Here is a 115,343-nt window from a genome sequence, read left to right as displayed (position 1 = left end):
CCGGACCCGTACTGCATGCGCTGCTTCTACGGTCAGGACCCGCGCAGTTGCGGGCTGATGTGCGTGGACCGCATCAACGACTTCCTGGAGTACGCCAGCAGCGGCAGCGTGGCGGCGGTGCTCGTCGAGCCGATCTCGGGCAACGGCGGCAACATCGTGCCCCCCGACGGGTACTTCGCCGCGCTGCGCGAGTTGTGCGACGCCCACGACATCAAGCTGATCTTCGACGAGGTGCAGACGGGAATCGGCCGCACGGGACGCATGTTCGCCGCCGAGCACTTCAGCGTCGATCCCGACGCCATCACCGTGGCCAAGGGGCTGGGCGGTTCCGGCAGCCAGGTCGCGGCCATTCTGACCAGTGAGGAGCTGGCGGGTCTGCCGACCAACGACCACTCCTTCACCTACGGCGCCAACCTGCTGGCCGCCGCCGCGGCGCTGGCCACCCTGGACATCATCGACGACCCCGACTTCCTCGCCAACGTCCGTACCACGGGCGCACACATCCTGGACCGTCTTCAGACGCTGCGCCGCACCCACCCGCACATCGCGGACGTGCGCGGAGTGGGTCTGATGATCGGCGTCGAGATCGTCGACGAGATGGGACGCCCGAGCGCGGCGCTCACGAACCGGCTGGCCGAACGCGCCCTGGACCACGGCCTGGTCATACGGACCTCCCGCTACGGACACGGCAACGTCCTGAAGATCCGCCCGCCGCTCATCCTCACCCTTGAGGAGGCCGACATCATCTGCGACCGGTTCACCGAGCTGCTCCTGGCGGAGGGCGTCTGATGGCCCACCAGGACCACCGCGCCTCCTCGACCGCCTCCCTCGCGCGACCGTGCGGCACGGACAGCGACATCGCCTTCGTCGGTGGAGGCTTCCGCACCACCACCTTCCTCTCCTCCGCGCCCGGTCTGCTGCGCCGCCGGATCCGCGTCCACGAGCGCGGCAGCACGTTGGGCCCCGGCGGCTTCGCCCGTTACGGGATCACCACCACCTCGATCGGCTCCCGCTTCTTCAAGCACGTCGACCTCAGCGGCCCGTTCGCCGCCCCGGGCCGCTCCCGCACGCTGACGGACGTCGCCCGGGCCGAGCAGCCGGTCGCCATGCCCCGGCTGGCCACCGCCCTGACCGAGCTCGGGCGTACGCTCCAGGACGCCCTCGGCCCGGACGGGGTACGTCTGGGCAGCACGGTCGTGGCGGTGCACGCCGAGAGCGCACGACAACGGGTGACGCTCGAACTCGCCGACGGGACCAGGGAGTCGTCCCGGCATGCGGTGCTCGCCACGGGCCGCATCGAGCGCCCCCACCCGGAGCTGGCGCCGTGGCGGGCGAAAGTGCTGCCGTCCGGCACCGTGATCTCCACCGGCCACCGGGCCGAGATCAAGGACCGTCTGCTCGGGGCGGCCGGCCGGCCGGTGGTCATCGTCGGCTGTTCGCACAGCGCCATGTCCGCCCTGCAGACCCTGCTCCTCCTGCGGGCGGAGGCGCGCGCCGAACACCCCGGCGCGCTCCTGCCCGCGCTGCAGGTGGTCCGCCGCGGCCCGGCCCGGCTCGTGTACGACAGTGCGGACCTGGCCCGGAGCGGCCAGAAGCCCGGGAGGGAGCGGCTCTTCGACCCCGTGGCCGACGTCTGCCCGGCCACCGGCATCGTCTACCGCGACTCGGGGCTGCGCCATGAGTCACGGGCCCTCTACTGCGCCCTGTGGGCGGGCGAGGTGCCCGGCGCGACACTCCTGGACGCGCCGGTCCTGGCCGACGCGGCCGATCGTTTCGACCGGGCGGGACTGATCGTTCAGGCGCTCGGTTACCACGGGCAGGCCCCCGACATCCACCTGGACGGCGCGCTGCTGCGTTCCGGCGAGTCACCCGACCGGCTTCTGGCCGACGACGACGGAGCACTCCTGCTGAACGGAACCCCGCAGTCCCTGCTGTCCGTCCTGCGCGTGGAGCCCACCCCCCTCGACCGCCGTGACCACAGCGTCTACGGCAGTGACCTGTACCACCGGCTGGCCCGCCGGCTGGACCGCCTGGTCGCACCGACGGCGGAGGTGCACGCGTGAACGGCGACGAGCCCGTCCTCTGCGCACTGACCGCGCTGATCGCGAACCGCCGCGCCGGCGCCCCCCGGAGCCCGTACGTCGTCGGTGTCACCGGAGTCGACACCGCGGGAAAGTCCCGGATGGCGGAACGCCTGCACACCCTGCTGCGGACCGCGGGCACACCCGCCACCGTGGTGCACGTGGACGACTTCCACCGCCCGCGGGCCGAGCGTTACGACCCGGCCCTGCCGGCGCCCCGCCAGTACTACGAGCGCAGCATCGACTTCGCCCGGCTGGAGGCCGAGATCCTGGTCCCGCTGCGGGCGGAGGGCCGGCTGCACCGTACCGTCGCCGTCCTCGACCCGGCCTCGGACGAGTGGACCACGGTCCGTCACGACATCGGTCCCGGCTCCGTCGTGATCCTGGAAGGCGTCTTCCTCTACCGCGCGGAGACCCGGCCGTACGTCGACCTCTTCGTCCATCTGCACGTCGACGAGGACACGGTGCTGGAGCGGGCCCGGCAGCGGGACGTGCCCGGTCAGGGCGAGGAGGTGATGGCGAAGTACGCCGGCAAGTACCTGCCGGCGCAACGCGCGTACCTGGCGCGGCACAGGCCACAGACGCTCGCCGACGTCATCATCGACAACGCCCACTGGCAGCGGCCCGTCGTGCGCACCTGGCCGGGAGGGCCCCGGGCGGTGCTGTTCGACCTGTGGAAGACGCTGGTGCCGCTGCCGGAGGAGCTGAAGCGGCGCACCTTCGAGGCCACCGCCGAAGCGCTGGGGCAACGTCCCGAGGACCTGGCGGACGTGTGGAAGCGCACCAGGGACGTACGCGAGACCCGGCCCTTCGCGGCGTACCTGGACCGGCTGCGCGACCAGGTGGCGGGCACCTGGTCCCCGGCTCAGGCGGAGCGGGCGGCAGCCACCCGCCGTCTGCTGCACGGCCAGGCCTTCGCCGCCCCGCTGCCGGGCGCGGTCGAGGCGGTGACCACCGCGAGGCGGCTGGGACTGCGGACGGCGCTCGTCTCCAACTGCACCTCGGACGTCCGGGAGATGGTGCGCGACTCGCCCTTCGCCGGCCTCTTCGACGAACTGGTGCTGTCCGCGGAGGCCGGTGTCATGAAACCGGACCCCGAGCTGTTCCTCGCCGCCGCCGACCGCCTCGGCGTTCCGCCCTCGGCGTGCGTCTTCGTCGGTGACGGCACGGACGGCGAGCTCAGCGGTGCCGCCGCGGCCGGCATGACCGCCGTCCTGGTGGAGTGCGGTGAACCCCGCTCGTGGACCGGCCCCCGGATCGCCGCCCTGCCCGATCTGACCGACCTCGTCGTGACCGTCCTCGCCAAGGGGTGACCCCACGCCATGCACATACACCACAAGGTCCTGCTCGTGCCCATGCAGCCGACTCCCAACGGGCGACTGCACATCGGACACGGCGGCGGCACCTATCTGCGGGCCGATGTCATCGCCCGCGCACTGCGCGCCCAGGGCCACGAGGTCGCGGTCATCACCGGCAGCGACGCCTACGAGGACTGGGTGGTGGCCGCCGCCCACCGCGAGGGCCGCCCGCCGGAGGAAACCTACCGGGACCACCACGAGGGGATCGCGCGCGACCTCGCCCGTCTCTCCGTGGACCTGGACACCTGGATCGACCCCGCGGGCGAGCAGCACCGGGACGCCTATCGGCGGCTGCACGAGGACGTGCTCACCCGGCTGCGGGCCACCGGCGCCGCCCGGCTCGAACGCGAGCGGATCCCCTACGCGGGGGACACCGGCCGGCCTCTCGTCGGCCCGTGGATCGCGGGGGACTGCCCGCACTGCGGGCACCCGTGCGGAGGCAGCACCTGCACCTACTGCGGGGAGTACTTCGTGCCCGAGCAGCTGCTGCGGGCCCGGTCCCGGCTGAGTGACAGCCCGGTCGAGTGGCGCACGGAGGAGAACTGGTTCGCGACGGCCGACGACCCCCGGGCCATCGCCGACCGGCACCGCGCGTCCGGCCTGCGGCCCGTGTTCCTCGCTCCGCTGCTGCGCGCCCTGGACCAGCACGGCGGCCGCATCCGGCTGACCGGACAGGGCGAGTGGGGCATCCGCAGCGGGATGCTGCCGGCCGGGAAGGTCATCAGCAACGGCTACTTCCTCTACAGCGTCTACTGCGGTGAGCTGCACCGGCAACTCACCGGTGCCGCGGTCAACCCCTTCACGCCGGGCAGCGGTGTCACCACGGTCGGCCTGTTCGGCAGTGACAACTCCACCCCCGGGCTGCTGGTCCCGGACGTGATCGCGCAGGGCTCACAGGGGACGCTGGCACCGTTCGACGCCACCGTCGTCAACGGCATGCTGCACTTCGAGGGGCAGAAGTGCTCCACCAGCAAGCGGCACGGCATCTGGCTCTCCGAACTGCTGGAGAACTCCTCGGTGACCTCGGACGAACTGCGCTACACCCTGCTCCACGCGCCGCTCGACCACGGCCCCGCCGAGACCTCCACCGGCACGCTCACCCAGCACGTCAACGCCCTGCGCGACTGGGACGCCGCGGTCCTGCGCCCGGCCCTCGACCGGCTGCGTGAGCGGTCCGGACCAGGAGGGCCGGCCGCTCCGGCGCTCAAGGCGGCGGCCGCCCAGTACGCGCTGCTCAGCCCCTGCTCTCCCGACCTGACGGCCGCCGTGCGGATGCTGGACGACTGGGCCCACACGCCGCTCGGCACGGACGCCGAGTGGCTTCTCGGCCTCGCCCTGCTCGCCCACCCGCTGCTGCCCCGGCTCGCCGGCCTGATCTGGACGCAGCTGGGCTATCCCGGCGACCCCGGTCTGCGGCCGGCGGAACAGCTCGAACCCACGCCGCTGCGGTCCCTCGTCGCCGTCCCCCCACCGTCCCCGGAACGCCTGAACGCGGCGGCTCTGCAGCCGTACGTACACCTGCAGGAGGCGGAGGAGCGGACGAGCCGACCGGCCCCCTGAGGGCGAGGGCGTCTGCCGGACCCTCGGCCGGGAACCGCCTCGGTGCGGCAAGCGGCCGCGGGTTCCACGACTCCACCGCCGGACCGGCGCCGGTGTGTCTCAGCGGTCCTTGGTCCGGTCCGCCCACAGCCCCCGCACGTGCCCCAGGTGCCGGGCCATGACCTCGCGCACGGCCTTCTCGTCGCGGGCCAGCAACGCGTCGAGGAGCTCCAGGTGTTCCTCGGCGGAGGCCGGCAGCCGGCCCGCCTCGACCAGTGCGGTCAGTCCGTACAGCCGGGAGCGTCCGCGCAGGTCGGCGACCACCTCGACGAGGTGGGCGTTGCCGGCGAGGGCGAGCAGACCGAGGTGGAAGCGGGTGTCGGCCTCGACGTACGCGATGAGGTCGCCCGCCGCGGCCGCGGTGACGATCTCCCGGGCGGCCGGGCGCAGCGCCTCCAGCGAGGCACGGTCCGCCGTGCCGGTCAGGGCCACCACGGTGGGGACCTCTATGAGTGCGCGGACATGGGTGTACTCGTCGAGCTGCCGGTCGGAGACGGCGGTGACCCGGAAGCCCTTGTTGGGGACGGCGTCGACCAGGCCCTCCTTGGCCAGGTCGAGCATCGCCTCCCGGACCGGGGTCGCGGAAACGCCGAACCGGGCGGCCAGGGAGGGCGCCGAGTACACCTCGCCGGGCCGCAGTTCACCCGCGATCAGCGCGGCCCGCAGCGCGTCGGCGACCCGCTCCCGGTAGCTGCTGCGGCGCCCGCCCAGCCGGGGGAGTGCGGGGGCCGCGCCGTCCCGGGCGGGCTGCTGTGCCATGTCACGCATCACCGGGGGGAGTCTAGAGGACGAAACCGGCGGGGAACGGATCCGTGGGATCGAGCAGGTACTGGGCCGTGCCGGTGATCCAGGCGCGGCCCGTGAAGCTCGGCAGCACCGCCGGAATCCCGGCCACCTCGGTCGTGCCGAGCAACCGGCCGGTGAACCGGGTGCCGATGAAGGACTCGTTGACGAACTCGGTGTGCAACGGCAGTTCGCCGCGCGCGTGCAGCTGCGCCATGCGCGCGCTGGTTCCGGTGCCGCAGGGCGAGCGGTCGAACCAGCCGGGGTGGATGACCATCGCGTGCCGGGAGTGCCGGGCGGTGGCGCCGGGCGCGTACAGGTGGACGTGATGGCAGCCGCGGACCGACGGGTCCTCGGGGTGGACCGGTTCCTCCTCGCTGTTGATGGCCTCCATCAGGGACAGGCCGGCGGCGAGGATGTCGTCCCCCCGGGCGCGGTCGAAGGGCAGACCGAACTCCTCCAGCGGCGCGATGGCGTAGAAGTTGCCGCCGTAGGCGAGGTCGTACGTCACCGTCCGCCCGTCGGCGAGCACGGCCTTGCGGTCCAGGCCCACGCTGTAGGACGGCACGTTGCGCAGCGTGACGTTCCTGGCGGCGCCGTCCTCGACCGCGACCTCGGCGACCACCAGCCCGGCCGGGGTGTCCAGGCGGATGGTGGTGACCGGCTCGACGACCTCCACCATGCCGGTCTCCACCAGCACGGTCGCCACGCCGATCGTGCCGTGCCCGCACATCGGCAGATAACCGGAGACCTCGATGTAGACCACGCCCCAGTCGCAGTCGGGCCGGGTCGGCGGCTGCAGGATCGCTCCGCTCATCGCGGAGTGCCCGCGCGGCTCGTTCATCAGCAACTGCTTGACGTCGTCCCGGTGTTCACGGAAGTACAGCCGCCGCTCGTTCATGGTCGCGCCGGGGACGGTGCCGATGCCGCCGGTGATCACCCGGGTGGGCATGCCCTCGGTGTGCGAGTCGACGGCGTGCAGGACGAGCTTGCTGCGCATGATGCCCCTCTTCCTAGGCGAGTCCGGCCGCGACGGCCTTCTCGGTGGCGGCCCGGACGGTGGCCTCCTGCTCGGGCAGCAGCGGCACGCGCGGCGGCCGCACGGGACCCCCGTACCGGCCGACGACGTCCATGGACAGTTTGATCGCCTGCACGAACTCGGTGCGCGAGTCCCAGCGCAGCAGCGGGTGCAGTTGCCGGTAGAGCGGCTCGGCCGTGGCGAGGTCGCCGCCGGTGGCCGCGTGGTAGAGCTCGACGCAGGCGGTGGGCAGCGCGTTCGGGTAGCCGGCCACCCAGCCCTTGGCACCCGCGAGCGCGAGCTCCAGCAGCACGTCGTCGGCGCCGATCAGCAGATCCAGCTCCGGGGCGAGTTCGGCGATGCGGTAGGCGCGGCGGACGTCGCCGGAGAACTCCTTCACGCCGTGGATCAGGCCCTCGCCGTGCAGCCGGGCGAGGAGTTCGGGCACGAGGTCGACCTTGGTGTCGATCGGGTTGTTGTAGGCGACGACCGGCAGGCCCGCCTTCGCGACCTCCGTGTAGTGGGCGAGCACCGACCGCTCGTCGGCACGGTAGGCGTTCGGCGGCAGCAGCATCACCGCACCGCACCCCGCGTCGCGTGCCTGCTCGGCCCAGCGGCGGGCCTCCGCGGAGCCGTAGGCGGCGACGCCCGGCATGACGCGCCGCCCGCCGATCGCGGCCACGGCCGTCTCGACGACCTTGGCGCGCTCCGCGGGGGTGAGCACCTGGTACTCACCGAGCGAGCCGTTCGGCACGACACCGTCACAGCCGCTCTCGACGAGCCAGGCGCAGTGCTCGGCGTACCTGTCGTAGTCCACCCCGAGGTCGTCGTCCAGCGGGAGCGCGGTGGCGACGAGAACGCCGTGCCAGGGGCGGTGGTCGGTCATGAGGGTTCCTCCTCGACGGGGTCTTCGGGAGCTCGGGCCAGCACACCCAGCGGCACCGGCCGGGCGAACGGCCGCCGGGAGGGGGTCGGTTCGCATCCGGCGAGCCCGGCGACCGCGGGCCCGCACACACGGCCCTGGCACCAGCCCATCCCGGCCCGGGTCAGCAGCTTCACGGTGCGCAGGTCGCCCGCGCCCAGTCCGGTGACGGCCGCGCGGACCTCCCCGGCGGTGACCTCCTCGCAGCGGCAGGCGACGGTGTCGTCCGGGACACGCTCCGGCCAGCGGGCGGGCGGCGGGTACACCGCGTCGACGGCCGCGAAGAACGTCCGCAGTCGCGCACGGGCCCGGGCCGCCGCCGACCAGGCCGCGGGGTCGGGTTCCCGGCCGTGCAGACGGGCGGCGACCGAGCGGCCCGCGATGTGTCCCTCGGCGAGCGCGAGCGCCGCGCCGCCGATGCCGGTGGTCTCACCGGCCGCCCAGACGCCCGGAACGTCGGTGCGCTGCTCGTCGTCGACGTGCACGTCCGTCCCGTTCAGGGTGCAGCCCAGCGTCTCGGCGAGGTCGGTGTGCGGCAGCATGCCGTGGCCTACCGCGAGGGTGTCACAGGGGATGCGGTGCTCAACTCCGGGCCGGATCCGCCCGCCGGCGTCCAGGGCGGCGACGGTCACCGCCTCCAGCCGGTCCCTGCCGTGCGCCTCGACGACGGTACGGCGGGTCAGCAGACGTGTGCGGTGCCGCAGGAGCCGTACCGCGTACCCGGCGCCCTCGGCGAGCTTGCCGGGCTGGGCGGCCAGTGCCGAGGGCCTGCGCAGCAGGGCTCTCGGGTCGGCGGACTCCACCAGGGCGGCCACGCGCGCGCCCGCCGCCGCGAGGCCGGTCGCCACGGGCAGCAGCAGCGGCCCGGTCCCGGCGACGACGGCCGTCCGCCCCGGCAGCACCAGGCCGCCCTTGAGCATGGCCTGCGCACCGCCCGCGGTGACCACCCCGGGCAGCGTCCAGCCCGGGAAGGGGAGTACGACCTCGTAGCCGCCGGTGGCCAGCAGTACCGCGTCGGCACGCACCGTCGCGGGCTCCTCCTGCGCGGGACCGCGCAGCGCGTGGACGACGAAGCCGGCGGACTCGCGCTCCACACACCACACATGATGGTCCGTCAGGTGACCGACCCGTCCGGCGGCGCGATGCTCCGCGAGTCCGTCCCGCAGCCGTTCCCAGGTGCGCCACTGGTGGTGGAGCGCCCTGGCGCGGCGCGCCCCGAGGGCGGCGGCAGGCTGCCGGTAGAACTGGCCGCCGGCCTCGGGGCCGGCGTCCACGAGGGTGACGTCCACCCCCCGCGCGGCGGCGGCGAGGGCCGCGGCGAGCCCCGCCGGGCCCGCGCCGATCACGGCGAGGCGCGCCCGCTCAGCCGTCGCGGCCATCGTGTCCCGTCCTCTCCTGCGTGACGATGACATCGCCCGGCCGCGCGGGCAGCAGACAAGCCCGTTGGTTCGGGCGGCCGTTGACCGTGACCAGGCAGTCGAAGCAGACCCCGATGCCGCAGAACACCCCCCGGGGGCGGCCCTCGCGCCGGGTCGTGCGCCACGCGGTCACACCCGCCGTCCACAGCGCGGCGGCGACCGTCTGGCCGGGCAGCGCCTCGATCGCGCGGCCGTCGAAGCTGACGATGAAGGCGGTGCCGGGCCGGGCCCGGGCCAACTCCAGTGGATTCACGCCGTATTCACCCCGTTCGTCGCGAAGCGCTCGGGCCGGAAGGGCGCGAGGGGCAGTTCCGGTGGCGTCCCGGTCAGCACCTGGGCGATCAAGTGACCCGTCCCGGTGGCCAGTCCGATGCCCGCGCCCTCGTGCCCGCAGGCGTGGACCAGTCCGGGAACCCGCGGGTCGGGGCCGATCGCGGGCAGGTGATCGGGCAGATACGGCCGGAAGCCGAGGTAGGTCCGCATCGCCCGCACCCGCTCCAGGAACGGGAACAGCCGGGTGGCCCCGGCGGCGAGTGCCCGCACCACGGGCAGCGAGAACGAGCGGTCGAAGCCGACCCGCTCCCGGCTCGCGCCGATGAGGACGGGTCCGGCGGCCGTGCCCTCGACGACCGGCGAGGTCTGCAGCGCGGCCGAGTCGCCGGCCACGTCGGCCACGTAGTCCGCGGCGTACACCTTGTGCCGCACCAGCCGGGGCAGCGGCTCGGTGACCAGCACGAAGCCGCGCCTCGGCAGGACGGGAAGGTGGACGCCGGCGAGGCGGGCCAGGTCGCCGCCCCAGGTCCCGGCGGCGTTCACCACGGCCGGCGCGTGGACGTCCCCCCGGTCGGTGCGCACCCCGAGCATCGCGCCCCGGGCCGTGCGCAGCACGCCGGTCACCGTCCATCCGGTGTACAGCCGGGCACCCGAGGCGCGGACCAGACGGGCGGCGGCGAGGGCCGGCATGACCTGGGCGTCCTGGGGGTAGTGCACGGCGCCGGCGAGTCCGGGCGCCAGCTCGGGTTCGAGGTCGGGGAGCCCGTCCGCGTCGACGGGCACCGCGGTGACACCGGCGGCCCGCTGGGCGGCGGCGAAGCCGGCAAGCGCGGCGAGATCGGCGGGGGTCGTGGCCACGACGACGCCGCCCTTCGCTTCGTACTCGAAGCCCGGTCCGTCCTCACGGGCCAGCTCCGTCCACAACCGGGCGGACAGCAGGGCGAGTTCCAGCTCCGGTCCCGGTTCCTTGTCGGAGACGAGCAGATTGCCCTCGCCCGCGCCGGTCGTGCCGCCGGCCACCGGACCCCGGTCGACGAGGACGACGTCCAGGCCCGCCCGCGCCGCGTACCACGCACAGGCAGCGCCCGTCATCCCGGCGCCGACCACCACGACATCGCAGGTCAGTCGCTTCGCCACAGCAGTACTATGTCACATACCGCTGACCGCGGACAGGGTCCTGCGGTGGCCCGGTCCGCGCCCACCTGTGAGCCCGCCGAAGGCGGGGCGCGGATCCCCCCGTTCACCCGTCCGGTGTCCCAGGGGTGGACGCCCCCTTGACGTCGCCCCGAGCCGGATCGACACTCCAGATGGGAATCCTAGTGAACAGGTAGGGAAACATGAGGCGCTCGGAGACGGTCACCAGCCGCGTGAGCCGTACGCCGACCTCGCCCCTGCTCACCTCCCGCCGGCACATCGACCTGCTGCGGGTCTGCAGCGCCCGATCAGCCTCCTGAGCCGGTCCCGGGCGACCCGCTGACCTCGCCCGCCCGTCCGGGCGCCCCGGACCCCTCCGGCACATCCTGGCGCCCACTGTCCGACGACGCTTCCGCCGCGCCCACGTCCGCGCGCCCGCCCCCGGGGAGACGCATGTCCATCGCACCGCTCGCCGCCGTCCCGTCCGCCCACCGCTCCGTCCCCGTCTTCCGGGGCCGTCTCGGCCGGGACGCGCGCAGCGGCCACCACGCCGTGCCGCACCGCTACCGGCTCCATCTCTCCACCGCCTGTCCCGACGGGCTGCGCCTGGCCATAGGGCACAGCCTGCTCGGACTCGACCACGAGTGCCCGGTCACGTTCCTGCCGGCCGTACCGGACCGTCCCGGCGGCGGCCACTCGGCCCTGCGTCCGCTGTACGAGGCGAGCGCACACCACTACACCGGGCCGGCCCTCGCCCCGGTGCTCAGCGACGACTGGTCGGGGCGGATCGTCAGCACCCACACCCCGGACATCCTGCGCGACCTCGACCGCTTCTGTCCGGACGGCCCCACCTCGCTGTATCCGTGCGGCACCGAGAGTCAGATCGAAGCCGTCGAACGGCTCTGCGCCGAAGGCATCCAGGAGGCCGCACAGCGCGCCGGACGGGCCGACGCCGATCCCGCGGAGCGTGCCACCGCGCTGGAACTGCTGCTGGACACCCTGGGCAGGCTGGAGCGGTACCTGGACGGCGAGGAGTACCTCGTCGCCGGCCGGCTCACCGCGGCCGACGTCGAACTGTGGGTGGCCCTGGTGCAGTTGGACACCGTGCACCGCTGCCACCTCGACGCCCGTGCCGTGCACCGCATCGCCGGGCACCCGGTGCTGTGGGCCTACGCCCGGCGCCTGGCCGCCCACCGCGCCTTCGGGACCCACCTGGACCTGGACGGCATCGCACGCCGCCACCACGGCCGCTGCCAGGGCCTGGAGGCCGCCGGAGCGGCCGTCCAGATCCTGGACTGGACGGGGCACACGATGGACACCGGCGGCTCTTCCAGCAGGTGAGGTCCGGTCAGGCAGGTCCATTGCATGGACAGCCGTTGACATCCGAACGGTCAACTGCCTTACTTGCTGATCAGAACGGTCATGAGCGTCAGCGACAAGCCCTGGCTCGCTGACCGGCAACCCTCGCATCGCGGTGGGGTGCCCCAGGTGACGACCGGACCGGACGAAGTCTTCGGTAAGCGCGAGAGCCCCGCGGGGCCGGAACAGTGACAGGTGACGCCATGTACGCAGCTCCCAGGACGGCCACGGGCCGTACCCAGAGCTGCGTACCGCCGTACGCCGGACTGCTCGTCGCCGATCGTGCCGTCGACCTGCTCCGGGTCAACAGCGCACTGTGTACCGCACCGGGCCGTGCCCGCTGTCGGGGCTGACCCCACTTCCCAGCCGCCCCCCCCCGCGCCCTGACGCACACCGTCCGTACGGTGTGCCGTTGTCCGACCAGCCCCCGGTTCCCGTGCGATCCCGTGTGCCGCCCCGTGCCGTAGCGCCGTAGCGGCCCGCGTCCGGCCCGCCGCGTTCCCGGGGTGTCCGAATCCGCCGGAGCCCGCCATGAGTGAACCCCCAGGCGCCGCCGTGTCCCTCGCCGAGGCACCACCCGCCGAAACACCGCCACAGACCGTCAGAGCCCAGCGCGTACAGCCGCTGCGGCGGCCCGGACGGTGGATCGTCACCGCCGTCGTCCTCGTGCTCGTCGCACAGATCCTGCACGGACTGGCCACGAACCCCTTCTACCAGTGGGACCGCTTCCGCTACTGGTTCCTGCGCCCCACGATCCTCGACGGGCTCGTCGTCACCCTCGAAGCGGCCGCGCTCAGCGCCGTGCTGGGCCTGCTCGGCGGCATCGTGCTGGCGCTCGGCCGGCTGTCCGGCAGCCCGGTGCTGCGGGCGGTGAGCTGGACCTACACCTGGCTGTTCCGCTCGGTACCGCTGATCGTCGTCCTGATCTTCCTCTACAACTTCTCAGCCCTGTACAAGACGTTGAGCCTCGGGATCCCCTTCGGGCCGGCCTTCGTCACCTTCGACGAGTCGAAGCTCGCCACCGACATGACGGTCGCCGTCATCGGCCTCAGCCTCAACGAGGCGGCGTACGCGGCCGAGGTCGTGCGCGGCGGCATCCTCTCCGTCGACCAGGGCCAGCACGAGGCGGCGGCCGCACTCGGTCTGCCCAAGGGCTACCAGTTCACCCGGATCGTCTTCCCGCAGGCCCTGAGGTCCATCACCCCGAACTACGTCAACCAGCTCATCGGCCTGATCAAGAGCACGTCCCTCGTCTTCTACGTCTCCCTGCTCGACCTGTTCGGCTCGGTGCAGACCATGGGCAGCACCTACCCCGGCGACATCGTGCCGCTGCTGCTCGTCGCCACCGTCTGGTACCTGATCCTGACCAGCGTCGTGTCCGTCGTCCAGTTCTACGTCGAGCGGTACTTCGCCCGCGGTGCCACCCGCAGCCTGCCGCCGACCCCGCTGCAGAAGGCGCGGGCGGGCCTCGCCGACCTGCGGGCCCGGCTGCGCAGGGAGGCCGCCGTATGACCGCCACCGACACCCTGGAGACGACCCCGGCCGCCCTGGAGGTCCACGACGTCCACAAGTGGTACGGCACCCACCGCGTCCTGGACGGCATCGACCTGACCGTGCGCCCCGGCGAGGTCACCGCCATCCTCGGGCCCTCGGGCTCCGGCAAGTCGACCCTGCTGCGGGTCATCAACCACCTGGAGAAGCCCGAGGTGGGCCACGTCAGCGTCGGCGGCGAGCTGATCGGTGTGAAGCGGAACGGGGCGCGGCTGAAGGAACTCAGCGAGCGCGCCATCCTGGCCCAGCGCAGCAGGATCGGTTTCGTCTTCCAGAACTTCAACCTCTTCCCGCACCTCACCGTCCTCGACAACGTCGCCGCCGCCCCCGTCGCCACCGGCAAGCTGACCAGGCCCCAGGCACAGGAGCTGGCACGCGAACTGCTCACCCGGGTCGGGCTCGGCGACCGTACCGGCGCCTACCCGCGGCAGCTGTCCGGCGGCCAGCAGCAGCGCGTCGCCATCGCCCGCGCCCTCGCGCTGCGCCCCGGGATCATCCTCTTCGACGAGCCGACCTCGGCGCTCGACCCCGAACTCGTCGGCGAGGTCCTCTCCGTCATCAAGGACCTGGCGACCAGCGGCACCACGCTCGTCATCGTCACCCACGAGATCGGCTTCGCCCGCGAGGTCGCCGACCGGGTCGTCTTCATCGACGGCGGAAGGATCGTCGAACAGGGCCCGCCCTCCCAGGTGTTGGACAAGCCCCAGCACGAACGGACCCGGGACTTCCTCAGCAGGGTCCTCTGAACCCCCTCACCCTCACCCGTCCCGAACGACAAGGACAGCCATGCCCAGCCACTTCTCCCGACGCAGCCTGATACGCGGCATCACCGCGGCGACCACGGTCGCCACCCTGGCCACCGGGCTCGCCGCCTGCGGTGGTGACAGCGAAGCCGCCACCACGACCGACGCCGCCGGCACCGTGACCGTGGGTCGGGTGTCCAACGGCGCGGCCAAGCAGACCGAGCTGAAGGTCTCCGAGGTGAAGGCCCTCAACGCCGAGTTGCCCGCCGCGATCCGCAAGAGCGGCACCCTGAGGATCGGCGTCGGCGCCCTGCCCGACGGTTTCCCGCCGCTGGCCTACATCGGCGGCGACCAGAAGACCCTCACCGGAGCCGAACCGGACCTCGGGCGCCTGGTCGCCGCGGTTCTCGGACTCAAGCCGCAGTTCTCCAACGCCACTTGGGAGAACATGTTCGTCGGAGTCGACAGCGGCAAGTACGACGCCGCCTTCGCCAACATCACCGACACCGAGGAACGAAAGAAGAAGTACGACTTCGCGTCCTACCGCAAGGACAACGTCGGCTTCGAGGTGCTGAAGAAGAGCACCTGGAACTTCGACGGGAACTACCAGAACCTCGCCGGGAAGACGGTCGCCGTCGACAACGGCACCAACCAGGAGAAGATCCTCCTGGAGTGGCAGACGAAGCTGAAGAAGGAGGGCAAGACCCTCACCGTCAAGCGCTTCCAGAGCAAGAACGCCACCTATCTGGCGCTGAGCGGTGGCAGGATCGACGCCTACTTCGCCGCCAACCCCGGTGTCGCCTACCACATCAGGCAGACCGCCAAGTCGCCGAACCCCACCCGCAGCGCCGGTACCTTCTCCGGCGCCGGCGCCCGCCTGCAGGGCCTGATCGCGGCGACCACGAAGAAGGACAGCGGACTCGCCAAGCCGTTCGCGGACGCCATCAACCACCTGATCGAGAACGGTCAGTACGCCAAGTGGCTGGCCGCCTACAACCTCTCCGACGAGGCCGTCGCCAAGGCCGAGGTCAACCCGCCCGGGCTGCCGCTGGACAACTCCTGACCGACCGTCAATCGGCAGCGCCGTCATGCAGGTTCAGTTAGAAAGGACTCCGCCTCCGTGGCCCACCTGACCGACGTCCGCGGAGGCGGTGCCCCGTCGTCCCCGCCCGATGCTCCCGTTCTCGACAACGCCGTCTGGGCCGCCCTCGCCGGCCCCCACGCGCACCTCGCCGAACGGTTCGGGCGGGCCGCCCGTTACCAGGCCGGCATCTACGCGTTCGCCGCGCTCGCCGATCCGGCGGACCCGGACGCCTGGGCCGACCTGCACACGCTCGTCGGGCCGTCGACGGCCGTACGGATCAAGCCCGTCGACCGCGCTCCCGACGGGTGGCAGGTCGTCGGCGGCGGCGAGGGCGTCCAGCTCGTCGACACCGCGCTGTGGGCCGAGCCCGCCCCCGAGGCGGTACGGCTCGGACCCGCCGACGTCCCCGAGATCCTCGACCTCGTCGCCCGCACCCGGCCCGGCCCGTTCCTCGAGCGGACCGTCGAGACGGGCACCTACCTCGGCATCCGGCACCAGGGGCGGCTGATCGCCCTGGCCGGTGAGCGCCTGAGGTTGCCCGGCTGGACGGAGGTCAGCGCGGTGTGCACGGATCCGGCGTACCGCGGCCGGGGCCTGGCCACCCGGCTGGTGCGCGCGGTGGCAGCGGGCATCCGGGAGCGCGGGGACACCCCGTTCCTGCACGCCGCCGCGGACAACACACGGGCGATCCGGCTGTACGAGTCGATCGGCTTCACACTGCGCCGCCGCTCGACGATCGTCCAGGTCCGCAGCCCGGGAACATCCCGCGGGACCGGGCTGTTGTGACTCAGGACGAGATACGTACGGAGGTGGCGGACATGACACGTGTCGTACGCCCCCGCGCTCTGCAGCCGAGCCGCTCCGTCGTACTGCACTCCCGGCCGCACATCGATCTGCAGCGCGTGGCCGGCGCCCTCTGTTGCTCCTGATCCGTTCTTTCCCTCGCCGTGCGCCCGTCCGTCCGCGGGCCGGCGCTCTCGTACGGACCTCCAGGAAGGCACCCTCGTGTCATCGACTCCCTCCTCCCCCCTCCACCTCGCCGTCGCCCTGGACGGCACCGGCTGGCATCCGGCGTCCTGGCGCGAACCGGCCGCCCGCCCCCGGGACCTGTTCACCGCCGGCTACTGGGCCGACCTGGTCGCCGAGGCGGAGGCCGGTCTCCTCGACTTCGTGACCATCGAGGACGGCCTCGGCCCGCAGTCCTCGCACTTCCTGGAACCGGACGAACGCATCGACCAGGTACGCGGCCGTCTGGACGCCGTCCTCATCGCCTCCCGGATCGCCCCGCTCACCCGGCACATCGGCCTGGTGCCGACCGTGGTGGCCACGCACACGGAGCCGTTCCACATCTCCAAGGCGATCGCCACCCTCGACTACGTCAGCACCGGACGCGCGGGACTGCGCGTGCAGATCACCGCCCGGCCGAACGAGGCCGCGCACTTCGGCCGTCGCACGATCCCCCCGATCGACGCGTACGACAGCCCGGCCGCACAGAACCTGGTCACCGACCTGTTCGACGAGGCCGCCGACTACGTGGAGGTCGTCCGCAGGCTCTGGGACAGCTGGGAGGACGACGCGGAGATCCGGGACGCGGCGACGGGACGCTTCATCGACCGGGACAAGCTGCACTACATCGACTTCGAGGGCCGCCACTTCAGCGTCAAGGGCCCCTCCATCACTCCCCGGCCGCCCCAGGGGCAGCCGCTGGTCACCGCGCTCGCCCACCAGACGGTGCCGTACCGGCTCGTGGCCCGGCAGGCCGACGTCGGCTACGTCACCCCGCACGACGCCGCCGAAGCCCGCGCGATCGTCGCGGAGATCCGCGCCGAGCAGGAGGCGGCCGGACGCGCCGACGACAGGCTGCACGTCTTCGGCGACCTGGTGGTCTTCCTGGACGAGGACCCGGCCAGGGCGGCGGCCCGGCGCGAGCGGCTCGACGCCCTCGCGGGCAGCCCGTACACCAGTGACGCCCGGATATTCACCGGAACCCCCGGTCAACTCGCCAATCTTCTGGAGGAGTTGCACGGCGCCGGGCTCTCCGGTTTCCGGCTGCGGCCCGCCGTGCTCGGCCACGACCTGCCGGGCATCACCCGGGCGCTCGTGCCCGAACTCCAGCGCCGCGGACTGTTCCGCACCGCCTACGAGGCCGGCACCCTGCGCGGCCTCCTCGGACTCGCCCGCCCCGCCAACCGCTTCGCCGCAGCCACCGCCTGAGCCGGAGGAACCGCACACCATGAGCAAGCCGCTGAAGCAGATCCACCTGGCCGCCCACTTCCCCGGCGTCAACAACACCACCGTGTGGAGCGACCCGGCCGCCGGCAGCCACATCGAGTTCAGCTCCTTCGCCCACTTCGCCCGGACCGCCGAACGCGCCAAGTTCGACTTCCTGTTCCTCGCCGAGGGCCTGCGGCTGCGCGAACAGGGCGGAAAAATATACGACCTGGACGTCGTCGGCCGCCCCGACACCTTCACCGTGCTCGCCGCGCTGGCCGCCGTCACCGAGCACCTCGGCCTGACCGGCACCATCAACTCCACGTTCAACGAGCCCTATGAGGTGGCCCGCCAGTTCGCCAGCCTCGACCACCTCTCCGGCGGCCGCGCCGCCTGGAACGTGGTCACCTCCTGGGACGCCTTCACCGGCGAGAACTTCCGCCGCGGCGGCTTCCTGCCGCAGGAACAGCGCTACTCCCGCGCCAAGGAGTTCCTGGCCACCGCCAGCGAGCTCTTCGACTCCTGGCGCGGCGACGAGATCCTCGCCGACCAGACCACCGGCACCTTCCTCAGCGACGCGAAAGCCGGCGCCTTCGTCCACCAGGGCGAGCAGTTCGACATCCACGGCCGGTTCAACGTGCCGCGCTCCCCGCAGGGCCGCCCGGTGATCTTCCAGGCGGGCGACTCCGAGGAGGGCCGGGAGTTCGCCGCCTCCACCGCCGACGCCATCTTCAGCCGGCACGCCACCCTGGAGGCGGGGCAGGCCTTCTACGGCGACGTCAAGGGCCGCCTCGCCAGGTACGGCCGGCGCCACGACCAGTTGCTCATCCTGCCCGCCGCGACCTTCGTGCTCGGCGACACCGACGCCGAAGCCGAGGACCTGGCCCGGGAGGTGCGCCGGCAGCAGGTCAGCGGGGCCACCGCCATCAAGCACCTGGAGTTTGTCTGGAACCGGGATCTTTCGGCGTACGACCCGGAGGGCCCGCTGCCGGACGTCGATCCGGTGGTCGGCGAGGAACACATCTCGCGGGGCCGCGCCCAGGTGCGGATGTACCGCGACCCGATCGCCATAGCCCGCGAGTGGCGCGAGCTCGCCCAGGCCAACGACTGGTCCATCCGCGACCTGGTCATCAACACCGGCAACCGGCAGACCTTCGTCGGCTCGCCGGAGACCGTCGCCCGCACCATCAACGAATTCGTCCAGGCCGACGCCTCCGACGGTTTCATCCTCGTCCCGCACCTCACCCCCGGCGGCCTCGACCCGTTCGCCGACAAGGTCGTGCCGCTGCTGCAGGAGCAGGGCGTGTTCCGCACCGAGTACGAGGGCACCACCCTGCGCGACCACCTCGGGCTCGCGCACCCCGACGAGGTAACCGGCGACCGGGTGGCGTCGTGAAATTCATCGCGCTCACGCTGATCGTGCACCGCCCGGACCCGGTCACCGGCGTCCGCAAGCCGACGCACGAGCGGTTCCGCGAGGTGCTCGACAACGCACTGCTCGCCGAGGAGCTGGGCTTCGACGGCTTCGGTGTGGGGGAGCGGCACGAGCGGCCGTTCATCTCGTCCTCGCCACCCGTCGTGCTCAGCCACATCGCCGCGCTCACCAAGCGGATACGGCTGTTCACCGGCGTGACGACCCTCAGTCTGCTGGATCCGGTGCGCGCCTACGAGGACTACGCCACCCTCGACCACCTCTCCGGCGGACGCCTCGACCTGATCATCGGCAAGGGCAACGGAGCCGCCCAGCGCGAGCTGTTCCACGTCACCCCCGAGGACCAGTGGGACCGCAACGCCGAGAGCTACGAGGTGTTCCGGCGGATCTGGCGGCAGGACAAGGTCACCGCGGCGACCCGTTTCCGGCCGGAACTGAAGGACGCGGAGGTGTGGCCGCGACCGTACCAGCAGCCGATCCGGGTCTGGCACGGCAGCGCCACCAGCAAGGAGTCGGTGGACCTGGCCGCCCGCTACGGCGACCCGCTGTTCTCGGCGAACGTCACCAACCCCATCGAGCCCTATGCCGAGTTGATCCGCCACTACCGCGAACGCTGGGAGTACTACGGCCACGACCCGGCCGACATCGCCATCGGCGCCGGCACGGCCGGCATCCACGTCGCGCCCACATCCCAGGAGGCGCTGTCGGTGTACCGGCCCGTCTTCGAGGCCAACCTGGCCTTCTTCAGACAGGCCGGCCTCCCCGTGGTCTTCGAGACCCTGGAGGACTACGTCGAGCGCAGCTCGGCCCTGATCGGCAGCCCCCAGCAGGTCATCGACAAGGTGCACCGCTACCACGAGCAGTTCGGGCACACGCTGATCCATGTGCACGCGGACGCGAGCGGCGTCACCGACACCCAGCACCGCGACTCGCTCGAACTCTTCCAGTCGGCGGTGGCCCCGGTCCTGCGCAGGGACATCCCCGACCCGCCGTTCGACTGGGCCCCGGTGCTCCCGGCACCTTCGGCCACCGAGGAGCCGGCCCGTGTCTGACATCCCTCTCGGCGTCCTCGACCTGGTCCCGGTCCCGTCCGGATCCACCGCGGGCGACGCCCTGCGCAACTCCATCGACCTGGCCCGGCAGGCCGAACGCCTCGGTTACACCCGCTACTGGTTCGCCGAGCACCACCTCAACCCGGGCGTGGCCGGCACGTCCCCGGCGGTACTGCTCGCGCTGACGGCCGGTGCCACCTCCACCATCAGGCTCGGCTCGGGCGCCGTCCAGCTCGGGCACCGCACCGCGCTGAACACCGTCGAGGAGTTCGGCCTGTTGGACGCCCTGTACCCCGGCCGCTTCGACCTGGGGCTCGGCCGCTCCGGCGGCCGGCCGCCCGGCGAGAACGCGGCCACCCCGGCCACGGTCACCCCGGTCGTCGACGGCCGCGCCCCGAACGGTCTGCTCATCCCGCCCCGCTTCTCGTTCGCGCACCTCCTCGGCTCACCCCGCGTCGCCCTCCAGCGCAGGCTGCTCCTGCTGCCGGGCGCCGAGTCGCAGGACTACGCCGAGCAGATCGACGACGTCCTCGCCCTGCTGGCCGGTACCTACCGCTCCCCGGAGGGCGTCGAGGCACACGTCGTGCCCGGCGAGGGCGCGGACGTCGAGGTGTGGATCCTGGGCAGCAGCGGCGGGCAGAGCGCCGAGACCGCGGGCGCCCGCGGCCTGCGGTTCGCGGCGAACTACCACGTCAGCCCGGCCACGGTCCTGGAGGCGGTGGACGGCTACCGTTCCTTCTTCCAGCCGTCCGACGTCCTCGACAAGCCCCACGTCAGCGTGTCCGCGGACGTCGTGGTCGCCGAGGACGACGCGACGGCCCGGGAACTCGCCACCGGCTACGGCCTGTGGGTGCGCAGCATCCGCACCGCCGAGGGCGCCATCGAGTTCCCGACACCCGACGAGGCACGGGCCCACGCGTGGACCGACGAGGACCGGGCCCTCGTCCGGGACCGAGTCGACACCCAGTTCACCGGCTCACCCGGCCGGGTCGCCGACCAACTGGAACAGCTCCAGGAGGCCACGGGCGCCGACGAACTGCTCATCACGACGATCACCCACGGCCACGCCGACCGGGTCCGTTCCTACGAACTGCTCGCAGCGGAGTGGCGGCGCCGGGGTCACACCCTCCGGTCGAGCTGACGCTCGCCGAACGCCGGCCGTCCGGCCGTCCGGCCGTCCGTCCTTACGCGATCGCTTCGGCGCGGCCCGCCTCGTCGCCGCGCCGGTAGCAGTCGGCGTACCAGCCGCCCTCCGGGGGCAACGCCCCGGTCGGCGCCTGAGCGAGCCGGCCGGCCCGGTGAGCCGCTCGGCGGGGCCCACGTAGTGCGCACCGCTCAGGTGCGAGGACGTCTCGCCTGCGTCGGGTCGGCCGCAGCAGTGGTCCGAGGGCCCGGCGCGTCCGCTCGAGCCGGGAGGCTGAATCCCGAGCGCCGCAGGGGAGTCGTCGCCCGGTGCCCGCGGCGGGCGGGAGGTACCGGCCGGGTGACCCCGGCGGACGAGGCTCGGCCCCAGGGCCACCGGCAGACCGCGGCGGCGACGCGTTGGACCATCCGCAGGATGCCGCCCGCCACTCCGGCCGCCTCGGCGGGCCCGTGCTGCAGCACGCGGGCCTGGTGGGGAGAGACGGTCGGACCGGACGCGGCACCCTCGGCAGGCGGACGGCGGACGGCGGACGGCGGACCGGCGTGGCCGGGGGGACGTCTCCCTCCCCCGAAGGTGACGTCCCCCCGACCGTTCCCCCGGTGCCGGACTGAAGCCCGCACGTCCGCGTGGTGCAGCGGCGGTCATGTGCACAGCCTGCCCTCGGCCCCCTCCGGACGCCTGAGTCGGGGCCTACTCAAGTCCCCCTGTATCAGACGTGAGTACCCCGTCTCCCATTGACGTGACGACCTACGAACCGGACCCCTGGACACCGCAGCCGCCCTGGCCGTTCACCGGCCGCGAGGACGAACTGGACCTGGTCCGCCGGTGCCTGACCGGCGGACGGCACGGCATCGTGGTGACCGGACCGCCCGGCCACGGCAAGACCCGGCTGGGCACCGAGGCGGTCCGGGGCGCCGGCTGCGCCCGGGCGACCGGGACGCCGGGGACGCGCCGGCTCGACTTCGCCGCCTTCGCGCATCTGCTGCCCGGGGAGGTCTCGCTGCACCACGCGGTGCGGCTGCTGTCCGGCGTACGCCTGCTCGTGGTCGACGACGCCCACCTCCTGGACGACGCCTCCGCCGCCCTGGTCCACCAGCTCGCCGTGCACGGCCGTACCCGTCTCGTGGTGATCGCGGCGGACGGCGGCGCCCCGGTGCCCGCCGCCGTGTCCCGGCTGTGGACCGGCGAGCTGCTGCCCCGGCTGGCCCTGGAACCGCTGCCGCGCGAGGAGACCGCGAGGATGCTCACCGCGGGCATGGGCCGCACCCCGGAGCCGCTCACGGCGGGGCGGCTGCACCGGCTGTGCGGGGGCGACCTCCGGCTGCTGCGCGAACTGGTGGGCGAGCTGAGCGAGCGCGGCCTGCTGACCCAAGGGTGCGAGGCGGACGAATGGACCTGGCGGGGTCCGGTGCCGGTGACCGCCGCCGTACGCGAACGCGTCGGCCCCGCCCTGGAGGGCCGAACCCCCGGCGAGCGTGACTGCCTGGAACGCCTCGCCTTCGCCGAACCGCTGCCCCTGCGCCTCGACGACCTCGACCTCGACGCCGTGGAAGGCCTGGAGGGCGGGCGCCTCGTCCAGGTCGACGACGAGGGTGCCGTCCGCCTCGCGCACCCCCTGCACGGTCCGGTGCTGCGTACCGCCGCCGGACGGCTGCGTGCCCGGCGGGCGGCGCCGACGCCGGAGGACTGCGGCCCGGCCCTGGCGGCCGAACGGGCCGCGCTGGCCCGCCGGATCGAGGAGGCGGACGTACGGGACCTGCCGACGCCGGTGGGCGAGTGGCTGGCGGGGGAGGGCGTCCCGGTACCGGCCGGATACGCCGCCGTCCGCGCCCGGTTCGCACGGCTGCGGGGGCAGGTGCGGGAGGCTGCGGCCTGGGCGCGGGAAGGGGTGCGGGAAACCCCGGACGATCCGGCCTGCCGGGCCGAACTCGCGCCTCCCGTACCCCGGTCACCGCGGACGAGCGCCCACGACGACCCGTACGCCCGCTATGACGCCGTACGCCTCGGCCGTCCGCAGCGGGTCCTGGGACGGCTGCCGCACGGCGTGTTCGCCCGGCACGCCGACGCGCTCGCCCGCGGGGACGGACCCGCGCTGGACCGGGCGGCCGAGGCACTGCGGCAGCGCGGCTTCCTGCTCTTCGCGGCCGAGGCATACGCCCAGGCGGCCCACGCGCACCGTGCCCCGGGCGCCGCCCGCACCTCCCGCAACCGCGCACTCGCTCTGGCCCGCCGCTGCCAGGGCGCCCGGACGCCGGCCCTGTCCGGGCTGGTGCCGGGCGGACTCACCGCCCGGCAGCGGCAGATTGTCGCTCTGGCCGCGGCCGGGCTGACCAACCGGCAGATCGCGGAGCGGCTCACGCTCTCGGTGCGTACCGTCGGCAACCACCTGTACAGCGCCTATGCGCGGCTCGGGTCGAGCGACCGGGAGCAACTGCCGTGGCTCGTGGAACCGCCTGCCGTGAAGTCGGCGTGACCCGGCGTCACGCCGCCCCGAACGCCGCGAACGCCCACCCCGTCGCCTGGTGCACCGCGTCCCCGGGCAGCGCGGCACGGGCGTCACGGAGGGCCTCGGCCAGGCACAGACCTGAGTCGAGCCCTTTGTGCAGCGCGAGCATCAACGGCACCACCGCCGCGTCGTTGACGGGCGCACTGCTCGCCACCACCCCGGCGGTGCCCAGCGGCAGCAGCGCGGTGACCAGGCCCAGCAGTTCGTCGGCGCCGACCGAGGCCAGCCGGGCGGTGTCGCAGCTGGACAGGACGATCCGGTACGGGCTGCGGCCGAGACGTTCGAAGTCGTGCACGATGAGCGGTCCGTCGGCCATCCGCAGGGACGAGAACAGGGGGCTGTCCGCGCGGAACGTGCCGTGCGCGGCCAGATGGGCGAGCGCGGCCCCGTCGAGCTCGGCCAGTACACGGGGCACCTGCGCGTCGTCGCCCTCGAGGACCGTGGCGCCGCCGTGCCGGCCGGCGAGTTCGGGCACTTCGGCGCCGCCCGTCGCCAGCCCCGGCCCGCGCACCAGCACATGCCGGCCGCCCGGCGGTGGCTCGGTGTCGCGGGCGCGCAGCCAGCTGCCCGCCGACGGGGACACACTGAGCACCCGCTCCCTGAGCGAGGGCAGCAGCGCCCACGGCACCCGGTGCAGCGCGCCGGGCGGCACCACCACGACCGGCCCCGGACCCAGATGCCGTACCGCCCCGGCGAGCAGCAGTTCCTCCAGCCTGCGGCCCGCGGCCTCCACCACCGGCAGCCGGGCCTGAGCCCCCGGGTGGGCGAGCCGCCGCAGCCCCGCCTGTACGTGCTCGGCCTCGGCCACCGCCTCCGCGAGCGCCCCGCCCTCGAACCGCCGGACCCGGCCCTGCCCGCACAGCAGGACGTGCACCCGCCCGTCCAGCACGGCGAGTTCGACCAGCCGGGTGTCCCCGAGCCGGTCCAGCAGCCGGCCCGGGTCGAAGCGGTCCCCGTACCCGGGGGCGGCGCCGCGCAGGTGCAGGGTACGGGAGCGGATGTCCCGCTCCAGGCGCCGCTGTTCGCGCTCCAGGACGGGAACCGGGCGGCCCTCGGTACGGGCGGCCTCCGCCCGGGCGGCGATCTCCCGGAACGCGGTCAGGCGCCCGAGCAGCGCGGGGTCGGCGGGCGGCCGGGTGGGCGGCGCGGCCAGTACGGTGGCCCGCCACCGCTCGCTCCACTCCAGCAGCCGCCGCGGACCGCCCCGGGCGAGGGCCGCCTGCTGGGCCAGCGCCGCCAGTTCGGCGCCCTGAGCGGTGGCCCGGGCCCTCAGCTCCGAGGCGCCCAGCGTCATCCGGTGGTCGTCGAGCACGTCCAGGCCGCGCCGGCACGCCTGGAGCAGGCCGGGCCCGGAACCGGCCGCCCGCGCTCTGAGCGCCTGCGCCGCCCACCCCGTCATCCGGGCCAGCGGCGGCCCGGCCCGTCTGCTGCGCGCGGCCACGGCCAGGTGCCGTTCCGCGGCCTCCGGCCGGCCCAGGGCGAGCGCGATCCGGCCCGCGAGGAGGGAGGCCTCCGGTGCGGCGGGCGAACCGAAGGCGGCCAACCGCTCGGCGACCCGGGCCGCGTCCGTGACCATCCGCCCCGACCGCCGCCCGCTCGCCACCCGCGCCTCGATCAGCACCAGCCGGGCGTGCGTCTCCCACCAGGTGCGATGCTGCCCGGCGAACAGTCTCACGGCGGCCGCGGCCCGGTCGATCGCGGTGTGTGGGTCCCCGGCCGAGCGGGCGGCCCGGGCGGCGGCCAGCAGCAGTTCGGCCTTGCGGGTGGACTGCCCGCCGATCCCGTCGAGTTCGGCGATCGCCGCGTCCGCCTCCGCCAGCGCCTCCGGGGCGAGCCCGGCGGCCATCAGCACCTCGCAGCGCCGGACGCACAGCATGAACGTGGGCGTGCCCAGCTTGCCGTACCGCTCCTCCGCCTCGTCGAGCAGTCGCAGCGCCGCCGGGATGTCACCGGAGCGGAACGCGGCAAGGCCCCGGCTCTCCACCGCGTCGGCCTTGTCGTGCTCCTGGCCGGTGGTCTGCCACAGCCGCTCGGCCGCCGTGAAGTCGGCGTCCGCCCGGTCCACCGCGCCCAGCGCCAGGTGCACGGTCGCCCGCAGGGTCAGCGCCCGCGCGGTCCAGATCACGTCGCCGGCCTGCCGCAGCACCGGTATCGCCCGGCGGACGTCCTCCAGCGCCTCCCGGTGACGGCCCAGCACCCACCAGACATAGGCCCGGCGGAACAGCACCCGGGCCCGGGTGTGCCCGGTGCCGCGCGCGACCCCGCGCTCGAACGCCGTGAGCCCCTGTCGCGTGCGCCCCGCATGCACCAGTGCGACCCCGAGCGTGGCGAGGACGTCCGCCTCCCGGTCCGCCGACTCGGCCCGTGCCGCGAGGTCCCGGGCACGCCGAAGATGGCGGAGGGCGACCCGCAGATCGCCGAAGTCCCGGTGCCAGATGCCCATCACCTGGTGGGCGACCGAGGCGTGCAACGGCGGCGGATCGGCGTCCAGCACCCGCCGCGCCCCGGCCAGGGCCTCGTTGGGGGCGGCGAACACCATCGGCAGCAGCTCGAGGACCGGCGCGTTTCCCGCTGTCACTCCTCGGATGGTAGTGGCCCCCTCACGGCCCGTCACACGTGCGGGGTTGTATCGAGCTGTATCAATCGGCGGCCCGCGGGATCAGACTGACGAAACCGGCCTCAGGGGGAGGACACGCCATGGCACCGCAGCGGTTCCACGAACAGTTCCGACAGGTCCAGCGCTCGATGCCGGACGTTCCGCTGGCGATGGGGCCGGACGACGCACCCGAGTTCCTCTACGAGAAGGGCGTCGTCCTCGCCCGCGACGGCGAGGAGGCCCGGCTCGTCGAGGACACGGTCCGCGGCCACTTCGCCGAGGCCACCGGGCTGGTCGCCGGCGATGTGCGCCGGGCGGGCCCCGAGACCAACCGCAGTGGTGTCACCCGCATCCGGGTCGGCGACCCGGGCCAGGGCGACCACGGCGCGGACCGCGCCGTCGCGCACGCGCTGCGGGCGATGCGCGAGCACGAGGGGCGCCGGGGCCGTCGGCTGGTCGGCCGCAACCACGTGGTGTCGATCGCGGGGCACGTCAACGCCTGCCCCGGCGACGAGCCCGTGCCCGTCGCCCCGACCGAGCCGTGCAACCCCGCGGTGGACGGGACACCGTACGCCCCGGACACCGCCGTCGCCGTCCTCGTCATCGACACCGGGCTCATGCACGACCACCGCTCCTGCCCGCAGCTCGCGCACACCGAGGGCGACGCCCAGCTCCAGGAGACCGACCAGGACGGCGTCCTCAGGCAGTACGTCGGACACGGCACGTTCATCGCGGGAGTGCTCACCGCCGTCGCGCCGGTCACCGACGTCACCGTCCGGAACACGCTCGACGACGCCGGCGCGGTACTGGAGTCCGAATTCGGCGCCAGGCTCTTCGAGGCCGTCGACCGGGGCGGCTGGCCCGACATCATCAGCCTCTCCGCGGGCACCTCCAACGGCCGCACCGACGGCCTCCTCGGTGTGGAAGCCTTCATGCGCGAACTGCGCGACCGGGACACCCTGCTGGTCGCCGCGGCCGGCAACAACGCCGGTGCCACACCCTTCTGGCCCGCGGCCTACGCCACGCTGCCCGGCTACGAGGACGCGGTGCTGTCGGTCGGGGCGCTGCGCGCGGACGGCGAGTTCGGCGCCTGCTTCACCAACCACGGACCGTGGGTACGGGTGTACGCGCCCGGCGAGCGGCTCACCAGCGCCCTCACCGGCTTCGACCGTCCCGTGCCGTACGTGTACCAGCACTCGAGCTACGACGCCTGCCGGTTCGGCTTCACCTACGCCTGCACCTGCCAGTACCCCGCTCACACCGGGGTGCTGAGCGAGGAAGGCCAGAGCGACCCGAGCAGACCGGGCAAACCGGGCAACCCGGGCAAGCCGGACCAGGTGATGTTCGAGGGGTACGCGCAGTGGAGCGGAACGTCCTTCGCCACCCCGGTCGCCGCCGCACTGGTGGCCGCCCACATGACGGCGCACAAGGAACGCGACCCGCGCGCCGCACTACGGCAGTTGCTCGGCGCCACCACCGAGTACGCCGAAGTGCGCGGTGCGCACGTACCGGCACTGAGGCCGCCCACCTGGCGCCCGACGCCCGTCGTGCGAACGGCTCTTGACGCATGAGGACCGGATGCGTCCCCTCCGCGGCGTACGATGACTTGCCGTACACGAGGGGTGGAGCCGTGGACCGAGCAGACGTCGGGGCGCTGGTCGCGTCAGCCGTCGACGGTGACGCGGCGGCCTGGAAAGCGCTTGTGGAAGGGCTGAGTCCGCTGGTGTGGTCCGTCGTGCGCGCGCACCGGCTCTCCGACGCCGACGGCTCGGAGGTCTACCAGACCGTGTGGTTCCGCTTCGCCCAGCACCTCGGCCGGATCCGGGAGCCGGAGAAGGCCGGGTCCTGGCTGGCGAGCACGGCGCGGCACGAGTGCCTGAAGGTGATCAAGGGCCTGACCCGGCTGACGCCGACGGACGATCCGCGGGTCCTGGACCGGGTCAGCGAGGACGTCACCCCCGAACAGTCGCTGCTCGACTCGGAGGAGGCCGTCGCCGAGGCCGAGCGGATCCGCCGGCTGTGGCAGGAGTTCGAGGAACTCGGCGAGCGCTGCCGCCAGTTGCTGCGCGTGCTGATGGCCTCCCCGCCGCCCAGCTATCTGGAGGTGTCCGCCGCGCTGGGTGTCGCGGTGGGCAGCATCGGGCCCCTGCGGCAGCGGTGTCTGCGCCGGCTGCGGGCCCGGCTGGAAGCACGGGGGGCGGTGTGAGCGGCATGCACGACGAGTTCGACGGCGGGCTGCTGGAGGAGGAACTGCGCCGGGCGGCCGCGATACTGGACCCCGTCCCCGCCGGGCTGCGCCAACTGGCCATCGACGCCTACGTGTTGCACAACGTGGACGCCCGGGTCGCCGAGCTGACCTTCGACTCCCTGCTCGACGCCGTGCCGGTCCGGGGCGCCCAGGACGTCCCCCGGATGCTGACCTTCAGCGCCGGGGAGCTCACCGTGGACGTCGAGATCGGCGGCGACGGGCTGATGGGGCAGGTGCTGCCCCCGCGGCCGGCGCGCGTCGAGGTGCTCGGCGGTCCGCGGACGGCGGCCGAGGTCACGGCGGACGCCCTGGGCCGTTTCACGGCCGCGGCGCCCCCGGCCGGCCCGTTCGCGCTGAGGCTGCACACCGGCGGCGACGTGATCGTCACGGAGTGGCTGCGGGCCTGACCTCAGCGGGAGGCGCCGTCCACCAGGCCGGCCAGGGCCGAGGCCGGCCCGGACAGTCCGGGTCCGACGACGGGTCCACCGGGCTCGGTCATATAGGTGTCCCGCCGGATCTCCACCATCAGTGCGCCGACCCGCCGGTCCCTGCCGTAGAACTCCAGCGGCACATAGGCACCGCTGAACGGGCTGTTCAGCCCCGTCTCCCCGCACCGCGCGAACATCTTCCCGGCCAGCTCCGCGAGTTCCGGCGGGGTGTGGAAGGCGTCGGTGCCGACGCACACCGCGGGCCGGGGGCCCGCGCCGTGCAGCTCGTAGGGCAGCACCTCGCGCGGATACGAGTGCACGTCGATCACCACGGCCCGCCCGGTCGCGGCCAGCCTTCCGGCCACCGCCTCCGTCATGGCACGGGCGTACGGCCGGAAGTACCGCTCGATCAACGGCTCGGGGTCGGTGCCGTCGGGCCGCAGCTCGGTCCGGTGCGTGGTCCGCGTGTACACCGCGCCCATCCCCACCGCGAGCATCTCCTCCCGCTCGTCCGGGAACCGCTCCGGGTCGACGACCAGCCGCGACAGCCGGTTGACGAACCGCCAGGGCGTCACCGCCGCCAGCCCGGCCGCGGCCTCGGCGAGTTCGGCCGTGTGCGCGTCGGTGATGTGGTCCAGCTCCCGCTCCAGCGCGGCGTCGTCCAGGACGATCCCCGCCCGCACGGCGTCCGGTATCTCCCGCGCGGAGTGCGGCACATGCAGGATCACGGGCGAGTCGTCCGCGCCGGGCAGGAGCTCGAACGAGGGCGGAGGAGGGGGCACGGGCGGCTCCGGGGCGTCGTCGGCGGCAGGGCAGGGGAGCGAGGCGCGGCGGACCGCGGCTACTTCCGGTGCCGGGCGTGCCGGCCCACCGCCAGCACGATCAGCAGCGAGACGGTGAACGCCCCTAAGGTCGCGGCGGTGTTGTGGGACTGGTAGCCGATGATGGCGAGCATGCCCGGTCGGATACCCGCCGTCGGCGACGGCATACCCGCCCGGCCGGTCCGTACGGCTCCGCCCCGGCCAGGGCAGTGTGCCGGCCGGGGCGGAGTCGTGCACGGAAACGGCCGTCGGGCCGCTCGCGTCAGCTCAGGGACGCGAGCGCCTCGTTCCAGGTGGCCGACGGGCGCATGACCGCGTCCGCCTTCGCCTTGTCGGGCTGGTAGTAACCGCCGATGTCGGCGGAGGAGCCCTGGACGGCGTTCAGCTCGTCGACGATCTTCTGCTCGTTGGCGGCGAGCGTCTCGGCGAGCGGCGCGAAGGCCTTGGCCAGGTCGGCGTCGGCGGTCTGCTTGGCCAGCTCCTGCGCCCAGTACAGGGACAGGTAGAAGTGGCTGCCGCGGTTGTCGATGCCGCCGATGCGACGGGTCGGGGACTTGTCCTCGTTGAGGAAGGTCGCCGTGGCCCGGTCGAGGGTGTCGGCGAGGACCTTGGCGCGGGCGTTGCCGGTGAACTCGGCGTACTGCTCGAAGGACGGCACCAGGGCGAAGAACTCACCCAGGGAGTCCCAGCGCAGGTAGTTCTCCTTGACCAGCTGCTGGACGTGCTTCGGCGCGGAGCCGCCGGCGCCCGTCTCGAACAGGCCGCCGCCCGCCATCAGCGGGACGACCGACAGCATCTTGGCGCTGGTGCCCAGCTCCAGGATGGGGAACAGGTCGGTGAGGTAGTCACGCAGCACGTTGCCGGTGACGGAGATGGTGTTCTCACCACGACGGATGCGCTCCACGGACAGCTTGGTCGCCTCGACGGGGGAGAGGATCCGGATGTCCAGGCCCTCGGTGTCGTGCTCCGTCAGGTACTGCTTCACCTTGGCGATCAGGTTGGCGTCGTGGGCGCGGGTCTCGTCCAGCCAGAACACCGCCGGGTCGCCGGTGGCGCGGGCACGGGTGACGGCCAGCTTCACCCAGTCCCTGATCGGCGCGTCCTTGGTCTGGCAGGCGCGGAAGATGTCGCCGGCGGAGACCGTCTGCTCGATCACCACGTTGCCGGCCTGGTCGACCAGGCGGACCGTGCCGGTGACCGGGATCTCGAACGTCTTGTCGTGGGAGCCGTACTCCTCGGCCTTCTGCGCCATCAGGCCGACGTTCGGGACCGAGCCCATGGTCGACGGGTCGTAGGCGCCGTTGGCCTTGCAGTCCTCGATCACGGCCTGGTAGACGCCCGCGTACGACGAGTCCGGCAGGACGGCGAGGGTGTCGGCCTCCTGGCCGTCGGGGCCCCACATGTGGCCGGAGGTGCGGATCATGGCCGGCATGGAGGCGTCGACGATGACGTCGGACGGCACGTGCAGGTTGGTGATGCCCTTGTCGGAGTCGACCATGGCCAGCGCGGGGCCCTCGGCGAGCTCGGCCTCGAAGGACGCCTTGATCTCCGCGCCCTCGGGCAGCGACTCGATGCCCTTGAGGATGCCGCCGAGACCGTCGTTCGGGGTCAGACCGGCCGCGGCGAACGTCTCGCCGTACTTGGCGAACGTCTGCGGGAAGAAGGCGCGCACCACGTGACCGAAGACGATCGGGTCGGAGACCTTCATCATCGTGGCCTTCAGGTGCACGGAGAAGAGGACGCCCTCCTCCTTGGCACGGGCGACCTGCGCCGTCAGGAACTCGCGCAGGGCGGCGACGCGCATCACGGAGGCGTCGACGACCTCGCCCTCGAGGACCGGTACGGACTCGCGCAGGACGGTGGTGGAGCCGTCGTCGCCCTTCAGCTCGATGCGCAGCGCGCCGGCCTCGGAGATCACCACGGACTTCTCCGTGGAGCGGAAGTCGTCGACGCCCATGGTCGCCACGTCGGTCTTGGACTCGGCGCTCCAGGCACCCATGCGGTGCGGGTGGGACTTCGCGTAGTTCTTCACCGAGGCCGGGGCGCGGCGGTCGGAGTTGCCCTCGCGCAGCACCGGGTTCACGGCGGAACCCTTGACCTTGTCGTACCGGGCGCGGATCTCGCGCTCCTCATCGGTCTTGGGGTCGTCCGGGTAGTCCGGCAGCGCGTAGCCCTGGGCCTGCAGCTCGGCGACCGCGGCCTTGAGCTGCGGGATGGACGCCGAGATGTTCGGCAGCTTGATGATGTTGGCCTCGGGCGTCTTGGCCAGCTCGCCCAGCTCCGACAGGGCGTCGGGGATGCGCTGCTCCTCCTTCAGGTACTCCGGGAAGACGGCGATGATGCGCCCGGCCAGCGAGATGTCGCGGGTCTCCACGTCGACACCGGCCTGCGAGGCGTAGGCCTTGATCACCGGCAGGAACGAATGCGTCGCCAGGGCCGGGGCCTCGTCTGTGTAGGTGTAGATGATGGTCGAGTCAGTCACCGGGTGCTCCGCTCCACGTCTGCAACATTGCTCGACATCAAGATATCTCGTGGCCGCCCCCGGCTCGACAGGGGTCCGGAACTCGGAATCCCTCAGCGGCGGCGGCCCCGGTCCGGGCCGCCTGCGCCCGCCACCTGGCGCTCGATCCACCGGCAGATCACGTCCACGACGTAGACCAGTTCGGCGCGGCTGAGCTCCCGGCCCTTGGGAATGCCGTGCCAGCGCTGCAGGCAGCTCCGGCAGCAGGTGGCGGTCGCGTGCTGGGCGACGAACACCGGATGCCCGCGGTACGGAGTCTGCTTGCCGTCCTTGACCGGCTCGGCCGGGGCCACCCGCTTGGCGATCAGGTCGTACGCGTGCCACCGCATCGTGGCCGGCCCCTTCAGCTCCGCGGTGGCCAGCTCCCGCCCGCGCAGCCGGAACTTCGCCCGGAACGGCTGCCGCGAGATCGCGTCCAGCCGCTGGTCGAGCGAGCGGGGCGCGGGGTCGGGGGATTCGGGCGGACCGTTCATGCTGCTTCGAGCGTAGCGGGGCGGTCACCCCCACGGACCGGATGCCGGCCACGGACCCGCTCGACCTGGTCGTTCAGTGCCACCAGTTGAACGGATCACCTGCCGCCTGCAGGTCCTGCATGGTGACAAATCGACACTCGCCGGTCACATTGTGCACCGAGATGCAACTCCACACCCGGGGCGGCGGTCCCACGCCGCCGCCCCTCGCACCGCGGAGCTAGGAGGCCGTCGCCCCCGACGACACGTCCTCCCCGCTGCGCTGGTGCGGGATGACGACCGTGCCCTGCTGCAGCGCGACCGTCCGGGCGGGGGCGGGGATGCGGATGCCCTCCTCGCGGTAGCGCCGGTGGAGGCGCTTGATGAACTCGTGCTTGATCCGGTACTGGTCGCTGAACTCGCCGACGCCCAGGATGACGGTGAAGCCGATGCGGGAGTCACCGAAGGTGTGGAAGCGGATGGCGGGGTCGTGGTCCGGGACGGCGCCGGTGACCTCGGTCATCGTCTCGGCGATGACCTCCGTGGTCACCCGCTCGACGTGGTCGAGGTCGCTGTCGTAGCTCACTCCCACCTGCACCAGGACCGTCAGCTGCTGCTCGGGACGGGTGTAGTTGGTCATGTTGCTCTTCGCCAGCTCCCCGTTGGGGACGACGACCAGGTTGTTGGACAGCTGGCGGACCGTCGTCTGGCGCCAGTTGATGTCGACGACGTAGCCCTCCTCGCCGGTGTTCAGCCGGATGTAGTCGCCGGGCTGCACGGTCTTGGAGGCGAGGATGTGGATGCCCGCGAAGAGGTTCGCGAGCGTGTCCTGCAGGGCCAGGGCGACCGCCAGACCGCCCACACCCAGGGCGGTCAGCATGGGCGCTATGGAGATGCCCAGTGTCTGCAGCACCACCAGGAAGCCGATCGCCAGGACCAGCACCCGGGTGATGTTGACGAAGATCGTGGCCGAACCGGCGACGCCCGAGCGGGACTGGGTGACGCTCTGCACCAGACCGGCGATCACCCGTGCCGCGGACAGCGTCACCACGAAGATGAGCAGCACCTGGAGGCACTGGTTGGTGTGGTGCTGGACGGTCCGGGTCAGCGGCAGCGCCGCCGCCGCACCGGCCGCGCCCGCCGCGATCGCCGCCCACGGCACCACCGTGCGCAGCGCGTCCACGATCACGTCGTCGCCGCTCCACTTGGTGCGTTTGGCGTGCCCCGCCAGCCAGCGCAGCAGCGTGCGGGAGGAGAAGGCCACCAGCAGGCCCGCCGCCAGGGCGATGCCCGCGAGGATCAGGTCGTCCAGGGTCAGCGCGCGGTTCACCGGTCACCTCCGGGACGGAAAGCTGCGGCGAACGGCGTCGCCGACGGCCCAGTGTGAAGAAGCGTCACGTTGTCACCTGCTCGTTTCAGGGATGTGCGGTCGCGCCGGGCCGGTTGGACGTCGACGACCGGCGCGACTTTTCATCCTGCCGTATCCCGCACGGCAGTTCGCACGCGTGCACCCCCGCGGAGCGAGAACGAACCGTGTCGTCCCTCACGACCGGGTGGCGGAAGGCCCCGCCCTCAGATGACCTTCAGCCGTACCAGCGCCCCCAGCGTCAGTGCCCCCGGCACCAGCGGCACCCACACCGTGATGATCCGGTAGGCGAGGACCACCGCCGTGGCGACGGCCGCCGGGCCGCCCACCGCGACCAGGGCCACGATCAGCGCCGCCTCGACGGAACCGATGCCGCCCGGTGTCGGCACGAGGGCCACCGCGGCCGTGGCCGCGAGATAGGCCAGCGCCATGTGCGCGGCCGGCACCGGCAGCGCCAGCGACTGGCCCACCGCGGCCAGCCCGGCCGCCTGCAGCGCGGGGAACGCCAGCGAGCCGCCCCACAGGGCCAGGGCCCGGCGCGGACGGGCGTGCACCGACCGCGCCTCGCCCAGCGCGGTCCGCAGGAACGAGCACACGGGCCTGCGCAGCCGTCGTACGAGCGTCAGCGCGGCCACCGCCGCCAGCAGCACCGCGCCGGCGGCCAGCAGCAGCGGGCCCACCGCACCGGCCGGCACCAGGCTGCCCGGCCTGAGCGCGTCGGGGAAGGCGAGCAGCAGTCCGGCCAGCAGAACCAGCCGGCCGACGCACTCGGCCATCATGTACAGCGCGAGGGCGGCCGAGGAGCGGGCGAGCGGCACCCCGCACACGGTCATGAACCGCAGGTTGACGGCGCTCGCGCCAAGCCCGGTCGGCAGCAGGTGGTTGGCCGCGCCGGCCGCGAACTGGGTGGCCAGGAGCCGTCGCTTGGGCAGCGGCTGCACGACCGCGCCCTGCCGGGTGAAAGCGGCGGCGACCCAGGTCAGACAGGTGGCGCCGACCGCCGCGAGAAGCCACGGCCAGGACGCCGTGCGCAGTTGTCCGAAGCCGTCGGCGAGCACGGAACGGTGCCGCACCGCGGCGACGGTGACGAGCAGGAGCGGGAGCAGGCACAGGGCCTGCCGGACGGGGACGCGTCGGGGGAGTCGTCCCTGGCGGAGTTCGGGGAGTTGTACCGCTGTCACACCCGAAGAGGGTTTCCGCGCCGTGCCAACGGCGGGTGGCGGAGACGGGGCCGACGGCTTACGGACGGGAAGCGTCTGAGCGGAAAGCTGCGGGGGAGGGGGCATCGGGTCCTTCGCGCGAGGGGACGACGGGCGGATATTGACCTCAATCAAGCTCGAGGTTCTACGGTCTGTGCCATGAGCATGGAGACCACCGCGTGGACGCAGTTGCACAGCGTGATGAACGCGCAAGCCGAACGACGCCCCTTCGACCGCGGGACACTGCGCCGCATCGGGGCGTTCGCCCGCCCGCACCGCCGCCGCATCGCCTGGTTCGTGCTGCTCGGGGTGGTGACCGCGCTGCTCGCCGTCGCGACCCCCGTGCTCGCGGGCCGCGTCGTGGACGCGATCGTGTCGCACGGCGACGAGCGCACGGTCGTACGCCTGGCCGTGCTGATCGCGCTCATCGCGGTCGCCGAGGCCGCCCTCGGGATCCTCGGCAGACGGCTCTCGGCGACGCTCGGGGAGGCGCTCATCCTCGATCTCAGAACGGCTGTGTTCGATCATGTGCAGCGCATGCCGGTCGCGTTCTTCACACGCACTCGTACGGGAGCGCTCGTCTCCCGTCTCAACAATGACGTCATCGGCGCCCAGCGCGCCTTCAGCAACACCCTGTCCGGAGTCGTGAGCAACATCGTCACGCTGCTGCTCACCCTCGCCGTCATGCTCACCCTGTCCTGGCAGATCACCCTGCTCGCACTGGTGCTGCTGCCGGTGTTCGTGGTGCCCGCCCGCCGGATGGGCAGCCGGATGGCCCGGATGCAGCGGGAGGCGGCCGCACTCAACGCCGCGATGGGCACCCGGATGACCGAGCGTTTCTCCGCCCCGGGCGCCACCCTGATCAAGCTGTTCGGTCGCCCGGAGGAGGAGTCCGCGGCGTTCATGGACCGCGCCGCGCGGGTGCGGGACATCGGTGTCCGCACGGCCACCGCCCAGTCGGCGTTCATCACCGCCCTGACCCTGGTCTCCTCGCTGGCCCTTGCCCTGGTCTACGGACTCGGCGGCTGGTTCGCGCTGCGCGGCCATCTGGAGCCCGGCGCGGTGGTGTCGCTGGCCCTGCTGCTGACCAGGCTGTACGCGCCGCTCACGGCGCTCGCCGGGGCCCGCGTCGAGGTGATGTCCGCACTCGTCAGCTTCGAGCGGGTGTTCGAAGTGCTGGACCTGAAGCCGCTCATCGAGGAGAAGCCGGACGCCCGCGAGGTGCCCGAGGGACCGGTGGCGGTGGAGTTCGACGAAGTCCGCTTCGGCTACCCGTCCGCCGACAGGGTCTCCCTCGCCTCCCTGGAGGAGGTCGCCGCGCTCGACGGCCGCGGCGGCGCCGAGGTGCTGCACGGCGTCACCTTCCGCGCCGAGCCCGGGCAGACGGTCGCCCTCGTCGGCTCCTCCGGCGCCGGCAAGTCGACCGTCGCGCAGCTGCTGCCGCGCCTCTACGACGTCGACGAGGGCGCGATCCGAGTCGGCGGCGTCGACGTCCGCGACCTGACCGCGGCCTCTCTGCGGGCCACCGTCGGCATGGTCACCCAGGACGGCCACCTCTTCCACGACACCGTCCGCGCCAACCTGCTGCTGGCCCACCCCGGGGCGAGCGACGACGAACTGTGGGACGCGCTCGGCCGCGCCCGCCTGGACGAGGTCGTACGGTCCCTCCCCGACGGTCTGGACACCGTGGTCGGCGAGCGTGGCTACCGTCTTTCCGGCGGCGAGCGGCAACGCATGACCATCGCCCGGCTGCTGCTGGCCCGGCAGCGTGTCGTCATCCTCGACGAGGCCACCGCCCACCTGGACAACACCTCCGAAGCGGCCGTCCAGGAGGCGCTGACCGAGGCCCTCAGGGACCGCACCGCCCTGGTGATCGCCCACCGGCTGTCCACCGTCCGCGCCGCCGACCTCATCCTGGTCGTCGAGGCCGGTCACATCGTGGAACGCGGTACGCACGAGGAACTCCTGGCCGCCGGTGGCCGGTACGCGCAGTTGTACCGCACCCAGTTCGAGAAGCGGGCCGCCGAGAACGAGAGCGAGACCGGGACCGAGGTGGCCGCCGGGGCGTGACCGGCGGCCGGCCGGGCACCCGAGCAGGCGTCAAGTACGTACCAACGCTCGCCCGGGAGGCGGACACCGTGTCGAAAGCGCAGATCGGAAGTGCCGTGGCCACGCTCGTCCTGGCCGCCGGTTTAGCGGCCTGCGGCAGCGAGGACGGCGCCGGGAAGGGAGGCGACGCCAAGGCCGACGGGAGCGCGACGCCCAAGGCCGAGGCCGTGCAGAGCGCCTACCGCAACACCGTGGCCGCGGACACCGCGAAGATGACGGTCAGCAGCAAGGCCGTCGCCGACGGACAGGCCGTCACCGCGCACGGCGCCGGCGTGGTCGACCTGCGCAAGGGCGCCAGCCGGATCACACTGACCTCGCAGGGCACCGAGATCGAGCAGCGCGTCGTCGACGGCGTGGTCTACCAGAAGCCGTCCGGCGGGCAGCGGGCCGAGATCCCGGGCGGCAAGACCTGGATGAAGATCGACCTGGCCCGGCTGAACCGGTCCGGCGCCACCGGACAGTCCCAGGCCGGCGACCCGGCGGAGCCGTTCCACTACCTCAAGGGGGTCGGCCGCGAGGACGTCACCCGGGTCGGCGCCCAGACCCTCGACGGCACCCGCACCACCCACTACCGCGTCTCGGTTCCCGTCTCCTCGCTCGCGAAGGACAACGCGCGGCAGGCCGAGGAACTGCGGCGGCAGCTCGGGAAGTCCTCCCTGCCGGTGGACCTGTGGCTCGACGACCAGGGCCGCCTGCGGCAGGAGAGCGTACGACTGGCCCTGCACCCCCTGAAGGGGAAGACGCCGGGCAAGGAGAACGCCCAGGTGACCAGCACCACCGTCCTGCGGTTCAGCGACTTCGGTACCAGGGCGAGCGTCACGGCGCCGCCCGCCTCGGACACCGCGGACGTCACCGATCGGCTGGCGAAGTCGGGCGGGTCCGCACCCGGTGGATCCGCGCAGCGCGGCTGACCGGCCCGGGCGTCCCCGGGGTGCCGGTACGTGTCAGCTGCCGCAGCCTGGATACGCGGTCAACCACGGCAGCACGGCGCGTCCGGAAGGTCATCCACGCCATGGGCAGCGACAGGTACGGCGAGCACGACACGATCCCCGACGGCGGGGCCGACCCGGCGCACACCGCGCCGACGGCCCCGTACCGCTCCGAAATCACCCTCCGGGTCAACGGAAAACCCCACACCCTGCTCGTCGACCACCGGCGCGCCCTGCTCGACCTGCTGCGCGAGGACCTCGACCTCACCGGCGCCAAGAAGGGCTGCGACCACGGCCAGTGCGGGGCCTGCACGGTCCTGGTCGACGGGCGCCGGGTCAACAGCTGCCTGCTGCTCGCCGTCTGTCTCGACGGCAGCGAGGTGACCACCGTCGAGGGCCTCGCGGGCGACGGGGAGGAACCGCACCCGCTGCAGCGGGCCTTCCTGGAACGCGACGCCTTCCAGTGCGGGTACTGCACACCGGGCCAGATCTGCTCCGCCCTCGGCGTCCTCGCCGAGGCCGCGGCCGGCCACCCCTCGCACGTCACCGACCCGGCGGCCCCCTCCGGCCGCCCCGTCCCGCTGGACCGGGCCGAGATCCGCGAGCGGCTCAGCGGCAACCTCTGCCGTTGCGGGGCCTATCCGCGCATCGTCGACGCCGTGGAGGACGTGAACCGGTGAAGCCCTTCGGATACGTACGGCCCCGCAGCGTCGAGGAAGCGGCCGAGGCGTACGCCGCGCACCCCGGCGCCCAGTACCTCGGCGGCGGCACCAACCTCGTGGACCTGATGAAGCTCGGCGTGGCCCGGCCCGCCGTCCTCGTCGACGTCAGCCGGCTGCCCCTGGACACCGTGGAGGAGCTCGACGACGGCTCCCTGCGCGTCGGCGCCACCGTCCGCAACAGCGACCTCGCCGCCCACCCCCTGGTCCGCGACCGCTACCCCGCACTGTCCCAGGCCCTGGTCGCGGGAGCCTCCGGCCAGCTGCGCAACGCCGCCACCACCGGCGGCAACCTGCTGCAGCGCACCCGCTGCCCCTACTTCCAGGACCTGTCCAAGCCCTGCAACAAACGCGCCCCCGGCACCGGCTGCGGGGCCCGCGACGGCGTGCACCGCGACCACGCGGTCCTCGGCCACTCCCCGCAGTGCATCGCCACCCACCCCTCCGACATGGCCGTCGCCCTCGCCGCCCTCGACGCCCGCGTCGAGCTGTACGGCACCGAGGGCACCCGCAGCGTCCCGGTGGCCGACTTCCACCGGCTGCCCGGCGACCACCCCGAGCGGGACACCGAGATCCGGCCCGGCGAACTGATCACCGGCGTGGTCCTGCCGGCCGCCACCGCCGGGGCGCCCTCCGCCTACCGCAAGGCCCGCGACCGGGCCTCGTACGCCTTCGCCCTCGCGTCCGTCGCCGTCCTGCTGCGGGTGACGGACGGCAGGGTCACCCAGGTCGGCCTGGCCTTCGGCGGCCTCGCGCACCGGCCCTGGCGGGCCCGGCTGGCGGAGGACGCCCTGCTCGGGGCCGCCGCCACCCCGCCCGCCTTCGAGGGCGCCGTCGACCTCGAACTCGACGCCGCCGAGCCCCTGCGCGACAACGCCTACAAGGTGCCCCTCGCCCACAATCTCGCCCTCGACGTCCTGAACCGGCTCGCGCCGACGCCCGTGGGGAGCTGAACCGGTATGCCACAGGAGGACACCATGGCCCGCACCGGCACCGCCCTGGGCGCCCCGGCGGAGCGCCGGGAAGGGCGGGAGAAGGTCACCGGCCGGGCCCGCTACGCCGCCGAACACCACCTGCCCGGCCGGGTCCACGCCTGGCCCGTGCCCGCCACCGTGGCCCGCGGCCGGGTCACGTCGGTCGACGACGCCGCCGCCCGGCAGGTCCCGGGCGTCCTGGACGTGCTCACCCACGAGAACGCGCCCCGGCTCGCCGAACCGGAGGACGCCACCCTCGCCGTGCTGCAGAACCCCCGGGTGCCGCACCGCGGCTGGTTCGTCGCCCTGGTCGTCGCCGACACCCTGGAGGCGGCCCGCGCCGGCGCCCGGGCGGTCCGGGTCACCTACGACACCGAGGAGCACGACGTCACCCTCCGGCCGGAGCACCCCGGCGGTTACGAACCCGAGGAGGCCAACGGCCAGCCCGCCCGCACCGAACACGGCCACCCCGAAGGCGCCTTCGCGGCCGCCCCGGTCCGGGTGGACACCGCGTACCGGGTGCCGCCCCTGCACAACCACCCCATGGAGCCGCACGCCACCACGGCGCACTGGGACCGGGCCCGGGATCGCCTCACCCTGTACACCTCCAGCCAGGGCGGCACCACCGTCCGCTCGGTGCTCGCCGGGATGTTCGACCTCCCGGAGGACCACGTCACCGTCGTCGCCGAACACGTCGGCGGGGGCTTCGGCTCCAAGGGCACCCCACGCCCCGACGTCGTCCTCGCCGCCCTGGCCGCACGCCACACCGGCCGCCCCGTGACCGTCAACCTGCCGCGCAAGTACCTGGCGGCCGTGGTCGGCCACCGCGCCCCCACCCTGCACCGGCTGCGCCTGGGCGCCACCGCCGACGGCCGCCTCACCACGCTGCTGCACGAGGTGACCACGTACACCTCCCGCGTACGCGAGTTCGTGGAGTCGGCGGCGGCCCCGGCCCGGGTCATGTACGCCAGCCCCCACCTGCTCACCGCCCATCGGGTCGTGCCGCTGGACGTGCCCGGCCCGTCCTGGATGCGCGCCCCCGGCGAGGCGCCCGGCATGTACGCCCTGGAGTCCGCGATGGACGAGCTCGCCGACGCCCTCGGCGAGGACCCGGTGGAGCTGCGGATCCGCAACGAACCGGACGCCGAGCCCGACAGCGGCAAGCCGTTCAGCAGCCGGCACCTGGTGGAGTGTCTGCGCGAGGGCGCCCGCCGCTTCGACTGGGCCCACCGCGACCCGCACTCCGCGGCCCGGTCCGAGGGCCCGCTGCTCATCGGCACGGGTGTGGCCGCGGCGACCTACCCCGTCGTGGTCTTCCCGTCCACCGCCGCGGCCCACGCGCTGCCCGACGGAACGTTCGTGGTCCGGCTGAACGCCGCCGACATCGGCACCGGCGCCCGTACCGTCCTCGCCCAGGTCGCGGCGGACGCCCTCCGGGTGCCGCTCGACCGGGTGCGCACCGAGGTCGGCCACAGCGACCTGCCGTCCGCGTCGCTGGCCGGCGGCTCCTCCGGCACCGCCTCCTGGGGCTGGGCCGTGCACGAGGCGTGCACCCGGCTCGCCGAGCGCCTGGCCGGCCACACCGGGCCGCTGCCCGGCACCGGCCTGGTCGAGCGGGCCGACACCACCGGCCGGGCCGACGCCGACAGTCCGTACGCCCGCCACGCCTTCGGCGCCCACTTCGCCGAGGTCGCCGTGGACACCGTCACCGGCGAGGTGCGGGTGCGCCGGCTGCTCGGCGTCTACGCCGCCGGGCGGATCCTCAACGCCCGCACCGCGCGCTCCCAGTTCGTCGGCGCCATGACCATGGGACTCGGCATGGCGCTGACCGAGGGCAGCACCATGGACGCCGCCTTCGGTGACTTCACCGAGTCCGACCTCGCCTCCTACCACGTGCCCGCACACGCCGACGTCCCCGACATCGAGGCCCACTGGATCGAGGAGGACGACCCCCACCTCAACCCCATGGGCAGCAAGGGCATCGGTGAGATCGGCATCGTCGGCACCGCCGCCGCCATCGGAAACGCCGTCCACCACGCCACCGGCGTCCGCTTGCGCGAACTGCCGCTCACGCCGGACCGTGTGCTGACCGGGCTCGCCGGGTTGTGACCTTGCCGGGTTGTGACCTCGCCCGGGTGTGACACCGCCCGCCTAACCCGGTTTGCGGCCGACCCGCTCCTGGCGTTGCGTTGGACCGGAAGGATCCCACAGCCCGGCGTGAGGGAGCGGCGATGATCGAGGCGCGACAGCTGACGAAGCGGTACGGGGAGAAGACGGCGGTCGACCGGCTGGACTTCACCGTCAGGCCGGGCACCGTCACCGGCTTCCTGGGCCCCAACGGCGCGGGCAAGTCCACCACCATGCGCATGATCGTCGGCCTGGACGCACCCACCGGCGGCAGCGTGACCGTGAACGGCAGGCGGTACGCCGAGCACCGGGCGCCGCTGCAGGAGGTCGGCACCCTGCTGGAGGCCAGGTCCGTCCACCCGGGCCGCTCCGCGTTCGCCCACCTGATGGCGCAGGCCCACACCCATGGCATCCCACGCCGCCGGGTGGAGGAGGTGGTCGAGCTCACCGGTCTGCGGTCCGTGGCCAGGCGGCGCGCCGGCGCCTTCTCGCTCGGCATGGGCCAGCGCCTGGGCATCGCCGCGGCCCTGCTGGGTGACCCCGCCACCCTCATGCTCGACGAGCCGGTCAACGGGCTCGACCCCGAAGGCGTGCGCTGGATCCGCAACCTGCTGACCCGGCTCGCCTCCGAGGGCCGTACCGTCTTCGTCTCCTCACACCTGATGAGCGAGATGGCGCAGGTCGCCGACCACCTGATCGTCATCGGCCGGGGCCGGCTCCTGGCCGACACCACGGTGCGGGACCTGGTACGCCAGGCGGGGGGCGACACCGTGACGGTCGCCTCCGACCGGGCGAACCGCCTGCGCGAGATCCTCTCCGGCCCCGGAGTCGAGATCACCGGCGCGGTCGGCTCCGAGGAACTGCAGGTGACCGGCCTGTCGGCGCGTGCCATCGGTCTCCGGGCCGCCGAGCACGGCATCCCGTTGTACGAGCTCAGCTCCCGGACCGTCTCCCTCGAACAGGCGTTCATGGAGCTGACCGGCGACGCCGTCGAATACCACGGCAGCACCACCGTCGAGACCCCCCGGAGCGCCGCATGAGCCAGACCACCCTGAACGGGAGTCCGACCCCCGCACCGGCACCCGTCCACACGCCGCGCCCCCCGTACAAGGTCACCGCGCGCCGCGTGCTGCGCTCGGAGTGGGCCAAACTGTGGTCCCTGCGCTCCACCTGGATCACCCTGGGCCTGGGCATGCTCTTCCTCGTGGGCTTCGGCGTGATCGCCGCCGTGCACTACCACGCCGACTCCGCCTCGGGCAGACAGATGCGCCCCTACGACGCCCACGCCACCGCCCTGAGCCTGTCCCTCTTCGGCACCAACTTCGCCCAGCTCGCCCTCGGTGTCCTGGGGGTGCTGGCCACCGCCGGCGAGTACTCCACGGGCACGATCCGCTCGACCCTCGCCGCGGTCCCGCGCCGTCTGCCGGTGCTGTGGTCGAAGGCCGCCGTGCTCGGTCTGGTCGCCCTGGCCGTCGCCACCGCCGGCGTGTTCGCCGCCTTCCCGATCGGCGCCGGCGTGGTCTCCGACACTCCGGCGGCCCTGTCGCTGTCCCACCCGGGTGTCGTACGCAGTCTGCTGGGCGCGGGCCTCTACCTCGGCCTGGTCACCGTGATCGGTGTGGCCCTGGGCGCGCTGCTGCGCTCCGTCGCCGGCGGTATCGCCGTCCTGATCGCCTCACTGATGCTGGTGCCCGGCCTGGTCTCACTGCTGCCCAGTTCCTGGCAGGACGACATCAGCGAGTTCCTGCCCAGCAACGCCGGTGGGTCGCTGTTCGCGCTGACCCACGACCCGACGACCCTGCCGCCCGCCGCCGGGCTCCTGGTCCTCCTCGGCTGGACCGCGCTGGCCCTCGCGGGCGCCGCGTACCGCCTGCTGCGCACCGACGCCTGAGGTGCCCTCCCTCGGCGGTGGGGGTGAGCGATCGAGACGGCCAGGGTCACAGGGCGTCGTTGGAACGCAGGTGTTCCCTCAGCCACTGCTCGGTGGTGCTCACGTGCAGCAGCGCGGCGGCCTGGCTCAGGGCGGCGTCGCGGTGGGACAGCGCCCTGAAGATCGCTTCGTGTTCGGCCAGGGTGCGGCCCGCGGCCTGGTCGTCGACGAGACCGCGCCAGATACGGGCGCGCAGTGTGCGTCCGGAGATGCCCTCGAGGAGGGTGAGGAGTGTCTCGTTCCCGGTGGCCGAGATGACGGCGCGGTGGAAGGCCGCGTCATGGGAGTTGAGCCGTTCGACGTCGTCACGGGCCTCGCGCATGGCGTCCAAGTGCCTTTTGACCTCGGCCAGTTGGTCGTCCGAGATCCGGGTGGCGGCCAGCGCCGTGGCGACCGGTTCGAGGAGGCGCCGGACCTCCATGAGGTCCTGCAGGGCGGCGGAGTCACCCTGCAGCAGCTCCACCGCCCCGCCGAGCCCCTCCAGGAGGAGGCTCGGCTGCAGACTGGTCACGTACGTGCCGTCGCCCCGGCGGACCTCCAGGACCCGCGCGACGGCCAGCGCCTTGACCGCCTCCCGGGCGAGGTTGCGGGAAAGTCCCAGCTGGGCGGCCAGGTCCGGTTCCGGTGGGAGCTTCGACCCGGGAGGCAGCGCCCCGGTGCTGATCAGCTCACGGATCTGCTCGATGGCCCTGTCCGTCAAAGACACCGCGAACCCCTTCCCCGCGCGTTCGCCGCCGGCACGTCGGCCCTGATCGGCCCGCGGGCACGGAGATCGCCCCAGAGGCCTTGGGGGGTGTGCTGACGGTGGAGTTCCACGCTTCGTACGACCTGCTCCGGATTCCGCATACCGAGGGTGACATTGATGATACTTGGATGCGTGTACGGGAAGTCATGCCCTCGGTGGGCCGGTCCCGGGAGAGCGGCACGGACCGTCACCTCACGGTCATCGGCCGAGCCACCCGCCGTCGACGGGCAGGACCGTGCCGTGGAACGGGCGGAACGTACGCGCGCGCCAACTGGCGTCGGCCGTACGTGAGCCATGCTTCGACGTTGAGGTCTTCTGCGGCCACGAGTGCTCCCTGATGGCAGTCGGGGTGCGGGCGGACACAGCCAGGCTATGGCAGCGTCCCGGGGGCGTACGGTTGGTCCGTGAGGCTCAACGGCCCCGTCGGCTCAGGGGTTCTTCTTGACTTCGAGTGCGCTCCAATTCGTAGCGTTCCGGGTATGAGTACTGCACAGCACAAGATCGGGTCCGGTTTCGGCGCCACCAGCACCGCCGACGACGTTCTGCAAGGCATCGACCTGGCGGGGAAGCTCGCCCTTGTCACCGGCGGCTACTCGGGGATCGGCCTGGAGACCACCCGGTCGCTCGCGGCGGCCGGCGCCCACGTGGTCGTGCCCGCCCGCCGCCCGGGCACGGCCGAACAGGCACTGGCCGGAATCTCCGGAGTCGAACTGGACGAGCTGGACCTCGGCGACCTGGAGAGCGTGCGCGGCTTCGCCGAGCGGTTCCTCGCCTCCGGACGGAACATCGACATCGTGATCGACAGCGCCGGGATCATGGCGTGCCCGGAGACCAGGGTGGGGCCCGGCTGGGAGGCCCAGTTCGCCACCAATCACCTGGGTCACTTCGCCCTTGTCAACCGCTTGTGGCCCGCGATCGCGCCGGGCGGCGCCCGGGTCGTCTCCGTCTCCTCTCGCGGCCACCACTTCTCCGGCATCCGCTGGGACGACATCCACTGGCGGCAGGGCTACGACAAGTGGGAGGCCTACGGCCAGGCCAAGACCGCCAACGTCCTGTTCGCCGTCCAGCTCGACAAGCTCGGCCGCGATGCCGGCGTCCGGGCCTTCGCCCTGCATCCCGGCGGCATCATCACCCCGCTCCAACGGCATCTGCCGAAGGAGGAGATGATCGAGCGCGGCTGGATCGACGAGGACGGCAACGTGCTCAACCCCGAGGGCTTCAAGACCCCGCAGCAGGGTGCGGCCACCCAGGTGTGGGCGGCGACCTCGCCGCAGCTCGACGGGATCGGCGGCGTCTATCTGGAGGACTGCGACGTCGCCGAGCCCGCGGTGGAGGGCAGCGAACGCGCTGGTGTCAAGGAGTGGGCCATCGACCCGGAGCAGGCCGCCCGGCTGTGGGAGCTGTCGGCGGAACTGACGGGCGTCGACGCGTTCGCCGAGTAGAACCGACGGAAGGCTCCGTCAGCGCACCCGCAGAACGCCGAGCGCGGTGAGCGCCAAGGGCGGAAAGAGGTCCCCGCGGCGTCGGGGCACGCCTCGCACCTGCCCGTCGGTGTCAGCCGCTGCGGCCGCCCCGGAGGGCCGTCGTCGCCCGCCCCGCGCTCCGTGGGACGGGCACCGCCTCCAGCACGAGTACCGCCAGATCGTCCTCGAGCGGCTCGGTGCTGAAGTCGTGGACGGCTCGCCGGACGCATTCCGCCACGGCCTTCGCGCCGAGTCCCACGCATGTGCGCAGCACCTTCGCCAGGCCGTCGTCGTCGTCCAACTGCTTCGTGCCCCTGCGGCGTTCGGTCACGCCGTCGGTCACGCACAGCAGCGTCTCACCCGGCGCCAGGGTGAAGGAGTTGGCGCGGAACTCCGCATGCTCCTCGATGCCCAGCAGCATCTGCGGGTCCGCGGCAGCCGTCACGGAACCGTCCGTCGTCAGCCGCAACGGCGGCGGGTGCCCGGCGCTGGCCACCGTGCACCGTGCGCCGCTGGCGACCGAGTCGGGCTCCAACTCCCCGTACAGCAGGCTCAGGAAGCGGGAGCCCTCCCGCTCGCCGCGGAGCGTCATGGCCTCGGCGGCCTCCTCCGCCAGGGCGAGGTTCAACCGGGTGAGCAGGGACGCCACGCCGTGGCCCTCACGTGCCAACAGCCGTACCAGATGCCGGGCCAGGCCGGTGACGGCCATCGCCTCCACATCATGGCCACTCACGTCGCCGAGCAGGAAGCACCACCGGCTGTCCGCTGCCGGGAACAGGTCGTAGAAGTCGCCGCCCACGGTCTGGCCCTCGCCCCAGGGTTCGTAGACGATCGCCGTGTCGATGCCCGGGATGGCCGCGAGGGATGTGGGGAGCTGGCTGCGCTGCAGCGTCCGGCTGATGCTCACCTGCCGTGCGTAGTGGCGGGCGGTGACCACTGACTGGGCCATGCGCCGGGCCACGTTCTCCGCGAGTCGTACCACGGCGTCGGTCAGCTGGGACAGTCCCGCCTGGCCGATCAGAAGGGTGCCGTGGCACCGGCCGCCCGCGACGAGCGAGAACGCCAGTGCCGAGCCGCCCGCGTTCTCCGCGCCTCCGGACTGGGGCCAGGGCCATGGGACACCTGCCGTGCTCAGTCCCGCGACAGGACGGTCCTGCTGCAGTGCCAGGCGCAGTGCGCGGATCCGCCGCTCGTCCACGTGCCAGACATGGGAGAGCCGCATCTCGGCGTTGTCCGTGGTCAGCCATACGCCGCACCAGTCGGCGAGCCTCGGGACCAGGAGCTGTCCGGCGAGGGCCGCGACCATGTCCTCGTCCAACTGCCCGGCGAGGAGCTCTCCGGCCTCGGTGAGGAACGACTGTCCTTCGCGCTCCGCCCACAGGGCGCTGCGGCGCGGACGGTTGCGCGGCGGCGGGACGGCAGGGGGGAGGGAGACCGCGACGCCCTGCTCGGCGGTCGCGAGCGCCGTCGCCACCGCGCACTCCAGGCGGAACCACGTGACCTTCCCGGTGCGCCGGTAGGTGACACCCCAGGACTCGGCCAGGTTGTGCAGCAGTCGTCTGCCGGGACCGCGCACATGGCTCGGTTCCCACTCCTCGCCGTCGGGGGAGTCACGGGTCCCGTGCTCCAGCACCTCGACCACGATTCCCGAGCTCCCGGCCCCGGCCCGCGCGGAACCGGTCGGAGAGGGAGAACGGTCCTCGATGCGGCAGGTCACCTCGACCTCGAACCCGGCGTGTGGGACAGCGCCGGTGACCAGTTCGCCGACGAGGAGCACGGCATCGTCGACGGACCGGTCGCTGATCGCCGGAACCTCGGGGAAGTGCGGTGCGCCTCTCTCCGTGAGCACGACACGCAGGAACTCGCGTGCCGCCGAGGCCGCGAGCTCGTCGGCGGGTACGCGGATCCGCGCCGTGGCGCCACGCGGTTCACGGGACGACCCCATGGGCGACCCCCGGCAAGCTCGCTTCCGAACAATACGGGACGAATGTAGCCTAAATTGAAAGTAATCGTATGTTTGCTCCGGAAAAGTGTTGCTATGGAATCTGTCAACCAGCCCGATTCCGCTGCTCCCGAGACCGAGACCGAGGCCGAGGCCCACGCCGAGGCCCAGGCCCGGGAGCGGGAGACCATGGCAACCAGCCCCGGGGCCGTAGGCCGGCCCGCCCCCGCCGAGGACGGCGAGTGGGTGCGCGTGGCCGAACTGCGTCCGCTGCTCGCGGCCATGAACGCGCTCTGCGACGGCGACTTCACCGTGCGCATGGGAGGTGTGCCCGAAGGGGTCCTCGCCGAGATGGCGGGCGTGTTCAATCGGATCATCACGCGCAACGCGCACCTGGCCGCGGAACTCGAGCGGGTGCGCCGGGAAGTGGTCCGGCAGGGGCGGCTGGACGAGCGGGTCACCGCGAGCCCCGGGCCGGGAGGGTGGACGACCAGCGTGGAGGCGGCCAACACGCTGCTGGAGGCGCTGGCCGTCCCGATCATGAACGCCACACGCGTACTCGACGCCGTCGCGGACGGTGATCTGACCCAGCACGCCGAGTTGCACGACGGCAGACGCCCGCTCCGCGGCGACCTGCGCCACTTGGGGAGCGGCGTGAACCGCATGGTGGAGCGTCTGTCGCTGTTCACCGGCGAGCTGACCCGCGTCGCCCAGGAGGTCGGTACCGAAGGCCGTCTCGGCGGACGTGCCACGGTGGACGGTCTGGCCGGCGACTGGCGCTACGTGACCGAGGCCGTCAACACCATGGCCTCCCGGCTCACCGCACAGGTGCGCGACATCGCGGTGGTGACCACGGCGGTCGCGCGCGGCGACCTGACCCGGCAGGTCACGGTGGAGGCGACCGGCGAGCTGCTGGAGCTGAAGCTCACCGTGAACACGATGGTCGACCAGCTGCGCGCGTTCGCGGACGAGGTCACCCGGGTCGCGCGCGAGGTCGGCACGGAGGGGCAGCTGGGCGGCCGAGCGCAGGTACCGGGCGTCTCGGGGGTGTGGAAGGACCTCACCGACAACGTCAACTTCATGGCGTCGAACCTGACGTCGCAGGTCCGCAACATCGCCCAGGTGACCACGGCGGTCGCCAACGGCGATCTGAGCCAGAAGATCACGGTGGACGCCCGGGGCGAGATCCTGCAGCTCAAGAGCACCGTGAACACGATGGTCGACCAGCTCTCCGCGTTCGCCGGCGAGGTCACCCGCGTCGCCCGTGAAGTCGGTACCGAGGGCCGGCTCGGTGGCCGGGCCCAGGTCCGCGGGGTGTCCGGAGTGTGGAAGGACCTCACGGAGAACGTCAACTTCATGGCGGACAACCTGACCTCGCAGGTCCGCAACATCGCCCAGGTCGCCACGGCGGTCGCCCAGGGCGACCTCGGCAAGACGATCACGGTGGAGGCGAAGGGCGAGATCCTGGAGCTCAAGTCGACCATCAACACGATGGTCGACCAGCTCCTGGCGTTCGCCGACGAGGTCACCCGGGTCGCGCGCGAGGTCGGCACCGAGGGCAACCTGGGCGGACAGGCCCAGGTCCGCGGCGTCTCGGGCGTGTGGAAGGAACTGACGGACAACGTCAACTTCATGGCGTCGAACCTGACCTCGCAGGTCCGCAACATCGCCCAGGTGACCACGTCGGTCGCCAACGGTGACCTGTCGAAGAAGATCACGGTCGATGCGCGCGGTGAGATCCTGCAACTGAAGGAGACCGTGAACACCATGGTCCAGCAGCTGCGGGCGTTCGCCGACGAGGTCACCCGGGTCGCCCGCGAGGTCGGCACGGAGGGATCACTGGGCGGCCGGGCACAGGTCCGCGGGGTGTCCGGGGTGTGGAAGGACCTCACCGACAACGTCAACGGCATGGCCGACAACCTGACCTCACAGGTCCGCAACATCGCCCAGGTCGCCACGGCCGTCGCCCAGGGCGACCTGTCCAAGAAGATCGACGTGGACGCGCGTGGCGAGATCCTGGAGCTCAAGACCACCATCAACACGATGGTCGACACGCTCTCCTCGTTCTCGTCCGAGGTCACCCGTGTCGCCCGGGAGGTCGGCAGCGAGGGGCAGCTGGGCGGTCAGGCCCGTGTCGAGGGCGTCTACGGCACGTGGAAGCGGCTGACCACCAACGTCAACGAGCTGGCCCTGAACCTCACCACCCAGGTCCGGGCGATCGCGGAGGTGGCCGACGCGGTCACCCAGGGCGACATGTCCCGCGCCATCACGGTCGAGGCCAAGGGCGAGGTCGCCGAGCTGAAGGACAACATCAACCTGATGGTGGCCAACCTCCGCGAGACCACCCGGGCCAAGGACTGGCTGGAGTCCAACCTCACCCGCATGGCCGGGCTGATGCAGGGCCACCGTGACCTGGTGGAGGTCGCCGACCTGATCCTGCGCGAGCTGACCCCCCTGGTGAACGCCCAGTTCGGGGCGTTCTTCCTGGCCGAGACGGGGGCGCTGCCCGGCGAGGGGCTGCAGTTCATCGCCGGATACGGCACCGACCAGGCCGGCGGGGGCAGCCCGCTCCCCGGCACCGGCACCCTGGGCCGCGGTCTGATCGCGCAGGCCGCGCAGCAGAAGAAGCGCATCATCGTCACGGACGTCCCGGCCGACTACATCACCATCAACTCGGGACTCGGCACCGCCCGCCCGGCCAGCATCGTCATCCTGCCCATCCTCTTCGAGGACCAGGTGCTCGGAGTGATCGAGCTGGCCTCGCTCAGCAAGTTCAACGATGTGCACCTGGCCTTCATCGACCAGTTCGTCAACACGATCGGCGTCTCGATCAACACGATCATCGCCAACTCGCGTACGGAGTCGCTGCTGTCGGAGTCCCAGCGGCTCACCTCAGAGCTGCGCGAGCGGTCCGACGAACTCCAGCGCTCCAACGCCGAGCTGGAGGAGAAGGCCGCCCTGCTCGCGACCGCCTCGCAGTACAAGTCGGAGTTCCTCGCGAACATGTCGCACGAGCTGCGCACCCCGCTCAACTCACTGCTGATCCTGGCCCGGTTGCTCGCCGACAACCCCGACGGGCGCCTGGGCGAACAGGAGGTGCAGTTCGCGACCACCATCCACCGGTCGGGTTCGGACCTGCTCCAGCTGATCAGCGACATCCTCGACCTGTCGAAGATCGAGGCCGGGCGGATGGACGTGCGTCCACGGGTGCTCCCGCTGATCAAGCTGCTCGACTACGTCCACGCCACCTTCCGGCCGCTCACCATCGACCGTGGTCTGGGCTTCGAGATCGCGGTCGACGAGGGGGTACCGGCCGAGCTCTACTCCGACGAACAGCGCCTGCAGCAGGTGCTGCGCAACCTGCTGTCCAACGCGGTGAAGTTCACCCACAGCGGCACCGTCGAACTGCGCGTCAGCCGGGTGCCGGGGAAGGGGTTCGCCGAGGAGACACTGAAGAACGCGGAAGCCGTCATCGCGTTCTCCGTGAAGGACACGGGGATCGGTATCGCCCCCGAGAAACTTCCGATGGTCTTCGACGCGTTCCAGCAGTCCGAGGGCACCACCAACCGCAAGTACGGCGGCACCGGCCTCGGCCTGTCCATCAGCCGGGAGATCGCCGGGATGCTCGGCGGCAAGATCGTCGCCGAGAGCGAGCCGGGTGTGGGCTCGCGGTTCACCCTCTACATCCCCGCGCGTCACCCCGGTGCCGGCACCGCGCAGCGCCCCGCGGACCTGCGCACCGCCGGTGCCGCGCCCCCGCCGCCCGTGGAGACCCGGGCACCGGCGGCGGACCTCGCCGGGGACGCGTCACCTGAGCACGTGCTCGACAGTGTGAGGAGCGGCGAGGACAGCGAGGAGACCTGGCCGGAGACGACGCGACTCAAGGAATGGCTCAGCGGGCGTCCCGGCCGCGCCCTGGCGGGCCGTCGCATCCTGATTGTCGACGACGACATCCGCAACGTCTTCGCCCTCACACACGCGCTGGGCCGGGTCGGCATCACCGTGCGGTACGCGGAGAACGGCCGGGAGGGACTCGAGGTCCTGGAGCGGTCCCCTGACGTGTCCCTGGTCCTGATGGACATCATGATGCCGGAGATGGACGGGTACGAGGCCATACGCATCATCCGGGACACCCCTCGTCTCGCTCATCTGCCGATCATCGCGCTCACCGCCAAGGCGATGCCCGGAGACCGGGAGAAGGCGATCGACAGCGGCGCCGACGGCTACGTGCCCAAGCCGGTGAACGTCGACCGTCTGCTGTCGGTCATCTGCGATCTGCTCGACCCGCAGAGCGACTCCCCGGCACCGGCGCACGACGGCGACGCCGCCGAGGGAGAGCCGACCGCGCACGACACCGCCGGCGAACCGTCCGAGGACGCGCCATGAGCCCCCACCCGGCCGACACGTGCAGCATCCTCCTCGTCGACGACATCGAGGAGAACCTCATCGCGTTCGAGGCCGTACTCGGCCCGCTGCACCAGCACCTGGTCCGCGCCCGCTCGGGGGAGCAGGCGCTGAAGGCGATGCTGCGCCAGGAGTTCGCCGTCGTCCTCCTGGACGTCCGCATGCCCGGCATGGACGGCTTCGAGACCGCCGCCAACATCAAGCGCCTCGACCAGACCAAACACGTGCCCATCATTCTGGTGACCGGCACGGAGAGCGGCTCGGACTACGCCTACCGCGGATACGCGATCGGAGCCGCCGACTTCATCGCCAAGCCCATCGACCCGTGGGTGCTGCGCACCAAGGTCAACGTCTTTCTCGATCTGCACCGCAAGAACCGCCAGTTGGCGCTGCGCGCGGTGACGGCAGACGCGGACCGGCTCACCGACATCACCGAGCGGCTCGAACAGATCGAGCTGCTGCTGCGCAACAGGGCGGAACCCGACGTGGCCGCACTCGCCGAACGCATCGCGGCGGTGGAGCGCGCCGTCGGGGCCCTCCTGCCGGACGCCACCGGGAACGGAACCGGGACCGGGTAGAACTCTCCGACGGCGGTGTGTCGCGACCGCGTTGTTGGTTAGGGTGGCAGGCGGAGACGGGGTGGGGGTGCATCGGATCTGCCGGATGGTCTGCGACGGTGTGCGGCGGGCGCGTCGACCGGACGCGGTGGGCGTGTGACCGGCCGGCCGGCCCCCCCGGTGCTGCCTGCGTCGCTTCGTGGGTGGCTCGGGGCGATCGCGGTCGTCGCCGCGGTGGTGGTCGGTGCGCTCGGGGTGCTGTTCGCCGGGCACAGCGAGCCCGGCAGGGTGGACAGGTGGTTCGTCCTGCCGACGCAGGACAGTGTCCAGGGGACCTGGCGGCATGTCGCCCTGGTCCTGGACTCCCTGGGAGAGCCCGCCGGATCGACGATGCTGGTCGCGGCCATCGTGGTGTGCTGTCTGCTGCTGCGGCGTCCCCGCGCGGCGGCGCTCTTCGTCGCCGGCGCCGTCGTGGCCGTGGGGACGACGACCCTGCTGAAGCACGTGGTGGGACGCACCATCCACGGCCCCGGCAACCTGTCCTACCCGAGCGGGCACACCGCCTTCTTCACCGCGCTCGCCCTCGTGGTGGCGCTGCTCGCGACCGGCCGGCCCGGCCTGGACGGGGCGGCCGGGACGTCACTCGTGCTCGCCGCGGCGCTGGTCGCCGGCGCCGCCATGGGCTGGGCGGAGGTCGCCCTGGGCGCGCACTACCCGACCGACGTCCTCGGCGGCTGGTGCACCGCGCTGGCGGTGACACCGGCGACCGCGTGGCTCGTCGACCGGATGGCCGACCTGCTCGTCGAGCGGACGGCCGACGCCGGTCTGCGGGAGCGTCTCTGACGTCACGTCACGTCGTCACGCCAGGCGGCGGAACACCGGCTTCACCGGTCGTCCGGCCAGCCAGGGGGTGGGATCCCCGGCCTCCAGTGCCTTCCGGTACACCGCACACGCCTCGGCCACCACCTCGACGGTCTGCTCGATGTCCGCGTCGTCGAGCGCGCTGCTCACCACGAACGACGGGGCCAGCACCCCGCCCGCGAGGAGCCGGCGCAGGAAAAGGGTGCGGTAGGGCTGCGACGGCTGCCGGTTCTCGTCGAGGGTGGCGAAGACCAGGTTGCTGGCCCGGCCCCGGACGAGGACGTGGTCGCCGACGCCCATGTGGGCCGCGGCGTCGCGGACACCGGCGGCCAACCGCTCGCCGAGGGCGTGCAGCCGCGCGGTGACGCCCTCTTCGACATAGGTGGTGAGCACGGCCATCGCGGCTGCCAGGGAGTGCGTCTCGGCACCGTGCGTGGTGGACAGCAGGAACACCCGGTCGCCGGAGTGACGCAGCCCGCCCCGCTCCATCAGCTCGCGGCGCCCGGCCAGCGCGGAGACGGCGAACCCGTTGCCCAGCGCCTTGCCGAACGTGGAGAGGTCGGGGACCACGCCGTACAGGCCCTGGGCGCCCGCCTCGGACCAGCGGAAGCCGGTGATCATCTCGTCGAAGACCAGGACGCAGCCGTGCCGGTCGGCCAGCTCCCGCAGGCCGGCGAGGTACCCGGGCGGCGGCTCCGTGTGGGTGGCGGGTTCGAGGATCAGGCAGGCGACCTCGTCCTGGTACCGGGTGAGCAGCTCCTCCGTGGCGGCCAGGTCCCCGTACGGGAACGCCACGGTGAGCTCATTGGTCGCCGCCGGAATGCCGGCGGACATCGGTGTGGTGCCGATGAACCAGTCGTCGACGGAGAAGAACGGATGGTCGGCGCAGATGGCCACCCGCGATCGTCCGGTGGCGGCGCGGGCGAGGCGCACCGCGGCGGTGGTGGCGTCGGAGCCGTTCTTCGCGAACTTCACCATCTCGGCGGTCGGCACCGTGGCCAGAAAACGTTCCGCGGCCTCCACCTCCAGGACGGACGGCCGGACGAAGTTGCTGCCGCGGTCCAGTTCCCGCCGTACCGCCTCGATCACGCGTGGGTGGGCGTGACCGAGGCTGACCGACCGCAGGCCGGAGCCGTACTCGACGTAGCGGTTCCCGTCGATGTCCCACACGTGGGCACCGCGGCCGTGGCTGATGACCGGCGCCAGGTTCTCGGGGTACTGGTCGTCGCCCTTGGCGTAGGTGTGCGCGCCCCCGGGGATCAGGGCGTGCAGTCGCTCGTTCGCCATGCGCGAGCGGGGGAGGAGGAGCTCTGCGGTGTCAGCGGTGTCTGTGGTGTCTGCGGTGTCCACACCGACCTCAACTTTCTAACTGTCTTCGTGCTTCAGGACCTCGGCGAGGCTCGGCGCCGCCCGGTCCCGCTGGGACATCGAGGTGACCGGCAGCGGCCAGGGAATGGCGAGTTCGGGGTCGTCGAACGCGATCGTCACGTCCTCGGCCGGATCGTGCGGGCGGTCGATACGGTAGGAGACGTCGGCCGGTTCGGTCAGTGCCTGGAAGCCGTGGGCGCACCCCGCCGGGATGTACAGAGCCACCTGCGTCTCGTCGGACAGTTCGAAGAAGGCCCGGCCCAGGTAGGTCGGAGAGTCCGGCCGCAGGTCCACGACGACGTCGAAGATCCTGCCGTACGAGCAGCGCACCAGCTTGGCCTCGCCGGCGCCGGAGCGCAGGTGCAGACCGCGCAGCACGCCCCGGACCGAGCGGGACAGGCTGTCCTGGACGAAGGCGTCCGGGTCGAGGCCCACCGAGCGGACCACGTCGGCGTCGAAGGTGCGGCAGAAGAAGCCGCGTTCGTCGGCGTACGGCGTCGGCTCGAACAGGTACGCGCCGGCGATCTCGGGAACTACGGTCGCTTTCATGAAGCCTTCCGCGGGGCGTGGGCGTGGGTGTTCGCCGGGAACAGGATCGTGGTCAAGGCGGCGAACTGCTGGGCGAGTTGCAGGGCTGCGACCCGGTTCCGCTCGGTGAGGGTCTGCCGTACCTCCGCCGAGCGCTTCTCCAGGTCCCGGAACTGCTCGAGCAGCAGGTCGGCGTCGACCTCGCGTGCCGGGTGGCAGTACGCGCCGAGGCCCATCCGGTCCATGAGCGCGTCGCTCTTCGCCGCGTAGCTGAGGGCGAGCACGGGCGTTGCGGTCTTCAGCGCGCAGATCAGGTTGTGGTAGCGGACGGCCACCACGGTGTCGGCGGCCGCCATCTCGTTCATCAGGTCCGCCAGGGAGGCCGGTTCGGCCGCGGTGACCAGCGGTGAGCCGACGGCGTCCAGGATCGCGGAGACCACCGACAGATCGCACCGGTCGCCGGTGAGGAGCCGGACCGGTCTGCCCTCCTCGACGAGCGCGCGGACGAACGTGATCGTCCCGTCGAGGTAGCGCCGGTGGATCTCCTCGGCCCGGGCGCGGTCGTCGTTGCCTCCGTGGAAGTCCATGACGCCGAGGCAGACGGGACCCGGCGTGCCGGTGGGCGCGCTCGCCCGTGGTGCCGGAAGGGAGAACGCGAGGTCGGGATAGACCTCGTCGTGCGCGGTGTCCACACCCATCGCGCGCATCGCGTCGCGGGACTGGGCGTCGCGGTACGACCGGTACGCGGCGAGCCGTGCCGACCAGCGCACCAGGGCCCGGGTCGGGCGGCTTCCGATCTCGGCGGCGCCGACGCTGACCAGCGCGACCCGGGTGCCCAGCAGCCGTCCACTCGCGCAGAGCAGGAACAGCGAGTACGGGAAACCCCACGGCCGCAGCGGCAGTGTGGCCTCCAGGACGCCCATGCCCGGCACGATGACCACGTCGTGCCGCCGGACCCAGGCCGCGGTACGGAAGGCGTCGACGAGTTTGCCGAGTCCCTTCGACGCGATCGCGCCCGCCCGTGAGGCGGTCCGGTACTCCGCGCGGTTCCAGTGCAGCCGTGTCGCGGGGATGCCGAACCTGGCGGTCACCGCCTCGGGTCCGCCGCACAGCGCGTCCACGACCGCGTCCGGGTGCTCGGCACGGAGGTATCCGAGCACGGCCTCGAGCGACCCGTCGTTGCCGAGGTTGCCGGAACCGAGCAGACCGAACACCCCGACGCGCACCGGCGCCCTGTCCGCCGCCGTCACGCCTGCCTCCCCTCACGTCCGGCGACGAGGGCGTCGACGCGGACGGTGAGCTGTGCCGGGTCGACCGGGGCGCGGTCCTCGACCCGCTCACCGGCACCCGGCCGGACCCGGCTGGTCATCCACGCCGCCAGGTGGCGGTAGCACTCGCGCCGATCGGCCGGGGACAACGGCGCCCGGTGGATCGCCGAGACGAAGCCCCAGACGTACTCGGCGAGCAGCCGGGGCGTCGGGTGCAGCAGACCCGCCCGGCGCGGGTCCAGGTTGACGCACCGGGCGCGCTTGGACGGGTTCGCCCGCTCGGCGCGGGTGGGGTGGTCGCGGCGGAAGTACAGGAGTTCCGGGACCTGGTGGAACCGCCCGTGCAGGGCGATCTCGGCGACGAAGGTGCGGTCGGCGTGGTGGTAGCTGTCCATCGGCTTCACCCGGCGCAGCGCGTCGGCGCGGATCACCCCGTAGAAGTCGTCGCCGCCGGGCTCGAACAGCATGCTGCGGAAGCGCTCGGGCGCGTGCGGTGAGCCGGTGTTCAGCGTGTACTCGTACGGGACCTTCACCTGCCCGTCGCCGTCGATGACCGCCTGGTCGGCGTGCGCGAGGATCACGTCCGGCCGCTCGTCCAGCGCCTCGACGCAAGCCCGCAGCAGATCGCGGGCGTAGAGGTCGTCGTGCGAGGCCCACTTGAACAGCTCGCCGCGGCACTGGGTGAACACGTAGTTGTGGTTCGGCGTCGCACCGACGTTCCGGGGCAGCCGGATGTACCGGATGCGCGGGTCCTGCGCGGCGTACTTGCGGCAGATGTCCTCGGTCCCGTCGGTCGAGGCGTTGTCGGAGACGACCAGCTCGAAGTCCTCGTAGGTCTGGCCGAGCAGGGCGTCGAGCGACTCGGCCAGGTACTCCTCGCCGTTGTACACGGGCAGGCCGATGCTCAGCCTGGGGCGGTCGGTCATGAGGTCCTCACTTCGGGAACGGAGTTGTGGTGCCGCTCGCGCAGGGCGGACCGCAGTTGCAGCCACCACACGGCCGAGCCGCTGACGGTCGCGGCGGCGGCGCCCCAGGCCGAGCCGACCGTGCCGGCGACGGCCGCCCCGCCGAGCCCGCCGCCGACATAGCAGGCGGAGGCGAACAGCTGGCAGCGCAGGCTGCGCCGGGCCGCGCCGAGCGCGCGCAGCCCGGCCGCCGCGCCGGTGCCGAGGCCCGCGCCCGCCACGCCGAGGGTGATCGGCACGATGAGCCGCGCGGCGGAGTGCCAGACACCGCCGAGCGCGAGCGCGCCGAGCCGGTCCGGCATCAGCAGCAGCGTCCCGCCCCAGACCAGCGCGCCGGCGGCCTGTCCGCCGCCCAGCAGGAGGCAGAACGGGCCGAGGCGGTGCGGGGCCTGCCGCAGCACCCGTGCCGCCTCCGGGACGGTGACCAGGGACAGCCCCATCAGTACGGCGAGGAACGGGCCCATCAGGAGCTCGGCGCCCCGCACCGCACCCACCGCGCCGACCCCGACGATCGCGCCGAGCCCGTAGGCCCGCAGCTGGCTCGCGCCGCTGAGGCTGACGTTCTCGACGAGGTACCGGTAGCCGAGATCGCGCTGCTCGCGGAGCCACCCGCGCGCGCCGGCCGTCCGGGGCCGGATGCCGGACTGGAGGCAGCCGTACGCGGCGGCCACGGCGGCGGACGCGCCCCAGGCCAGCACGAAGGCGGCGACGGTGTCCACGTGGGCCGCCAGCACCATGGCGGGCACCAGCGCCACGCACCACACGATGTCGTTGAGGAAAGCCTTCCGCCCGTTGCCCGCGGCGAAGAACGCGAACCGCCAGGCGTCCTGCAGCAGCAGCCCCGGAAGCATGACGCCCAGGCAGACGAACGCGGGCCCCAACCGGCCGCCGATACCCAGCCCGGCCGCCACGGATGCCACCCCCATGGCGGCACCGACGCCGAGCGCGGTACCCGTCGACCGGGCCACCGCTCCCCGCCAGGACGCCTCCGGCACGCCGCTGAAGCGCACCACGAGCGGGTCGGTGGACAGGCCGCGCGAGACGTTCAGCACCACGCCGTAGGTCACCCAGGCCAGGCTGAACACGCCGAACGCGGTCACCCCCAGCGAGCGGGCCACGTAGATGCCCACCGCGAAATTGCTGATGCTGGAGGCCGCCTGGTCGGCCAGCCCCCAGGACAGCCGGCCGACGAGGGCCCGCTTGGCGGATCCGGCCGCCGGCGCCACTGTCTGCGGACTCTCCCCCTCGACGGGCATCGACGTCATGTCTTGATCAGCCCTGCCTCGTGCAGGGCGCCGGCCGCGTCGGCGACGGTGTCGAACGGCAGCCCGGACCGCTCGGCGACGTCCAGCAGACTGTGCTCGCCGTCGGAGAGGTTGAGCACCCAGAGCATCGCCATCTGGGCCTGCTTGGTGTCGCTGCGCCCGCCGAGCGCGTCGTACAACCCGCGTCGGCCCAGCTGCGGTTCGCCGTAGGGGCTGAGGTTGAGGTAGCGCCGGTTGCGGTCCAGGACGGCGAACGCCTCGCGGCAGACGGCGAGGGTGTCCGCCATCGCCTCCGGGGAGACGAAGTCCAGGTCGTCCGCCGAGGTGTGGTACTCGGGGTAGCCCGCGTACGGGGTCCGGGTGAGCGAGCCGACGCCGAGGTCGAACCCGGGCGAGCAGTACTGCCGCTCGTCGTAGCCGTACGGCGTGAACTCCGTGATGCGGTGCGGCCGCCCGGAGGCGGTCAGCACATGCCGCAGCACCCGGTCGATCTCCGCGTCACCGCGCCTGCTCTGTTTGTACGTGAGCGAGCCCGGGTCGCCGGCGCAGGCCAGCACCAGCCCGTGCTTGACCCGCTCGACCCGTTCCGCGTTGCGGGCCAGCCAGGTGATCGCACCGATGGTGCCGGGCGCGAAGACGAACCGGTAGGTGTAGTACGGCGTCCGCCGTGCCAGCTCCCGCGCCAGGAACGTGGCGACCGCGACGCCGGCCATGTTGTCGTTGGCCAGCGACGGGTGGCAGACGTGGCAGGAGACGATCACCTCGTCGGCGCTCCGGCCGGGGACCACGTGCTCGGCGTAGGTGAGATGGCCGTCGGCGAGCGTGGAGTCGATGCGCACCTCGTACGCGCCGTCCGGCATCGCGTCCAGGGTCTCCTGGGCCAGGCAGAACCCCCAGTCCGGCTTGTAGTAGCTGGTCCGGTACGGCACCCAGGACGGGTGGTCGGGCAGGGTGTGCAGGTGCGCGCGCAGCTCGGACAGGGGCATGGTCCGCGCCACCGGCACGCTGTAGCCGAGCACGTGCAGACTGGACGCGGCGAAGTCGACGACCCGGTTGCCGGCGGGGTCGGCGATGTACGCGTCCCGGATGTTCCACTCCTGCGGCACCGTCCAGTCGAGCACCTGCGTCCCGGTCGGCACCTCGTGCACCTGCAGCGGGACGTACTCGCCGACGATGTCCAGGGTGGCGCGCACACCGTCGCCGGTGATGCTCCGGCAGAGCGGGTACAGCCGCTCCACCAGGGCGTACATCTCCTCGCCGGCACCTCTTTCCACCTGCGTGGTCACCGGCGCCACCGCAGGGTGTCGTCGACGGTGCCGGCGTCGGAGGCCGCGCGCAGCACGGCGAGGCGGGTGAAGCGCTGCCGGAAGTCGTCCTGGGTCAGGCCGTGCGCGCGGTAGGCGTCGGCGAGTTCGAGCGCGCCCCGCTTCACCGTCCACTCGCAGTCGAAGCCCGGGATCGCCGCGCGGAACCGGGAGAAGTCCACCCGGTACGACCGCGGGTCGGCACCGGTCTCCCCGGTGATCACCACCTTGGAGCCGGGCACCGCCTCGGCGACCTGCTCGGCGATCTCGGCGACCGTGACGTTGTTGGTCTCGCTGCCGATGTTGAACGCCCGGTCGTGCACCGCCTCGCGCGGCGCGCTCAGCGCGGCCGTGAAGGCCCGTGCGATGTCGACGGCGTGCACCAGCGGCCGCCAGGGGGTGCCGTCGGACATCACCAGCACCTCGCCGGACAGCAGCGCGTGACCCACCAGGTTGTTCAGCACGATGTCGGCGCGCAGCCGGGGCGAGTAGCCGAAGGCCGTGGCGTTGCGCATGAACACGGGGGTGAAGTCGCCGTCGGCCAGCTCGTGCAGGTCGTCCTCCACCCGCACCTTGGACTCCGCGTACGGCGTCACCGGGCGCAGCGGGGCATCCTCGCCGACCAGGTCCTCACCGCCGGCGGCACCGTAGACCGAGCAGGTCGACGCGTACAGGAAGCGCCGCACTCCGGCCTCGCGGGCCAGCCGGGCGAGGCGCACCGACGCGTGGTGGTTGATGTCGTAGGTGAGTTCCGGCGCCAGCGATCCCAGCGGGTCGTTGGAGAGCGCGGCCAGATGGATGACGGCGTCCACCCCCAACACGTGCTCGGCCGTGACGTCACGCAGGTCCACCCGGTGTCCCGGCGGGTCGGAGGGCGCCGGGCCGAGGACACTGTCGGCGAACAGGCCGGAGTCGAGGCCGACGACCTCGTGTCCGGCGGCGGCGAGGACCGGGGCCATGACGGTCCCCAGGTATCCCTGGTGTCCGGTCAGCAGTACGCGCATGGTTCAACCCCCCAGGTTGAGCGTGAGTTTGGTGACGGCGAACGCTTCGGCGTATCGCTCGTGGCATTCGATGCCGCGGATCCGCGCAAGGCCGAGGAAGGCCTCCCGGTCGTACCAGGGCCGGTGCCGCTGCGAGGGGTAGTGCTCCTGCAGCAGCCGCACCTTCTGTTCGGCGACCGCCGTGGACAGCGGCTGGTAGGCCGCCGGCCGGCCGAGGTCGCCGTCCCACTTGACGATCTCGTAGCCGAGCACGAGGTGGTCGCGGAAGGCGGTGGGTATCAGCTGCGCCAGGCCGCGGTGATCCTGGTGCGCGTCGTCGGTGCGCGGCGCCAGCACCAGGTCCGGCTCCGACTGCGCGCGCAGTTCCTCGACCGCGGCCTTGGCCTCCTCCCAGTGCGCGGGCAGCCGGCCGTCCGGCAGCTTGTGCACGGTCAGCCGCAGGTCGGCGTCCGGGCAGAAGGCGGCGAGCGCGGCCTGCTCCTCCTGCTCCCGCTCGCCGCCACCACCGGAGAGCACCAGCGCGTCGACGCGGATGCCCGGCCGCGCGAGGCACAGCGTCAGCAGTGTGCCGCCGGCGCCGATGGCGATGTCGTCGCAGTGCGCGCCCACCGCGACGATCCGGTCCGGGCGCCCGGCCCCGAGCCGGATCACGCCCTCGCTCCGGCGCCCGCTCCCGCACGGTCCCGTTCCCACACGGCCCACGGGCGGTCGCCGCGGGCGTAGGCGGCGTCGAGCGCGGCCCGCTCCTTCACGGTGTCGGTCGGCTTCCAGAAACCGCGGTGCTGATGCGCCACCAGACGGCCGCGCTTGGCCAGTTGGGCGCATCCGTCGGCGACCAGGTCCCCGTTCTCCGGAATGTGGTCGAAGATCTCCTGACGGAGCACGAAGTAGCCGCCGTTCTCCCACAGCGGCAGTTCGCTCACCGCGGTGATGCCTCCCACCAGGCCGTCCTCGCCCAGGTCCACACAGTGGAACGACGACTGCGGCGGGACCACCATCATCGACGCACCGGCGTCGCGCCGGGCGAAGTTCTCGATCATCTCCGGCAGCGGGGCGTCGGTGAGCACGTCGGCGTAGTTGGCGAGGAACATCTCGTCGCCGTCCAGGTGGTGTCGTACCCGGCGCAGCCGCTCCCCGATCGGTGACTCGATCCCGGTCTGCGCGAACGTGATCGTCCAGTCCGAGATGTCGGTGGACAGCAACTCGGTCCGGCCGCCCCGCAGTACGAAGTCGTTGGACGTCGTCTCCTCGTAGTTGAGGAAGAAGTCCTTGATGTGGTGGGCCCCGTAGCCGAGGCACAGCACGAACTCCGTGTGCCCGAAGTGCGCGTAGTAGCGCATGACGTGCCAGATCAGCGGTCTGGGGCCGACCATCGCCATCGGCTTGGGCACGTCGTCGGAGCCCGAGGCGCGCATCCGCATCCCGTAACCGCCGCAGAACAGAACGACCTTCATGCTGTGCCCTTTCCAGACGCGACGTCGACGATGCTCAGTGCCGGGATGGGGAAGACCAGCCGGCCGCCCCAGTCGTGCACGAAGGACAACTGCTCGACCAGCTCGGCCCGCAGGTTCCACGGGAGGACGAGCACGTAGTCCGGCCGGTCGGCGGCGATCTGCTCGGGCGGCAGGATCGGGATGCGGGTGCCGGGGGTGAACCTGCCGTGCTTGTAGGGGTTGCGGTCGACCGTGTACGGCAGCAGGTCGGGACGGATGCCGCAGTGGTTGAGCAGGGTGTTGCCCTTGCCCGGGGCGCCGTAGCCGACGACCGTCTCGCCGCGCTCGGCGGCCTCGACGAGGAACTTGAGCAGGTCCCGGCGCACCTTGGCCACCCGGGCGGAGAACTCGGTGTAGCCGGACAGCTCCTGCAGCCCGGCGGCCTTCTCCCGGGCCAGCACGTCGGCCACCCGCTGACTCGGCTCGCCGGCCACCTCGGCGGGCCGGGCCCACAGCCGGATGGAGCCGCCGTGCGTGGGCAGCAACTCGACGTCCACGAGCGCGAGTCCACCGCTCGCCAGGGCCCGGATCGCGGAGGCGACCGTGTAGTACTGGAAGTGCTCGTGGTAGATCGTGTCGTACTGGTTCTCCTCGATCAGGGTCAGCAGATGCTGCACCTCGATGGAGACCCAGCCGTCGTCGGCGACCAGGGCGCGCAGCCCCTGGGTGAACCCGACCACGTCGGGGATGTGCGCGTACACGTTGTTGGCCACGACCAGGTCCGCCGGGCCGTGCTCGGCGCGGACGGCCGCGCCGGTGTCCGGGCTCAGGAACTCCGTGAGCGTGGGCACCCCCGCGTCCCGGGCCGCGGCGCCGACGTTCACCGACGGCTCGATGCCGAGGCAGCGGATCCCGCGGTCCACCACGTGCCGCAGCAGGTACCCGTCGTTGCTCGCGACCTCGACCACGAAGGCGTCGGTGCCCAGACCCAGCCGTCGCACGGCGTCGGCGACGAACGTGCGCGCGTGCTCCACCCAGGACGTCGAGTAGGAGGAGAAGTACGCGTACTCCTTGAACGTCTCCTCCGGTGTGATCAGCGGCGGGATCTGCGCGAGCCAGCAGTCGGTGCAGACCCGCAGATGCAGCGGGTACGCCGGTTCCGGCTGGTCCAGTTGGTCCGCGGCGAGAAAGCTCTCACATGGTGGCGTCGCCCCGAGGTCGACGACGCTCGCCATCGCCTCCGAGCCGCACAGTCGGCATCGTGTCATCTGCTGTTCCCATCCCCCCTGCTCGCGCGGGTGTCCCCGCCGCGAGTCAGTGCTGACCGACCCGCGATCGCGGTGCGGTACTCCTCCACCAGGCGCTCCAGCCCGACAGCCGGGCTGAAACCCTGTTCGTAACGGCGCCGGGCCGCCCGGCCCATCTCCCGGCCCGGCCCCGGCTCGGCCGCGACCCGGCGTATGCAGGACGCGAGCGAGGCGGACTCGCCCGGCCGGTGCAGCAGCCCGCTCACGCCGTCCTCGACGAGTTCGACGAACGCGCCGTGACCGGCGGCGACGACCGGGACCCCCGCCGCCATCGCCTCCACGACCACCAGGCCGAACGCCTCCAGCCATGTCGAGGGAGCCACCACGGCGACCGATCGCGCGATCGCCTCCTGGCACTGCGCCGGGTCCAACAGTCCGACGCAGCGCACGTCTTCGCGGCCCGACGCCCAGGCGGTCACCTCCGGCTCCAGTGGCCCCGTGCCGGCGATCACGAGCGGCACGCCCACACCGCCGCTCGCCGCCACCTCGTCCCACGCGGTCATGAGCAGCCGTACGCCCTTGGCCTCGGCGAGCCGGCCCAGATAGAGCAGATGCTCTCCGGCGCCCGTCCTGCGTACGTCCGGGTCGGGCACGAAGTTGTGCTTCACCGCCAGCCGCTCGGCCGGCATGCCCGCCCGCACCAGGACGTCGCGCTGCGCCGCGGAGATGCAGAAGAACCGCTCCACGCCGGACCACCACCGCCGCCGGTTGACCGACAGACCGACCGCGAGCGGAACCGTCGCGAGGCGGGAGTTCCGGTAGCAGCCGTGCCGGACGGCGGGCAGCGGCGTGGACCCGACGCACTCGGTGCACGGCCGGCCGTCCCGCTGCAGCGTGCCGGGCGGACAGACCTGGGTGTAGTTGTGCAGCGTGGCGACGGCGGGTACACCGGCGTCGGCGCAGGCGGCCAGCACCGCCGGCGACAGCAGCGGGAAGACGTTGTGGACGTGCACCACGTCCGGCCGCTCGGAGCGGAGCCGGGCGGCGAGTTCCGTGCGGACCGCCGGGTTCCACGGCACCAGCAGCGGTACCGCGGCCTTGCCCAGCAGGGACCGGCCGGCGATGTCGTCGCTGCGCCGCTCGAACACCTCGACCCGGTGACCCGCCCCCCGCAGCAGCGCCACCTCCTGGTCGACGACCCTGTTCTCCCCGCTCGGCTGCGCCGAGGCGTAGCGGTTGTGCAGTACCAGCACGTGAAGGCCGTCCATGCTCAGGCCACCTCCGATCGCTGGGCCCAGCGCGGGACGCGGCGTCGAGGGACTTCGGGCGCCGACAGGTCAGTGGCCGCGGCGGGTGTCGCCAGCAGCGAGGCGGCCACGGCGAGATGCAGCAGATACGGCGAGGCGTCGCCCAGCCCGGCCTCGGTGTACGACGCGATCGCGCAGTAGCTGATCAGGAAGATCGCGCAGGCCCTGTGCAGCGACGGCGGCCGCAGCAACGCGACGCCGCCCAGCACGATGAGGAACGCCGCGACAAGGATGACGCCGACCAGCCCCTGCTCGTTGTAGACGGCCAGCCAGCTGTTGTCGATCGGCAGCCCGCCGAACGACTTGTCGCCCAGGCCCACGCCGAACAACTTCTCCCCGGTCGTCCGCGGCGCGGCCAGCAGGGCGTCCCAGACCTTGGCCCGGCCGGTGAGGCTGGAGAAGTTCTCCTTGCTCTGTCCGCGCAGGAACCACGCCTGGAGCACGGAGGCGAACCCCACCGCGGCCACCGTGGCGCACAGCACCGCCCAGGTGAAGAAGCGGCGGGCCGCGGCGCTCGTGAGGAGGAGCGAGCCGATCGCCAGCACCAGCCCGAGCAGCAGCCCCAGCGTGGCCGTCCGGGTATGGGTCAGCGCGAGCAGGACGAGTGAGGGCACGATGACCATGGCCGCACTGGTCCTGTCGGTCCGGCCCCCCAGGAGGAGCAGCGCGGTGAGCCCGATGATCACCGCGGCGTACTGTCCGATCTGCGGCGGGGTGAGCGGCCACAGCGCGCCGACCAGACGTCCGCCGTAGAGGTCGGGCAGGGCGGCGCCCGGTGAGACGACCAGGCCGGCGGCCACCGTCCCGAGCACCGCGAAGTACATCCGGATGTGGTGCCGGACGAACGTCAGGCCGCCGTCCCACCACCGGCTGAGCAGCCACAGCGTGCCGACGAAGAGAGCCAGCCGGAAGCAGCGGAACAGCGCACCGAACCCGGACTGGAGGTCCGCGCTGGAGATCACGCTCGAAACCAGCAGCAGGGTGAGCAGGAACACGTACGCACTGGCTCGGACGCGCAGCCGGAGATTGACCGCGAGCGCCAGCGCGAACGCGGCGACCAGCGCGCCCATGGTGACCATCTGGATGAGGGAGCGGGGCAGCGGGACGATGGTCTTCGCCCCCGCGGAGCCGAGCGTGTTGAGGACCAGCAGCCCCCAGACCGTCCCGACGATCTTCGGTGTGTTGTTGTCCCCGCCCATCTCAACCACCGTCCCGCGCGCGGAGGGTGCTACCCGCGTCCTGCTGGTACGGCGTGGCCTGCCACTGCCCGAAGTCGAGCACCCGGCTCGGGTCGTAGGCGACGAATTTCCATGGTCCGAGGTAGACGTTGTGGTGCCAGCGGTTGTGCTGCTTGCGGGTGATCGACTCGGCCACCCGCTCGCCCTTGTACGGCGACCAGTCCGGGTAGGTGCCGTAGTTGGCCAGCAACGCCATTCGGTCACACTTCGCCGTGCACTTGACGACGGACTCGTCCAGGACGAAGCGGTTGTCGTGGATGTCGACCCGCTGGGTCTTCCACCGGCAGTCGGAGTAGAGCGGCGGCCTTGTGATCGCCGGCTTGACACAGCGGTGGACGTCCCCGACCAGCAAGGTGCAGTCACCGGACGAGGTGTTGGCCGGGCTGTTGCAGAACCGGTCGGCGTTCTCCCACAGGGTGATCCCGGACCAGTTGTTCTCCAGCAGGTTCCCGTAGATCTCGATCTTGTCGGTGCGGGCCCTGATCCGGGGTTCGCCGCCCGACTCGGACAGGTAGACGGTCGGATACGGGAAGTTGTCGCCGCGGTCGGCCTGCCTGCGGCCGTCGACCCAGTTGTTCCGCCGGATCGTGTTGTTCCGGATGACCGCGTTGTAGCTGGTCTCGTAGATCAGCGCGGCACCGTCGTTGGCATCGAGCACGTTGTCCTCGATGCGGAAGTCGTTGTTGTTGGTGTCCGCCCACAGCCCGGCTCCGCGATTGTCGTGCACCCAGTTGCCGCGTACGTCGGCGCCGTCGACCGCCCAGAACTTCACGCCTCCGGTGCACCCGCAGCCCGGCTTGCGCCGCTCCCAGTCGCCGGTGTTGTTGCCCACGATCTCGTTGCCCTCGACGAGCAGGCCGCTGATACGGCCTTTGGACTTGTAGGCGTTCATGCCGTACTGGCCGTTGTCGCGCAGACAGCTGGCGCGGACCCGCTGGCGGGAACCGGCCATCAGCCCGGCACCCGAGTTGTGCTGGATCGTCGCGTGCTCGATCACCCACCCGTCGGCGGAGTCATGGTTGACCACGCCCTCGTTCTGCGGCGCGACGAAACCCTGCACGGTCAGGTAGCCGATGATGACGCCCCGGGCACTGCCGCCGAAGGCGTACTGGTTCTTCTTCCGGCCGTCGAGCACCGCGCCCGGCGCACCGATGTAGCGGTCCCCGTTCTTGGGGATGACCTGGGCGTAGCGGTCCGGCTCCAGCCGGTGCCTGCCCGGTCGAAGCCAGAACGTGGTGTTCGCAGGGCTGTTCTTGGTCTTCGTGGCCAGGTCGCCGACCACCGCGGGGTCGACCGTCACCGCGCCCGCCGGCGCCTTCGCCGGTCCGGCCGCGGGCTCGGCGCACACCCTGGCCACGGGCCGGGCCACGGGGGTGGACGGCACGGTGGTCGGCTCAGCCGCCGAGGCGCCCGGCGTGCTCTGACAGCCGGTCGCCGCCAGCAGGGCCAGCGCCGCCGCGGGCAACACCGGGTTCCGCCACTTGATCTCCACGCGTCCCCCTCCCTAGCCCCGGAACCTGAGCACGGTGGTGAAGTCCTCCGCGCCGTCGGCGAAGCCGGTGCCGACCAGCGTGGTGGCGGGTTCCTTGCGCCCGAAGCCGGCGGAGTACCAGCCCAGCGGAGGATCGGTCTCTCCGCGATGCGCCCGCCAGGACAACCGCCCGGGCAGGTCGAGCACCGCGGAGCGGTCCTCGCCGTCCCGGGTCCAGGTGAGCTCTGCCCGGCTCCCGACCAGATCCGCGGCGATGGCCGGGCCGAGGTGGAACGCCAGGCGCACGGCCCGGCGCCGGCCCTGCCGGCCGCGGACCTCGTCGACCACCCTCAGTTCCCGGCTCGCGGCCGTCAGCTCCACCCGGCGGCGGTGCACGGAGCCCTGGTAGCCGTCGTGCTCGGCACACCAGCGGGCCGTCCCCCCTTCCGCGGCGCCGGATGCGTCCGCGACCAGGACGCGGCTGCGGGCATGCCGGGTCCACAGGAACGGGCCGCCGGAGACGGACTGGTCACCGCCGTCCAGCTGCAGGGTGTTGTGGCCGAGGGTCGACCGGAAGTACTGCCGCCACTCGGGCTGCCCGTGATAGCAGTACGTCCCCGGGTCGGCGAGTACGTCGACCCCGTCGTGCCGGACCTCCACGGAGAGCGCGTCCGCGTGGGCGTGCGCCGCGATGGACAGAAAGCCGTGCGGGCCGCCGTCGCAGCGGCACCAGATCTCCTGCGGACCGCGCAGGATCGTCATGCCGGCGTCCGCGAAGTGCGCAGGCCGCTCCGCCGGACGGCGCGCGGACGGTTCCCTGGGTCTGATGAGCGCCGCCAGCAGCGGGGTGCGCACGTCGGTGCCGGTCACCGCCGGCCACCAGGGGAGCCGGCCGAAGACGGCGTCGCCGGTGGCCAGCAGCGAGCCCCAGCGGTCGGTGCCCGCGCCGTCCACGACCAGGCCGTACCCGTCGTCCGCGTCCCCCTGGCGCGGCGGCCGGAGCCGGTTGTCCACGATGGCCGCGAGCGCGTCGGTCATGCGCAGCAGCACCAGGCGGATCGACGCGGGGACCGGTACGCCGGCCGCGTCCGCCTCGGCCACGGCGGCCAGACCGAGTTCGAGGACGAGTCCGTGGTACTCGGTGGCCAGCTCACGGTTGATGCCGGAAAGGTGGGTGTTGCCGCGCAGATGCCGGTCCAGCGACCGCAGCGCGTCGGATCGCCAACGGCCCGACGCGGGGAACCAGTCGAACGCGCAGGCCGCCGCGAACTGCCCGGCGGTCTCGGCGATGACGTGGTTGTTCGCCGACGACCCCCGGCTGGGGAAGGCGGCCAGCCAGCGCTGGTGGTGCCAGATCTGGTTCAGCGCCACCGGGTTGTCCTCGAACAGAGCGGCCACGCCCGGCCAGCCGTCGAGCAGCCGGCGGACCCACACCCAGGACAGCAGCCGGATCCCCAGCTCGATGCCGCTGATCCAGTGGACGCCGCGCAGCGGTGGGTTGACCGCCCACCACGACCGCAGGTGCTCGGCGACGCGCTCGGCGTACCGCTCGTCCCCGGTGAGCGCGTAGGCGGCGGCGAGCACGGTGAGGTACTGATGCCGGGACGGCTCCCAGATCTGCTTGATGTCCCCGACCGCGTCCTCGTTGCGGTACGGCACGTCGAAGGCGTAGCCCGAGGGAGCCCGGCGCCCGGTCTTCGGGTCGCGCCACCAGTCCGGGTTGGTCAGGTCGTCGCGGGCCACCCCGAAGAACTCGGCGTGCCCGGCCATCAGCCGGTCGGCCTCGGCGATGAGACGCTTGGCGGCGTCCGGTGGCACCGCGGCGATCGTCCCGGTGGGCAGCACAGCGGTGAACCGGGCACCGGTCACCCTCGGGCACCGCGGTGGCGCCGACCGCCACCGCCGCCTGCGCAGCGCGTCGCCCGCCCGGCCGCCGACCTCCCGCGGTCCCATCCGGGACAGCCGCCGGAGGTACCAGCCCGCGCTCATGCTCATCGTGCCCCCGCCAGCGTCACCGGCGCACCGCCGGCCAGACCGGTCCGCACGGCGAGGGTGGCCGCCGTGGTGGCGACCAGCGACGCCAATGGCACCGGCATCGGCCCGCCGCTCCGGACGGCCTTGACGAACGCGGCCAGTTCGGCGTTCTGGCCCTTGTCCCGGGCCTTGGGCAGCCGCGAGCTGACCCACCGCTGCTGGCCGGCTGTGCTCTTTTCGAAGTACACCGAGGCACGCACGAAGTCGTCGAGCCGCAGCGCGCGACCGTCCGCGATCAGGTCCAGCGTCTCCTTCGGGAAGGCGGACGGGCCGGAGGTGACGTAGCTGATGGTGGCGGTGGACTCGTCCGGGTAGCGCAGCACGATCTGCAGGTCCTCGTTGCCGGACGGGGCGGTCGCGTACACGGACACCGGGTCGGCGTCGAGCAGCCAGCTCGCCGTGTCGATGAAGTGCCCGCCCTCGCCCACGAACCGCGAACCCTCGGACCCCTGCTGGAGGTACCAGCTGCCCTGGTCGAGGCGTCCGGCGTTGACCAGGTAGCGGAGGTTGGCCGGGCCGGTCCGGGCGCCGAACCGCTTCCTGGCCTCCCGCAGCAACGGCGCGAACCGCCGGTTGAAGCCCACCTGGAGCCGGTCGTTGCCGGACTCCTCCACCGCCGCGAGCACACCGGCCAGCTCGTCCTCGGTGAGGGCGAGGGGCTTCTCCACGAACACGGTCTTGCCGGCCAGCAGTGCCTTCCGGGTCAGTTCGGCGTGCGAGCTGTGCCGGGTGACCACGAACACCGCGTCGACGGACTTGTCGCCGAGCACGGCGTCGAGGTCGGTGGTCGCCTCGGCGAAGCCGAACTTCCGCTGCGCGTTGGCCGCGGACAGCGCCGTCGTGGTGACGACCGTGGACAACTCGACGCCGTCGCGCTGTGCCAGGTGCGGCAGCAGCATCGACGTCGCGTAGTTGCCCGCGCCGATGAACGCGAGCCGCACGGGCGACTTGGCGAGCCGGGCCGGACGGGGCTGCACCTTCACCGCGGGAACGGCCACCGACACGGCCGCCGGCTGAGCGGCTTCCTCCGCCTCCGCCGTGTGTCCGGGGTAGCGGAACAGCACGGCCACGGCCTTCAGCTCGCCGTCCTTGAGACGCCGGTACGTCTCGACGGCGTCGTCGAAGTCGGCGACGTGGGAGACCAGGGGTTCCACGTCGACGCTGCCGCGGGCGAGGAGGTCGAGGAAGCACGCCAGGTTGCGGCGCTCGGTCCAGCGCACGTAGCCGATCGGGTAGTCGCGCCCCTCCAGCTCGTACGACGGGTCGTAGCGTCCGGGCCCGTAGGAACGCGAGAACCGGACGTCGAGTTCCTTCTCGTAGTACGCGTTCCACGGCAGGTCCAGGCGGCACTTGCCGATGTCGACGACCCGGCCGCGGTCCCGGCTCAGCCGGGCGGCCAGCTCGACGGGCTGGTTGCTGCCGCCGCCGGCGGCCAGGTACACCTGGTCCACTCCGTGCCCGCCGGTGAGTTCGGCCACCGAGGCTTCCACGGCCGCGGACGCGGGGTCGCCGCAGGCCGCCGCACCCAGCCTTTCGGCGAGTTCACAGCGCACCGGGTCGGGGTCGGCGCCGACGACGCGGACTCCCGAGGCGGTGAGGAGCTGCACCACCAGCTGCCCGATCAGCCCGAGGCCGATGACGAGCGCGACCTCGCCGAGCTGCGGCTCGCCCTGGCGGACGCCCTGCAGCGCGATCGACCCGACGGTGCCGAACGCCGCGTGCCTGGGCGCGAGACCGTCCGGCACCGGGGTGTAGAGGTTCTTCGGCACCCAGTTCAGCTCGGCGTGCAACGCGTGCTCGTTGCCGGCGCAGGCCACGAGGTCGCCGACCTTCACATCGTCGATCCCGGCGCCGACCTGCTCGACCACCCCGCACAGCGAGTAGCCCAGCGGCGTGTAGGAGTCCAGCTTGCCCATCACCTTGCGGTAGGTGGCGGGCACCCCGTTGGTGGCCACGCTCTGCATGACCTTGGCCACCTGGTCAGGACGGGAGCGGGCCTTGCCGAGCATCGACATGCCGGCCTCGGACACCTTCATCAGCTCGGTCCCGGTGGAGATCAACGAGTAGGCACTGCGGACCAGCACACCCCCCGGCTTGCACCCGGGCACCGGAACGTCGAGCACCGCCAGCTCGCCGCTCTTGTAGTTCTGCACAACCTGCTTCACCCGAACTCCTCTTACTTCCTAAGCCGTTTGCCGAGTGCTCTGGCCGGACGCAGAGGTCGCGTCGCGATACCAGTACTCGAGGGTCAGCACATGCCACAGATGCTTGGAGAAGTCCCGCTGCCCGGCGGCGTCCTCGGTGACGAGCCGCTGAAGCGCGTCGCGGCGCAGGAACCCGGAGCGGACGAGCTCGCCGTCGTTGACCACCTCGCGCACCAGCGGTGCCAGATCCCGGCTCATCCAGGCGCGCAGCGGGGCGCTGAACAGGCCCTTGGGCCGGTACACGATCTCCCGGGGCAGGACCGAGGTGGCCGCCTCCTTGAGGACGTGCTTGCCCTGCCGACCGACGATCTTGCGGTCGCCGGGCACGGCGAACGCCGCCCTGACCACCTCGACGTCCACGTACGGCACCCGCACCTCGGTCGACGCGGCCATGCTGGAACGGTCCGTGTACGTGAGGTTCAGTCCCGGAAGGAACATCCGGGCGTCGGTCAGGCACATCCGGTTGACGAAGTCGTCGAGGTCGTTGTCCTGGTAGACGTCCCGGTGTTCGGTCAGCACGTCGTCGACCGTCCCGGCCAGGTCCGGATCGAGAAGGGCGAGCAGCTCCTCCTGGTCGTACATGGTGTAGCTGCGCCGGAAGGCCGTTTCCTCCGGCAGGTCCGCGAAGGAGAGGAACCGCTTCGCGAAGCGCACGGACCGGTACCCCCGGCGGGACGTGGCGACCGGCAGCCGGTCCACGGCCGCGGACACCCCGCGCCGCAGGGGCCGTGGGACACGCTGGTAGCGCAGCGCGATCAGGTTGGCCAGGTGCTTGCGGTACCCGGCGAACAGCTCGTCGGCGCCCATCCCCGAGAGCATCACCTTGACCCCGGCCTCCCGTGCGGCCGAGCAGATCAGGTACGTGTTGATCGCGGCGGGATCGCCGATCGGCTCGTCGAGGTGGTACGTCATCTGCGGCAGCAGGTCGAGCACGTTCGGCGCGATCTCGATCTCGTGCAGGTCGACGCCGAACCGCCCGGCCACCTGCCGGGCGTAGCGCAGATCGTCCGGCATCGCCTCGAACCTGGCGTCCTCGGCGCGGAACCCGATCGTGTAGGCGGAGATCCCCGGTTGGTGGCGGGCCGCCAGCGCGGTCAGATAGCTGGAGTCGAGGCCCCCGGAGAGGAAGGTCGCCACGGGTACGTCGGACAGCAGATGGCGCCGGGTCGACTCCTCGACGACGGCGGCCAGGTCCGGCTGCTCGCCGGCCAGGGCCCGCTCCCGGCCCTCGGCGGCGACGTCCTTCAGGTTCCAGAACCTGCCGCGCTCGACCCGGCCGTCGGGCCGGCACCGCAGCCAGCTCCCCGGCGGCAGCTTCTCCGCCGCACGGAACGCGCACCGTGAGTCCGGCACCCAGTAGTACAGCAACGAGGCCACCAGCGCCGCGTGGTCCACCTCCAGCGATCCGCCGGTCGCGCCGGCGAGCGCCTTCAGTTCGGAGGCGAACGCAAGGCCCTCGCCGCGCCGGAGCAGGAACAGCGGCTTGATGCCCAACTGATCGCGCACCAGCACCAGTTCACCGGTCCGCTCGTCGAAGATCCCGAACGCGAACATGCCGCGCAGCCGGGGCAGACAGTCCGTGCCCCAGCGCCGCCAGGCCTCCAGGAGCACCTCGGTGTCGGAGGTACCGCGGAAGCGCACCCCGGCGGCCGCCAGTTCGGCGCGCAGCTCGGGCGCGTTGTACAGCTCGCCGTTGTACGTCAGGGCGAGGCCGTCCGAGACCATCGGCTGGGCACCGGTCTCGGACAGGTCGATGATGGCCAGCCGACGGTGCCCGAGGTGCACTTCGCCGTCAGCGACGGGGTGGCTGTACCGGCCCGCCCCGTCCGGGCCGCGGTGGGCGAGGGTGTCGGTGAGCCGGTCGGTCACGACCTTCCCGTCCGGCCACCGGTAAGTGCCTGCGATGCCACACATGTCCTACCGCGCCTCCTGGTCGTTGCCCGGGACGCGTGCGGCCCAGATCGGCTGCCGCTCCGTCCGCGGCTGGTTCGTGCCCTTCTGCCGGGGCATCCGCTCGGCACGGCCGCGCAGCGCGATGTTCAGCCCGTCCCACAGCGTGCCGTCGGTGCGGTCCCGCGGATCGGGGTCGATCAGCACCACACCGATCACCGGGATGCGCTGGTCCGCGAGCTGCCGTGCCACGGTGTGCAGCCATGCGGCGCTGCCGTGCCCGGCACGTACGACGAGCACGGTCCGGGTGCCGAGGTACTGCAGGTCCGTCCACGCGGTGCCGGGCGCCACCGAGCCGACGCCGAGCAGACGCCCCTCGTGCTGCACGGCCGCGGCACGCTCGCCGCTGACCACGGTGGGATCTCCCGGCTTCGGGCGACGACCCGAGAGCTGCGGGCCGGGCAGACCGTCGATGACGGCCACCGGCCCCTCGGCCGCCAGTGCCCTGGCGACGTCCAGCGCGATCGCGCAAGTGCTGCGCGCACAGCCCAGCTCCAGCAGCGACACCGGTTCCGCGGAGCCGCGCACGGTGCGGGCCAGGGACGTGGTGAGCCGTTCGCCGGCCGTCCGGGTCCGCCGGCGCTGCCACAGCCTGCCCGACCTCAGGGGCAGCTCCGCGATGACCGAGGCACCCAGGTTCGCCGCGATGTCCCGGCGCAGTACGGGGCGGTCCGCCACCACGACGCCGACCGCGGCCAGCGCGAGCCCGAGGACGAGCCCGAGGACGGCCCCGATGGCGGCGTCCGTGGCGGCTGCCTTGGGCAGGGAGTGCGGCACCGCGCGCGGGGCGTCCACGATCTGCGTGCCGGCGATGACCCTCGGTGTACCGGTACGCGCGTCCGCGGCGCGCTGGTCGAAGTCGGCGATGCGCGAGTTGAGTTCGGCCCGGCGGGCGAAGAGCGACTCGATGCTCGCCGACGCCGTCGGGTCGCTGTCCGGCGACCGGTTCCCTATCTCCTTGTTGACCTGGGCGAGTTCGTCCCGCGTGCGGTCACGCTGGTCGAGCAGGGCCTGGGCCTCGGCCTTCGCGGTTTCCTGCATCCGCTGCACATGGTCCGCCACGAACGCGTCGGCCAGCGCCTTGGCCCGGGCCACCGCCTCCGCGTCGCTGCCCCCGGTCACATCGATCTGCAGCAGGTTGTTGGTCAGACCGGTGCCCCGGTAGTCCCGCATGAAGTCCTGAGGTTTTTCCGAGGACTTGAGGGACTTCAGGGCCAGGTCGGCGATTCGTGAGGTCTGCAGCACCGCGACGTCGGTGCGGATCAGCGTTCCGGTGTCGTTCGGCTGGTCCTCCTCGTGCGCGACCAGCACCTTGGTCATCGCGCTGGGCGGCGGCGGCATCAGGACCGCCACCGCGGCGCCGAGCAGCAGTCCGAGGAGCGCCATGGCGCACCACAGGCGGCGGCGCCTGCGCACGGACACCACGAGCGCCTGCAGGTCGAGGAGCGGAGCGGCGGCCGACGACTCCGAGGTCGTGCCGGTCGTCACGCCGAACCTCCCGTCGCGTGGCCGCGCACCGCGAGCGCCGGAGTGGCGTCGTCCGGACGCCGGTCGGCAGACCGCGTGGGGGAGGCCTGCACCAGGTCGGCGACGACGACGCCCAGGACGTCGTGCCTGCCGTCCGCGCACGCCTCGGCGATGCCGGCGAGCTCCTCCGCGGTCCGGCTGCCCGCGCTGAGGACCACCAGGGCGCCGGCCTCGGTGTCGCGGTCCGGCACCGTCGGCCGCTCCACCGACACCTCCACCACCCGCAGCAGCGGATCGCTCTGGGCCTCGGCGACGAGCTGCCCCGCGGCCCGGCGGGCGATCTCGTCGCCGTCCGGTACGACCACCAGCAGCCGCCGGGGAGCCGGCAGCTGATGCCGGAGGCGAGCACACACCCGCCGGTAGCGGATCCGCCTGCCGGCCTCGTCACCGGACCTCTGCGGGGCCGGTACGTCCCACCGGGTGTCCAGGCCGAGGAGTCGGCGGATCCAGGACGTCCGGCCCCCGCCTTCCGGCCGGTGCGCGCGCCGATCACCGGGCACGTCGACGGTACCCAGCGAGGCCGCCCCCAGTGCGGCGGCGATCTCCGGTTCGGTGCGCAGCCGGCGGTTCCTCCGCGCGGCGACGAGATGGCCGATGACCGCGAGCAGGAAGAACAGCAGCGCCCCGCCGCCCATGAGCTGCGTCCTCGTCGGAGGCGCCTCGCCGGTCGGCCGGGCAGCCGGCCCCATGACGACCAGGCCCGCCTTGTTGGCCGTCGGGCCGGCATCGTCCAGCTTCTTCATGGCCGCCTCCAGCGAGGTGCGCAGGTTCTCCAGCGCTGTGCGGGCCTGCACGCTCTCCACGGTCCGCCCTGGATCGGCCGCCTTGGCCAGGTCGGTGATGCGGCGGTTGGTCTCCGCCACCTGCTTGCGCAGCGCCCCGGTTCCCGAAGCCGCTCCAGCGTCGGTGCCGCTGCCCGCGATCTGTGCGGTGAACTGCACGAACTGCCGGGCCATCTGGTCCGAGAGCCGCTGCGCGCGCTCCGGGGTGTCGGCCGTACCCGAGATGGTGATGATGTTCCCGTCGGCGGCCTTGGCGCTCACCTGGTCCCGCAGCTCGGTGCCGCTGACGCCGGACCAGTGCAGAGCGGCGGCCGCGCGGTCGACCACCGCCGAACTGGTCGCGATGTCCACCTGGGTGAGCAGTTCGCGCTCCTCCCACACCCCGGGCAGCAGTACCGGTGCCGACGCCGTGTAACGCGGCGGGAACACCACCACCGAGGTGCCGTAACCGACGAGTGCGCCCACCACGGCGAGGACGGCGAGAAGCCGCCACCGCCGACGCAGTATCCGCCCGATCGTGACGAGGCGGATGGTGTCTTCGTTCAACTGCGCTGCCTCTTCCTTGTGCGCATCGGGCCGCCCGCCGACACCGCGGTGCGGTCACCGTAGGCGGCGGCGTAGGCGGCGAGCAGCGCCGTCTGCGAGTTGCGCCAGGAAAGCCGCCCGCCGATCCGTTCCTGGCCGATCTTGCCCATCCGGGCCCGTTTCTCCGGATCGTCCAGCAACGTCGCGATGAGCTCGGCGAACCGGTCCTCGTCGTTGGCGGGCGCGTAGACGGCGGCGTCACCGGCGGAGACGCGCGCCTCCTTCAGGTCGAACGAGACGATCGGTCGGCCCATCGCCATGTACTCCAGGACCTTGTTCATCGTCGACACGTCGTTGAGCGGATTGCGCGGGTCGGGGGAGAGGCACACGTCCGCGGTGGACAGGTAGCGCACCAGGTCGGCGTCCGGAACCCGCCCGGTGAACTGCACCTGCTCGGTGAGCCCGAGCCGCCGGGACAGCTCCACCATCGCGTCGAAGGCGTCGCCGGAGCCGACGAACACCGCGTGCCAGTCGGTCCGTCCCCACTCGTCACGCAGCTTCGCCAGGGCCCGCAAGGCGTAGTCGACGCCGTCCTGCGGGCCCATGACGCCGAGGTAGCACAGCAGATGAGGCTTGCCGCGCTTCAACTGCGGTTCGGGCGGCACCGGTTGGAACCGCTCGATCTGAGGCGCGCTGCGCACCACGAAGACGTCCTCGGGTCGCTTGCCGCCACGGCGCACCGCGACGTCCCGGTAGCTCTCGTTCGTGGCGAGCACGATGTCCGCGGCCCGGTAGGTCCGCCGTTCCAGCGCGCACACGGCGCGGTAGAGCAGGTCCTCGCCGCGGTCGAACCGGGAGAGGTACAGCTCGGGCACCAGATCGTGCTGGTCGAAGACGAACCGCGCGCCGCGCCGCTTCAGCCACAGCGCCGGCAGGAACAGCAGGTCGGGCGGGTTGCAGGCGTGGACCACGTCGACCGGGCCGACCTTGCGGGCCAGCCGGGCCGTGTGCCACAACGCGGTTCCGTACTCGCGCAGGTAGCCGGCCGGCCCTCCGGTGGCCGCGCGCAACGGATAACGGTGGATCCGCACCCCGTCGATCAGCGCCTGCGGCTCCGTGTCCCGCTTCTCCCCCCGCGGACAGACGACGTGCACCTCCCAGCCCGCGTCGCGCAGCGTCGTGCACTCCTGCCACACCCGCCGGTCGAACGGCACCGACAGGTTCTCCACCAGGATCAGCGCGCGCCGGCCCGACCCGTCACCGCTGACTGCGTCACCAAGCAAGGCCCACGTACCCCTTTTCGGCCCGGCGCGCCTCGGCGTCGGGAAGGCGGACGAGGTCGACGATCACCGGGCCGCCGCCATGGGGCAGTGCCGAGACGACGGCCGGATCCCTGGTCCCGACCAGGCACACCTCGGCGTGCTCGAGCACCTCCTCGACGGAGTCCGCGAGCAGTTGCGCGAGGTGCGGCAGCCGGGTCTCGATGTACTCGCGGTTCGCGCCGAGCAACCGGGAGAGGCTCACGTTCGCGTCGTGGATCCGCAGGTCGTACCCCTTGCCGTGGAGCCGCTCCGCCAGTTCGACGAGCGGGCTCTCGCGAAGGTCGTCGGTGCCGGGCTTGAAGGACAGCCCGAACATCCCCACCCGGCGCTTGCCGGTGCGCTCGACCAGCTCCACCGCGCGTTGCAGGTGGTCGGAGTTGGAGGGCAGCACGTGGGAGAGGATCGGCACCGAGACGTCGGCCCGCTGCGCCGCGTACACCAGGCTGCGCAGGTCCTTGGGCAGGCAGGAGCCACCGAAGGCGAAGCCGGGCCGCAGGTAGGCGGGGCTGATGTTCAGCTTGCGGTCGGCCAGGAACACGTCCATCACCTGATGCGAGTCCACCCCGAGCGCCTGGCACACCGCGCCCAGCTCGTTCGCGAAGCCGATCTTGAGGCCGTGGAACGCGTTGTCCGCGTACTTGATGGCCTCCGCCGTCGGGACCGGCACCCGGAACACCTCGCCCGGCAGGCCGTCGTACAGCGCCAGCACCGCATCGCCGCTCGCCGGGTCGAGCTCGCCGATGACGGTCTTGGGCGGATCGAAGAAGTCCCGCACGCTCGTGCCCTCGCGCAGGAACTCCGGGTTGACCGCGACCCCGAAGTCCACCCCGGCCGTGCCGCCGGTGTTCTTCTCCAGGATCGGCACCAGCAGGTTCAGACAGGTGCCCGGGAGCATGGTGCTGCGGAACACGACGGTCTGCCGCCCGCCTCGTTCAGCCAGCGCGGCGCCGATCTGCTCGGTGACCCGCTCCAAGTAGGTGGTGCACAGGCTGCCGTTGGGCTCCGACGGCGTGCCCACGCAGACCAGAGACACCTCGCTGCCCATGATGGCCTCGCGGACGTCACCGGTGGCGCGGAGCGCCCCGGTCCGCACGACCTCGGCGATGAGCTCGCCGATCCGTTCCTCGACCACCGGGGCCTTGCCGTCGTTGACCAGGTCGACCTTCACCTGGTTGACGTCCACTCCGATGACCTCGTGCCCCATGCCGGCCAGGCACGCGGCCGACACGCAGCCCACGTAGCCGAGCCCGAAAACGCTGACTCTCATGACCCGTTCCTCCCCCCAAGCAGGCCCGGACGGCCTGCGGTTCGCGCGTCGGCCGGACGGCCCCCGCGCATCAGTAGGCCCCCTGGCCGTAGAGCACCGCACGCAGCGTCTTCCACAAGATCACTGTGTCCAGGGCGAGCGACCAGTCCTCCACGTACCGCAGGTCGAGGCGGACCGCCTCCTCCCACGGCAGGTCGCTGCGTCCGCTGATCTGCCACAGGCCGGTGAGTCCGGGCTTGACCAGCAGCCGCCGCCGGATGTCCGGGCCGTACGCGGCGGACTCCTCCGGCAGCGGGGGCCGCGGACCGACGAGCGACATCGACCCGGTGAGCACGTTGAAAAGCTGCGGGAGCTCGTCGATCGAGTACCGGCGCAGCACTGCTCCCACCCGGGTCACCCGCGGATCCCGGCGGAGCTTGAACAGCGGGCCGGCGCCCTCGTTGCGGTGGGCGAGCTCGGCACGCGCCCTGTCGGCCCCGGCGACCATGGTGCGGAACTTGAGGATGGTGAACTCGCGGCCGTCCTTGCCGACCCTGCGCTGGCGGTAGAACGCCCCGCCCCGGCTGTCCACCACCACGAGCAGTCCGACGAGCAGCATCAGCGGTGCGAACAGCAGCAGCAGGACCGCCGCCCCCACCCGGTCGACGACCCCCTTGACCACCCGGCGGCCCCCGGTGAAGGCGGGCATGCTGACCCGCAGCAGCGGGATCCCCAGCACCGCGTCGACGTGCAGCCGCGGACCGGCCACCTCCATCAGTACGGGGGCCACGACCATCTCGGCGTCGCTGCCTTCGAGGTTCCAGGCCAGCCGCTGCAGCCGGTCCGGTGTCCAGTGCGGGTCCGGCGTGACCGCGACGACACGGTAGCCGTCGTGCTCGACGTGCTTGGCGACGTCGCTGAGCCGGCCGACGACCGGTACACCGTCCAGTTGGTCACCGTCGAGTTCGAGATCGTCCGTCGTGCACACTCCGTCCACCCGCCATCCCAGGTGCGGGAACTTGCGGGTGCGGGTGATCAGGTCGCGCACGGTGGCCGGGCTCCCGGCAGCGAGCACCGGTCTCAGGCACAGCCCTTCCTTGCGCTGTTTGTGCAGCCAGAGGCGGAGCACATACCGCTCGGTCATGGTGACGAGCGCGATCGCGGGGACCGCGACGAAGATCCAGAGTTTGATGTTGCGCGAGGTGAGGGCTATCCCGCCGAGCGCGAGCACGACGGTCGCCGTGAACAGTGAGCGTCCGAGCCGGCGGAATTCCTCGGCACCCTGGCCGAGCACGGCCGGAGCCCACGACCGGCTCACCGCGAGCGACCCCAGCACCAGCAGCTCGGTGCCGAAGGCGAGAATGCCCCACTTCTCATGCCAGTTGGCCGCGTCCCGGGCCCCGAAGAAGTTGCCGATCCCCGCCACCACGATGGCGGTGGCCACGGTATCGCTGGTGATCACGGTACGCCGGTACCGCTGTTCCCAGTCGATCGTGGTCTGGCTGATTGCCCCGTCCGCCAGACGCTCGCGCGCCGACGGAAACAGGCTGGCTACGCCCCCTTGCCGCACAGAACCCCCCAGGTTCCCAGTGATTCGACGTGTTCGCCTAACACCGTTCCTCCGCACGGGAGGCCCCCGCCCCCCGCACTGCGCCACCCCTCAGGAGGCCCCCGCCTCCCGCACTGCTCCTCCCCTTCGGGAGGCCCCCGCCTCCCACGCAGCGCTGTTTCTCCCCACGGGGAGGCCCCCGCCACCCCGCTCATGACATCCCGGCTCTTTCCGAGCTACTCGGACAACTCACCTCGGAGGCAGGGGACTCGCATGCCCTGCCAGACCTTCGAGATGCGCGGGAACCCGTCGACACCTCGGGTGCTCCCCGCACCCAAGGCCCCCTCCCGAGCTCCAGCCATTGATCACCCCCACGTCTGGCGCCGGGGACATGCCTACTGGCTTTCCGCAGCGCCGGACCTATAGATCATTACTGGTCGCCTCATGCCCGAACGGCCGAAGCACGGTCAATCTAGACCATCGGGGCCGGTATGAAGAGAGGATGTGGGTAATTTGTGCGTTCAAGGTCCGAGACTGGTCCCACCGACGGGTGAACGCCTATGGTGACCTTGCCGTCACCGTGCGCTCCGGCGGACCGCCACGGCGCCCGGATCGGCGACGGGTTCGCGCGCATCGACGGAGGGCCGGCGGAACCGCCCGCGGCCCCGGCCCACGGGGCCGGCGCGGCCCCCAACCCGGTCTTGGGCCGGGCGAGTTGCGTGCCCAACAGGCGGCGCAGACATGGGTCGGCGCACACGCGCCCCGGCGGCCCGTCAGCGCAGGAAGTCCAGCGGGGCCTGCGTCAGCTGCCCCTGCTCGCCGAGCACGTACGGGCGACCGCGCCCGCTTCGGTTCCCCGGAGGCCGGGACCGGGGCCGCGAGCAGGAGGGCGTCCCGGAGGCGGGCGGCACACCGCCGGACTCCTCGCCCACCGCCGCCTGGGACCGCTCGTGGGAGGCGCGGACCTCGGCGTCGTGGGTGTCCGTGCCGGTGTGGTCGACCGGGGTCGGGGACTTCACCGTGTCGGACGTGTGCTCCTCCGTCAGACCGTCGCGATGCCGAACAGCAGCGCGGCCACCGCGACCACCAACAGGACGGCCGGCATCGGCAGGCCCTTCGTGTCCTTGGCGCGGAGGTGGGTGATGATCGCGCCGATGAAGTAGAGGATGACACCGACGCCGGCGGCTATGCCCAGCGGCCGGTAGAAGATGCCGACGATGAGACCGAGCGCGCCGGCGAACTCCAGGGCGGCCAGCCGCGGGAACCAGCTGTCCGGCACGCCGATCCCGTGCATCCCCTCAGTGATCTTCTCCATGGAGGTGAGTTCGCTCTCCGATGGTCCGAGCGCCACCGGGAGTACATCAGCATGTCCCGCCGCAATTACGACGCCCGGTAGCGGGCCTCGCCGCGCGGTTCGACACCCGGTGGCGGCTCACAAAGCCGACTGGATGATCCTGACGGTCCGGGCCAGGTGCGGTTCGAAGCGGCCGGCGCGGTGGGCGACGGCCAGCTCCACGCGCGTACCCGCCCCGGCCAGTGGCAGGTAGACGACACCGTCGAGTGCCAACGCGGTCACGGGCTCGGGCACCACCGCGACGCCGAGGCCGCCGGCCACGAGGGTGACCAGCGTCGAGGTCTCGCCGACCTCGTGGCGGATGCGCGGCTCGACGCCGGCGTCGCGCAGGAGTCCCAGCACGACGTCGTACATCACCGACCGGCGGTCGGCGGAGTGCACGATCATGTCGGTACCGGCGAGGTCCGCGGCGCGCAACCGCTTACGGCGGGCGAGGGGATGGTCGACGGGCACGGCGACGACGAGCCGGTCCCGGCGCAGGGTGTGCACGGTGAGCGAGAGGTCGGCCGCCACAGGGCGCAGCAGTGCGACGTCGATCGCGCCGGTGCGCAGCGCCTCGACCTGGTCGGGCGCGAGCATCTCACCGCGGAAGGAGAAGTCGACGCCCGGCAGCTCCTCCGTGAGCCGGCGGGAGAGCGCGGGCAGAAGGCTGTACGTCGCCGAGCCCACGCACCCGATCGCGAGGTGCCCGACCGAACCGGCCGCGACGAGCCGCGCGTGGTGGGCGGCTTCGTCGACGTCGGCGAGGATCGCGCGTGCCCGCTCCAGGTAGGCCCGGCCGGCCTCGGTCACCTCCACGCGCCGTGTGGTGCGGTGCAGCAGCTCGACGCCGAGCTCCGCCTCCAGCTGCCGGATCTGCTGGGAGAGCGGGGGCTGGGCCATGTGGAGCCGCTCGGCGGCCCGACCGAAATGGCGTTCCTCGGCCACCGCCACGAAGTACCGAAGGTGACGCAGATCCATATGTCGTCCATATCGATCGGATCAGATATGCGTACTTCAGCATATCGCCGACGGCCACTAGCGTCGCTGTCATGAGTGCTTTCCTGTACGCCGCGACACGGACGCCGTTCGGCCGCTTGGGCGGCGCCCTGGCCGGCGTCCGCCCCGACGACCTGTCCGCCGCCGCGATCACCTCGACGCTCGCCAGGGTGCCGGGTTTCGACCCCGCCGCGATCGACGACGTGGTGTGGGGCAACGCCAACGGTGCCGGTGAGGAGAACCGCAACGTCGGCCGCATGGCGGCGCTGCTCGCCGGGCTTCCGGTGAGCGTGCCCGGCACCACGGTCAACCGGCTGTGCGGCTCGAGCCTCGATGCGGCGATGATGGCGAGCCGGGCGATCGAGTCCGGCGATGCCGAGGTGGTGTTGACGGGCGGTGTGGAGTCGATGACGCGTGCGCCGTGGGTCCTGCCGAAGTCGGCGAAACCGTTCCCGGCCGGCGACGTCACCGCGGTCTCGACCACACTCGGCTGGCGGCTGGTGAACCCGCGGATGCCGAAGGAGTGGACCGTCAGCCTCGGCGAGTGCAACGAGCAGCTTCGGGAGCGCTTCGGGATCTCCCGCGAGCGGCAGGACGAGTTCGCCGCCCGCTCCCACCAACTCGCCCACGCGGCCTGGGAGTCCGGCTTCTACGACGACCTGGTGGTGCCGGTCGAGGGTGTCGGGCTGACCCGCGACGAGGGCGTCCGAGCCGGATCCACACCGGAGGTGCTGGCCGGGCTGAAGCCGGTCTTCCGGACACCGGAGCAGGGCGGCACGATCACCGCGGGCAACGCCAGCCCGCTCAACGACGGTGCCTCCGCGGTGCTGTTGGGCAGTGAGAAGGCCGCGGCCGGGATCGGGGCCGACCCGATCGCCCGCATCGCCGGCCGCGGTGTGATGGCGCTTCAGCCGCAGGCCTTCGGCTACGCCCCGGTCGAGGCCGCCAACCGCGCGCTGGCCCGGGCCGGGATCGGCTGGGACCAGGTCGGTGCGGTCGAACTCAACGAGGCCTTCGCCGTGCAGTCGCTCGTCTGCCTGGACGCGTGGAAGGTCGACCCCGCCCTCGTCAACCAGAAGGGCGGCGCGATCGCGATCGGCCACCCGCTGGGCGCCTCGGGCGGCCGCGTCCTGGGCACGCTGGCCAAGGTGCTGCGCGAGACGAGGCAGCGCTACGGCGTCGCCGCGATCTGCATCGGGGTCGGTCAGGGGCTGGCCGTCGTACTGGAGAACTGCGACTCCACGGGGGTGGCCCGGTGAGCCGGGCGGAGATCCTCGATTCCGCCGATGCGGCGGTCACCGGCATCGAGGACGGGGCCACCATCCTGGTCGGCGGTTTCGGCCTGGCCGGGATGCCGTTCGATCTGATCGACGCGCTCATCCGGCAGGGTGCGAAGGACCTCACGATCGTGTCCAACAACGCCGGCAACGGCGACGTCGGCCTGGCCGCGCTGCTGGCCGCCGGACGGGTGCGCAAAGTGCTCTGCTCCTTCCCGCGCCAGGCCGACTCCTGGGTCTTCGACGGCCTCTACCGCGCGGGGAAGATCGAGCTTGAGGTGGTGCCGCAGGGCAACCTCGCCGAGCGGATGCGCGCGGCCGGTGCCGGCATCGGCGCGTTCTACTGCCCGACGGCGGTGGGCACGCCGCTGGCCGAGGGCAAGGAGGAGCGGGAGATCGACGGCCGCAGATACCTGCTGGAGTACCCCATCAAGGGCGACTACGCGCTGATCGCCGCGCATGTGGCGGACACCATGGGCAACCTCGTCTACCGCAGGACCGCCCGCAACTTCGGCCCGGTCATGGCCACCGCGGCCACGACGACCATCGTCCAGGTCGAACAGGTCGTCGAGCCAGGCACTCTCGATCCCGAGGCCGTCGTCACCCCGTCCATCTACGTCGACCGGATCGTCCAGGTGGCGGGCCGGCGCTACACCGTGCAGGGGGCACGATGACCACCACGTCCACCGATCACCGCCTCTCCATGGACGAACTGGCCGCCGTCATCGCACGCGACATCCCGGCCGGCTCCTTCGTCAACCTGGGCATCGGGCAGCCCACCAAGATCGCCGACCATCTGCCGCCCGATTCCGGGGTGGTGCTGCACACCGAGAACGGCATGCTCAACATGGGGCCGAAGGCCGAGGGCGACGCGGTCGACCCCGACCTGACCAACGCCGGCAAGGTCCCGGTGACCGAGCTGCCGGGAGCGGCGTACTTCCACCACGCCGACTCCTTCGCCATGATGCGCGGCGGGCACCTCGACGTCTGCGTCCTCGGGGCGTACCAGGTCGCCTTCAACGGCGACCTCGCCAACTGGCACACCGGAAGGCCCGACGACATCCCCGCCGTCGGCGGTGCCATGGACCTCGCCATCGGCGCCAAGGACGTCTACGTGATGATGACGCTCTTCACCCGCTCCGGAGAGCCCAAGCTCGTACCACGGTGCACCTACCCGCTCACCGGTCTCGGCTGTGTCAGCCGCGTCTACACGGACCACGGCGTCTTCGACATCGGCCCCGAGGGCATGCGAATCCGCGAGACGTACGGCGTCAGCGCCCACGAACTCGCGGAGCGACTCGGCATCAGCCGGTGAGACGGTGGTGCTGCGCCAGTGTGTCAGGAGCGGCCCTGGCCTTTCGCAACCCGTCGCGCGATTCGGCTGCCTGTCGCGCTCCGCGGCTGTCGGCCCCGAGCGCGACTCGTAGCGTCTGTCGGCAGTTGAACGAGTACGGACGCCGACACCCGCTCCAGCACATGCGGGCGCCTCGCGTGTGATGAAGAAAGCTGACCTGCGGCTGGGTGCCAGAGCGGAGGGCCCGCCCGATGCGGTGCGCAGGGCGTGGGCGGGGCCCTGTTCGCTCACCGCATCGGAGTCGGCAGGTCATCCAGAAGGTTCGCCTGAGGTGGCCGGCGGTACCGGGACGGCACTTCGAGACGGCGGTCCTACAGGGATTCGAGTGGCGTGGCCGCCCGCGCCCCACCAGATGGGGCGTCTCTGAATCGACCAGTGCCGCTCGTCACCCCCACTCCGGTGTTGAACCGAGTGGGGATGTTCAACGAGCGAGCTGGAGTTCGGACGGTGCCGTACCCGGCGCCGCGTCCCTATCGTTGCGCCATGACGGACGAACAACGCCCTGCGAGGGTCTTCCCCAACCGCTTTCCCGAGGCGATGGACTCCCGGCCTGGGGTGCCGCAGGACCGCTGCCACTGCTTCGACCAGGTCCGGGTGAGTGCCCCCGGCGCGGTCACGTCCTTCCACCCCGAGATCCAGGACACCAATGCTCCGGGCTGGCTCCGGTTGCTGGAACTGATCGAAGAGGCGGCGACCGACGGGCGGGAGGAATTTCGCCCGCTGCCGGAGCTGAGCCCGGAGCAGCGGCGGCAGATCGTGACCCTGCCGGCGTCGATCGGACGGCTGACGGCGGTGCGGACCCTTGTGCTGTACGGGAGCAACCTGGTGCGAATACCGCCGGAGATCGGCGGCATGACGAACCTGGAGGCGTTCAGCCCGTACACGTCGCGACGGCTGCACTGGTTCCCGTACGAAATCACGCGGTGCGCTCGGCTGGTGAACAGCACAGTCAGCACACGCTCGATCTACGGCAACTACAAGTATCGGCCACCGTTCCCACGGCTCCAGCCGCCCGGCGATACGGTCCTGGACCTTGGCGGCCTGGATCCCTCCCGCTGGGGCACCACCGCGGCCCGCACCTGCAGTGTCTGCACCGGGCCGATCTCGGCAACCGGCCCGCACCAGGCTTGGCTCTCCAAGGCGGTGGCGACCGACGTCCTGCCGCTCCTGGTCAACGCCTGCTCCCAGGCGTGCCTCGACGCTCTGCCACCTGGAGCGAAGGGCTACGTCCCTGCACCTCATCGGGGCGGCACGATCGAACAGCCTGCGCCGCGTCGGGCGTCGTGATCCGAAGCACGGGACGGCCCGCTTGCCACCGAGCCACGCCGGTGGCGGGTTCGGGCGGGACGCCGGTCATGCACTCTTCGACCTCGACCTTGGACAGGTCGAAGGGATACCGGGCAATGACACAGCGCATGGATGCCTTCACAGGGTCGGGAGAATGCCGAGACGCTGACCGGGTGACGGCGGTCGGGCGGGGTGGGTGGACGGTGAGGGCGTGAGGGCAAGAGCACGGGCCCCAGCCACATGATGCGCGAACCGGTGGCTCGCGACGATTTCGCGTCAGCGTCAGGCGGGAACGATGTTCTCAGCCTGCGGCAGGGCCCCCGCCGCCCTCACCGGTGGACGCCGCCCGCGGCGACGCCGGTGACCTGAGGACGTTTCAGCAGGACTGGAGAGCGATCACCCGGCAATGTGCAAGGGGTGACACGCATCGCAATCGTCGGACTGACTCTTGTCGCAGGCGTATTTGCTTCCCTGGGCGTCACCGATCCCGCCCAACTGCGTCCGCACATGCCCCACCGGCGTGTCGACCCCGTCACCGAGCTCTCATACGAGGAACTGTACGCATGGCTCGCACCAGGGCAGTTGCTCGCCGAGCCACCGGCCTCCTGGGCAGCCGACTGGAACGCCGCCGACCCCGACCACTTCACCGTCTGAACCGGAGGACTCACGTGGCCCGTACTGTTGCCCGCGTCATCGTGGACGCGCTGAGCGAACTCGGCGTACGCCAGGTGTTCGGCGTCGTGGGGGACGCGCTCAATCCCCTGACCGACGCCATCCGCACCACCGAGGGCCTCGAATGGGTGGGCTGCCGCCACGAGGAGGCGGCGGCCTTCGCCGCGAGCGCCCAGTCGCAGCTCACCGGCGCCCTCGGAGTGTGCATGGGCACCGTCGGGCCTGGATCCGTTCACCTCCTCAACGGACTGTACGACGCGGCCAAGAGCCACGCCCCGGTCCTGGCCATCGCCGGCCAGGTACCGCTCGCCGAACTGGGCAGCGACTACTTCCAGGAGGTCGACAACGACGCCCTCTTCAGCGATGTGGCCGTCTTCCGCGCCACGATCACCTCACCCGACCAGCTGCCGCAGATGCTGGAGACGGCCGTGCGCCACGCACTGGGCCGCAAGGGCGTCGCCGTCCTCACCGTGCCGGGTGACCTGGGGGAGCGGGAACTGACCGACGACCGCCCGCCCCGGTTCTCCCTGAATCCTCCGGTGAGCCGGCCGGAGGAGTCGGCGGTCCGTCGGGCCGCGGAAATCCTCGACCGCTCCGAGCGGGTCACCCTGCTCGTCGGTGAGGGTGCGCGCGCCGCTCGCGAGGACGTCCTCGCCCTCGCCGACCGCCTGGCCGCACCGATGGTGCTCACACTGAAGGCCAAGGCCGGTTTCGAGGGCGACGCCAACCCCTTCCAGGTCGGCCAGACGGGACTGATCGGCAACCCCGCCGCCGCATCGGCCCTCCAGGACGCGGACACGATCCTCCTGCTCGGCACCGACTTCCCCTACCGCGACTGGTATCCCGAGGGCCGGACCGTCATCCAGGTCGACACCGAGGCCACCCACATCGGACGCCGGGTACCGGTCGAGGTCGGGCTGGTGGGGGACACCGGCGCCACCGTGCGCGACCTCCTGGGCCACCTCGCGGCCGGGCCCGGTCCGGGCGGCGGACGTGACCGCTCGCATGTGGAGAAGGCGCGGGAACGCTTCGATCAGTGGCGTGCCGGTCAGGCACGGCTCGCCGACCCCTCACACGACAAGGGACTCATCGGTCGAGTCCGCTCCGCGCTGGACAATCGCGGCCACGACATCCGCCCGGAGGCGCTGGCCGCGGCCGTCGACCGGGTGGCGGCGGAGGATGCCGTCTTCACCTCCGACACGGGCATGGCCACGGTGTGGCTCTCGCGCTTCGTCGAGATGCGTGGTGGCCGCCGGCTCATCGGTTCCTACAATCTGGGGTCGATGGCCAACGCCATGCCCCAGGCGCTGGGCGCCCAGTGCCTGGACCGCGAGCGGCAGGTCGTGGCCTTCTGTGGTGACGGCGGGCTGAGCATGCTCCTCGGCGACCTCATGACCCTGAAGACGTACCGTCTTCCCGTCAAACTCATCGTCTTCGACAACCGTCGCCTGGGCATGGTGAAACTCGAACAGGAGCAGGCCGGCCTCCCCGAGTTCGGCACCGTTCTCGACAACCCCGACTTCGCCGCCGTGGCCGAAGCCATGGGCATCACCGGCATCCGCGTCACCGACCCGGCCGACGTGGAGCCCGCCGTGCGACGAGCCTTCCGCAGCCCGGGCCCGGTCCTGCTCGACGTCCTCACCAACCCCGACGAGATCGCCGTCCCGGCCAAGCCGACGGTGGAGCAGGGCTGGGGGTTCGCGGTGGCCAAGGTGAAGGAAGTTGTGCGGAGCCACGGAGAGCCGAACGGGAACTGACGACACTCAGGGAGTGCCGGTCGGGGCAGGACTTCTTGCCCTGGCTCCTTGCCCCGACCGCCCCACCGAGCAGCCCCGGCCACGGTCTGCTCGGGACGACGCACGGAGCTGACCGTGCCGCACTGGTGGCCACCCGCAAGGACCAAGGGGGTGGCCATCTCGGTGCCCACGGGAGACGGGCACGCAGCAGGAGGCGAGCGACCGCCGGGCTCGACCGACGCTCGCCCGCACGCCGAAGCCGGCCGCCTCGCCGTGGCCGGCCTGCAGCCTGGCCGCCCGCCTGCTCGACCGACGCACGCTGCGACCCCTGGACGGCCGACGGCACGGACGCGGCCGACTCCGGTGAGACCCTGTCGCTCGACCCGGCGGGGACGGCGAGAGCGCTCGCATCGGTCACCTTCACGACGTGCTCTTCGCCTGCTGCGGCGACGAAAGGCCCGCAGGACCGTCGGTCCCCACCCCGCCACGCCGGCGCACTCGTAGCCGAAGGGCCCAGCGAGTGCCGCCGCCACTACTGGCAGGCCGCATCGGACGCCCCCCGACCGGAGGCTCGATCCGTGCAGTCCCGACGCCCTCGCAGCCGTAGCCCGCTCACAGGTCTGTGGGCCGCCGTCCGGGCCTGATGGCCAGGCCGGACGGGTGGCCTCTGCGCGGCAAGGCGCCCCGGCTCACGGTCCTGCCTCTCGAGCACGTGGTCGCAGGCATGGGTGGAAAATAGGGGGGTAGGCAAGGCGTCGTCGGTCGTTTCGCGGCGGGCCGTGGCACGAGTTCGAATCCGGGAGGGGACCTACATGGCGCTCATGCGCATGCTGGACACGCAGACCACCGAGCTGCCCGAAGTCGCCGACCCTTCCCGGGTGGCGCCCAAGGATGCGCGCGGACTCTCCCGGTTGTTCTTCGAGCAGCTGGCGGTGCTGGAGGAGGGCACGCCCGAGTACAGCTACGCGCGCAACACGCTGATCGAGATGAACATGTCCCTCGTCCGCTACGCGGCGGGCCGGTTCCGCAGCCGCGGGCCGGAGGAGATGGAGGACATCGTCCAGGTCGGCATGATCGGACTGATCAAGGCGATCGACCGGTTCGAGCTGTCCCGCGAGGTGGAGTTCACCTCCTTCGCCATCCCCTACGTCGTCGGTGAGATCAAGCGGTTCTTCCGTGACACCACCTGGGCCGTGCACGTGCCCCGGCGGCTGCAGGAGGCCCGCGTCCAGCTCGCCCGTGCCACGGAAGAGCTGCGCAGCCGGCTGGGGCGGACGCCGACGGTCAAGGAGCTGTCGGAGCTGATGTGCCTGCCTGAGGACGAGGTCATGGAGGCCCGCCTCGCCGCGAACGGCTACAACTCTTCCTCCCTGGACGCCGCCATAGGCGGCAGCGAGGACGGCGAGAGCGCCCTGCAGGACTTCATCGGCGTAGAAGACACCGCGCTGGAGTTGGTGGAGGACTTCCACTCCCTGGCCCCACTGATCGCTGACCTGGAGGAGCGGGACCGGCAGATCATCCACATGCGGTTCGTGGAGGAACTCACCCAGGCCCAGATCGGTGAGCGTCTGGGCGTCTCCCAGATGCATGTCTCCCGGCTGCTGTCCCGCTGCCTCGCCCGCCTGCGTGAGGGCCTGCTCACCACCGGCTGACCAGCAGGCCGTCCGGACCCGCCTGATGCCCGCCACCGCTGTGGCGGGCATCAGGCGTATCGGGGGCCGACGAACTGGAAGAGGGGTGCGACGGAGGCACTGGGTGCTGCCGGCCGTAGCCACCCACGGCGCTTCGCGCGATCGGGCGGGTGGTGATCAAGCGGTCGATTCCGCCGCAGACCTCATCAGTCTCACAGGACTGCTGGGCAGTAAGGGGGGGCACCATTCGAGCTCGCTCTCTTCCTGGTGTGTCTGAGGAAGAAAGAAAAACTATCGTGGCGACAGTAGACATTCCGCTGTCGCAGGGTTAGCGTGGTGCGCGTACCCAGAAGTCCAAGTGGGCACAGCAGGCACGGACTGCTGTGCAGGTAGACCAGAAGGACACGGCCCCAGCGGGGCTGTGAGCAGCACCTGCGGTAATCGCCGTAGTCGAAAAGTAAGGAGCAGAACGCCATCAGGATCGCCCGGGCGAGGAAGCAGTCCGCCCGGGTACCGCAAGGCCCCGGATTGGAAGGTGGTCCCCGGTCACGCATTCACGATCCCCGCAACCCCGCCCTCCCAGGCGGCTGCGGAAAAAGAAGGCCGGCGCAGTGCGCCGGTAGATGGTGTTGAAAGCTCGGGGCCCGGGTGCCGTACTGGCACCCGGGCCCCCCGACGCGTCCCCGAAAGAAGAGGTCTATGCCGCCTGCCGGTTCCCGTCCCGTCGATCCTCTCGACGATGACGACTACCCCGCCTACACCATGGGCCGGGCCGCCGAGATGCTCGGCACCACACCTGCCTTCCTCCGTGCCCTCGGTGAACACCGCCTGATCACCCCGCTGCGCTCCGACGGCGGCCATCGTCGCTACTCCCGGTACCAGCTGCGCACCGCCGCCCGCGCCCGCGAACTCGTCGACCAGGGCACCGCCATAGAGGCCGCCTGTCGCATCGTCATCCTCGAAGACCAGCTCGAAGAGGCGCAGCGCATCAACGAGCAACTGCGCGCTGAGGGCGGCAAGTCCCAGCCGAAGACATCAGCCTGATCGCAACGCCCGAACCCGGGGCAACCGATGCACTGCCGACGGATGAGCCCGCTTGGTGGACCGCACCGCCGTTCCGCAGCTCAGGCGGGCTCAACGCGTCAACCGGAACCCACGGAAGACATAACCGCAAGCGGGCGTGACGCATGTAGTGGGTGACGAAGGGCGAACCCGCGGAAGAAGGCCGCCGCCGAGGCGGCACCGTCCGGGGAGTCCCGCGGGCGGTGCCGCGGCCGGAACGGGGACCGTGCTTCCGGCCTTGGCTCAGGCGTCGATGATGACGGGGATGATGAGGGGCTTGCGGCGATGGGTGCGGAACGCCCAGTTCGCCACGGCGCGGGCGAGGAGTTGTTCGAGTTGGCGCGCGTCCCCGACGCCTTCCTCGGCTGCGGTGGCCAGGGTCTTCTCGATGACGGGGATGACCGGCTCGAAGGTGGCGTCGTCGTGGACGAAGCCCCGGGCCAGGAAGTCGGGGGCCTCGGCGAGGGCGCCCGTGTCCGCGTCGACGATCGCCACCACGGTGACCACGCCTTCGGCGGCGAGGGTGAGGCGGTCCTTGAGGGACGCTTCGGTGGCGCCGCCGACTTCCATGCCGTCCACGTAGACGTTGCCGGCGGCGACCTTGCCGGTGATGGATGCGCGTCCGTCGACCAGGTCGACGACGACGCCGTCCTCGGCGATGACGACCCGGTCGGGGGCGACACCGGTACGGATGGCGAGGTCGGCGTTGGCCCGCAGGTGGCGCCATTCGCCGTGCACGGGCATGACGTTGCGCGGTTTGACGATGTTGTAGCAGTAGACGAGTTCGCCGGCGCTGGCATGCCCGGATACGTGCACCTTGGCGTTGCCCTTGTGGACCACGTGGGCGCCCCACCGGGTGAGTCCGTTGATCACCCGGTAGATGGCGTTCTCGTTGCCGGGGATGAGGGAGCTGGCGAGCAGGACGGTGTCGCCCTTGCCGATGCGGATCAGGTGGTCGCGGTTGGCCATCCGTGACAGCGCGGCCATCGGTTCGCCCTGGGAGCCGGTGCACACCAGCGTGATCTTGTGGTCCGGGAGCTTCTCCAGCTCCTTCGTGCTCACCACCAGACCGGAGGGGACCTTCAGATAGCCCAGGTCACGGGCGATGCCCATGTTGCGGACCATTGACCGGCCGACGAAGGCGACCTTGCGGCCGTGCTGGTGGGCGGCGTCCAGGACCTGCTGGATGCGGTGCACATGGCTGGCGAAGCTGGAGACGATGACCCGGCGCGGCGCGGTGCGCATCACCTGCTCGATCGCCGGGTTCAGCTCTCGCTCGGAGGTGGTGAAGCCGGGGACCTCGGCGTTGGTGGAGTCGGTGAGGAAGAGGTCCACGCCCTCCTCGCCGAGGCGGGCGAACGCGCGCAGATCGGTGATGCGGTCGTCGAGGGGGAACTGGTCCATCTTGAAGTCGCCGGTGTGCAGCACCATCCCGGCCCGGGTGCGGATCGCGACCGCGAGGCTGTCGGGAATGGAGTGGTTGACCGCCACGAACTCGCAGTCGAAGGGCCCGAAGCCACGCCGGTCGCCCTCCCGCACCCGCACCGTGCGCGGCCGGATGCCGTGTTCCTTGAGCTTGGCCTCCAGGAACGCCAGCGTCAGCTTGGAGCCGACCACGGGAATGTCGGACCGCTCGCGCAGCAGGTACGGCACGCCGCCGATGTGGTCCTCGTGGCCGTGGGTGAGTACCACGGCCACGATGTCGTCCAGCCGGTCCCGGATCGAGGTGAAGTCCGGCAGGATCACGTCCACGCCGGGCTGGGTCTCCTCGGGGAACAGCACGCCGCAGTCGACGATGAGCAGCTTGCCCGCGTGCTCGAAGACGGTCATGTTGCGGCCGATCTCACCCAGGCCGCCCAGGGCGATGACCCGCAACCCTCCTTCAGGCAGGGGAGGGGCGGCTTTCAGCTCGGGGTGCGGATGACTCATACCCTGACGGTACCCGGAGAGCGGGATGGGATGATCCGTTGCCTGTGATCTCTCCTTGGGCCGGGCCTTGGCACTGGTCCACTCGCAGTGGTCGACATGCGGGTGCCGTCGGCGCTCAGGAACAAGTGGGTTGCGAGAGCCCCGGGGCAGGCGGCCTCCGGGGTGCGGCCCTGAGCTTGCCGGACCGCAGGCAAGTGTGCGGGGCGGTCGATGTCACGGACGCGATGTCAGGCATTGTGTTACTGTCATGCGTTTGCGTGGTCGTCGCGGTGGGCGATTCTGTCTGTTCGGTTCCGCTTTCCGTGGGCTGTTCGATCCTGCCGGGCCTTCCTCGGTACGTTCCCCTGCGGAAGGCTGTTCATGAAACGTCCGGATGCCTCTGGCATCGCTCACGGCGGTCCCGCCCGGCCCGAGGCCATGACCCCGGCGCTGCCCCCGGCCGTCTCCTTCGCCGGTCTGCCGGTGGAGTTGCTGCGGACACTGGGCGGACTCGGGGTGCGTGAACCCTTTCCGATCCAGGCCGCCACACTGCCCGATGCCCTGGAGGGGCGCGACGTCCTGGGGCGCGGGCGCACCGGATCCGGCAAGACGCTCGCCTTCGGCCTGCCGCTGCTGACACGTACGGCCGGGCGACGCGCCGAACCGAAGCAGCCCTTCGCTCTGATCCTCGTGCCCACCCGGGAGCTGGCCGAACAGGTCACCCAGGCGCTGGCGCCGTACGCCGAGGCACTGCGGCTGCGGATGGCCACGGTCGTCGGCGGCATGTCGATCGGCCGGCAGATCGCCGTGCTACGCCAGGGAGCCGAGGTGGTCGTCGCCACTCCCGGACGCCTGCATGACCTGATCGAGCGCAACGCCTGTCGCCTGGGACGGGTGAGGATCACCGTGCTGGACGAGGCCGACCAGATGTGCGACTTGGGATTCCTGCCGCAGGTGGTCGACCTGCTCGACCAGGTGCAGCCCGACGGTCAGCGGATGCTGTTCTCGGCCACTCTGGATGGCGACGTCGACCAGCTGGTCCGCCGCTACCTCCACGATCCTGTCGTCCACTCGGTCGACCCCTCAGCGGGCACGGTCGCGACGATGGAGCACCACGTTCTGGTCGTCCATGGCCCCGACCGCTACGCCGTCACCACGGAGATCGCCGCCCGTGACGGCCGAGTACTGCTGTTCCTCGACACCAAGCACGCCGTCGACCAGCTCACCCGGCATCTGCGGGCCAGCGGGGTGCACGCCGGGGCCCTGCACAGCGGCAAGTCCCAGCCACAGCGCACACGGACCCTGGCGCAGTTCAAGAACGGCCGGATCACCGTTCTGGTGGCGACCAATGTCGCGGCCCGTGGCCTGCACGTCGACGACCTCGATCTCGTGGTCAACGTCGACCCGCCCACCGACCCCAAGGACTATGTGCACCGGGCGGGCCGCACCGCCCGCGCCGGTGAGTCCGGCAGCGTGGTCACGCTCGTGCTGGCGGGCCAGCGCCGCGAGACGAGCCGAATGATGGCCGGGGCCGGCATCGAGCCGACCGTCACCAAGGTGCGCTCCGGAGAGGCGGAGCTGAGCCGGATCACCGGCGCCAGGGCTCCCTCCGGAACCCCGCTCGACGGCGGGCCCGCCGTCGAGCGGCCCAAGAACACCAACGCTCCCTTCCGCGGCCTCGGCACCAGCAAGGACCCCTCCCGCGGCGCCGGCGGCAAGTCCCGAAAGGCCGGCGAGGCCCGCAAGCTCGCCGAGGCCCGCAAGGCCGCCCTCGTGCGTCGCAACGGCTGAGAGTCGTTGCCCCGGCAGTGCACGTCCTGGCCACGGAATCGACAACGCTCGGCCCGGCCAGAAGCCGTTCTGTGCGCCTCATCCACGAAGCGAACGCCCTCCGCCGCGAGAGGGATGCCCGCCGAAACGGAGCAGGATGATGCGGCCGGCGCCCGGGACCGCGCCCGGCATGACAAGCTGTGCCTGCCCAGCCCCGAACCCAGGAGGTCACCATGACCGCAGAGCCCGTAGCCACGGAAGGTTCGGGGCCGGCTGCCCCCGAAACGTCCCCGCTGACGCCGGACGGCGACGGCAACTACGACCTCAAGCGCAAGTTCCGCGAAGCCCTGGCTCGCAAGCGCGGCGCGCAGGCGGACGCGGCCGATGCCGCCGCCAACCCCGACGCGTCGAAGGTGCGTGCGGCGCACGGCCCCGCTGCGAGCCAGCGGTCGTTCAGGCGTAAAAGTGGCGGCTGAGTCGATCAGTCCCGCGATCTGGCGACCTCACCGGCATGCGCGCTGTTCACTCGCGCGCCCGTGCAGGGGCCCGCGACGCGCGTGTACCCCTGCGCGCCTTGCGGGTGAGGGGCAGCCGGCGGTCTCGCCGCACGGGCACGGTCCTGCGCGCCGATCGCGGCGGTCGTCTGCCCGAAGGCGGTAAGTCCGGCCTGCGCCGGCGGCTGTGCGGGCGCCTTCGTCGGAGTGGCTCCGGTGGGCGCGCAGTTGACCACGCACGGGTGCCTGCGTGATCCCGCTGGTGCGCGAGCTGGCCGCCGAGAACGGTGTCGACCTGGCCGCCGTCAAGGGCGCGGGCGTCGCGGCGCTCGACGCGGCCGGGGACTATTTCCGTTCCAGGAGGCGCCGCGCTCTCTGTCGCCGGCGCCGTCACCGACCCCGGTGCGAGGGCCCCGTGCCGTCACCTTCCGCAGCCAGGGTCGCCCGCACCCGCTGCTCCTCGCGAGCGGAGCCGACGTCCCGTTCCAGGGGCGTGCGGCTCACGGCCGTCGCGAGGTCTTCCAAGGCCCGTTTTTGCAGTTCCGCCTCGCGCCGTACGACCGGGCTCCGGTTGCCGACGGCGGCGTCCTCCCACGCGTGGAGCGCCTCCTCCACGCGCTCCCAGTCCGGATTCCTGTGTTCGCGCACGTCGACTGCTGCCTTCTCGGTGTCCGTCTCCAGGGCCTCGGCGAACCGCTCCGCCTCGGGGATGAGACGGTTGCCGGCCCGCGGGACGTGGCTCTCCATGAGCATCGCCGCCCGGCCGAACCGCTTGAGCGCCTCCTGCGCCTCCTGGGCCTCGCGCGACTTCAGGCCCCTGGAGCGGACCGGTTCCTGCCTTGCCCGGTCGTAAGCCTCCTGCCAGGCGGTACGTGCCTCCCTGCTCGCCAGCAGCGCCTGGCGCATGTCGGCGCGATGCTCCCGGGACGGCTCGGCGTAGCCGCGGAGCACCGCGGCCGCGTAGCGGCCGTTGGCGGCGAGCCAGTCCGCAAGCCGGCCCGGCAGCCGGGGGGTCTCCCATGCGGGGAGCACCACGTACGCCAGCATTGCCAGGGCCCCGCCGAGCAGGGTGAGCACCACCCGCTCCGGGACCGTCTGCTCCCATGTCTGGCCGCCCATGCCGAGCAGGAAGACGACGTACGCGGCAGTGAAGCACTGGGAGTAGGCGTAGCCGGTACGGATCAGCGTGTACGACAGGCCCGCCGAGACCACCGCCAGCGCGCCGAACACCTGGGCGTCCGGGCCCAGGGCCCGCACCATCCCGGTAGCCAGCGCGACCCCCGCCAGGGTCCCGGCGAGGCGGGCCACCGCACGCGCGTACGTCCGGTGGAAGTCCGGCCGCATCACCATCACCGAGGCGATGGGCGCCCAGTAGCCGTGGCCCACGGGCAGCCGGGAAGCGATGAGATAGCCGACCGTGGCCACCGCCGCCAGGCGGACGGCATGTCGGAACACGGGCGAGTCCCGGCGGAGCTCGCGGCGCACCGCCCGGACGACGACCGGGAGCAACCGGAACATTGTCGGGCGCATCAGGAACCGGGCGCTCGCGGGACCGGGCGGCGGGGGCGTCCTCCCGGAGACGCTGCCGCTCCCGGCGATCTCCAATGCCTCGCCGAGCAGTTTCACGAGCCGCTCGGCGGCCTGCCGGGCGGGCCCCTCCAGCACCTCGTGCTCCTCGTCGACGCGCAGGACGTCCGCGCTCCCGGGCGGCACACCGGCGGGAGTGCCGCGGCGGATCGAACGGGCGGCCGCGTCCAGGACGTCTGCGGCCGCGTTGAGCAACTCCCGTGCGCGATCCCGCCCGGGTCCCTCCGCCGGGGCGCCGACGTCCGGGTCGGCGAGCGCGGCGACGACCGGCAGAATGCGCTCGGCGAGTCCCCGGGGGCCGTGGAGGACGGGGGGACGGGTGCGGGCCTGTGACGGCGTCACGGCAGCCGCGTCCCGGGCCGTCATCAACGGCTCCGCGTCGAACGGGGCGGTAGGGTCGTGCCGCAACCGGCGGGCGTAGTCCGCAACGGCGGCCAGGGCGTCGGCGAGCGCGTCACGATGAGCTCCCCAACGCCGGATCGGGAACAGCAAGATCAGCACGGCTTGCGTCACGCCCCCGAGTGCGATGACCCCGGCGTGCTCCAGGGCTCCCCCGACGCTCGTGGGCAGGGTGATGGTCACCAGCATGCTGCCCACGGTCGTCGCCGCGACGATCCCAGCCGTGGATCCGACGGCCCACGCCATTCCCGCGGCGAAGGCCCATACGGCCAGCAGCGGCAGGAACGTCACGAGTCGCCCCGCCGCCAGGTAGCCCACGAAGGTGCTGAGCGCCAGACCCGCACCCGCGCCGAGCGCGATCACCTTGCGCGGTCGCCAGGTGCGCTGGAAGGTGGCCCCACCCGCGGAGTAGGCACCGAGGGCGGCGGACGCGGCGTACGCAGGACAGACCAGCCACAGCGCCGGCCCGACGACGAGCGCCACCCCAGCAGCCGTGCGCAGCGCGAGCAGGGGCTCCAGCCGGGTCTCCTCGATCGTGAGCCCGGATCGCACGACTTGCCCGAAGGCGCGCAGCCACCTCACGGGTGTCCGCCTGGCCGGAACGCCCTGCCGGGTCGCGTCGGCCTGGTCGAGATGCGGCAACCGTTGGGCAAGGAAGCCTCCCACACGGCCCGCCAGCCGGCCGGCGGCCGCAGCCGCTGGGCGGGGCCGCCACTGCGGACACTGCCGAGCGTCCGCCGTGCGTCCTCCGGGCCGGCGCGCGGGCAATCGTCGCCGGTTCAGGGCCGGCCGGTACGCGGCGATCGCCTCAGCCCCGTCCGGGGGACGGGCAGATCGCCACCCGTCCCCCGGACCGGTCCGAGTGAAACAGGGGGCACGGCGACCCCGAGTCTCCTACCGCTTGTGGCCGTTCCCGTGTCCGTTCGGATGCAGGACCACCTTGGTCCAGCCCTCGTCACGGGCGTCGAAGTGCTCGTAGGCGGTGGGGGCCTCGTCCAGGCTGAGCTCGTGGGAGACGACGAAGCTCGGCTTCGCCTTCCCACCGGCGATCAGATCCCGCAGCGCCCGGTTGTACTTCTTCACCGGCGCCTGCCCGGTGCCCATGTGCTGGCCCTTGAACCACATCATGCCGAAGTCGATCGGGACCTTGCCCTGAGCTTCCAGCTCGCCCTGGGCCTCAGCGCCGCCAGGGTCCTGGGGCAGGAAAACGCCCACCACCCCGATGTCGCCCGTGAACCTGACCGAGTCGATCAGTCCGTTGAGCGTGAGGCTGGCGTCCTCGTGTCCCTGGGGGTCGTGTGCCTGGTAGCCGACGCATTCGCAGCCGTTGTCGGCGCCCAGACCGAGGGTGGCCTCCTTGACGACCTCCGCCGGGTTCTGCTCGGCGGTGTTGATCGGAATGGCCCCGAGCTCCTCCGCCTTGCGCAGCCGGTCGGGCTGGTGGTCGGCCGTCCAGACGCGCCCGGCGCCCTTGAGAAGGGCGGAGTAGGTCGCCATCAACCCGACGGGACCGGCCCCGAAGACGATCGTCTGGTCACCCGGTTTGACATGGGCCATCTCGGTGGCGTGATACCCGGTCGGGAAGATGTCGGCGAGCATCACGTAGTCGGTCTGCCGCTCGGCGGCGTCCTCGCCCAGACGCAGCGCGTTGAAGTCGCCGTAGGGCACGCGCAGCAGCTCCGCCTGGCCGCCCTGGTAGGGGCCCATGTCGGCGAATCCGTAGGCGGCTCCCGCGAGGGCCGGTTCCGGCTGCATGGTCAGGCAGTAGTTGGTCAGACCCCGCTCGCACTGCTTGCAGAAGCCGCAGGCGATGTTGAAGGGCAGGACCACGTACTCGCCGACCTGGACCTTGCGGACGGCCGAGCCGACCTCCACGACCTGGCCCATGTTCTCGTGTCCCAGGGTGCGGCCGGACTCGAACGAGGTGCGGCCCTCGTACATGTGCAGGTCCGAGCCGCAGATGTTGGTGGTGGTGATCTTGACGATGATGTCGCAGGGGTGTTCGATCTTCGCGTCCGGTACGTCCTTCACTGTGACCGTTCGCGGGCCTTCATATACCGCTGCTTTCATGGTGACTTCCCTTGATGTCGCGGTACGGCGGTGGCGGGGAAGGCGCGGAGAGCCTGGCTCTCGGAAGTGCTGCGACGGGGTGCGGGGCTCCGGCGCGCCTCTGGTGGCCGTTCACCTGCATCAGATGGAACGGTCGTTTTGTCGTCGGTCCCGCCAGGCGGAGCTTCGGCGCTCCGGCGGCGCTGCGTCCGGGTCCCCGTCGGCCCCGAGGCGAAACAACCACGCACCGACCGATCAGCGGAATCTCCGGACCAGGACGCCACCGACCGACGGCGCATCTCCGACCGAGGTCATCAGCTAGGGCCTGTCCGGCGGATCAGGTCGCAGGGCACGGGCGGTGCGTCATCGGCGCTGGTGAGCGGGGCGAATGGGGTGCCCCGGCGCGAGCTCATTCGAGCGTGGGGGAGCGTCCGGCTGCAAGGCGGAGGAGGGCGTCGACGCGATGGGGGTCCCCCCGCTCGAGCGGAGCCGAGAGTGGGGGAGTCGGCAACCGACGACAACGCCGGTGGGGCCCCTCCCGCTCGAGCGAAGCCGAGAGTGGGGGAGGGCGTGCCAAGCCCCGCGTCTGCGGCATGATCCGCCGGACAGGCCCTAGTCACCGTGGTCGTCCTGCAGCGCGCTGCGACGCTCCTGTTCGCGCTTGGAGTAGGCGGCTGCCCGGATCGCCTCGTCGCTCTCCAGGCCCGATCCCAGCGCGCCGCCCACCGTGGCGACCGAAGCGACGAACCAGGACAGCGTCCAGTACTCCATGGCGTGCAGCGGGGTCCGTGTCGTGGAAGCGAACACCCGGCCATTGAGGATGAACAGCGCCCACACCAGGTTGATGACCACCAAACCCACGTAGCAGACGATCACCCCGATACCCACGGTCACGACCGTCGAGGCGTTGTAGAGAGCCGCCCTCTTCCTTGCCTCCGGCGAAATCTCATCCGTTCGATGCCACAGGTTCGCGTCCACGATCAGCCAGCCGATCATGAGAGCGACAGACCCGACCATGGCGATCACCAGGCGTGGGGTGCTCAGGGAGGTGGCCAGGCTCCAGATGGTGGAGTTCACGGTGGCGACTGCTCCCGTGGCGAGTGCGGCTGCCAGGGCTTTCGACAAGCCCGGCACCAAACGCCACGGCCGGTTGGCGCGGACCATACCGAGGAGCACCCTCAGGTAACCGCGCGGCCCACTGACGACGTAGCGCAGGTCGGCGATCTCCTCCTCCCCGACCTGGCCCGGACGGACGGGCGCGAGACGACCGATGAAGGGCCCCCGCAGCGGCCGGCTTCCCGAAGGCCCCCCAGTGGCCTGCGGGCCCGCCAAGCTGAGCACGGCTTCTTCCACGGCCTGCCGGGCCCTTGTCTGCAGCCGGAAGCCCCCCAGCGCGGGAAGCGACAGCAGCGCCAAGCCGTGTTCGTGACTCAGATCCACCACGAGCTTGCGCCCATGTGAGTGCAGCGGAAGGTCAGTGAGGGCCACGACGATGTCCCAGTTCCCCTCACTTCCGCGGTCCATGATCCGGTGCGTCAATGTGGACAGGTCCTCGGCCCCTGCTGTGAAGGGCTCACTGACCACCTCGACGTCGAACCGTCGTCCCGGGCCTGACCTGTCGGCGAGCCGATCAGGAAGCATCCGGGCCATGCGCTGCGCGATCTCCGTAGGCGCATCCGGATCCGCCAGGAGAGCCACGACCGTAACGTCCTGTGACGACACCCGCATGACTCCCTCTCGTCGGCCACCCCGCGATCGCGAGTGCCCACAGGATGCCCCCGAGTAACGCCGACACCGCGTGACACGCAGGCCCCCGCCAGCAGGTGCAGTCGGTACAGTCAGATCTCCCGTTCCGGCGGGTGCCATGGCGCAGGACGCCCTTGCGCTCCTTTCCTTCGGGTCGGCATCGCCTGCACCTCGAAGCCGCCGACAGACCCGTGGATTGTGTTGATCTCGACCTTGACGGGCTTGATCCGTCCGGCGAGGTCGCGGGGCCGACCAGGCGGCAGGGGCCGCACCAGGTGGCCACGCCGGGTTCCTACCGGTGCACACCGAGAGTCTCGAGCACTCCCCAGGGTGACGAACCGGGTGGCTCCACGCCTGCGTCTGGCGAGTCGGGAATGCACAGGTCCGGTCGCCCCACGAGTACGAGAGAAAGGAACCACCCATCTCGGGTAAGCCGGCCCGTGAGCGGGTACGCGACATGCCGCTCGTTCTCCGAAGGCTGCGAGGGACGGAGTGATCCCATGGCCGGCAGTCGGGCGCACAGCCTTTACCACCACTACTCCCACCGGAAAGGCAGCCTTCTGCGGGGTAGCGCCGGGAGGCATCCCACGGCCGCGCGCGGAGGGCCCCGCCCGCTCGCTCGCACCCCAGCCGACCATGCCCTCCATGAACTGTTCGCGCTCTCCCGCGCCCTGTTCGGCACTCCGGACGAAGTCGAGATCCTGCGCCTGGCCATGGACCACATAGCCGCAGCGGGGCCATACAGTGCCGAGGCCGGATACCTCAAGGTGGGTGGCGACCTGGTCCCCAGTCCAAGGGACGGGCAGATGCCTGCCTTGGCCGTGAGCCGGAGGGTGCGGGAGCTGGCCGGGCAGGACGGCAACGTGACCGTACCCGGCAGCCCCTGGGGCCGGGCCCTGGGGCTACGCGGACTTGAGGGCCTCCACGGGTACCTCGTGGTGACGTCCCGCTCCCGGCCCACCAAGGCCGAGCGATCTCTGCTCGCCACGCTCGTCCGGCACACCGCTGCTGCACTGTCAGTCGCTTTCGCACATCGCCGCCGACGCGAGGACGCACTGGAGCTGCACCGACTGAGGGACGAACGCACAGCCCTCCAGCGACAGCTGATCTCCGTGGTGGCTGAGCTGGGCTACGAGCGAGCCGTTCACGCGCTCATGGCCGGTGTCGCTGCCTCGGGCGGCGGCGAGGAAGCCGTCACCCGCGCACTGCACGGGTTCACTGGACTTCCAGCGCTGGTCGAGGACCGCTTCGGCCGGCTGATGTCCTGGGCCGGCCCCGGCCGCCCCGTCCCCTATCCCGAACCGGACCCCGTGCGCCAGGACGAAATGCTGCACGCCGTCGCCCGTCAGGCCGGGCCGGTGCGGATAAGGGACCGGCTGATCACCCTGATCCGCCCGCACGGCGAGATCCTGGGCGTGCTGGCGCTGGTCGATGCCCGGGACGAGGCCGACGAGCACACCGTGCGCGCGCTGGAGCACGCTGCCGCGTCACTCGCCCCGGAGCTGACGCACCTGCGCCATCTGGCCGAAGTGGAGCTGAGGCTGCACCGCGAGCTGGTGGACGACCTCCTGGCAGGGACGGACGAGGCGAGTGCCTACGCCCGGTCCGAGGCAGCCGGACACGACCTGCACCGCAGCCACTACGTCGTCGTGGTGCAGTGGTCGGACCGGACCGCCGACGATTCCTTCGCACAGACCGTCGAGCGGGCGGCCTCTGCCGTGGGCATGCGCTCGCTGCTGACCCGACGCTCCGACCACGTCGTCCTGGTCGCCGACGACAGGCCGCACGCCCGCGCGCTGTACGAGGCGCTCGCCCGGGAGACCGGAACACGGTCCGGGACGATCGGGGTGAGCGCCCCTTCCGACTCCCTGAAGGACATCCCCCACCGCTACCAGGAGGCGCAGCGCGCTCTGGACGTGCGCCGCCACTCCCGCGAGCGCTACGGCACGACGTTCTTCGACGAGCTCGGCCTCTACCGCATCCTGGGACCCGGCAACGATTACCGGGAACTGGAGACGTTCGTACAGGAGTGGCTCGGGCAGCTCATCGACTACGACTCCCGGCACCACGCGACCTTGGTGGAGACCCTGTCCCGGTACTTCGACTGCGGCGGCAACTACGACGAGACCGCCGAATCCCTCGCGATCCACCGCAGCACGCTGCGCTACCGGCTCCAGCGCATCCGCGACATCAGCGGCAACGACCTCGCGAACGTCGAGGACCGGCTGAACCTCCAGGTGGCGACCCGAGTGTGGAAGATCGTGCTGGGCAGGCCCGGCTGAGGCCGCGACTCCTGGGGGAGTGGCGTCAGCAGCGCTGATGGCGGCGAGATAGGCGCAGACGGTCACCGCGAGGACGCCGCCGAGAACGGAGGGACTCCCCGCGCCTGTTCCACCAGTTGAGCACGGTGGGTGCACCGCTCCTGGTCGTCTCGGGCCTGTGCGGCCTGGCCGCGCTGCTCCTGTTGCGCAGGGGCAGCCTTCCTGCCGTGCGCACCCTGGCGGCCATCGCGGTCACCACCGTCGTCGGGGGATGGGGAGCGGCTCAGTACCCGTACCTCCTGGGCACCCACCTGACGATTCAACAGGCGGCGGTTCCGACGGCCACCTTGTGGGTGCTGATCCTGGTGTCCTGCGTCGCGGTCGTTCTGGTCGCGCCCTCGCTCCTTCTGCTGTGCAGCCTGCAACTGCGACGCAAGCTCGGCTGACGAGGAACTGCCGCCACCGGAACGCCGTGCGCGGCGTCGTCCCGGGGTCACCCGGCGCCGAGTCGTACGGCGGCGCGGTCGGTGTCTTCAGCCGACATCCTCTCCACCGTCCCAGCGAGCTCGTGCCACGAAGAATCCGGCCGCTGGGCGTCGCAAGGTGCCGCAATCCGTCGCGGCCCTCACGGTTTGAGGACGACCTTCTCGCAGCGGTCCTTCTTGTTCTTGAACAGGTCGTAGCCGGTCGGTGCCTCGGTCAGGGGCAGCCGGTGGGTGATCACCCGGGTGGGGTCGATCTTGCCCTGCTCGATCAGGCCCAGCAGCGGCTTCATGTACTTCTGCACGTGGCACTGCCCGGTGCGCAGCGTCAGGGACCTGTTCATCCAGGCACCCGCCGGGAACTTGTCGATCATCCCGCCGTAGACGCCGATGACCGACACCACGCCCCCGCTGCGGCAGGACATGATGGCCTGGCGCAGGGCGTGTGGCCGGTCGGTCTCGGAGCGGACCGCCTGCTTGGCGCGGTCGTAGAGGTGGACGTGGGAGGCACCGTGTGTGGCCTCCATGCCGACCGCGTCGATGCACTTGTCGGGGCCCCGGCCGCCGGTGAGTTCGAGCAGCGCCGACCGTACGTCGGTGTCCTCGAAGTCGATGGTGGTGTAGCCCTGGGCGGCGGCCATCTCGAGCCGGTACGTCTCCTTGTCGATCGCGATCACGTTCTCCGCGCCCAGGACCCGGGCGCTGTCCATGGCGAACTGGCCGACCGGACCTGCTCCCCACACGGCGACGACGTCACCTTCCTGGATGTCGCACATCTCGGCGCCCATGTACCCGGTTGGCAGGATGTCCGACAGGAACAGCACCTGCTCGTCCGTGAGGTCCGACTCGATCTTGAGGGCGTTGACGTCGGCGAACACCACGCGGGCGTACTCGGCCTGGCCGCCGGCGAAGCCACCGGTCAAGTGGGAGTAGCCGTAGATGCCGGCGGTGGGGTGACCGAAGAACTTCTCCGAGATGCCCGCGTTGGGGTTGGTGTTCTCGCAGCACGAGTACAGCTCCGCGCGGCAGGATGCGCAGGCGCCGCAGGCGATGGGGAAGGGCACGACGACCCGGTCCCCGACGCGCAGTTTGCCGTCGCTGATGCCGGAGCCGACCTCGACGACCTCTCCCATGAACTCGTGGCCCATGATGTCGCCCTTTTCCATGGTGGGGACGTAGCCGTCGAGCAGATGGAGGTCGGAGCCGCAGATCGCCGTCGAGGTGATCTTCACGATGGCATCGCGGCTGTTGAGGATCGACGGTTCGGGGACGTCCTGCACCTCGACCGAGTTGCGTCCCGTCCAGCAGTTCGCCTTCATGCCAGGGCCTCCTTCAGTTCACCCTCGGTCAGCGGTCGCGCCGGGTGCTGCGGGAACTCGCCGCGGGCCCGCTTGCCGCCGGGCGCGCCCTCGGAACGGACGACCTCGCCGGTCTCCGCGATCTGCTTGAAGCGGCGCAGGTCGTCGTCCAGCTGCTGGTGCGGTTCCTCGCCGAAATAGCGCGCCGCGGCCTGGCCCAGCGCCCCGCCGGGCAGGTCGTAGCGCAGGGTCACCCGGATCTCCGTGCCCCGGCCGCCGGGGGCGGGCTCGAAGCGGACCTCACCGGAGTTGTCGATGTCGGCGCCCTCCACCGACCGCCAGGTGATCAGCCGGCCGGCGACTTCCTGCGTGGTCTCGGCGTCCCATTCGACCGTCTTGCCGAACGGCGCGCCGGCCCGCCAGTGACTGGTGCGCGGGCCGGTGACGCGCACCTCCTCCAGGTGCGCCATGAAGTCCGGCAGGCGCTCCAGGTCCCTCCACAGGGCGTAGACCTGGTCCGGGGGCCGGCTGACGGTGGTGGCCGCGGTCAGTTCCATGGGGGCGCTCCTACGGGTGCGGGTCACGGCCGCGTAGACGTCCGTGGCCGTGATGGCGGTGACCGCGGCGGTCGCGGCGACGGTGCGGCCCAGGCCACGACCGTCGTGGTGCTTCAGGGCCCGGGTCAGCATCGTCAGGTCCATGAGGTCGCCACCGACGCGGCCCCAGAGCCAGGCCGGATGCGGTCGCCCCAGCAGCCCGGTCGCCGCCGCCAGCTCGCGCACACCCACGGCGGTCGTCGCCGAGCGGTGCCGGAAGGCGTCGCCGACGCCCAGGGCCCGGGCGAAGCCCGCCGGGGCGACGACCTGGGGCACGCCCAGGAGCGCGCTGGCCCAGCCCAGGCCACGCACGAGCGGATCGTGCTGGAGGCTGGAGGTGGAGTGGATGTCTGTCTTCATGAGTGCTCCCCACTGCGGTGAGGTGAACGGAAGGCGAGCCACTGGAGTGAGAGGGCGAAGCGTGTGTAGCAGACATCTCCGGAGTTTCCGTGTGGCCCGCACCCAACCCTCGGAGTGCGCACCATTTTTCAGGGCCTGCGCATTTCCGGGTCGATCGCACAGGCGGGACCGCTCCAGCTCGCCGCGGTCACCGAGCTCCTCGAGTGGGCGGTGGCTCTGGAAGGCGCGCATCCGCGTCGGACGCGTGAGCATGACCTCGTTGGCCATGTCGTCCGCCTTGGCGGCTCTCGTTCGAGGCGCTGCAACGCCGCGCAGCTACCCGCGGAGGGACGGCCGTACGGCTGGCCGGGAGATGCCCGCGCATTTCATGCTGCTCTGCCAGGGTAGGAGGGGGTGGTCCTTTTCGGCCTGGGATGCGGAGGCGCTGAGCAGCGGGCTCTGCGAATCTCGACCGGTACCAGCCGATGGCGGCGCTGGTGGGAGCGAACGACGCCGTCCGGTTCCCGGTGAGGAGGCGAGAGGCATGACCGTGATGGGTGTGTCGAAGTTCGAGAGGTTCTTCCGCGCCGCCGCAGGCCTCGACGTGGACAAGAACGACCTGAAGCGGTACGGCGACTTCGTCGACGCCAAGCTCTACGACCTCCTGGTCGTCGGCCAGGCGTCGGCCAAGGCCAACGGCCGGGATACCGTCGAACCGTGGGACCTGCCGATCACCAAGGGCCTCCAGGAGAGCATCCACCGGTTCCGGCGGCTCGACGAGGAGGTCGAGCTGAAGCCGATCGTGGAACAGCTCGCCTCGCACCCTCCCCTCGACAGGACACCCACCCAGGAGACCGAAGAGCGCTACCCCGAGATCATCGGCGGTCTCAGTGTCGCCCTCGCCGAGACGTTCAAAATCATGTACCCGGATGTCAAGAACCCGCAGACCAGCCACTGGGAGGGCGCGGCCGCGGTGTTCGACCGGCTGCTGTAGCGGTCCCGCCCCGGTGCAAGCCACCGATCTGAACCGACATGCCGAAGTCCTCGACGGCAGCTCCGGCTGATCGCGCGCACATACACGCTCGGGGCATCCTCGGCCGTGACGGGCCATCGCGGGTGTCCCTGCCGCTCGCGTCGTACAACCAGCGACTCGTGAGGGGAGCCGTACCATGACACAGGACCTGCGGGGGATGCGGGTGGGGATTCTGGCCACCGACGGCGTCGAGCGCGTGGAACTCGACCAGCCGCGCGGCGCTCTGCAGGGCGCAGGGGCGAAGACCGAGATCGTCTCGCTCCATCCCGGCGAGATCCAGGCCCGCCAGTTCGACCTCAACGCGGCAGGAACCTTCCCCGTGGACCGCTTGGTCGCCGACGCCTCCGTCGACGACTACCACGCCCTGCTCCTGCCCGGCGGCACCATGAACCCCGACCAGCTGCGCATGGACCGCGACGCGGTGCAGTTCGTCAGGGACTTCATGGCCAGCGGGAAACCGGTCGCATCGATCTGCCACGGCCCGTGGACCCTGGCGGAGGCCGACGCCGTGCGCGGTCGCCGCCTGACGTCCTGGCCAAGCATCCGCACCGATCTGCGCAACGCCGGCGCGGAGGTCGTTGCCGACCAGGAGGTGGTCGTCGACGGGCAGCTGGTCACCAGCCGCGGCCCGGCCGACCTGCCTGCCTTCTGCGCCGCCGTCGTGGAGCAGTTCGCCCGGGCGCACCACCCCATGCCCGGCTGAACCAAAGGCCTGGTCGCCTCGGAGAGAGCAGGGCGGACGGTGGACGTGGGCACGCTCTCCACCCCACGGGCCGGTCAGCCGTGGTGGTCGCCTAGCGTACGGCCGCCGGTCCGTGGCGTCGCGCAGCCGGGTCGAATGTCGCCACGCCCAGGGACGGGATCGCCGCGGTGCGCCGTACAGCCCGGAGAGCAGGAAGGAGTCCTTGAGGTACCCCGCCGCGAGCCGAGTCCGAATCGTCGTCCCGCCTCCTGCCCTCGCAGACCGAGCGCCGGTGCCACTTTTCGACCCGCCGGGCGCAGGCGGGGTGACCGGACAAACAGCCACCCTGGGGATTGCCGGGACCGCTCGGCGGTCCTCAGGCGGAAGGAGGGGCCATGACCGAGCAGGCCCGCAGGGCCGTTGCCTCGTACTCGACGTACCAGGACGCCGAACGTGCCGTCGATCACCTCGTCGACCAGGGCTCTCCCGTTCAGAAGGTGGCGATCATCGGTCGGGACGTTCGCCTGGTCGAACAGGTGATCGGCCGAATGGGGTATGGCGAGGCCGCCCTCCACGGCGCAGCCACCGGAGCGCTGCCCGGCGTACTCGTCGGCTGGATCCTCGGGCCGCTGAACTGGCTGGATCCGGTTGTCTCCGGTCTGCTCCTCGCCCTGTACGGGCTGATCTTCGGAGCGGTCGTCGGTGCGCTGCTCGGCGTGCTGTTGCACGCGGCCCAGGGCGGCCGCCGGGACTTCGCCTCGGTCCGCTCGATGGAGCCCAGCCGGTACGACGTCGTGGCGGACGAGGACGGTGCCGATGAGGCCGTCCGGCTGGGCGCCGGGCTGGACAGCAGGGCCGGCGCGAACACGGAGAGCGCCCCCGACCCCGCCCCAGCTGAACGAGTCTCGAAGCCGGGCGGACAGGGCCCGGAGGATGAACGGTCGCCGACGGACGTCGACCGCCGCGGAAGGAGTTCCTCATGGCCAAGGCAGTGGGCATCGACCTGGGCACCACCAACTCGGTGATCGCCGTGTGGGAGGGCGGCGAACCTTCCGTCGTGCCCAACAGCGAGGGCAACCGCACGACACCGTCCGTGGTGGCCTTCACCGACACCGGCGAACGTCTGGTGGGCCAACTGGCCCGGCGCCAGGCGATCCTCAACCCCAAGGGCACCATCTACTCGGCCAAGCGGTTCATCGGCCGGCACTTCGACGAGATCCCCGACGAGGCCAAGGCCGTCGCCTACGACGTCGTCCCGGGAGACAACGGCGAGGCCCGTTTCAAGGTGCGCGACAAGCTGTACGCGCCTGAGGAGATCAGCGCCCAGGTGCTGCGCAAACTCGCCGACGACGCCTCCAAGCAACTGGGGGAACGGGTCACGGAGGCGGTCATCACGGTGCCCGCCTACTTCAACGACGCCCAGCGCACCGCCACCCGTGACGCCGGACGGATCGCGGGACTGGAAGTACTGCGGATCATCAACGAGCCGACGGCGGCCGCCCTCGCGTACGGCATGGACAAGAAGCAGCACGAGACCGTCCTGGTCTTCGACCTCGGCGGCGGCACCTTCGACGTGAGCATCCTCGACGTCGGCGACGGCGTGGTGGAGGTGCGTTCCACGGCGGGTGACAGCCATCTGGGCGGCGACGACTTCGACCGGCGTCTGGTCGACTACCTCGCGGACGACTTCCAGAAGGAGAACGGCATCGACCTGCGCAAGGACCCGCAGGCACTGCAACGCCTCTTCGAGGCGGCGGAGAAGGCCAAGACCGAGCTCAGCTCCGTCACCCAGACCCAGGTCAGCCTGCCGTTCATCACGGCCGACGCCTCCGGGCCCAAGCATCTCACCGACTCGATCATGCGGTCCACGTTCGAGCAGATCACCGCCGACCTGGTGGAACGTTGCCTCGGTCCGGTCCGGCAGGCCATGGACGACGCCAAGGTCGGCGAGAACGACATCGACGAGGTCATCCTCGTCGGCGGTTCCACCCGGATCCCCGCCGTCCAGGCGCTGGTGCGCCGGCTGACCGGCGGCAAGGAACCCAACATGAGCGTCAACCCCGATGAGGTCGTGGCCCTGGGCGCCGCGATCCAGGCCGGGGTGCTCAAGGGCGAGGTCAAGGACGTCCTGCTGCTCGACGTCACCCCCCTGTCCCTGGGCGTGGAGACACGCGGCGGAGTGATGACGAAGATCATCGAGCGGAACACCACCATCCCCGTGCGCCGCAGCGAGACCTTCTCCACCGCCGAGGACAACCAGCCCGCCGTCGACATCGTCGTTCTCCAGGGCGAACGCGAGCGGGCCGCCGACAACCGGGTGCTCGGCCGCTTCCAGCTCACCGACATCCGCCCGGCGCCGCGGGGCGAACCCCAGATCGAGGTCACCTTCGACATCGACGCCAACGGCATCCTCAACGTCAGCGCCCGCGACAAGGACACCGGCAAGGAACAGGGCATCACCATCAGCGAGAGCTCCAACCTCGACCGCAGCGAGGTCGAACGCATGGTCCAGGAGGCCGACCGCAACCGGAGCCAGGACCAGGCACTGCGCGAGGCCGTCGACGCTCGCAACGAACTCGACGCGATCGCCTACCAGGTCGAAAAGCGCCTGAACGAACTGGGCGACGCCGCGCCCGCGCACGAAAAGGCCCGGGCCGAGATGCTGGTGGCAGAGGCCCGCGACGCCGTCAAGAACGAGGCCGGGGTCGACAAGACCAGGCCGCTGATCTCCGAACTCCAGCAGGTCCATGCCGGGCTGGCCGCCCACCAGGCCGGAGCGGCGACGACGGGTGGTCCCTCGGACACCACCGGGCCGGACGGCTCCGGGCAGGGCGGGGCCGGCACCGACGAAGACGTGATCGACGCCGAGTTCGACAAGGGCTGAGGTGCCCGCCATGCCGCTCCCTCCCCAGGACCGATCCTCCGACCTGCCGCCCGAAGGCGCCGCACAACCGCCGCGGGGTGACCTGCCCGAGCCCGCTCCGCCGACCACGCAGGCCGAACCGGGGCCCGACGCCGCCACCGGTCCGGCCGAGGCCGAGGACGAGTACGCGGCCGCGCTCAAAGAGGTCGAGGACCGCTGGCGGCGTGCCCTCGCCGACCTCGACAACCTGCGCAAACGACACGCCAGGGAACTGGACCGGGAGCGCGCGGTCGAACGCGCCCGCACGGCCGCGGCCTTCCTTCCCGTCATCGACAACCTCGAACTCGCCCTGAACCACGCGGACTCCGACCCCGGGGCGATCGTCGAAGGAGTTCGTGCCGTGCGCGACCAGGCCGTGTCCACCCTTGAACGCCTTGGTTACGAGCGTCACGCCGAGCCCGGCGTCCCGTTCGACCCCTCCCGGCACGAGGTCGTCGGCGTGGTCCAGGACCCCGACGCCGAACCGAACACCGTGGCGCAGGTGCTGCGCCCCGGCTACGGCGAGGCCGAGCGGCAGCTGAGGCCGGCCGCCGTGACCGTCGCCAAGCGTGGGTGAGCGGCCATGGCACGCGACTTCTACGAGGTTCTCGGGGTCCCGCGAGACGCCGACAAGGACGAGATCCAGCGGGCGTATCGCAAGCTGGCCCGCAAGTACCACCCGGACGTCAACAAGGACCCCGCGGCGGAGGAGCGGTTCAAGGAGATCAACGAGGCCTTCAGTGTCCTGTCCGACCCCGACCAGCGGGCCCGTTACGACCGCTTCGGCGAGGACTTCCGGAAGGTTCCCGAGGACTGGGAGGAGCGGGTCGGTGCCGGCGCGGGCCCCGGCGGCTTCCGCCGGCCCACCGGGGGCGGCCCCCGGGTCCGGTACGCCACCAGCGGCTTCGGCACCGAGGGCGTCGACGTCGACGACCTGTTCGGCTCGCTCTTCGGGGGCGCCGGACGGGTGCGTGTCCCCGGAGCCGACCAGGAGGCCGAACTGCCGCTCACCGTCGAGGAGGCCTACCGCGGAGGCCGTCGCACCGTCACGCTCGCCGGTCCCACCGGGCAGCCGCGGCGGTACGAGGTCGATGTGCCACCGGGTGTCACCGACGGGCAGCGTATCCGGCTGGCGGGCGAGGGCGGCCGGGGCAACGGTGACGCCCCCGCGGGGGACCTGTACCTGCGAGTGCGGATCCAGCCGCACCCCCAGTTCCGCCTCGACGGCCGGGACGTGTACGCGCAGCTCCCGGTCACACCCTGGGAGGCCGCGCTGGGTGCGACGGTTCCGGTGCCCACGCCGAGCGGGGCGACGGCGAAGGTGAGCGTGCCCGCGGGCTCGTCCAGCGGCCGACGGCTGCGGCTGCGCGGCGAGGGCATGCCGAACCCGCGCGGCACGAACGGCAACCTCTACGCCGAGCTCCGGATCATGGTGCCGCCCAGGCTCAGCGAGCGGGAGCGCGAACTGTTCGAGGAGCTTGCCGCCGTCTCCTCGTTCGACCCGAGGAGGACACGATGAGCGACCGACCGGTCGAGGCGCGCCAGGCGTCTTCGCTGACCGCTCTCGCACCGGCACGCGTCCAGTACGCGATCGTGCCGGTGCCCAGGCTCTCCCTGCACACCGTGGCCCGCCTCTCCGGCGTCCATCCCGACCTCGTCCGCCGGTTCGTCGCTCTGGGCCTGGTCGAGGCCGGGCGTGACGCCTCCGGAGGGCTGGTGTTCGAACCCACGGCACCGGCCGCCCTCGCCCGCGTCCAGCGGCTGCGCACCGGGCTGTGCCTCAACTACGCATCCATCGGCCTGGTGCTCGACCTGCTGGACCGCATCAGCCTGCTCGAAGCCGCCCTGCGCCGCGCCGGTACGAGGAGTGAAACACCCCCATGGACATGAACCGTCTCACCCAGAAGTCCCAGGAAGCCCTCCAGGAGGCCCAGACCGCGGCCGTCCGCATGGGGCAGACCGAGGTCGACGGGGAACACCTGCTGCTCGCTCTCCTCGATCAGGAGGACGGCCTCGTCCCCCGACTGCTCCAACAGGCGGGCGGCGAACCCCGGGAACTGCGGGCCGCCGTGCAGGAGGAACTGTCCCGGCGTCCCAGGGTCACCGGTCCCGGCGCGGCGCCCGGCCAGGTCTTCGTCACCCAGCGCCTGTCCCGCCTGCTGGACGCGGCCGAGCGGGAGGCCAAACGCCTCAAGGACGAGTACGTGTCCGTGGAGCACCTCCTGCTCGCCCTGGCCGAGGAGGGCTCGGCGACCGCCGCCGGACGCCTGCTCAAGGAGCACGGCGTGACCCGGGAGTCGTTCCTCAGCGCGCTGACCCGGATCCGCGGCAACCAGCGGGTCACCTCCGCCAACCCCGAAGTGGCCTACGAGGCTCTGGAGAAGTACGGCCGCGACCTGGTCCTCGAGGCCCGCTCCGGGCGGCTGGACCCGGTCATCGGCCGGGACGCGGAGATCCGCCGCGTCACCCAGATCCTCAGCCGCAAGACCAAGAACAACCCCGTCCTCATCGGCGATCCCGGCGTCGGCAAGACCGCCATCGTCGAGGGCCTGGCCCAGCGCATCGTCCGCGGTGACGTCCCCGAGGGCCTGCGCGACAAGACCGTGTTCGCCCTCGACATGGGCTCCCTGGTCGCCGGCGCCAAGTACCGCGGCGAGTTCGAGGAACGCCTCAAGGCCGTGCTGTCCGAGGTGAAGGCCGCCCAAGGGCGCATCCTGCTCTTCGTCGACGAACTGCACACCGTCGTCGGCGCGGGCGCCGCCGAAGGGGCCATGGACGCGGGCAACATGCTCAAGCCGATGCTCGCCCGCGGCGAACTCCACATGATCGGCGCCACCACCCTCGACGAGTACC

The 115,343-nt window shown here is 71.9% G+C and carries 92 protein-coding genes, 1 pseudogene and 1 riboswitch (2 of these 94 cut by a window edge); of the genes and pseudogenes, 49 read left to right on the top strand and 44 right to left on the bottom strand.

Annotation, left to right across the window (positions count from 1 at the left end; all coding sequences use genetic code 11):
• The 4 genes in view from ACFY0F_RS06575 to ACFY0F_RS06560 are tightly spaced (at most 9 nt apart) and all read left to right on the top strand, a layout consistent with a single transcriptional unit that may run on beyond the window.
• Positions 1-789 carry the 3' portion of an aspartate aminotransferase family protein gene (locus ACFY0F_RS06575; RefSeq protein ID WP_388789895.1) on the top strand. The gene continues 519 nt to the left of window position 1, outside the view, so only the last 789 of its 1,308 coding nucleotides appear in the window; its start codon lies off the left edge, out of view; the stop codon is at positions 787-789.
• On the top strand, positions 789-2,063 hold the full coding sequence (locus tag ACFY0F_RS06570; protein WP_388789892.1) for a hypothetical protein: 1,275 nt from the start codon (positions 789-791) through the stop codon (positions 2,061-2,063). Before ACFY0F_RS06575 ends, ACFY0F_RS06570 begins: the two co-directional genes overlap by 1 nt.
• Positions 2,060-3,394: an HAD-IA family hydrolase gene (locus ACFY0F_RS06565; protein ID WP_388789889.1), complete on the top strand. Its 1,335-nt coding sequence runs from the start codon at positions 2,060-2,062 to the stop codon at positions 3,392-3,394. Before ACFY0F_RS06570 ends, ACFY0F_RS06565 begins: the two co-directional genes overlap by 4 nt.
• 9 nt (positions 3,395-3,403) lie before the next feature.
• Positions 3,404-4,999, top strand: a complete 1,596-nt coding sequence (locus tag ACFY0F_RS06560; protein WP_388789887.1) for a class I tRNA ligase family protein — start codon at positions 3,404-3,406, stop codon at positions 4,997-4,999.
• A 99-nt stretch (positions 5,000-5,098) separates the two neighbouring features.
• Here the strand turns inward: ACFY0F_RS06560 and ACFY0F_RS06555 are convergent, their stop codons facing one another.
• Genes ACFY0F_RS06555 through ACFY0F_RS06530 form a run of 6 tightly spaced genes read right to left on the bottom strand, consistent with a single transcriptional unit; the run spans position 5,099 to position 10,589 of the window.
• Entirely contained in the window at positions 5,099-5,806 is a 708-nt protein-coding gene (locus ACFY0F_RS06555; RefSeq protein WP_388789884.1) for a GntR family transcriptional regulator, read from the bottom strand.
• 13 nt (positions 5,807-5,819) lie between these two features.
• Entirely contained in the window at positions 5,820-6,821 is a 1,002-nt protein-coding gene (locus ACFY0F_RS06550; protein ID WP_388789881.1) for a proline racemase family protein, read from the bottom strand.
• Between the two features lie 13 nt (positions 6,822-6,834).
• On the bottom strand, positions 6,835-7,725 hold the full coding sequence (locus ACFY0F_RS06545) for a dihydrodipicolinate synthase family protein (RefSeq protein ID WP_388789878.1): 891 nt from the start codon (positions 7,723-7,725) through the stop codon (positions 6,835-6,837).
• Positions 7,722-9,140: an FAD-dependent oxidoreductase gene (locus ACFY0F_RS06540; RefSeq protein ID WP_388789875.1), complete on the bottom strand. Its 1,419-nt coding sequence runs from the start codon at positions 9,138-9,140 to the stop codon at positions 7,722-7,724. Before ACFY0F_RS06540 ends, ACFY0F_RS06545 begins: the two co-directional genes overlap by 4 nt.
• Positions 9,124-9,432: a (2Fe-2S)-binding protein gene (locus ACFY0F_RS06535; protein WP_388789871.1), complete on the bottom strand. Its 309-nt coding sequence runs from the start codon at positions 9,430-9,432 to the stop codon at positions 9,124-9,126. Before ACFY0F_RS06535 ends, ACFY0F_RS06540 begins: the two co-directional genes overlap by 17 nt.
• The gene (locus tag ACFY0F_RS06530; RefSeq protein WP_388789868.1) at positions 9,429-10,589 is read right to left on the bottom strand and encodes an NAD(P)/FAD-dependent oxidoreductase; all 1,161 of its coding nucleotides are present in this window, start codon (positions 10,587-10,589) and stop codon (positions 9,429-9,431) included. The genes ACFY0F_RS06535 and ACFY0F_RS06530 overlap by 4 nt, the downstream gene beginning before the upstream one ends.
• Before the next feature lie 450 nt (positions 10,590-11,039).
• Between ACFY0F_RS06530 and ACFY0F_RS06525 the strand changes: the two genes are divergently transcribed.
• The 11 genes from ACFY0F_RS06525 to ACFY0F_RS06475 all read left to right on the top strand — a co-directional run bounded on the left by ACFY0F_RS06525 (position 11,040) and on the right by ACFY0F_RS06475 (position 23,635).
• On the top strand, positions 11,040-11,927 hold the full coding sequence (locus tag ACFY0F_RS06525) for a glutathione S-transferase C-terminal domain-containing protein (protein WP_388789865.1): 888 nt from the start codon (positions 11,040-11,042) through the stop codon (positions 11,925-11,927).
• 77 nt (positions 11,928-12,004) lie between these two features.
• Positions 12,005-12,115: riboswitch (SAM riboswitch) on the top strand.
• A 361-nt stretch (positions 12,116-12,476) separates the two neighbouring features.
• Positions 12,477-13,457 carry an amino acid ABC transporter permease gene (locus ACFY0F_RS06520; protein WP_388789863.1) on the top strand — a complete coding sequence of 327 codons (981 nt, stop codon included), beginning with the start codon at positions 12,477-12,479 and terminating at the stop codon, positions 13,455-13,457.
• The gene (locus tag ACFY0F_RS06515; protein WP_388789860.1) at positions 13,454-14,242 is read left to right on the top strand and encodes an amino acid ABC transporter ATP-binding protein; all 789 of its coding nucleotides are present in this window, start codon (positions 13,454-13,456) and stop codon (positions 14,240-14,242) included. The genes ACFY0F_RS06520 and ACFY0F_RS06515 overlap by 4 nt, the downstream gene beginning before the upstream one ends.
• A gap of 40 nt (positions 14,243-14,282) precedes the next feature.
• Positions 14,283-15,302, top strand: a complete 1,020-nt coding sequence (locus tag ACFY0F_RS06510; protein WP_388789857.1) for an ABC transporter substrate-binding protein — start codon at positions 14,283-14,285, stop codon at positions 15,300-15,302.
• Positions 15,303-15,359: 57 nt separating this feature from the next.
• Entirely contained in the window at positions 15,360-16,109 is a 750-nt protein-coding gene (locus ACFY0F_RS06505) for a GNAT family N-acetyltransferase (protein ID WP_388789854.1), read from the top strand.
• 32 nt (positions 16,110-16,141) lie between these two features.
• On the top strand, positions 16,142-16,252 hold the full coding sequence (locus ACFY0F_RS06500; protein WP_388789851.1) for a putative leader peptide: 111 nt from the start codon (positions 16,142-16,144) through the stop codon (positions 16,250-16,252).
• 76 nt (positions 16,253-16,328) lie between these two features.
• Entirely contained in the window at positions 16,329-17,537 is a 1,209-nt protein-coding gene (locus tag ACFY0F_RS06495; protein ID WP_388789848.1) for an LLM class flavin-dependent oxidoreductase, read from the top strand.
• Positions 17,538-17,556: 19 nt separating this feature from the next.
• Positions 17,557-18,930 carry an NtaA/DmoA family FMN-dependent monooxygenase gene (locus ACFY0F_RS06490; RefSeq protein WP_388789845.1) on the top strand — a complete coding sequence of 458 codons (1,374 nt, stop codon included), beginning with the start codon at positions 17,557-17,559 and terminating at the stop codon, positions 18,928-18,930.
• Positions 18,927-20,018 carry an LLM class flavin-dependent oxidoreductase gene (locus ACFY0F_RS06485; RefSeq protein ID WP_388789842.1) on the top strand — a complete coding sequence of 364 codons (1,092 nt, stop codon included), beginning with the start codon at positions 18,927-18,929 and terminating at the stop codon, positions 20,016-20,018. Before ACFY0F_RS06490 ends, ACFY0F_RS06485 begins: the two co-directional genes overlap by 4 nt.
• Positions 20,011-21,159 carry an LLM class flavin-dependent oxidoreductase gene (locus ACFY0F_RS06480; RefSeq protein ID WP_388789839.1) on the top strand — a complete coding sequence of 383 codons (1,149 nt, stop codon included), beginning with the start codon at positions 20,011-20,013 and terminating at the stop codon, positions 21,157-21,159. The genes ACFY0F_RS06485 and ACFY0F_RS06480 overlap by 8 nt, the downstream gene beginning before the upstream one ends.
• A gap of 742 nt (positions 21,160-21,901) precedes the next feature.
• A complete protein-coding gene (locus ACFY0F_RS06475) occupies positions 21,902-23,635 on the top strand; it encodes a LuxR C-terminal-related transcriptional regulator (protein WP_388789835.1) in 1,734 nt (577 codons plus the stop codon).
• A gap of 7 nt (positions 23,636-23,642) precedes the next feature.
• On the opposite strand, the gene ACFY0F_RS06470 is transcribed toward ACFY0F_RS06475, so the two are convergent.
• A complete protein-coding gene (locus ACFY0F_RS06470) occupies positions 23,643-26,246 on the bottom strand; it encodes a CHAT domain-containing protein (RefSeq protein ID WP_388789833.1) in 2,604 nt (867 codons plus the stop codon).
• A 119-nt stretch (positions 26,247-26,365) separates the two neighbouring features.
• Between ACFY0F_RS06470 and ACFY0F_RS06465 the strand changes: the two genes are divergently transcribed.
• From ACFY0F_RS06465 to ACFY0F_RS06455, 3 genes are read left to right on the top strand one after another with little or no spacing between them, the layout of a single operon-like run.
• Entirely contained in the window at positions 26,366-27,835 is a 1,470-nt protein-coding gene (locus ACFY0F_RS06465) for a S8/S53 family peptidase (protein ID WP_388789830.1), read from the top strand.
• Complete coding sequence (locus ACFY0F_RS06460) at positions 27,832-28,470, top strand: RNA polymerase sigma factor (RefSeq protein ID WP_388789827.1); 639 nt, start codon at positions 27,832-27,834, stop codon at positions 28,468-28,470. Before ACFY0F_RS06465 ends, ACFY0F_RS06460 begins: the two co-directional genes overlap by 4 nt.
• 5 nt (positions 28,471-28,475) lie before the next feature.
• Positions 28,476-28,919 carry a hypothetical protein gene (locus tag ACFY0F_RS06455; RefSeq protein ID WP_388791303.1) on the top strand — a complete coding sequence of 148 codons (444 nt, stop codon included), beginning with the start codon at positions 28,476-28,478 and terminating at the stop codon, positions 28,917-28,919.
• Positions 28,920-28,921: 2 nt separating this feature from the next.
• On the opposite strand, the gene ACFY0F_RS06450 is transcribed toward ACFY0F_RS06455, so the two are convergent.
• The 5 genes from ACFY0F_RS06450 to ACFY0F_RS06430 form a co-directional block, all read right to left on the bottom strand.
• Positions 28,922-29,722, bottom strand: a complete 801-nt coding sequence (locus tag ACFY0F_RS06450; RefSeq protein ID WP_388789824.1) for an N-formylglutamate amidohydrolase — start codon at positions 29,720-29,722, stop codon at positions 28,922-28,924.
• Positions 29,723-30,023: 301 nt separating this feature from the next.
• Positions 30,024-32,243, bottom strand: coding sequence for an NADP-dependent isocitrate dehydrogenase (locus ACFY0F_RS06445; protein WP_388789821.1), 2,220 nt, complete (start codon positions 32,241-32,243; stop codon positions 30,024-30,026).
• 92 nt (positions 32,244-32,335) lie between these two features.
• On the bottom strand, positions 32,336-32,755 hold the full coding sequence (locus ACFY0F_RS06440; RefSeq protein ID WP_388789818.1) for a DUF4186 domain-containing protein: 420 nt from the start codon (positions 32,753-32,755) through the stop codon (positions 32,336-32,338).
• A gap of 217 nt (positions 32,756-32,972) precedes the next feature.
• Positions 32,973-34,061, bottom strand: coding sequence for a mechanosensitive ion channel family protein (locus ACFY0F_RS06435; protein ID WP_388789816.1), 1,089 nt, complete (start codon positions 34,059-34,061; stop codon positions 32,973-32,975).
• Between the two features lie 242 nt (positions 34,062-34,303).
• The gene (locus ACFY0F_RS06430) at positions 34,304-35,278 is read right to left on the bottom strand and encodes a YbhN family protein (RefSeq protein ID WP_388789813.1); all 975 of its coding nucleotides are present in this window, start codon (positions 35,276-35,278) and stop codon (positions 34,304-34,306) included.
• Between the two features lie 183 nt (positions 35,279-35,461).
• Between ACFY0F_RS06430 and ACFY0F_RS06425 the strand changes: the two genes are divergently transcribed.
• The 7 genes from ACFY0F_RS06425 to ACFY0F_RS06395 all read left to right on the top strand — a co-directional run bounded on the left by ACFY0F_RS06425 (position 35,462) and on the right by ACFY0F_RS06395 (position 44,045).
• Positions 35,462-37,366, top strand: coding sequence for an ABC transporter ATP-binding protein (locus tag ACFY0F_RS06425; RefSeq protein WP_388791301.1), 1,905 nt, complete (start codon positions 35,462-35,464; stop codon positions 37,364-37,366).
• A gap of 95 nt (positions 37,367-37,461) precedes the next feature.
• A complete protein-coding gene (locus ACFY0F_RS06420; protein ID WP_388789810.1) occupies positions 37,462-38,316 on the top strand; it encodes a hypothetical protein in 855 nt (284 codons plus the stop codon).
• A gap of 101 nt (positions 38,317-38,417) precedes the next feature.
• Positions 38,418-39,014: a 2Fe-2S iron-sulfur cluster-binding protein gene (locus ACFY0F_RS06415; RefSeq protein WP_388789807.1), complete on the top strand. Its 597-nt coding sequence runs from the start codon at positions 38,418-38,420 to the stop codon at positions 39,012-39,014.
• Complete coding sequence (locus tag ACFY0F_RS06410; RefSeq protein ID WP_388789804.1) at positions 39,011-40,006, top strand: FAD binding domain-containing protein; 996 nt, start codon at positions 39,011-39,013, stop codon at positions 40,004-40,006. The genes ACFY0F_RS06415 and ACFY0F_RS06410 overlap by 4 nt, the downstream gene beginning before the upstream one ends.
• Positions 40,007-40,012: 6 nt before the next feature.
• The gene (locus ACFY0F_RS06405) at positions 40,013-42,136 is read left to right on the top strand and encodes a xanthine dehydrogenase family protein molybdopterin-binding subunit (protein ID WP_388789801.1); all 2,124 of its coding nucleotides are present in this window, start codon (positions 40,013-40,015) and stop codon (positions 42,134-42,136) included.
• Between the two features lie 122 nt (positions 42,137-42,258).
• Complete coding sequence (locus ACFY0F_RS06400) at positions 42,259-43,194, top strand: ATP-binding cassette domain-containing protein (RefSeq protein ID WP_388789798.1); 936 nt, start codon at positions 42,259-42,261, stop codon at positions 43,192-43,194.
• Positions 43,191-44,045 carry an ABC transporter permease gene (locus ACFY0F_RS06395; protein ID WP_388789795.1) on the top strand — a complete coding sequence of 285 codons (855 nt, stop codon included), beginning with the start codon at positions 43,191-43,193 and terminating at the stop codon, positions 44,043-44,045. The genes ACFY0F_RS06400 and ACFY0F_RS06395 overlap by 4 nt, the downstream gene beginning before the upstream one ends.
• 46 nt (positions 44,046-44,091) lie before the next feature.
• On the opposite strand, the gene ACFY0F_RS06390 is transcribed toward ACFY0F_RS06395, so the two are convergent.
• On the bottom strand, positions 44,092-44,790 hold the full coding sequence (locus ACFY0F_RS06390; RefSeq protein WP_388789792.1) for a FadR/GntR family transcriptional regulator: 699 nt from the start codon (positions 44,788-44,790) through the stop codon (positions 44,092-44,094).
• A gap of 518 nt (positions 44,791-45,308) precedes the next feature.
• On the opposite strand from ACFY0F_RS06390, the gene ACFY0F_RS06385 reads away from it, so the two are divergent.
• The gene (locus ACFY0F_RS06385) at positions 45,309-46,271 is read left to right on the top strand and encodes an SDR family NAD(P)-dependent oxidoreductase (protein ID WP_388789790.1); all 963 of its coding nucleotides are present in this window, start codon (positions 45,309-45,311) and stop codon (positions 46,269-46,271) included.
• 112 nt (positions 46,272-46,383) lie between these two features.
• Here the strand turns inward: ACFY0F_RS06385 and ACFY0F_RS06380 are convergent, their stop codons facing one another.
• Positions 46,384-48,237, bottom strand: coding sequence for a SpoIIE family protein phosphatase (locus ACFY0F_RS06380; RefSeq protein WP_388789787.1), 1,854 nt, complete (start codon positions 48,235-48,237; stop codon positions 46,384-46,386).
• 186 nt (positions 48,238-48,423) lie between these two features.
• On the opposite strand from ACFY0F_RS06380, the gene ACFY0F_RS06375 reads away from it, so the two are divergent.
• The 3 genes from ACFY0F_RS06375 to ACFY0F_RS06365 all read left to right on the top strand — a co-directional run bounded on the left by ACFY0F_RS06375 (position 48,424) and on the right by ACFY0F_RS06365 (position 54,038).
• Complete coding sequence (locus ACFY0F_RS06375) at positions 48,424-52,620, top strand: HAMP domain-containing protein (RefSeq protein ID WP_388791299.1); 4,197 nt, start codon at positions 48,424-48,426, stop codon at positions 52,618-52,620.
• Positions 52,617-53,216, top strand: coding sequence for a two-component system response regulator (locus ACFY0F_RS06370; RefSeq protein WP_388789784.1), 600 nt, complete (start codon positions 52,617-52,619; stop codon positions 53,214-53,216). Before ACFY0F_RS06375 ends, ACFY0F_RS06370 begins: the two co-directional genes overlap by 4 nt.
• A gap of 135 nt (positions 53,217-53,351) precedes the next feature.
• Complete coding sequence (locus ACFY0F_RS06365; protein ID WP_388789782.1) at positions 53,352-54,038, top strand: phosphatase PAP2 family protein; 687 nt, start codon at positions 53,352-53,354, stop codon at positions 54,036-54,038.
• Between the two features lie 15 nt (positions 54,039-54,053).
• Here ACFY0F_RS06365 and ACFY0F_RS06360 read toward each other — a convergent pair whose 3' ends face one another.
• From ACFY0F_RS06360 to ACFY0F_RS06245, 24 genes are all read right to left on the bottom strand, one after another.
• A complete protein-coding gene (locus ACFY0F_RS06360; protein ID WP_388789779.1) occupies positions 54,054-55,406 on the bottom strand; it encodes a glutamate-1-semialdehyde 2,1-aminomutase in 1,353 nt (450 codons plus the stop codon).
• Between the two features lie 15 nt (positions 55,407-55,421).
• Positions 55,422-55,973, bottom strand: a complete 552-nt coding sequence (rfbC, locus tag ACFY0F_RS06355; protein WP_388789777.1) for a dTDP-4-dehydrorhamnose 3,5-epimerase — start codon at positions 55,971-55,973, stop codon at positions 55,422-55,424.
• Complete coding sequence (locus ACFY0F_RS06350) at positions 55,970-57,202, bottom strand: polysaccharide pyruvyl transferase family protein (protein WP_388789774.1); 1,233 nt, start codon at positions 57,200-57,202, stop codon at positions 55,970-55,972. Before ACFY0F_RS06350 ends, rfbC begins: the two co-directional genes overlap by 4 nt.
• Positions 57,199-58,146 carry a glycosyltransferase family 2 protein gene (locus ACFY0F_RS06345; RefSeq protein ID WP_388789771.1) on the bottom strand — a complete coding sequence of 316 codons (948 nt, stop codon included), beginning with the start codon at positions 58,144-58,146 and terminating at the stop codon, positions 57,199-57,201. Before ACFY0F_RS06345 ends, ACFY0F_RS06350 begins: the two co-directional genes overlap by 4 nt.
• Entirely contained in the window at positions 58,143-59,450 is a 1,308-nt protein-coding gene (locus ACFY0F_RS06340; protein ID WP_388789769.1) for a hypothetical protein, read from the bottom strand. The genes ACFY0F_RS06345 and ACFY0F_RS06340 overlap by 4 nt, the downstream gene beginning before the upstream one ends.
• Positions 59,447-60,700 (bottom strand): DUF4910 domain-containing protein, encoded by a 1,254-nt coding sequence (locus ACFY0F_RS06335; protein WP_388791297.1) that lies wholly within the window; start codon positions 60,698-60,700, stop codon positions 59,447-59,449. The genes ACFY0F_RS06340 and ACFY0F_RS06335 overlap by 4 nt, the downstream gene beginning before the upstream one ends.
• A 32-nt stretch (positions 60,701-60,732) precedes the next feature.
• A complete protein-coding gene (locus ACFY0F_RS06330; RefSeq protein WP_388789766.1) occupies positions 60,733-61,758 on the bottom strand; it encodes an NAD-dependent epimerase/dehydratase family protein in 1,026 nt (341 codons plus the stop codon).
• Positions 61,759-61,761: 3 nt separating this feature from the next.
• Positions 61,762-62,409: a PIG-L deacetylase family protein gene (locus tag ACFY0F_RS06325; RefSeq protein ID WP_388789763.1), complete on the bottom strand. Its 648-nt coding sequence runs from the start codon at positions 62,407-62,409 to the stop codon at positions 61,762-61,764.
• The gene (locus ACFY0F_RS06320) at positions 62,406-63,212 is read right to left on the bottom strand and encodes a glucose-1-phosphate cytidylyltransferase (RefSeq protein WP_388789761.1); all 807 of its coding nucleotides are present in this window, start codon (positions 63,210-63,212) and stop codon (positions 62,406-62,408) included. Before ACFY0F_RS06320 ends, ACFY0F_RS06325 begins: the two co-directional genes overlap by 4 nt.
• The gene (locus ACFY0F_RS06315; protein ID WP_388789758.1) at positions 63,209-64,459 is read right to left on the bottom strand and encodes a class I SAM-dependent methyltransferase; all 1,251 of its coding nucleotides are present in this window, start codon (positions 64,457-64,459) and stop codon (positions 63,209-63,211) included. Before ACFY0F_RS06315 ends, ACFY0F_RS06320 begins: the two co-directional genes overlap by 4 nt.
• Entirely contained in the window at positions 64,456-65,706 is a 1,251-nt protein-coding gene (locus tag ACFY0F_RS06310) for a glycosyltransferase (protein WP_388789755.1), read from the bottom strand. The genes ACFY0F_RS06315 and ACFY0F_RS06310 overlap by 4 nt, the downstream gene beginning before the upstream one ends.
• Positions 65,707-65,708: 2 nt before the next feature.
• On the bottom strand, positions 65,709-66,944 hold the full coding sequence (locus ACFY0F_RS06305) for an O-antigen ligase domain-containing protein (RefSeq protein ID WP_388789752.1): 1,236 nt from the start codon (positions 66,942-66,944) through the stop codon (positions 65,709-65,711).
• 1 nt (position 66,945) lies between these two features.
• Positions 66,946-68,475 carry a right-handed parallel beta-helix repeat-containing protein gene (locus ACFY0F_RS06300; protein ID WP_388789749.1) on the bottom strand — a complete coding sequence of 510 codons (1,530 nt, stop codon included), beginning with the start codon at positions 68,473-68,475 and terminating at the stop codon, positions 66,946-66,948.
• A 12-nt stretch (positions 68,476-68,487) separates the two neighbouring features.
• The gene (locus ACFY0F_RS06295) at positions 68,488-70,449 is read right to left on the bottom strand and encodes an alginate lyase family protein (protein WP_388789746.1); all 1,962 of its coding nucleotides are present in this window, start codon (positions 70,447-70,449) and stop codon (positions 68,488-68,490) included.
• Entirely contained in the window at positions 70,446-72,653 is a 2,208-nt protein-coding gene (locus ACFY0F_RS06290) for a bi-domain-containing oxidoreductase (protein WP_388789744.1), read from the bottom strand. Before ACFY0F_RS06290 ends, ACFY0F_RS06295 begins: the two co-directional genes overlap by 4 nt.
• An 18-nt stretch (positions 72,654-72,671) precedes the next feature.
• Complete coding sequence (gene asnB, locus ACFY0F_RS06285) at positions 72,672-74,606, bottom strand: asparagine synthase (glutamine-hydrolyzing) (RefSeq protein ID WP_388789742.1); 1,935 nt, start codon at positions 74,604-74,606, stop codon at positions 72,672-72,674.
• Between the two features lie 3 nt (positions 74,607-74,609).
• Positions 74,610-76,130 (bottom strand): Wzz/FepE/Etk N-terminal domain-containing protein, encoded by a 1,521-nt coding sequence (locus ACFY0F_RS06280; RefSeq protein WP_388789739.1) that lies wholly within the window; start codon positions 76,128-76,130, stop codon positions 74,610-74,612.
• Entirely contained in the window at positions 76,127-77,497 is a 1,371-nt protein-coding gene (locus ACFY0F_RS06275) for a Wzz/FepE/Etk N-terminal domain-containing protein (RefSeq protein ID WP_388789737.1), read from the bottom strand. Before ACFY0F_RS06275 ends, ACFY0F_RS06280 begins: the two co-directional genes overlap by 4 nt.
• Entirely contained in the window at positions 77,494-78,759 is a 1,266-nt protein-coding gene (locus ACFY0F_RS06270) for a glycosyltransferase family 4 protein (protein WP_388789734.1), read from the bottom strand. The genes ACFY0F_RS06275 and ACFY0F_RS06270 overlap by 4 nt, the downstream gene beginning before the upstream one ends.
• Positions 78,749-80,065, bottom strand: a complete 1,317-nt coding sequence (locus ACFY0F_RS06265) for a nucleotide sugar dehydrogenase (protein WP_388789731.1) — start codon at positions 80,063-80,065, stop codon at positions 78,749-78,751. Before ACFY0F_RS06265 ends, ACFY0F_RS06270 begins: the two co-directional genes overlap by 11 nt.
• A gap of 70 nt (positions 80,066-80,135) precedes the next feature.
• A complete protein-coding gene (locus ACFY0F_RS06260; RefSeq protein WP_388789728.1) occupies positions 80,136-81,614 on the bottom strand; it encodes a sugar transferase in 1,479 nt (492 codons plus the stop codon).
• 752 nt (positions 81,615-82,366) lie between these two features.
• Positions 82,367-82,612, bottom strand: coding sequence for a hypothetical protein (locus tag ACFY0F_RS06255; protein ID WP_388789725.1), 246 nt, complete (start codon positions 82,610-82,612; stop codon positions 82,367-82,369).
• Between the two features lie 23 nt (positions 82,613-82,635).
• A complete protein-coding gene (locus ACFY0F_RS06250) occupies positions 82,636-82,908 on the bottom strand; it encodes a DoxX family protein (protein WP_388789722.1) in 273 nt (90 codons plus the stop codon).
• 117 nt (positions 82,909-83,025) lie between these two features.
• The gene (locus tag ACFY0F_RS06245; protein ID WP_388789720.1) at positions 83,026-83,907 is read right to left on the bottom strand and encodes a LysR substrate-binding domain-containing protein; all 882 of its coding nucleotides are present in this window, start codon (positions 83,905-83,907) and stop codon (positions 83,026-83,028) included.
• A gap of 71 nt (positions 83,908-83,978) precedes the next feature.
• Here ACFY0F_RS06245 and ACFY0F_RS06240 point away from each other — a divergent pair, with 71 nt between their 5' ends.
• The 8 genes and pseudogenes from ACFY0F_RS06240 to ACFY0F_RS06205 all read left to right on the top strand — a co-directional run bounded on the left by ACFY0F_RS06240 (position 83,979) and on the right by ACFY0F_RS06205 (position 92,926).
• A complete protein-coding gene (locus ACFY0F_RS06240; protein WP_388789717.1) occupies positions 83,979-85,184 on the top strand; it encodes a thiolase family protein in 1,206 nt (401 codons plus the stop codon).
• On the top strand, positions 85,181-85,876 hold the full coding sequence (locus ACFY0F_RS06235) for a 3-oxoacid CoA-transferase subunit A (RefSeq protein ID WP_388789714.1): 696 nt from the start codon (positions 85,181-85,183) through the stop codon (positions 85,874-85,876). The genes ACFY0F_RS06240 and ACFY0F_RS06235 overlap by 4 nt, the downstream gene beginning before the upstream one ends.
• Complete coding sequence (locus ACFY0F_RS06230) at positions 85,873-86,517, top strand: 3-oxoacid CoA-transferase subunit B (RefSeq protein WP_388789712.1); 645 nt, start codon at positions 85,873-85,875, stop codon at positions 86,515-86,517. The genes ACFY0F_RS06235 and ACFY0F_RS06230 overlap by 4 nt, the downstream gene beginning before the upstream one ends.
• Before the next feature lie 522 nt (positions 86,518-87,039).
• Positions 87,040-87,843 carry a leucine-rich repeat domain-containing protein gene (locus tag ACFY0F_RS06225; RefSeq protein ID WP_388791295.1) on the top strand — a complete coding sequence of 268 codons (804 nt, stop codon included), beginning with the start codon at positions 87,040-87,042 and terminating at the stop codon, positions 87,841-87,843.
• A 459-nt stretch (positions 87,844-88,302) separates the two neighbouring features.
• Positions 88,303-88,497: pseudogene (locus ACFY0F_RS06220) on the top strand (FMN-binding glutamate synthase family protein); the annotation flags it as partial.
• Positions 88,498-88,511: 14 nt separating this feature from the next.
• Positions 88,512-90,272, top strand: coding sequence for a thiamine pyrophosphate-dependent enzyme (locus ACFY0F_RS06215; protein WP_388789709.1), 1,761 nt, complete (start codon positions 88,512-88,514; stop codon positions 90,270-90,272).
• Between the two features lie 791 nt (positions 90,273-91,063).
• The gene (locus ACFY0F_RS06210) at positions 91,064-91,903 is read left to right on the top strand and encodes an RNA polymerase sigma factor SigF (RefSeq protein WP_388789707.1); all 840 of its coding nucleotides are present in this window, start codon (positions 91,064-91,066) and stop codon (positions 91,901-91,903) included.
• A gap of 678 nt (positions 91,904-92,581) precedes the next feature.
• Positions 92,582-92,926, top strand: a complete 345-nt coding sequence (locus ACFY0F_RS06205) for a MerR family transcriptional regulator (protein WP_388789704.1) — start codon at positions 92,582-92,584, stop codon at positions 92,924-92,926.
• Positions 92,927-93,187: 261 nt separating this feature from the next.
• Here the strand turns inward: ACFY0F_RS06205 and ACFY0F_RS06200 are convergent, their stop codons facing one another.
• Positions 93,188-94,873, bottom strand: coding sequence for a ribonuclease J (locus ACFY0F_RS06200; protein WP_388789701.1), 1,686 nt, complete (start codon positions 94,871-94,873; stop codon positions 93,188-93,190).
• A 360-nt stretch (positions 94,874-95,233) separates the two neighbouring features.
• Between ACFY0F_RS06200 and ACFY0F_RS06195 the strand changes: the two genes are divergently transcribed.
• Both ACFY0F_RS06195 and ACFY0F_RS06190 read left to right on the top strand, forming a co-directional pair.
• The gene (locus ACFY0F_RS06195; protein ID WP_388789698.1) at positions 95,234-96,643 is read left to right on the top strand and encodes a DEAD/DEAH box helicase; all 1,410 of its coding nucleotides are present in this window, start codon (positions 95,234-95,236) and stop codon (positions 96,641-96,643) included.
• Between the two features lie 212 nt (positions 96,644-96,855).
• Entirely contained in the window at positions 96,856-97,098 is a 243-nt protein-coding gene (locus tag ACFY0F_RS06190; RefSeq protein WP_388789696.1) for a DUF5302 domain-containing protein, read from the top strand.
• 408 nt (positions 97,099-97,506) lie between these two features.
• Here the strand turns inward: ACFY0F_RS06190 and ACFY0F_RS06185 are convergent, their stop codons facing one another.
• The 3 genes from ACFY0F_RS06185 to ACFY0F_RS06175 all read right to left on the bottom strand — a co-directional run bounded on the left by ACFY0F_RS06185 (position 97,507) and on the right by ACFY0F_RS06175 (position 102,879).
• The gene (locus ACFY0F_RS06185; protein WP_388789693.1) at positions 97,507-99,684 is read right to left on the bottom strand and encodes an FUSC family protein; all 2,178 of its coding nucleotides are present in this window, start codon (positions 99,682-99,684) and stop codon (positions 97,507-97,509) included.
• A 312-nt stretch (positions 99,685-99,996) separates the two neighbouring features.
• Positions 99,997-101,172: a glutathione-independent formaldehyde dehydrogenase gene (locus ACFY0F_RS06180; protein ID WP_388789691.1), complete on the bottom strand. Its 1,176-nt coding sequence runs from the start codon at positions 101,170-101,172 to the stop codon at positions 99,997-99,999.
• Between the two features lie 591 nt (positions 101,173-101,763).
• The gene (locus ACFY0F_RS06175) at positions 101,764-102,879 is read right to left on the bottom strand and encodes a hypothetical protein (protein WP_388789688.1); all 1,116 of its coding nucleotides are present in this window, start codon (positions 102,877-102,879) and stop codon (positions 101,764-101,766) included.
• Positions 102,880-103,397: 518 nt separating this feature from the next.
• On the opposite strand from ACFY0F_RS06175, the gene ACFY0F_RS06170 reads away from it, so the two are divergent.
• Both ACFY0F_RS06170 and ACFY0F_RS06165 read left to right on the top strand, forming a co-directional pair.
• Positions 103,398-105,179 (top strand): helix-turn-helix domain-containing protein, encoded by a 1,782-nt coding sequence (locus ACFY0F_RS06170; RefSeq protein ID WP_388789685.1) that lies wholly within the window; start codon positions 103,398-103,400, stop codon positions 105,177-105,179.
• A gap of 125 nt (positions 105,180-105,304) precedes the next feature.
• Complete coding sequence (locus ACFY0F_RS06165) at positions 105,305-105,604, top strand: cytochrome d ubiquinol oxidase subunit II (RefSeq protein WP_388789682.1); 300 nt, start codon at positions 105,305-105,307, stop codon at positions 105,602-105,604.
• A 179-nt stretch (positions 105,605-105,783) separates the two neighbouring features.
• Here ACFY0F_RS06165 and ACFY0F_RS06160 read toward each other — a convergent pair whose 3' ends face one another.
• Both ACFY0F_RS06160 and ACFY0F_RS06155 read right to left on the bottom strand, forming a co-directional pair.
• A complete protein-coding gene (locus ACFY0F_RS06160) occupies positions 105,784-106,959 on the bottom strand; it encodes a zinc-dependent alcohol dehydrogenase (protein WP_388789680.1) in 1,176 nt (391 codons plus the stop codon).
• On the bottom strand, positions 106,956-107,894 hold the full coding sequence (locus tag ACFY0F_RS06155; protein ID WP_388789678.1) for an SRPBCC family protein: 939 nt from the start codon (positions 107,892-107,894) through the stop codon (positions 106,956-106,958). The genes ACFY0F_RS06160 and ACFY0F_RS06155 overlap by 4 nt, the downstream gene beginning before the upstream one ends.
• 523 nt (positions 107,895-108,417) lie before the next feature.
• Here ACFY0F_RS06155 and ACFY0F_RS06150 point away from each other — a divergent pair.
• The 8 genes from ACFY0F_RS06150 to clpB all read left to right on the top strand — a co-directional run.
• On the top strand, positions 108,418-108,867 hold the full coding sequence (locus ACFY0F_RS06150; protein WP_388789675.1) for a DUF1931 family protein: 450 nt from the start codon (positions 108,418-108,420) through the stop codon (positions 108,865-108,867).
• A gap of 175 nt (positions 108,868-109,042) precedes the next feature.
• A complete protein-coding gene (locus ACFY0F_RS06145; RefSeq protein ID WP_388789672.1) occupies positions 109,043-109,609 on the top strand; it encodes a type 1 glutamine amidotransferase domain-containing protein in 567 nt (188 codons plus the stop codon).
• Between the two features lie 374 nt (positions 109,610-109,983).
• Positions 109,984-110,613, top strand: coding sequence for a general stress protein (locus tag ACFY0F_RS06140; RefSeq protein ID WP_388789669.1), 630 nt, complete (start codon positions 109,984-109,986; stop codon positions 110,611-110,613).
• The gene (gene dnaK, locus ACFY0F_RS06135) at positions 110,568-112,472 is read left to right on the top strand and encodes a molecular chaperone DnaK (protein ID WP_388789666.1); all 1,905 of its coding nucleotides are present in this window, start codon (positions 110,568-110,570) and stop codon (positions 112,470-112,472) included. Before ACFY0F_RS06140 ends, dnaK begins: the two co-directional genes overlap by 46 nt.
• A 10-nt stretch (positions 112,473-112,482) precedes the next feature.
• Positions 112,483-113,067, top strand: coding sequence for a nucleotide exchange factor GrpE (locus tag ACFY0F_RS06130; RefSeq protein WP_388789663.1), 585 nt, complete (start codon positions 112,483-112,485; stop codon positions 113,065-113,067).
• 6 nt (positions 113,068-113,073) lie between these two features.
• Positions 113,074-114,009, top strand: coding sequence for a DnaJ C-terminal domain-containing protein (locus ACFY0F_RS06125; RefSeq protein ID WP_388789660.1), 936 nt, complete (start codon positions 113,074-113,076; stop codon positions 114,007-114,009).
• A complete protein-coding gene (locus ACFY0F_RS06120) occupies positions 114,006-114,380 on the top strand; it encodes a chaperone modulator CbpM (RefSeq protein ID WP_388789657.1) in 375 nt (124 codons plus the stop codon). Before ACFY0F_RS06125 ends, ACFY0F_RS06120 begins: the two co-directional genes overlap by 4 nt.
• Positions 114,371-115,343, top strand: partial view of an ATP-dependent chaperone ClpB gene (gene clpB, locus ACFY0F_RS06115; protein WP_388789654.1) — the start only. The gene runs 1,667 nt beyond the window's last position; only the first 973 of its 2,640 coding nucleotides appear in the window; its start codon is at positions 114,371-114,373; the stop codon falls past the right edge of the window. The genes ACFY0F_RS06120 and clpB overlap by 10 nt, the downstream gene beginning before the upstream one ends.

It is taken from the genome of Streptomyces sp. NPDC001544 (genome assembly GCF_042894285.1).
Taxonomy (GTDB): domain Bacteria; phylum Actinomycetota; class Actinomycetes; order Streptomycetales; family Streptomycetaceae; genus Streptomyces.
The sequence above is the reverse complement of the archived record's forward strand: the minus strand, read 5'-3'. Positions and strand labels throughout refer to the sequence as shown.

Bases quoted from the DNA above. Each gene is read 5' to 3' on its own strand.
- ACFY0F_RS06200 (WP_388789701.1), bottom strand. From the start codon at position 94,873: ATGAGTCATCCGCACCCCGAGCTGAAAGCCGCCCCTCCCCTGCCTGAA.
- asnB (WP_388789742.1), bottom strand. From the start codon at position 74,606: ATGTGTGGCATCGCAGGCACTTACCGGTGGCCGGACGGGAAGGTCGTG.
- ACFY0F_RS06180 (WP_388789691.1), bottom strand. From the start codon at position 101,172: ATGAAAGCAGCGGTATATGAAGGCCCGCGAACGGTCACAGTGAAGGAC.
- rfbC (WP_388789777.1), bottom strand. From the start codon at position 55,973: ATGAAAGCGACCGTAGTTCCCGAGATCGCCGGCGCGTACCTGTTCGAG.
- ACFY0F_RS06205 (WP_388789704.1), top strand. From the start codon at position 92,582: ATGCCGCCTGCCGGTTCCCGTCCCGTCGATCCTCTCGACGATGACGAC.
- ACFY0F_RS06310 (WP_388789755.1), bottom strand. From the start codon at position 65,706: ATGGACGGCCTTCACGTGCTGGTACTGCACAACCGCTACGCCTCGGCG.
- ACFY0F_RS06455 (WP_388791303.1), top strand. From the start codon at position 28,476: ATGCACGACGAGTTCGACGGCGGGCTGCTGGAGGAGGAACTGCGCCGG.
- ACFY0F_RS06385 (WP_388789790.1), top strand. From the start codon at position 45,309: ATGAGTACTGCACAGCACAAGATCGGGTCCGGTTTCGGCGCCACCAGC.
- ACFY0F_RS06500 (WP_388789851.1), top strand. From the start codon at position 16,142: ATGACACGTGTCGTACGCCCCCGCGCTCTGCAGCCGAGCCGCTCCGTC.
- ACFY0F_RS06175 (WP_388789688.1), bottom strand. From the start codon at position 102,879: ATGCGGGTGTCGTCACAGGACGTTACGGTCGTGGCTCTCCTGGCGGAT.
- ACFY0F_RS06120 (WP_388789657.1), top strand. From the start codon at position 114,006: ATGAGCGACCGACCGGTCGAGGCGCGCCAGGCGTCTTCGCTGACCGCT.
- ACFY0F_RS06125 (WP_388789660.1), top strand. From the start codon at position 113,074: ATGGCACGCGACTTCTACGAGGTTCTCGGGGTCCCGCGAGACGCCGAC.
- ACFY0F_RS06520 (WP_388789863.1), top strand. From the start codon at position 12,477: ATGAGTGAACCCCCAGGCGCCGCCGTGTCCCTCGCCGAGGCACCACCC.
- ACFY0F_RS06190 (WP_388789696.1), top strand. From the start codon at position 96,856: ATGACCGCAGAGCCCGTAGCCACGGAAGGTTCGGGGCCGGCTGCCCCC.
- ACFY0F_RS06425 (WP_388791301.1), top strand. From the start codon at position 35,462: ATGGAGACCACCGCGTGGACGCAGTTGCACAGCGTGATGAACGCGCAA.
- ACFY0F_RS06305 (WP_388789752.1), bottom strand. From the start codon at position 66,944: ATGGGCGGGGACAACAACACACCGAAGATCGTCGGGACGGTCTGGGGG.
- ACFY0F_RS06440 (WP_388789818.1), bottom strand. From the start codon at position 32,755: ATGAACGGTCCGCCCGAATCCCCCGACCCCGCGCCCCGCTCGCTCGAC.
- ACFY0F_RS06525 (WP_388789865.1), top strand. From the start codon at position 11,040: ATGTCCATCGCACCGCTCGCCGCCGTCCCGTCCGCCCACCGCTCCGTC.
- ACFY0F_RS06515 (WP_388789860.1), top strand. From the start codon at position 13,454: ATGACCGCCACCGACACCCTGGAGACGACCCCGGCCGCCCTGGAGGTC.
- ACFY0F_RS06380 (WP_388789787.1), bottom strand. From the start codon at position 48,237: ATGGGGTCGTCCCGTGAACCGCGTGGCGCCACGGCGCGGATCCGCGTA.
- ACFY0F_RS06370 (WP_388789784.1), top strand. From the start codon at position 52,617: ATGAGCCCCCACCCGGCCGACACGTGCAGCATCCTCCTCGTCGACGAC.
- dnaK (WP_388789666.1), top strand. From the start codon at position 110,568: ATGGCCAAGGCAGTGGGCATCGACCTGGGCACCACCAACTCGGTGATC.
- ACFY0F_RS06490 (WP_388789845.1), top strand. From the start codon at position 17,557: ATGAGCAAGCCGCTGAAGCAGATCCACCTGGCCGCCCACTTCCCCGGC.
- ACFY0F_RS06150 (WP_388789675.1), top strand. From the start codon at position 108,418: ATGACCGTGATGGGTGTGTCGAAGTTCGAGAGGTTCTTCCGCGCCGCC.
- ACFY0F_RS06130 (WP_388789663.1), top strand. From the start codon at position 112,483: ATGCCGCTCCCTCCCCAGGACCGATCCTCCGACCTGCCGCCCGAAGGC.
- ACFY0F_RS06560 (WP_388789887.1), top strand. From the start codon at position 3,404: ATGCACATACACCACAAGGTCCTGCTCGTGCCCATGCAGCCGACTCCC.
- ACFY0F_RS06460 (WP_388789827.1), top strand. From the start codon at position 27,832: ATGAGGACCGGATGCGTCCCCTCCGCGGCGTACGATGACTTGCCGTAC.
- ACFY0F_RS06170 (WP_388789685.1), top strand. From the start codon at position 103,398: ATGGCCGGCAGTCGGGCGCACAGCCTTTACCACCACTACTCCCACCGG.
- ACFY0F_RS06550 (WP_388789881.1), bottom strand. From the start codon at position 6,821: ATGCGCAGCAAGCTCGTCCTGCACGCCGTCGACTCGCACACCGAGGGC.
- ACFY0F_RS06140 (WP_388789669.1), top strand. From the start codon at position 109,984: ATGACCGAGCAGGCCCGCAGGGCCGTTGCCTCGTACTCGACGTACCAG.
- ACFY0F_RS06240 (WP_388789717.1), top strand. From the start codon at position 83,979: ATGAGTGCTTTCCTGTACGCCGCGACACGGACGCCGTTCGGCCGCTTG.
- ACFY0F_RS06555 (WP_388789884.1), bottom strand. From the start codon at position 5,806: ATGCGTGACATGGCACAGCAGCCCGCCCGGGACGGCGCGGCCCCCGCA.
- ACFY0F_RS06250 (WP_388789722.1), bottom strand. From the start codon at position 82,908: ATGGAGAAGATCACTGAGGGGATGCACGGGATCGGCGTGCCGGACAGC.
- ACFY0F_RS06230 (WP_388789712.1), top strand. From the start codon at position 85,873: ATGACCACCACGTCCACCGATCACCGCCTCTCCATGGACGAACTGGCC.
- ACFY0F_RS06145 (WP_388789672.1), top strand. From the start codon at position 109,043: ATGACACAGGACCTGCGGGGGATGCGGGTGGGGATTCTGGCCACCGAC.
- ACFY0F_RS06570 (WP_388789892.1), top strand. From the start codon at position 789: ATGGCCCACCAGGACCACCGCGCCTCCTCGACCGCCTCCCTCGCGCGA.
- ACFY0F_RS06315 (WP_388789758.1), bottom strand. From the start codon at position 64,459: ATGACACGATGCCGACTGTGCGGCTCGGAGGCGATGGCGAGCGTCGTC.
- ACFY0F_RS06265 (WP_388789731.1), bottom strand. From the start codon at position 80,065: ATGAGAGTCAGCGTTTTCGGGCTCGGCTACGTGGGCTGCGTGTCGGCC.
- ACFY0F_RS06195 (WP_388789698.1), top strand. From the start codon at position 95,234: ATGAAACGTCCGGATGCCTCTGGCATCGCTCACGGCGGTCCCGCCCGG.
- ACFY0F_RS06320 (WP_388789761.1), bottom strand. From the start codon at position 63,212: ATGAAGGTCGTTCTGTTCTGCGGCGGTTACGGGATGCGGATGCGCGCC.
- ACFY0F_RS06225 (WP_388791295.1), top strand. From the start codon at position 87,040: ATGACGGACGAACAACGCCCTGCGAGGGTCTTCCCCAACCGCTTTCCC.
- ACFY0F_RS06375 (WP_388791299.1), top strand. From the start codon at position 48,424: ATGGCAACCAGCCCCGGGGCCGTAGGCCGGCCCGCCCCCGCCGAGGAC.
- ACFY0F_RS06545 (WP_388789878.1), bottom strand. From the start codon at position 7,725: ATGACCGACCACCGCCCCTGGCACGGCGTTCTCGTCGCCACCGCGCTC.
- ACFY0F_RS06295 (WP_388789746.1), bottom strand. From the start codon at position 70,449: ATGAGCATGAGCGCGGGCTGGTACCTCCGGCGGCTGTCCCGGATGGGA.
- ACFY0F_RS06465 (WP_388789830.1), top strand. From the start codon at position 26,366: ATGGCACCGCAGCGGTTCCACGAACAGTTCCGACAGGTCCAGCGCTCG.
- ACFY0F_RS06540 (WP_388789875.1), bottom strand. From the start codon at position 9,140: ATGGCCGCGACGGCTGAGCGGGCGCGCCTCGCCGTGATCGGCGCGGGC.
- ACFY0F_RS06415 (WP_388789807.1), top strand. From the start codon at position 38,418: ATGGGCAGCGACAGGTACGGCGAGCACGACACGATCCCCGACGGCGGG.
- ACFY0F_RS06400 (WP_388789798.1), top strand. From the start codon at position 42,259: ATGATCGAGGCGCGACAGCTGACGAAGCGGTACGGGGAGAAGACGGCG.
- ACFY0F_RS06510 (WP_388789857.1), top strand. From the start codon at position 14,283: ATGCCCAGCCACTTCTCCCGACGCAGCCTGATACGCGGCATCACCGCG.
- ACFY0F_RS06155 (WP_388789678.1), bottom strand. From the start codon at position 107,894: ATGAAGACAGACATCCACTCCACCTCCAGCCTCCAGCACGATCCGCTC.
- ACFY0F_RS06340 (WP_388789769.1), bottom strand. From the start codon at position 59,450: ATGACGTCGATGCCCGTCGAGGGGGAGAGTCCGCAGACAGTGGCGCCG.
- ACFY0F_RS06345 (WP_388789771.1), bottom strand. From the start codon at position 58,146: ATGACCGACCGCCCCAGGCTGAGCATCGGCCTGCCCGTGTACAACGGC.
- ACFY0F_RS06160 (WP_388789680.1), bottom strand. From the start codon at position 106,959: ATGAAGGCGAACTGCTGGACGGGACGCAACTCGGTCGAGGTGCAGGAC.
- ACFY0F_RS06405 (WP_388789801.1), top strand. From the start codon at position 40,013: ATGCCACAGGAGGACACCATGGCCCGCACCGGCACCGCCCTGGGCGCC.
- ACFY0F_RS06330 (WP_388789766.1), bottom strand. From the start codon at position 61,758: ATGCGCGTACTGCTGACCGGACACCAGGGATACCTGGGGACCGTCATG.
- ACFY0F_RS06395 (WP_388789795.1), top strand. From the start codon at position 43,191: ATGAGCCAGACCACCCTGAACGGGAGTCCGACCCCCGCACCGGCACCC.
- ACFY0F_RS06210 (WP_388789707.1), top strand. From the start codon at position 91,064: ATGGCGCTCATGCGCATGCTGGACACGCAGACCACCGAGCTGCCCGAA.
- ACFY0F_RS06245 (WP_388789720.1), bottom strand. From the start codon at position 83,907: ATGGATCTGCGTCACCTTCGGTACTTCGTGGCGGTGGCCGAGGAACGC.
- ACFY0F_RS06335 (WP_388791297.1), bottom strand. From the start codon at position 60,700: ATGTACGCCCTGGTGGAGCGGCTGTACCCGCTCTGCCGGAGCATCACC.